The 115,343-nt window shown below is 38.2% G+C and carries 108 protein-coding genes (1 of these 108 cut by a window edge); 46 read left to right on the top strand and 62 right to left on the bottom strand.

Annotated elements, in window-relative coordinates:
* The 3 genes in view from G9H65_RS01920 to uxuA are tightly spaced (at most 13 nt apart) and all read right to left on the bottom strand, a layout consistent with a single transcriptional unit that may run on beyond the window.
* Positions 1-1,148, bottom strand: the 5' portion of a protein-coding gene (locus G9H65_RS01920) for an MFS transporter (protein ID WP_166373660.1). The gene continues 136 nt to the left of window position 1, outside the view; only the first 1,148 of its 1,284 coding nucleotides appear in the window; its start codon is at positions 1,146-1,148; the stop codon falls past the left edge of the window.
* Positions 1,148-1,906 carry an SDR family NAD(P)-dependent oxidoreductase gene (locus G9H65_RS01915; protein ID WP_166373659.1) on the bottom strand — a complete coding sequence of 253 codons (759 nt, stop codon included), beginning with the start codon at positions 1,904-1,906 and terminating at the stop codon, positions 1,148-1,150. Before G9H65_RS01915 ends, G9H65_RS01920 begins: the two co-directional genes overlap by 1 nt.
* Before the next feature lie 13 nt (positions 1,907-1,919).
* Entirely contained in the window at positions 1,920-3,101 is a 1,182-nt protein-coding gene (gene uxuA, locus G9H65_RS01910) for a mannonate dehydratase (protein ID WP_166373658.1), read from the bottom strand.
* 220 nt (positions 3,102-3,321) lie between these two features.
* Between uxuA and G9H65_RS01905 the strand changes: the two genes are divergently transcribed.
* Entirely contained in the window at positions 3,322-4,476 is a 1,155-nt protein-coding gene (locus G9H65_RS01905) for a LacI family DNA-binding transcriptional regulator (protein WP_166373657.1), read from the top strand.
* Here the strand turns inward: G9H65_RS01905 and G9H65_RS01900 are convergent.
* From G9H65_RS01900 to G9H65_RS01885, 4 genes are all read right to left on the bottom strand, one after another.
* A complete protein-coding gene (locus tag G9H65_RS01900; RefSeq protein ID WP_166373656.1) occupies positions 4,473-5,351 on the bottom strand; it encodes an alpha/beta hydrolase in 879 nt (292 codons plus the stop codon). The genes G9H65_RS01905 and G9H65_RS01900 overlap by 4 nt on opposite strands.
* 7 nt (positions 5,352-5,358) lie before the next feature.
* Positions 5,359-6,360 (bottom strand): ThuA domain-containing protein, encoded by a 1,002-nt coding sequence (locus G9H65_RS01895; protein WP_166373655.1) that lies wholly within the window; start codon positions 6,358-6,360, stop codon positions 5,359-5,361.
* 211 nt (positions 6,361-6,571) lie between these two features.
* Positions 6,572-7,024 (bottom strand): nuclear transport factor 2 family protein, encoded by a 453-nt coding sequence (locus G9H65_RS01890; protein ID WP_166373654.1) that lies wholly within the window; start codon positions 7,022-7,024, stop codon positions 6,572-6,574.
* Positions 7,025-7,073: 49 nt separating this feature from the next.
* The gene (locus G9H65_RS01885) at positions 7,074-8,333 is read right to left on the bottom strand and encodes a YeiH family protein (protein ID WP_166373653.1); all 1,260 of its coding nucleotides are present in this window, start codon (positions 8,331-8,333) and stop codon (positions 7,074-7,076) included.
* Between the two features lie 70 nt (positions 8,334-8,403).
* On the opposite strand from G9H65_RS01885, the gene G9H65_RS01880 reads away from it, so the two are divergent.
* Both G9H65_RS01880 and G9H65_RS01875 read left to right on the top strand, forming a co-directional pair.
* Positions 8,404-9,372, top strand: a complete 969-nt coding sequence (locus G9H65_RS01880) for a glycoside hydrolase family 43 protein (RefSeq protein WP_166373652.1) — start codon at positions 8,404-8,406, stop codon at positions 9,370-9,372.
* Positions 9,373-9,382: 10 nt separating this feature from the next.
* The gene (locus G9H65_RS01875) at positions 9,383-9,778 is read left to right on the top strand and encodes a hypothetical protein (RefSeq protein ID WP_166373651.1); all 396 of its coding nucleotides are present in this window, start codon (positions 9,383-9,385) and stop codon (positions 9,776-9,778) included.
* Positions 9,779-9,796: 18 nt separating this feature from the next.
* Here the strand turns inward: G9H65_RS01875 and G9H65_RS01870 are convergent, their stop codons facing one another.
* The 4 genes from G9H65_RS01870 to G9H65_RS01855 form a co-directional block, all read right to left on the bottom strand.
* Positions 9,797-10,033 carry a hypothetical protein gene (locus tag G9H65_RS01870; RefSeq protein WP_166373650.1) on the bottom strand — a complete coding sequence of 79 codons (237 nt, stop codon included), beginning with the start codon at positions 10,031-10,033 and terminating at the stop codon, positions 9,797-9,799.
* Positions 10,034-10,259: 226 nt separating this feature from the next.
* A complete protein-coding gene (locus G9H65_RS01865) occupies positions 10,260-10,460 on the bottom strand; it encodes a hypothetical protein (protein WP_166373649.1) in 201 nt (66 codons plus the stop codon).
* 95 nt (positions 10,461-10,555) lie between these two features.
* Positions 10,556-11,020 (bottom strand): GNAT family N-acetyltransferase, encoded by a 465-nt coding sequence (locus G9H65_RS01860; RefSeq protein WP_166373648.1) that lies wholly within the window; start codon positions 11,018-11,020, stop codon positions 10,556-10,558.
* The gene (locus G9H65_RS01855) at positions 11,020-11,466 is read right to left on the bottom strand and encodes a DinB family protein (protein WP_205753215.1); all 447 of its coding nucleotides are present in this window, start codon (positions 11,464-11,466) and stop codon (positions 11,020-11,022) included. The genes G9H65_RS01860 and G9H65_RS01855 overlap by 1 nt, the downstream gene beginning before the upstream one ends.
* Positions 11,467-11,581: 115 nt before the next feature.
* On the opposite strand from G9H65_RS01855, the gene G9H65_RS01850 reads away from it, so the two are divergent.
* The 5 genes from G9H65_RS01850 (at position 11,582) to G9H65_RS01830 (ending at position 19,084) form a co-directional block, all read left to right on the top strand.
* Positions 11,582-12,646: a DUF3500 domain-containing protein gene (locus G9H65_RS01850; protein ID WP_166373647.1), complete on the top strand. Its 1,065-nt coding sequence runs from the start codon at positions 11,582-11,584 to the stop codon at positions 12,644-12,646.
* 74 nt (positions 12,647-12,720) lie between these two features.
* Positions 12,721-14,211, top strand: coding sequence for a nucleoside hydrolase-like domain-containing protein (locus G9H65_RS01845; RefSeq protein ID WP_166373646.1), 1,491 nt, complete (start codon positions 12,721-12,723; stop codon positions 14,209-14,211).
* A gap of 171 nt (positions 14,212-14,382) precedes the next feature.
* Entirely contained in the window at positions 14,383-15,018 is a 636-nt protein-coding gene (locus G9H65_RS01840; RefSeq protein WP_166373645.1) for a 3-keto-disaccharide hydrolase, read from the top strand.
* Between the two features lie 18 nt (positions 15,019-15,036).
* Positions 15,037-17,895 (top strand): PVC-type heme-binding CxxCH protein, encoded by a 2,859-nt coding sequence (locus G9H65_RS01835; RefSeq protein WP_394367183.1) that lies wholly within the window; start codon positions 15,037-15,039, stop codon positions 17,893-17,895.
* 58 nt (positions 17,896-17,953) lie between these two features.
* The gene (locus G9H65_RS01830) at positions 17,954-19,084 is read left to right on the top strand and encodes an FG-GAP repeat domain-containing protein (RefSeq protein WP_235927454.1); all 1,131 of its coding nucleotides are present in this window, start codon (positions 17,954-17,956) and stop codon (positions 19,082-19,084) included.
* A 13-nt stretch (positions 19,085-19,097) separates the two neighbouring features.
* On the opposite strand, the gene G9H65_RS01825 is transcribed toward G9H65_RS01830, so the two are convergent.
* Both G9H65_RS01825 and G9H65_RS01820 read right to left on the bottom strand, forming a co-directional pair.
* Complete coding sequence (locus G9H65_RS01825) at positions 19,098-19,505, bottom strand: GNAT family N-acetyltransferase (protein ID WP_166373643.1); 408 nt, start codon at positions 19,503-19,505, stop codon at positions 19,098-19,100.
* A gap of 4 nt (positions 19,506-19,509) precedes the next feature.
* Positions 19,510-21,603, bottom strand: a complete 2,094-nt coding sequence (locus tag G9H65_RS01820; RefSeq protein ID WP_166373642.1) for an outer membrane protein assembly factor BamB family protein — start codon at positions 21,601-21,603, stop codon at positions 19,510-19,512.
* 215 nt (positions 21,604-21,818) lie between these two features.
* On the opposite strand from G9H65_RS01820, the gene G9H65_RS01815 reads away from it, so the two are divergent.
* The 4 genes from G9H65_RS01815 (at position 21,819) to G9H65_RS01800 (ending at position 26,764) form a co-directional block, all read left to right on the top strand.
* The gene (locus G9H65_RS01815) at positions 21,819-22,841 is read left to right on the top strand and encodes a tetratricopeptide repeat protein (protein ID WP_166373641.1); all 1,023 of its coding nucleotides are present in this window, start codon (positions 21,819-21,821) and stop codon (positions 22,839-22,841) included.
* 155 nt (positions 22,842-22,996) lie between these two features.
* Positions 22,997-25,108 (top strand): AAA family ATPase, encoded by a 2,112-nt coding sequence (locus G9H65_RS01810; protein WP_166373640.1) that lies wholly within the window; start codon positions 22,997-22,999, stop codon positions 25,106-25,108.
* A gap of 301 nt (positions 25,109-25,409) precedes the next feature.
* Positions 25,410-25,643 carry a helix-turn-helix domain-containing protein gene (locus tag G9H65_RS01805; protein ID WP_166373639.1) on the top strand — a complete coding sequence of 78 codons (234 nt, stop codon included), beginning with the start codon at positions 25,410-25,412 and terminating at the stop codon, positions 25,641-25,643.
* Between the two features lie 2 nt (positions 25,644-25,645).
* Positions 25,646-26,764, top strand: coding sequence for a nuclease (locus tag G9H65_RS01800; RefSeq protein WP_166373638.1), 1,119 nt, complete (start codon positions 25,646-25,648; stop codon positions 26,762-26,764).
* On the opposite strand, the gene G9H65_RS01795 is transcribed toward G9H65_RS01800, so the two are convergent.
* Entirely contained in the window at positions 26,751-28,466 is a 1,716-nt protein-coding gene (locus G9H65_RS01795; RefSeq protein ID WP_166373637.1) for an Eco57I restriction-modification methylase domain-containing protein, read from the bottom strand. The genes G9H65_RS01800 and G9H65_RS01795 overlap by 14 nt on opposite strands.
* A gap of 419 nt (positions 28,467-28,885) precedes the next feature.
* On the opposite strand from G9H65_RS01795, the gene G9H65_RS01790 reads away from it, so the two are divergent.
* Positions 28,886-29,416 carry a DinB family protein gene (locus G9H65_RS01790; RefSeq protein ID WP_166373636.1) on the top strand — a complete coding sequence of 177 codons (531 nt, stop codon included), beginning with the start codon at positions 28,886-28,888 and terminating at the stop codon, positions 29,414-29,416.
* A 52-nt stretch (positions 29,417-29,468) separates the two neighbouring features.
* Here the strand turns inward: G9H65_RS01790 and G9H65_RS01785 are convergent, their stop codons facing one another.
* Together G9H65_RS01785 and G9H65_RS01780 are read right to left on the bottom strand one after the other, a co-directional pair.
* On the bottom strand, positions 29,469-29,921 hold the full coding sequence (locus G9H65_RS01785) for an SRPBCC domain-containing protein (RefSeq protein ID WP_235927439.1): 453 nt from the start codon (positions 29,919-29,921) through the stop codon (positions 29,469-29,471).
* Positions 29,922-30,008: 87 nt separating this feature from the next.
* Entirely contained in the window at positions 30,009-33,626 is a 3,618-nt protein-coding gene (locus G9H65_RS01780) for a family 78 glycoside hydrolase catalytic domain (RefSeq protein WP_166373635.1), read from the bottom strand.
* A 930-nt stretch (positions 33,627-34,556) separates the two neighbouring features.
* On the opposite strand from G9H65_RS01780, the gene yiaK reads away from it, so the two are divergent.
* Positions 34,557-35,585, top strand: coding sequence for a 3-dehydro-L-gulonate 2-dehydrogenase (gene yiaK, locus G9H65_RS01775; RefSeq protein ID WP_205753214.1), 1,029 nt, complete (start codon positions 34,557-34,559; stop codon positions 35,583-35,585).
* Positions 35,586-35,594: 9 nt separating this feature from the next.
* On the opposite strand, the gene G9H65_RS01770 is transcribed toward yiaK, so the two are convergent.
* The 12 genes from G9H65_RS01770 to G9H65_RS01715 form a co-directional block, all read right to left on the bottom strand.
* Entirely contained in the window at positions 35,595-36,710 is a 1,116-nt protein-coding gene (locus G9H65_RS01770; protein WP_166373634.1) for an AEC family transporter, read from the bottom strand.
* 10 nt (positions 36,711-36,720) lie between these two features.
* Positions 36,721-37,908, bottom strand: a complete 1,188-nt coding sequence (locus G9H65_RS01765) for a pyridoxal phosphate-dependent aminotransferase (protein WP_455550278.1) — start codon at positions 37,906-37,908, stop codon at positions 36,721-36,723.
* Positions 37,909-38,550: 642 nt separating this feature from the next.
* Positions 38,551-40,122, bottom strand: coding sequence for a M56 family metallopeptidase (locus tag G9H65_RS01760; protein WP_166373633.1), 1,572 nt, complete (start codon positions 40,120-40,122; stop codon positions 38,551-38,553).
* Positions 40,112-40,483 carry a BlaI/MecI/CopY family transcriptional regulator gene (locus tag G9H65_RS01755; protein WP_166373632.1) on the bottom strand — a complete coding sequence of 124 codons (372 nt, stop codon included), beginning with the start codon at positions 40,481-40,483 and terminating at the stop codon, positions 40,112-40,114. Before G9H65_RS01755 ends, G9H65_RS01760 begins: the two co-directional genes overlap by 11 nt.
* A 173-nt stretch (positions 40,484-40,656) precedes the next feature.
* A complete protein-coding gene (locus tag G9H65_RS01750) occupies positions 40,657-42,033 on the bottom strand; it encodes a Gfo/Idh/MocA family protein (RefSeq protein WP_166373631.1) in 1,377 nt (458 codons plus the stop codon).
* Complete coding sequence (locus tag G9H65_RS01745) at positions 42,033-43,190, bottom strand: Gfo/Idh/MocA family protein (RefSeq protein WP_166373630.1); 1,158 nt, start codon at positions 43,188-43,190, stop codon at positions 42,033-42,035. The genes G9H65_RS01750 and G9H65_RS01745 overlap by 1 nt, the downstream gene beginning before the upstream one ends.
* A 146-nt stretch (positions 43,191-43,336) precedes the next feature.
* Entirely contained in the window at positions 43,337-43,750 is a 414-nt protein-coding gene (locus G9H65_RS01740; RefSeq protein WP_166229201.1) for an OsmC family protein, read from the bottom strand.
* A 138-nt stretch (positions 43,751-43,888) separates the two neighbouring features.
* Positions 43,889-44,197, bottom strand: coding sequence for a rhodanese-like domain-containing protein (locus G9H65_RS01735; RefSeq protein WP_166373629.1), 309 nt, complete (start codon positions 44,195-44,197; stop codon positions 43,889-43,891).
* A 57-nt stretch (positions 44,198-44,254) separates the two neighbouring features.
* Positions 44,255-45,940 (bottom strand): PQQ-dependent sugar dehydrogenase, encoded by a 1,686-nt coding sequence (locus tag G9H65_RS01730; protein ID WP_166373628.1) that lies wholly within the window; start codon positions 45,938-45,940, stop codon positions 44,255-44,257.
* 55 nt (positions 45,941-45,995) lie between these two features.
* Positions 45,996-46,451 carry a hypothetical protein gene (locus G9H65_RS01725; protein WP_166373627.1) on the bottom strand — a complete coding sequence of 152 codons (456 nt, stop codon included), beginning with the start codon at positions 46,449-46,451 and terminating at the stop codon, positions 45,996-45,998.
* Between the two features lie 2 nt (positions 46,452-46,453).
* A complete protein-coding gene (locus tag G9H65_RS01720; RefSeq protein WP_166373626.1) occupies positions 46,454-47,014 on the bottom strand; it encodes a pyridoxamine 5'-phosphate oxidase family protein in 561 nt (186 codons plus the stop codon).
* Between the two features lie 78 nt (positions 47,015-47,092).
* A complete protein-coding gene (locus tag G9H65_RS01715; protein ID WP_166373625.1) occupies positions 47,093-47,812 on the bottom strand; it encodes an NUDIX hydrolase in 720 nt (239 codons plus the stop codon).
* A gap of 194 nt (positions 47,813-48,006) precedes the next feature.
* Here G9H65_RS01715 and G9H65_RS01710 point away from each other — a divergent pair, with 194 nt between their 5' ends.
* Positions 48,007-49,617, top strand: a complete 1,611-nt coding sequence (locus tag G9H65_RS01710) for a carboxylesterase/lipase family protein (protein ID WP_166373624.1) — start codon at positions 48,007-48,009, stop codon at positions 49,615-49,617.
* Positions 49,618-49,740: 123 nt separating this feature from the next.
* Positions 49,741-50,526 (top strand): PhzF family phenazine biosynthesis protein, encoded by a 786-nt coding sequence (locus G9H65_RS01705; RefSeq protein WP_166373623.1) that lies wholly within the window; start codon positions 49,741-49,743, stop codon positions 50,524-50,526.
* Positions 50,527-50,536: 10 nt separating this feature from the next.
* On the opposite strand, the gene G9H65_RS01700 is transcribed toward G9H65_RS01705, so the two are convergent.
* From G9H65_RS01700 to G9H65_RS01680, 5 genes are all read right to left on the bottom strand, one after another.
* Positions 50,537-51,397, bottom strand: coding sequence for a ChaN family lipoprotein (locus tag G9H65_RS01700; RefSeq protein WP_166373622.1), 861 nt, complete (start codon positions 51,395-51,397; stop codon positions 50,537-50,539).
* 116 nt (positions 51,398-51,513) lie between these two features.
* Positions 51,514-52,050, bottom strand: a complete 537-nt coding sequence (locus G9H65_RS01695) for a DUF2911 domain-containing protein (protein ID WP_166373621.1) — start codon at positions 52,048-52,050, stop codon at positions 51,514-51,516.
* Positions 52,051-52,063: 13 nt separating this feature from the next.
* Entirely contained in the window at positions 52,064-52,990 is a 927-nt protein-coding gene (locus G9H65_RS01690; protein ID WP_235927438.1) for an MBL fold metallo-hydrolase, read from the bottom strand.
* Between the two features lie 112 nt (positions 52,991-53,102).
* Positions 53,103-53,687 carry a TMEM175 family protein gene (locus G9H65_RS01685; protein ID WP_166373620.1) on the bottom strand — a complete coding sequence of 195 codons (585 nt, stop codon included), beginning with the start codon at positions 53,685-53,687 and terminating at the stop codon, positions 53,103-53,105.
* A gap of 38 nt (positions 53,688-53,725) precedes the next feature.
* A complete protein-coding gene (locus tag G9H65_RS01680; RefSeq protein ID WP_166373619.1) occupies positions 53,726-54,601 on the bottom strand; it encodes a DMT family transporter in 876 nt (291 codons plus the stop codon).
* 188 nt (positions 54,602-54,789) lie between these two features.
* Between G9H65_RS01680 and G9H65_RS01675 the strand changes: the two genes are divergently transcribed.
* Positions 54,790-56,007, top strand: a complete 1,218-nt coding sequence (locus tag G9H65_RS01675) for a multidrug effflux MFS transporter (RefSeq protein ID WP_166373618.1) — start codon at positions 54,790-54,792, stop codon at positions 56,005-56,007.
* Between the two features lie 10 nt (positions 56,008-56,017).
* Here the strand turns inward: G9H65_RS01675 and G9H65_RS01670 are convergent, their stop codons facing one another.
* A complete protein-coding gene (locus tag G9H65_RS01670; RefSeq protein WP_166373617.1) occupies positions 56,018-56,698 on the bottom strand; it encodes a TetR/AcrR family transcriptional regulator in 681 nt (226 codons plus the stop codon).
* Positions 56,699-56,826: 128 nt separating this feature from the next.
* On the opposite strand from G9H65_RS01670, the gene G9H65_RS01665 reads away from it, so the two are divergent.
* From G9H65_RS01665 to G9H65_RS01655, 3 genes are read left to right on the top strand one after another with little or no spacing between them, the layout of a single operon-like run.
* Complete coding sequence (locus tag G9H65_RS01665) at positions 56,827-58,455, top strand: peptidase domain-containing ABC transporter (RefSeq protein ID WP_235927437.1); 1,629 nt, start codon at positions 56,827-56,829, stop codon at positions 58,453-58,455.
* 1 nt (position 58,456) lies between these two features.
* Positions 58,457-59,770, top strand: a complete 1,314-nt coding sequence (locus G9H65_RS01660) for an HlyD family secretion protein (protein ID WP_166373616.1) — start codon at positions 58,457-58,459, stop codon at positions 59,768-59,770.
* Entirely contained in the window at positions 59,760-61,145 is a 1,386-nt protein-coding gene (locus G9H65_RS01655; RefSeq protein ID WP_166373615.1) for a TolC family protein, read from the top strand. Before G9H65_RS01660 ends, G9H65_RS01655 begins: the two co-directional genes overlap by 11 nt.
* 44 nt (positions 61,146-61,189) lie before the next feature.
* Here the strand turns inward: G9H65_RS01655 and G9H65_RS01650 are convergent, their stop codons facing one another.
* From G9H65_RS01650 to G9H65_RS01620, 7 genes are all read right to left on the bottom strand, one after another.
* Positions 61,190-61,396 (bottom strand): helix-turn-helix domain-containing protein, encoded by a 207-nt coding sequence (locus G9H65_RS01650; protein ID WP_166229175.1) that lies wholly within the window; start codon positions 61,394-61,396, stop codon positions 61,190-61,192.
* 2 nt (positions 61,397-61,398) lie between these two features.
* Entirely contained in the window at positions 61,399-61,911 is a 513-nt protein-coding gene (locus tag G9H65_RS01645; RefSeq protein ID WP_166373614.1) for a DUF2975 domain-containing protein, read from the bottom strand.
* Between the two features lie 104 nt (positions 61,912-62,015).
* Positions 62,016-62,228, bottom strand: a complete 213-nt coding sequence (locus G9H65_RS01640; protein ID WP_166373613.1) for a toxin-antitoxin system YwqK family antitoxin — start codon at positions 62,226-62,228, stop codon at positions 62,016-62,018.
* Between the two features lie 5 nt (positions 62,229-62,233).
* The gene (locus G9H65_RS01635) at positions 62,234-63,364 is read right to left on the bottom strand and encodes a DUF1624 domain-containing protein (RefSeq protein ID WP_166373612.1); all 1,131 of its coding nucleotides are present in this window, start codon (positions 63,362-63,364) and stop codon (positions 62,234-62,236) included.
* Positions 63,361-63,657, bottom strand: a complete 297-nt coding sequence (locus G9H65_RS01630) for an antibiotic biosynthesis monooxygenase family protein (RefSeq protein ID WP_166373611.1) — start codon at positions 63,655-63,657, stop codon at positions 63,361-63,363. Before G9H65_RS01630 ends, G9H65_RS01635 begins: the two co-directional genes overlap by 4 nt.
* Positions 63,658-63,669: 12 nt before the next feature.
* A complete protein-coding gene (locus tag G9H65_RS01625; protein ID WP_166373610.1) occupies positions 63,670-64,260 on the bottom strand; it encodes an O-methyltransferase in 591 nt (196 codons plus the stop codon).
* Positions 64,261-64,283: 23 nt separating this feature from the next.
* The gene (locus tag G9H65_RS01620; protein ID WP_166373609.1) at positions 64,284-64,643 is read right to left on the bottom strand and encodes a nuclear transport factor 2 family protein; all 360 of its coding nucleotides are present in this window, start codon (positions 64,641-64,643) and stop codon (positions 64,284-64,286) included.
* A gap of 121 nt (positions 64,644-64,764) precedes the next feature.
* On the opposite strand from G9H65_RS01620, the gene G9H65_RS01615 reads away from it, so the two are divergent.
* Together G9H65_RS01615 and G9H65_RS01610 are read left to right on the top strand one after the other, a co-directional pair.
* Positions 64,765-65,172, top strand: coding sequence for an RrF2 family transcriptional regulator (locus G9H65_RS01615; protein ID WP_166373608.1), 408 nt, complete (start codon positions 64,765-64,767; stop codon positions 65,170-65,172).
* A 52-nt stretch (positions 65,173-65,224) separates the two neighbouring features.
* Positions 65,225-65,875, top strand: coding sequence for an NAD(P)-dependent oxidoreductase (locus G9H65_RS01610; RefSeq protein WP_166373607.1), 651 nt, complete (start codon positions 65,225-65,227; stop codon positions 65,873-65,875).
* 74 nt (positions 65,876-65,949) lie between these two features.
* On the opposite strand, the gene G9H65_RS01605 is transcribed toward G9H65_RS01610, so the two are convergent.
* The 5 genes from G9H65_RS01605 to G9H65_RS01585 all read right to left on the bottom strand — a co-directional run bounded on the left by G9H65_RS01605 (position 65,950) and on the right by G9H65_RS01585 (position 72,237).
* On the bottom strand, positions 65,950-66,936 hold the full coding sequence (locus G9H65_RS01605; protein ID WP_166373606.1) for an outer membrane beta-barrel protein: 987 nt from the start codon (positions 66,934-66,936) through the stop codon (positions 65,950-65,952).
* Complete coding sequence (locus G9H65_RS01600) at positions 66,936-68,882, bottom strand: KUP/HAK/KT family potassium transporter (protein ID WP_166373605.1); 1,947 nt, start codon at positions 68,880-68,882, stop codon at positions 66,936-66,938. Before G9H65_RS01600 ends, G9H65_RS01605 begins: the two co-directional genes overlap by 1 nt.
* Before the next feature lie 87 nt (positions 68,883-68,969).
* Entirely contained in the window at positions 68,970-69,650 is a 681-nt protein-coding gene (locus G9H65_RS01595) for a response regulator (RefSeq protein WP_166373604.1), read from the bottom strand.
* On the bottom strand, positions 69,643-70,704 hold the full coding sequence (locus tag G9H65_RS01590) for a sensor histidine kinase (RefSeq protein ID WP_166373603.1): 1,062 nt from the start codon (positions 70,702-70,704) through the stop codon (positions 69,643-69,645). Before G9H65_RS01590 ends, G9H65_RS01595 begins: the two co-directional genes overlap by 8 nt.
* Before the next feature lie 108 nt (positions 70,705-70,812).
* A complete protein-coding gene (locus G9H65_RS01585; protein ID WP_166373602.1) occupies positions 70,813-72,237 on the bottom strand; it encodes an amidohydrolase family protein in 1,425 nt (474 codons plus the stop codon).
* A gap of 107 nt (positions 72,238-72,344) precedes the next feature.
* On the opposite strand from G9H65_RS01585, the gene G9H65_RS01580 reads away from it, so the two are divergent.
* Positions 72,345-72,749, top strand: coding sequence for a DUF1801 domain-containing protein (locus G9H65_RS01580; protein WP_166373601.1), 405 nt, complete (start codon positions 72,345-72,347; stop codon positions 72,747-72,749).
* On the opposite strand, the gene G9H65_RS01575 is transcribed toward G9H65_RS01580, so the two are convergent.
* Complete coding sequence (locus G9H65_RS01575) at positions 72,746-73,381, bottom strand: peptidoglycan DD-metalloendopeptidase family protein (RefSeq protein WP_166373600.1); 636 nt, start codon at positions 73,379-73,381, stop codon at positions 72,746-72,748. The two genes, G9H65_RS01580 and G9H65_RS01575, sit on opposite strands and share 4 nt — an antisense overlap.
* A 35-nt stretch (positions 73,382-73,416) precedes the next feature.
* The gene (locus G9H65_RS01570) at positions 73,417-73,704 is read right to left on the bottom strand and encodes a hypothetical protein (protein WP_166373599.1); all 288 of its coding nucleotides are present in this window, start codon (positions 73,702-73,704) and stop codon (positions 73,417-73,419) included.
* Positions 73,705-73,925: 221 nt separating this feature from the next.
* Between G9H65_RS01570 and G9H65_RS01565 the strand changes: the two genes are divergently transcribed.
* Together G9H65_RS01565 and G9H65_RS01560 are read left to right on the top strand one after the other, a co-directional pair.
* A complete protein-coding gene (locus G9H65_RS01565) occupies positions 73,926-75,038 on the top strand; it encodes an MBL fold metallo-hydrolase (RefSeq protein ID WP_235927436.1) in 1,113 nt (370 codons plus the stop codon).
* A 178-nt stretch (positions 75,039-75,216) separates the two neighbouring features.
* A complete protein-coding gene (locus tag G9H65_RS01560; RefSeq protein WP_166373598.1) occupies positions 75,217-76,464 on the top strand; it encodes a DUF4153 domain-containing protein in 1,248 nt (415 codons plus the stop codon).
* Between the two features lie 67 nt (positions 76,465-76,531).
* On the opposite strand, the gene G9H65_RS01555 is transcribed toward G9H65_RS01560, so the two are convergent.
* Both G9H65_RS01555 and G9H65_RS01550 read right to left on the bottom strand, forming a co-directional pair.
* Positions 76,532-77,524 carry an amidohydrolase family protein gene (locus G9H65_RS01555; protein WP_166373597.1) on the bottom strand — a complete coding sequence of 331 codons (993 nt, stop codon included), beginning with the start codon at positions 77,522-77,524 and terminating at the stop codon, positions 76,532-76,534.
* A 4-nt stretch (positions 77,525-77,528) separates the two neighbouring features.
* Positions 77,529-78,677: an esterase gene (locus G9H65_RS01550; protein WP_235927435.1), complete on the bottom strand. Its 1,149-nt coding sequence runs from the start codon at positions 78,675-78,677 to the stop codon at positions 77,529-77,531.
* Positions 78,678-78,872: 195 nt separating this feature from the next.
* On the opposite strand from G9H65_RS01550, the gene G9H65_RS01545 reads away from it, so the two are divergent.
* Entirely contained in the window at positions 78,873-80,903 is a 2,031-nt protein-coding gene (locus G9H65_RS01545) for a glycoside hydrolase family 3 protein (RefSeq protein ID WP_166373596.1), read from the top strand.
* Positions 80,904-80,929: 26 nt separating this feature from the next.
* Here G9H65_RS01545 and G9H65_RS01540 read toward each other — a convergent pair whose 3' ends face one another.
* Positions 80,930-81,295 carry a Dabb family protein gene (locus G9H65_RS01540; RefSeq protein WP_166373595.1) on the bottom strand — a complete coding sequence of 122 codons (366 nt, stop codon included), beginning with the start codon at positions 81,293-81,295 and terminating at the stop codon, positions 80,930-80,932.
* A gap of 144 nt (positions 81,296-81,439) precedes the next feature.
* Between G9H65_RS01540 and G9H65_RS01535 the strand changes: the two genes are divergently transcribed.
* Positions 81,440-82,078: a DUF1801 domain-containing protein gene (locus G9H65_RS01535; protein WP_166373594.1), complete on the top strand. Its 639-nt coding sequence runs from the start codon at positions 81,440-81,442 to the stop codon at positions 82,076-82,078.
* A gap of 3 nt (positions 82,079-82,081) precedes the next feature.
* Here G9H65_RS01535 and G9H65_RS01530 read toward each other — a convergent pair whose 3' ends face one another.
* Positions 82,082-83,008 carry a helix-turn-helix domain-containing protein gene (locus G9H65_RS01530; protein ID WP_166373593.1) on the bottom strand — a complete coding sequence of 309 codons (927 nt, stop codon included), beginning with the start codon at positions 83,006-83,008 and terminating at the stop codon, positions 82,082-82,084.
* Positions 83,009-83,099: 91 nt separating this feature from the next.
* On the opposite strand from G9H65_RS01530, the gene G9H65_RS01525 reads away from it, so the two are divergent.
* Both G9H65_RS01525 and G9H65_RS01520 read left to right on the top strand, forming a co-directional pair.
* Positions 83,100-83,867, top strand: coding sequence for a hypothetical protein (locus tag G9H65_RS01525; RefSeq protein ID WP_166373592.1), 768 nt, complete (start codon positions 83,100-83,102; stop codon positions 83,865-83,867).
* A 53-nt stretch (positions 83,868-83,920) separates the two neighbouring features.
* On the top strand, positions 83,921-84,682 hold the full coding sequence (locus G9H65_RS01520; RefSeq protein WP_166373591.1) for a hypothetical protein: 762 nt from the start codon (positions 83,921-83,923) through the stop codon (positions 84,680-84,682).
* 63 nt (positions 84,683-84,745) lie between these two features.
* On the opposite strand, the gene G9H65_RS01515 is transcribed toward G9H65_RS01520, so the two are convergent.
* From G9H65_RS01515 to G9H65_RS01500, 4 genes are all read right to left on the bottom strand, one after another.
* On the bottom strand, positions 84,746-86,980 hold the full coding sequence (locus G9H65_RS01515; RefSeq protein ID WP_166373590.1) for a xanthine dehydrogenase family protein molybdopterin-binding subunit: 2,235 nt from the start codon (positions 86,978-86,980) through the stop codon (positions 84,746-84,748).
* Position 86,981: 1 nt separating this feature from the next.
* Positions 86,982-87,443 (bottom strand): (2Fe-2S)-binding protein, encoded by a 462-nt coding sequence (locus G9H65_RS01510; RefSeq protein WP_166373589.1) that lies wholly within the window; start codon positions 87,441-87,443, stop codon positions 86,982-86,984.
* A gap of 72 nt (positions 87,444-87,515) precedes the next feature.
* Complete coding sequence (locus G9H65_RS01505; protein WP_166373588.1) at positions 87,516-88,367, bottom strand: aldo/keto reductase; 852 nt, start codon at positions 88,365-88,367, stop codon at positions 87,516-87,518.
* 9 nt (positions 88,368-88,376) lie between these two features.
* The gene (locus G9H65_RS01500) at positions 88,377-89,291 is read right to left on the bottom strand and encodes a helix-turn-helix domain-containing protein (RefSeq protein WP_166373587.1); all 915 of its coding nucleotides are present in this window, start codon (positions 89,289-89,291) and stop codon (positions 88,377-88,379) included.
* A 155-nt stretch (positions 89,292-89,446) separates the two neighbouring features.
* Between G9H65_RS01500 and G9H65_RS01495 the strand changes: the two genes are divergently transcribed.
* The 5 genes from G9H65_RS01495 to G9H65_RS01475 all read left to right on the top strand — a co-directional run bounded on the left by G9H65_RS01495 (position 89,447) and on the right by G9H65_RS01475 (position 94,783).
* Positions 89,447-89,899 (top strand): nuclear transport factor 2 family protein, encoded by a 453-nt coding sequence (locus G9H65_RS01495; RefSeq protein ID WP_166373586.1) that lies wholly within the window; start codon positions 89,447-89,449, stop codon positions 89,897-89,899.
* Between the two features lie 33 nt (positions 89,900-89,932).
* A complete protein-coding gene (locus G9H65_RS01490; protein ID WP_166373585.1) occupies positions 89,933-90,373 on the top strand; it encodes a nuclear transport factor 2 family protein in 441 nt (146 codons plus the stop codon).
* Between the two features lie 137 nt (positions 90,374-90,510).
* Positions 90,511-92,739 carry a xanthine dehydrogenase family protein molybdopterin-binding subunit gene (locus G9H65_RS01485; RefSeq protein WP_166373584.1) on the top strand — a complete coding sequence of 743 codons (2,229 nt, stop codon included), beginning with the start codon at positions 90,511-90,513 and terminating at the stop codon, positions 92,737-92,739.
* Positions 92,740-93,006: 267 nt separating this feature from the next.
* On the top strand, positions 93,007-94,098 hold the full coding sequence (locus G9H65_RS01480; RefSeq protein ID WP_166373583.1) for a right-handed parallel beta-helix repeat-containing protein: 1,092 nt from the start codon (positions 93,007-93,009) through the stop codon (positions 94,096-94,098).
* A 16-nt stretch (positions 94,099-94,114) separates the two neighbouring features.
* The gene (locus G9H65_RS01475; RefSeq protein ID WP_166373582.1) at positions 94,115-94,783 is read left to right on the top strand and encodes a LamG domain-containing protein; all 669 of its coding nucleotides are present in this window, start codon (positions 94,115-94,117) and stop codon (positions 94,781-94,783) included.
* 30 nt (positions 94,784-94,813) lie between these two features.
* Here the strand turns inward: G9H65_RS01475 and G9H65_RS01470 are convergent, their stop codons facing one another.
* The gene (locus G9H65_RS01470; RefSeq protein ID WP_166373581.1) at positions 94,814-95,641 is read right to left on the bottom strand and encodes an alpha/beta fold hydrolase; all 828 of its coding nucleotides are present in this window, start codon (positions 95,639-95,641) and stop codon (positions 94,814-94,816) included.
* A 153-nt stretch (positions 95,642-95,794) separates the two neighbouring features.
* Here G9H65_RS01470 and G9H65_RS01465 point away from each other — a divergent pair, with 153 nt between their 5' ends.
* From G9H65_RS01465 to madM, 4 genes are all read left to right on the top strand, one after another.
* On the top strand, positions 95,795-96,091 hold the full coding sequence (locus G9H65_RS01465; protein ID WP_235927434.1) for a winged helix-turn-helix transcriptional regulator: 297 nt from the start codon (positions 95,795-95,797) through the stop codon (positions 96,089-96,091).
* Positions 96,092-96,112: 21 nt separating this feature from the next.
* The gene (locus G9H65_RS01460) at positions 96,113-97,687 is read left to right on the top strand and encodes a carboxylesterase/lipase family protein (RefSeq protein ID WP_166373579.1); all 1,575 of its coding nucleotides are present in this window, start codon (positions 96,113-96,115) and stop codon (positions 97,685-97,687) included.
* A 99-nt stretch (positions 97,688-97,786) separates the two neighbouring features.
* A complete protein-coding gene (gene madL, locus G9H65_RS01455; RefSeq protein WP_166373578.1) occupies positions 97,787-98,149 on the top strand; it encodes a malonate transporter subunit MadL in 363 nt (120 codons plus the stop codon).
* Entirely contained in the window at positions 98,146-98,901 is a 756-nt protein-coding gene (madM, locus tag G9H65_RS01450) for a malonate transporter subunit MadM (RefSeq protein ID WP_166373577.1), read from the top strand. Before madL ends, madM begins: the two co-directional genes overlap by 4 nt.
* Here the strand turns inward: madM and G9H65_RS01445 are convergent.
* The 3 genes from G9H65_RS01445 to G9H65_RS01435 form a co-directional block, all read right to left on the bottom strand.
* A complete protein-coding gene (locus G9H65_RS01445) occupies positions 98,891-100,369 on the bottom strand; it encodes an acyl-CoA synthetase (protein ID WP_166373576.1) in 1,479 nt (492 codons plus the stop codon). The genes madM and G9H65_RS01445 overlap by 11 nt on opposite strands.
* 126 nt (positions 100,370-100,495) lie before the next feature.
* Positions 100,496-101,263 (bottom strand): DUF3050 domain-containing protein, encoded by a 768-nt coding sequence (locus G9H65_RS01440; protein WP_166373575.1) that lies wholly within the window; start codon positions 101,261-101,263, stop codon positions 100,496-100,498.
* 309 nt (positions 101,264-101,572) lie between these two features.
* Positions 101,573-102,544, bottom strand: coding sequence for a sodium-dependent bicarbonate transport family permease (locus G9H65_RS01435; protein ID WP_205753213.1), 972 nt, complete (start codon positions 102,542-102,544; stop codon positions 101,573-101,575).
* 264 nt (positions 102,545-102,808) lie between these two features.
* Between G9H65_RS01435 and G9H65_RS01430 the strand changes: the two genes are divergently transcribed.
* Complete coding sequence (locus G9H65_RS01430) at positions 102,809-103,720, top strand: LysR family transcriptional regulator (RefSeq protein WP_166373574.1); 912 nt, start codon at positions 102,809-102,811, stop codon at positions 103,718-103,720.
* Between the two features lie 316 nt (positions 103,721-104,036).
* Here the strand turns inward: G9H65_RS01430 and G9H65_RS01425 are convergent, their stop codons facing one another.
* Both G9H65_RS01425 and G9H65_RS01420 read right to left on the bottom strand, forming a co-directional pair.
* Complete coding sequence (locus tag G9H65_RS01425; protein ID WP_166373573.1) at positions 104,037-104,726, bottom strand: CPBP family intramembrane glutamic endopeptidase; 690 nt, start codon at positions 104,724-104,726, stop codon at positions 104,037-104,039.
* Between the two features lie 121 nt (positions 104,727-104,847).
* Positions 104,848-105,141, bottom strand: coding sequence for a hypothetical protein (locus G9H65_RS01420; protein ID WP_166373572.1), 294 nt, complete (start codon positions 105,139-105,141; stop codon positions 104,848-104,850).
* 144 nt (positions 105,142-105,285) lie between these two features.
* Between G9H65_RS01420 and G9H65_RS01415 the strand changes: the two genes are divergently transcribed.
* The 7 genes from G9H65_RS01415 (at position 105,286) to G9H65_RS01385 (ending at position 115,165) form a co-directional block, all read left to right on the top strand.
* Positions 105,286-106,182: a sugar phosphate isomerase/epimerase family protein gene (locus tag G9H65_RS01415; protein ID WP_166373571.1), complete on the top strand. Its 897-nt coding sequence runs from the start codon at positions 105,286-105,288 to the stop codon at positions 106,180-106,182.
* A 2-nt stretch (positions 106,183-106,184) separates the two neighbouring features.
* Entirely contained in the window at positions 106,185-107,882 is a 1,698-nt protein-coding gene (locus tag G9H65_RS01410; protein ID WP_166373570.1) for a GMC oxidoreductase, read from the top strand.
* Between the two features lie 420 nt (positions 107,883-108,302).
* On the top strand, positions 108,303-110,453 hold the full coding sequence (locus G9H65_RS01405) for a TonB-dependent siderophore receptor (protein ID WP_166373569.1): 2,151 nt from the start codon (positions 108,303-108,305) through the stop codon (positions 110,451-110,453).
* A gap of 11 nt (positions 110,454-110,464) precedes the next feature.
* Positions 110,465-111,598: a PepSY-associated TM helix domain-containing protein gene (locus G9H65_RS01400; protein ID WP_166373568.1), complete on the top strand. Its 1,134-nt coding sequence runs from the start codon at positions 110,465-110,467 to the stop codon at positions 111,596-111,598.
* Between the two features lie 194 nt (positions 111,599-111,792).
* Positions 111,793-112,401, top strand: a complete 609-nt coding sequence (locus G9H65_RS01395) for a DUF2306 domain-containing protein (protein WP_166373567.1) — start codon at positions 111,793-111,795, stop codon at positions 112,399-112,401.
* A gap of 421 nt (positions 112,402-112,822) precedes the next feature.
* Positions 112,823-113,980, top strand: coding sequence for an esterase (locus G9H65_RS01390; protein ID WP_166373566.1), 1,158 nt, complete (start codon positions 112,823-112,825; stop codon positions 113,978-113,980).
* 36 nt (positions 113,981-114,016) lie between these two features.
* Positions 114,017-115,165: an esterase gene (locus G9H65_RS01385; RefSeq protein ID WP_166373565.1), complete on the top strand. Its 1,149-nt coding sequence runs from the start codon at positions 114,017-114,019 to the stop codon at positions 115,163-115,165.
* Positions 115,166-115,343 lie beyond the last annotated feature (178 nt).

The following is a 115,343-nucleotide window of genomic DNA, read 5'->3' as shown; positions in this document are numbered from 1 at the left end:
TATGTATCTAAAATAATTCCAATAAAGTAAGGGAAAATAACCCCGCCCAAAGAACCTGCCAATCCCCCAATACCTACCACTGAACTTATCGCATTTTTAGGAAACATATCCGAAACCGAGGTAAATATGTTGGCCGACCAAGCCTGATGTGCCGAAGCAGCAATACTGATTAAAATAACGGCTTGCCAGATATCCGTAGCCCAGCGTGCCGAAATGATCGGTAAAGCCAATAAAGCAAAAAATAACATGGCTGTTTTTCTAGCTTTGTACACAGGCCAACCTTGACGCATCAACCATCCTGGAATATAACCTCCACCAATACTTCCAATCGAAGTACAAGTAAATAAAACCGCTAAATGTATGCTCGGTTTTTTTAAATCTAAAGCGAATGTAGAGGAGAAATAGGATGGCAACCAAAATAGAAAAAACCACCAGATAGGATCCGTGAAAAACTTCCCGACAATGAACACCCAGGTTTGAGGAATGGTAAACAACTTAGACCAAGCAATGGGCGTATTATCTTCATGGTCATCTTCCTGAATATAGTTTAATTCGGCCTGGCTTATACCTATTTTCTTAGTAGGTATTTCATAAAAAATCCACCAAAAAATAAGCCATATAAATCCGATAGCACCCGTAATTAAAAATGCCTCCTGCCAGCCATAAGCTCCCAACAACCAAGGAACCATGATGGGTGCTACCATCGCACCAATATTCGCTCCAGAGTTAAAAATTCCCGTGGCAAAAGCGCGCTCTTTTTTAGGAAACCATTCTGCTACGGATTTGATTGCCGCAGGGAAATTACCCGCTTCCCCCAATCCTAAAACCGCTCTAGCCGCTCCAAAGCCAAAAGAGGTTTTGGCCAAAGCATGAAACATCGCAGCAATCGACCAAATGATGATCGAAATGGTATAGCCTAATTTGGAGCCAATTTGATCAATGATTTTTCCAAAAAATAACAAGCCAATGGCATAAGAGGCCGTAAAACACATCACTATGAAACTGTAATCCGTTTCTGACCAATTTAGCTCCTTTTCTAAGGTTGGCTTTAATAATCCTATTACTTGTCGGTCCAAGTAATTGATGGTCGTTGCAAAAAACAATAAAGCGACCACTACCCAGCGAAAATTTCCTACTTTTTCTTTCATTAGAATCCGATTGAATTACCCCCATCGACGGGAATTGAAACACCTGTAATGTATCCTGCAGCATCTGAGGCTAAAAATACGGCCGTCCAAGCTACGTCTTCTGGTTTACCAAAATAGCCCATGGGCGTTCTATCCATAGCCTTATGCTTACGGTCAGGATCTGAATTCATAGCCGTTTTACTCATAGCCGTTTCAATAAATCCAGGAGCAATGGCATTCACTCGTACACCGTGGGCCGACCACTCGGAAGCCAATACCCGAACCAATCCATACAAGCCTGATTTTGAAGAGGCGTAAGCTGCCACTCGATCTATCCCATAATAGGCCGCCATGGATGAAATCATGATGATGGACCCCGATTTTCTTTCCAACATATGCTTGCCTACTTCTCGACTCAACACAAACACGGCATTTAAATTCACTTGAATAATTTGAGCAAAATCATCGTTTGAAACATCTACCGCTGGTCGTTTCATATTAATCCCAGCATTATTCACCAGGATATCTATTTTTCCATGTGATTGGATGATATCCGCAACCAAACCAGGAGTAGCATTGACATCTGCCATGTCATGCACAAAATAAAAAGCGCCAGCGCCCAAATTATGAACCGCATCTTGTAGGACGTTTTCTCTTCTGCCCGTTATGATGACATTGGCTCCACTGGCCAACATGCATTTTGCCATATCAAATCCGATACCCGTTCCTCCTCCTGTAATTAAAGCCACCTTTCCGGCCAATGAAAATTTGTTCTCCATCTTTATAATTTCATTATATCATTCGAGCAATGGCCAATTCCATGCCGCGTATTTCTGCCAAGCCTCTCAAACGACCAATAGCCGAATAACCAGGATAGGTCTTCTTATGTAAATCATCCAACATTTGATGTCCATGATCTGGACGCATCGGGATTTGTTCGCCTCCTCGTCTAATTTCCTCTTCATGTATGGCCTTAATGACGTCAAACATGGGTACATCTCCCGCCAAATGGGGGGCTTCATGAAAAATCAGAGGTTCCTCTTGTTCTCTTTTGGTCGTTCTTAAATGCACAAAATGAATCCGATCAGCGAATCGGCGAATCATGGAGGGTAAATTATTATCAGACCTAACGCCTAAAGATCCTGTACAAAAGGTAATCCCATTCGCTCGAACGGGTGAAGCCTCCATTAAGGCGGCTAAGTCGCTCTCTGTACTCACCACTCTGGGTAATCCCATTAATGGGAATGGAGGGTCATCGGGATGAATGCATAAGTTAATCCCCAATTCTTGAGCTAGCGGGGCCACTTGTTGTATAAAATAATGCAAGTTTTCTCGTAATGCATCAGGGCCTATTTCCTGATATTGATCTAGTAAACTTTGAAAGTTTTCCAGATGAAACGCCTCCTCAGAGCCTGGCAAACCCAATAAAACGGTATTTTGCAATTCTTCCTTTTCTGCATTCGTCATGCCATCAAATTTCAATTTAGCCGCCTCTTGCACCGCTTTTGAATAATCTTGTTCAGCCTTTGGCCTTTTCAAGATGAATAAATCAAAAATGGCAAAATCTGTCCATACAAAACGAAGTGCCTTAGCCCCATCTGGCATTTCAAAATCGAGCTTTGTTCTGGACCAATCCAATACGGGCATGAAATTATAACAAACTGTTTTTACTCCTTTAGCTGCCAAATTCCTCAAGGATATTCGGTAGTTCTCGATGTATTGCTCTCTTTCAGGTAACGCTTTTTTGATGGCTTCATGGACTGGTAAACTCTCCACTACTGACCAATGAAGCGGAGTATATTGTTGATTCCCTTGCTCAATGATATCCACCCGTTCTTGAATCGCTTCTTTAGACCAAACTTCTCCCACGGCAATTTGATGCAAAGCTGTAACAACACCTGTACAGCCAGCTTGGCGAATATCCATTAAAGAGACTGGGTCATGTGGCCCAAACCAACGCATGGTATGTAACATGATACTTTGAGGTTATTTCTTGTGAAAAGTCAAAAACTGCCATATTATACTGATAGCATATAGATATATTTTTCAAACATAAAATATGCTTTTATCAGGAAAATGTCCTAATTTGAGCTTAATATAGGGTTTTTATTTCCAATTATTGATCGTAAACGCTACCGATAGGTAATGAAATTCTTTGAAATAATAGACCCATCATTAAACCTTAACCCGACCATTGGAAACCTGCCCTAAATGTGCCACACCAACATCCGTCATTCGGGCTGGAATGATTCGAGGGAAAGTTCGTTTTTATTGTAAATCCTGTGATTATCATTTTACCCAGGAACATTCCCTAAAACCGAGTCCTCAAAAACAGGTTCATACCACCATCAAGGACATTGCCCAACTTATGGGTGTTTCCATTGCCACGGTATCTCGTGCTTTAAATAATAAAACGGATATCAGTCCAAACACCCGAGATGCTATACAAAAATTGGCACTGGAACTAGATTATAATCCTAATTTATTTGCCAAAGGTTTTCAACGGGGAGAAACAAAAACGATAGGTGTGGTAATCCCCAATATCAAAAGACCCTTTTTTGCGGGTGTCTTATCGGGAATACAAGAAGTAGCGAACGAACATGGCTATCGTGTCATGATATGTCAATCCAATGAATCCTATGAGACAGAAGTTACCAATATTCAAGGACTTTTAGCGAGCCATGTCGATGGGCTTTTAATTTCTCATTCCAAAGAAACAACCCGTTTCAACCAAATAAAAAATCTCTTTGATAAGGGTTTGCCCATGGTCCATTTTGATCGAATTTGTACCGAAGTGGAAACTCCTAAAATCAGGCAAGAAGATTTTGAAGGGGCATTTCAATTGGTGGAACATTTGATACAACAGGGCTACCAACGCATCGCTATTTTAGCTGGCCCGCCAGAATTATTGATCAGTCAAAAAAGAAAAGAAGGATATATCAGTGCCTTGGAAAAACATGGGTTACCCCTAAAACCTGAGTACATGGTACATGGTGATTTCAGTAAAGAATTTGCTTTGGCGAGTGTGGATGCATGGCAACAATTACCTGAGCCACCAGACGCCATTTTTGCTATCCATTATTTAAATGCCGTAGAAATTATTCAATATTCCAAAGAGCTTGGCATTGAAATACCCAAACAACTAGGTATGGTTGGTTTTGGCGATGAATACTTAGCTGAAATTATAGAACCGGCTTTGACCGTTTTTCACTTATTTCCTCAAAAAGTAGGTGAAGTAGCTGCTTCTTTACTTTTTGATGTTATTTCAAAGAAACATGCGAGTCAACAGGAAGATGTGTTGGTTCAAGGACAACTCATCATTCGCAAATCTTCATTGAAAAAGGCTTAAGGAATATATTGGTGGAAACGTAACCAATGCTCAAAATCTACCGTCCAATAATCAGAAGGTGTATTCATTTTTCGCATACCAAATCCATGTCCACCTTGGGTATACATGTGCAATTCAGCAGGTTGTTTTGCTTTCAACCATTCCAAATACAATTCGACAGAATGCGTAGCTAAACCTAGTTGATCATCACTTGCCGCCGCAATAAATATGGGAGTTCTATGACTGGGAATTTGAGTGCCTAAAACTGCTTTTTTGTATAGATATATTGGGGCAATAAAATTCGGCCGATTGGCATCGTTAGCCGTTTGTAACACCGACATGGATACTGTGCCTCCCGCAGAAAAACCCATGAATCCGATCTTCTGAGGATTCAATCCCCATGCATTGGCGTGCTGGCGCACATATTCCATGGCCTTCAATCCATCTTTGGTGGCTAATTCCACCACAGGCGCATTGATTACATCCAATTTATTAAAATCTTGCATCTTCGCACTCAATTCTTTCACTGGGTCATTCGAAAGAATATGAACAAGTCGGTATTTTAACACAAAAGCCGCAATTCCATGTTGATTCAGCCATTTAGCCACTTCAATGCCTTCGCTGTCGATGGATAATATATGAAAGGCTCCACCCGGTGCTATGATGACCGATGTCCCATTCGCTTTGGATTTCTCGGGGAAATAAGCCGTGATACTTGGTTCCACTACATTATACACCAACCGAGTATTAAAACCATTGGAGCTGCTTTCTGCTTCTTTCCAAGCCCAAGACTCTGAGCCTGGAGCTTTGCCTGAATAGAGAGAAAACCTTTCTTGTGAATAGGCAAACCTGCTATTCAGAGAAATCAAAAAGTAAATGAAAAGAACTCGCTTCATTGAATGCTTATTTCGTGTATTCTCGTTTAGATGAAACATCCGCTTTAGGGAAATCGGCTGGAATAGGAATGTCTACTTTACCTGTAGCAGCCCATTGCGCTCCTCTTAATAAAGTGGTGATAAAACCTACGCAAGAAACCGAATAATCGGCATGACCCATGGGTGTATGAAACACCCTTCCTTTACCAAATTGAGTCACAATCAGCATAGGCTCATGTCGACCCGTTCCTCTATTTTCTTTAGCAGAAAAAGCAGTACCTAAAATTTCCATATTCACTGCTGGTCCACGCAAGCGATCATACATTTCATCTTGGGTGTGCATCCAAGTCAAAGGCATACCCTTGGTGATCGGGTGATTAACGTTACGAATCGTTATTTGATATTCCTTTTGCGGTCCATGCGAACCCGCTCTGCCTGCCTGTGTATCTTTGACCAATTTCCCTTCCAAATCATAATAAACATAAGGTCCATCTTTTTCTGTACGGTCACCCCAACCACCCAAACCAATCATTTCATTGTACGCTGGCCACTGAGGAAAGGAATTGTCCGCAGCATGAATGACCACTAGGCCTCCTCCTTTTTTCATGAATTTCTCAAAATCCACCTGTGTTTCTGCTGGCCAAGGAGCGGCATTCCATCCAAAATTACAGATGACCAAATCGTAGTCGGAGAATTTAGGGTGAAAACTAGAATCTGCCTTCGGTTTAGCCAGTGCCACCGTATTTTCTAGACCAGGCAACATGTATTTGGGAATCAAATCCGCTGCATTCCACGTAAAATGAGATCTTTGAACATCGACTTTAAACTTTCCAGATTGCTCTAAAAAATCCTTCATCATGAAGGTGATTTTCGGCCATTGATCATGGTTATTTTGTCCATCCACTATCAGCGTTCGGATGATTTTGGTTTTGGCAGCAGGTTGAACCAGGGCATAAGTAGACGCTACAATTGAAAATGTTGACAGGAAAAGGACAAAATAAAACAGCGAGTTTGGGGAGATTTTTTTCATTGGTTCCATGGTTGGGAAAAGCTTTCAAAATTGTTTCAAATCATATACCGAGAAATACATAGTTACAAGGAATCTGAGCATTTTCAAAATACGATAAGCTGAGCATCAAGACTAAGCAGGACATGTACCGTTAATTGGGATACCTGAAATTCGAAAAGGACCTAAGCCCATAACATAAAATAGCATGAATCTATGTTGAAATTTATTCACCCTAATGATCATAACTCACAACTCTGGATATTTTCCACTGCCCATGGTCGTTTTTCCAAATCATCAAAAACTTAAATTCGCCCACTTCTAATTTTCCATTTTCCATGTGTGAAAAGGTATGTCGACCAATATGAATAGCCCCATAATCTTTAATTGGATGAACCTCTAAAGTCCCCGGAACTAATTTTCGGGTTAAAACATAATCGCGATTAAATATATTTTGAAAATTAGCGATCACTGTTTCATAATGAAGTAAGCCTCCATTATCTTGAAACCATTCTAAATCGGATGTAAAGAATTGTTTAAAAGTGGGCATATCACGCTGATTATACGCATGAAACATGGCACTATCCAGTCGGGAAATTTGTTGAAATAATTCTGTCGATTTATGGGCTTGTCCAAAAGAAGTCCAACAAATTATTAAAAAAAAGAATCCAATATAAAGAGTTTTCATGTAGTATATTTTCTGGAAAAATCATTTCCCTATGGACAATTCAGCTTATTTAATTAAACAAAAAATAGGCTATTCCCAAGGTTATCATCACATTAAATACTTGTGCAATAAGAAAGGCATACAAAGGTTTTTTCCCTTCGCTACTGAACAAATCTGCGAACTTAGTTTCTAAACCAATGCTGGTAAATGCTAGCGCAAACCACAATCCTTGAAGAGATTTTAAACCACCTTTTACTTCGGATATAACTTCACCAGAAATAACGAATGAAAACAACAAAGATGCCGCCACAAAACCTATCACAAACTTGGGAAATCGCTCCCAAATGATGCCTAAGCTTGGCTTGGATTCTTTGGCTACTTCCGACTGATTATTGGTATAAGTCCAATAAATCGAAATTCCGAATGCCGCTAATCCTAAGAGCACATTCTGTGAAAATTTAACAATGGTACTAATTTTCAAAGCCTCCTCACCGATCAATGAACCTGAGGCAATCACAGCCCCTGTGGTATCGATCGTCCCTCCCAACCATGCACCCGTTACTGCTTCTGATAAACCTAGGGCTTTAGCAATAATAGGCATAAAAATGATCATGGGAATGGCTGTAATTAGAACGATGGAAATAACATAGGAAAGCTTCTTAGAATCTCCTTTGATAGCGCCAGCTGTAGCAATGGCGGCTGAAACGCCACAGATAGAAACAGCACTTGAAATAATAATGGCCATTTCCTCATCAATTCCCAATTTTTTAGATACCCAAAATGCAAAATACCATACAGAAACTACCACCAAAAGAGCTTGGATTAATCCCAATGATCCGGCCTTTAAAATATCTCCAAAAATGATGCTGGTACCTAATAAGACTAATCCAATTTTAACAAATAATTCCGTTGATAGAGACTCTCTTAACCAATCAGGAATGTTTGAAAAATTACTGATCATTAAACCAATGGATAAGCTAAAAATAACCGCTTCTAAATTCCAATTTTTTAGGAATGAATTCCCAGCTAAGATGAGAGCCAAAGTTGTTAAAATAAATACAATAGGAAATCCTTTGGCAGTGGCTATTACATCCTTTCCTAAAGTTTTGGTGGCCAATATAGCGATGGCATAAACCCATAAAAATAATTTACTGATGTTCAATAAATTGCTAGAGTTTACTACTTTTTCGAATAGCTCTGTAGAGTTTTCCCAAGCAAATGTGGGGCTAGGAATTTTTATTCCAAAAAGGGCTAGGGCAATAATTAAGAATCCAAAGACCACGACGGTCCAGTCTTCTGTTAAGCGAAAGATCGACTTACTAGTTGACATAGTTGAATGATAAGTTTAGGTAAATTAAAAGAGTATTTTAACTTTGCCCAGACAAGTTATTAAAAACTCTATGAAACTACTATACTATTCGATATTTTTAATTCTATTTCATACGGTCCAGGCCCAACAAAAAACTTCCGGAAATCCCATCTTCCCTGGCTGGTATGCGGACCCAGAAGCCATCATTTTCAATAAAGAATATTGGATATACCCCACCTATTCTGATGTCTATCAAAAGCAGGTATTCTTGGATGCCTTTTCATCCAAAGACCTCGTTCATTGGAAAAAGCATGCCAAAATCGTGGATACTTCAGCTATCAAATGGGCGAAAAAAGCCATGTGGGCTCCTGCCATCATTCAAAAAGACAAAAAATACTACCTGTTTTTTGGAGCTAACGACATCCAAAGTAATCAGGAAATAGGAGGAATTGGAGTAGCTGTAGCCCATAAGCCCCAAGGACCATTCAAGGATTTAATTGGAAAACCATTAATCTGTCAATTTCATCATGGGGCCCAGCCTATTGATCAATTTGTATTTAAAGATAAGGACGGCCAATACTACATTATTTATGGTGGATGGAAGCATTGCAACATAGCCCGACTGAGTCCCGATTTCAAATCCATCATCCCTTTTGAAGATGGGAAAATGTTTAAAGAAATTACTCCAAGCGGATATGTCGAAGGGCCATTCATGTTTATCAGAAATAATAAGTACTATTTCATGTGGAGTGAAGGTGGCTGGACAGGTCCTAACTATTCGGTTGCCTATGCCGTGGCGGATAGTCCTTTTGGCCCATTTGAAAGAAAAGAGAAAATCTTAAAACAAGACCCACAGGTAGCCACGGGTGCCGGGCATCATTCCGTCATTCAAGTACCTCATACAGATCAGTGGTATATGGTATATCACCGCAGACCCTTGGATGAAACGGATAGAAATCACCGGGTAACTTGCATTGAACCCATGTATTTTGATGACAAAGGGGATATTTTACCTGTAAAACTTAGTTTTGAAGGGGTGAAAGCTCAAAAAATCAAATAAAAATCAATCAATGAAAAAATGGATCTCATTTACGCTTGCTGTACGGGTCTTTTTGGGATTCATTTTTTTGGCTATTCTGTTTCATTTATTGGTCATGGCTGGCGTGGTGCCTCCTGATATCGTATGGGGCGGCCGCTTGCAAAGTCAAGATGAACTAATCAAAATGGAATCCATTTCATTATTCATCTTAGTCTTCATGGCGCTCATTATTGCCATAAAAGCGCGTTGGGTTTTCTTCCAAATTGGGAAAGTCGCAGACTATGTCATTTGGCTCATTCCTCTCCTATTTTTCTTAAACACCTTGGGAAATACGCAGGCATTAAATGCCATGGAAAGATTCATCTTTACGCCCATCACCTTGGTTTTGGCTCTGATTAGTTTACGAATAGCCGTGGAGAAATTTTAATATAAAATGCTACTCGTTCTACGATTTACCAGTAGTTTCTGTTGGCTGTTCGATCTTAATTTTGATCGAATAATTTCCATAAGAAATTATAAAATAGAATGTAACAGTGATTAAGGCGAAAACAAATGAACCAACTACTCCCATTAAAACATTCTTCCAAATAGGGGTAACTAATGGCTTAATAACCTTATGGAGAATATCAACCTGATTATTTACTACTTGTTCTTTATAACTCTCTAATTCCTCATCAAGCATATTTTCAATAAACCCCTGAATTATAAATGTAGCTTTTAGATTGTACCTTTCTATAGAACTTTCAGAAGCCGAGATTTCATTGAAAGGAATTAGCTCAGAATCAGTTGGAGTTTTCCCAAGTGATATTTGTTTTTCGATATATTCAATTTTACTTTTTTTGTATAATGATTAGGCAACGTGTCCAATTAAATCAGAGTCTTTTTCTACCAGTTTTGAGTAAATGAAATTATAGTTCCTCAGTATAATGCCTTAAAGATTTTTCGTAAGCTTCATTGATCATTTCTCTAGATATTTCACGTACTCTTATCATTCCATTTAAATTCGTTTTTACTACGATAATACCCTTGAAATGATGTATTTTATTAAAATCCATACCTTTGCTATTCGCCCTTCTAATTGACTCTGTTGTTACTTTTAAAATGCTCATTTATTTGGATCTAATTAGTTTTTCGAAAATACTATAAATATCCTACCAAAAAATTCATCCTCTTAATTTTAATATCTCAAATTGAAAAACACCAACTAACTTATATCCAACCGCATTTTAATGTCCGCTCTTTGGTAAATTACAGGTCCTAAATCCATTTCTAAAAAACCAAATTTTCGGTACATATCCACTGCCCTTTCCAGTCGTCGATTCGAGTAAATAATAATCTGCTTGATTCCCGCTTTTTTAGCAAAATCCAAACAATTTTCCATCAATAATTTACCAATACCTAAGCCCTGAAATTTTTCCGATACCGCCATTTTGGTTAACTCAAAAATGCTTTCTTCCAACTTCATTAAAGAAACTGTCCCCACAATTTCATCTCCATACCAAGCATAAAAAATTTCTCCGCCAGGTGCTAAAATCACCTCTTCGGGTTTAGATAAAACCTCCCGATCTATCTCTTCCACATGGAAATACTTTTCCAACCATTCCACATTCAATCTCCGAATGGCATCTCGATAGGCTGGCTCAAAATATGTAATACGAATTTGACTCATCATTTATCCAATAAGCGTCGATGATAATTAATTTGTCCCAAATGATAGCCTAAATGAACCGCCAAATGAATAAAATAATACCCTGATTTCATGGAATGATCAAATACGGGCATCGGGTAATCCTCTTCCAATTGTTCCTGACTAATGGTCGGCAAAACCCGCTTTAACATGGCTTCGGTTTCAGCTATCATAAAGAGTAATTGCTCTCTTGGAACAGCCTTATCAGAAAACTCCTTTTCACGATCTCTCACATAGCCCGTATTGCCATACACAGAACCAAAGTAGGTTTGCAAATTCCCAATCAAATGCAAACATAAATTACCTGCGGAATTAGAAACAGCCCCATCTAATTTCCATAAATTGGCCTCATCTTGATACTGAGAAATCTCCGTTTTTAAACGGTTTAAATCTCGAGTAAAAAGCGTCAATACATCTTCTGTTATCATTTTCAATATGCTTAGGTGTTAAAAATCAAATATAGAATAAAATAGCATGCTAAAATGTATAGGAATGCATTAGTATCTTAATTAAAAATGAATACTTTTAATAAAATTCCTTATCATGAAAACAAGATCCACTTACTTATTCATTGCTCTTCTTCTGCCTTTAAGTCTATTTTCACAAAATAGCGACCGCATTCATCAGGCGACCAAGGCCTTTTTAGCCACCCTAAATCAGGATGAACTGAAAAAAGTGAACTATTCTTTTCAAGATAGTTTACGAAAAAAATGGACCAATCTACCCGTAGGTATGGTACCTAGACCGGGGATTCAATATGGTTCGCTTTCCGACAAAAGTAGGCTGGCTTTTCATCGCGTATTAAGCGCCTTATTAAGTTCTCAAGGCTACCTAAAAACAACCAGCATCATGCAGCTGGACGACATTTTAAACACCTTATATCAAGAGGCATACGATAAAGGTGAAATCAAAAAGGAGTTCTTAACCCAAATGCAAAAATTGAATTGGGCGCACGGAAATTACTACATTTCCATTTTTGGCAAACCTGGAGATGCTCCTTGGGGAATGAATTTTGGAGGTCATCACATGGCCCTTAGCCTAACCTCTGATGGTAAAAAAATAAGCATGTCGCCCTATTTCATTGGTACCGATCCATCCGAGGTGAAATCCTCTAAATATGCGGGTTTACGTGTGTTAAGCAAAGAAGAAGATTATGGTTTTATGTTGATCAATATGCTCAGTGATAATCAAAAATCAAAGGCCATCTTACAACAAGCCGTTCCTAAAGACATCATTACTTCCCCTAATAGTCAACAGCGTATCGACTCCTATTATGGGATTGCTGTAAAAGAATTTACCGATGCCCAAAAGGCGATGTTAAAAATTCTGATTCAAGAATACATCCATAATTTTGAACATGAAAAATCACATCAAATGATGGACAAAATTGCAGCCACAGGAATGGACAAAATCTATTTTGCCTGGGTGGGTAGTCTAGAAAATAATAAGTCTCATTATTACATCATCAACGGGCCAGACTTTTTAATTGAATACGACAATGTCGGATTCCAAAACGATGGAAACCACATTCATGCCATTTTACGTGAAAAAGGGAATGATTTTGGTGCAGATTTATTAAAAATGCACTACCTTGATTCTAAACATTGATTAATCGGATTAGACTAATCTTTGCCATTGTAAACAAAACCAAAATACATCCATTTCATAACTCCTTTCATAAAATGAGAAAAATCCTCTATTTTATGCTCTGCATGGGACTATTCACACCCATTTTTGCGAAAGAAAATTTACCTAGAACCATTGTTACCACGGATGGGGAAATCGATGATGTGGATACCTTCATTCGGATGCTATTGTATTCCAATGAATTTCACTTAGAAGGTTTAATTTATTCCAGTTCCATGTGGCACTATCAAGGTGATGGAAAAGGTACTTTGTTTACTTCCGAAATGGAGATGACTAAGAAAATGTATGGAGCCAAAACCGATCTTCGCTGGCCAGGTGTCAACTGGATTCAGGATTTATTGAAAGCTTATGGCGAAGTTTATCCCAAACTAAGTCAGCACTCCAAAAACTATCCCATGCCAGCTTATTTACAAAGTTTAGTGAAAGTCGGGAACATTGACTTTGAAGGAGAAATGGCCCAAATCACCCCAGGGTCCGAATGGATTAAAGAAAAATTATTAGATAATAACCCTGATGCTATTTTTTTGCAAGCGTGGGGAGGAACCAATACCATTGCTCGGGCTTTAAAATCCATTGAAGAAACCTATTCCAAACAAAAAGATTGGCCGAACATTCAAGAAAAAATATCGAAAAAAGCCATCATCTATACGGTCATGGACCAAGATGCCACCTATAAAAAGTATATCGGGCTACATTGGCCAAAAATTCGAGTATTTTACAATGCCCATCAGTTCGGAAGTTTTGCTTATCCTTGGAAAAGAATCATGCCCAAAGCTGCTCAGCCTTATTTTGAAGGACCCTACATGGCTAAGAACATTATACTGAATCACGGTCCCTTATTGAAGATGTATTATGCCTACGGCGATAGTCAAAAACAAGCAGGCGATGATGAGCATATTCATGGAGATCCCAACAAACTGAAGAATGCCCAATGGGGGAGTTTTGTCCCTTATGATTTTATTTCCGAAGGTGATTCCCCTGCATTTTTACATTTAGTGGATGTGGGCCTAAACAATTTAAATAACCCATCTTATGGTGGTTGGGGTGGTCGATTTGCTCAAGCAAAAGATAATCCTTACCGATATGAGGACAATGATGAAGCTGCGGATTTCAATCCCGAATTAGGGAAATTGGATATTAATTACGCTCAAACTCGTTGGCTTATTGCCCTTCAACAAGATTTTGCTGCTCGGGCCGACTGGTGTATTAAGGACTTTAAAGAGGCGAATCATGCTCCTCAAATTACCGTACGACAAGGGATGAAAGTTTATGCCAAAGCAGGCCAAAACATCACCTTAACCCTGTTTGCTCTTGATCCTGATAAAAATGCAGTGGTATTCAGTGCTTGGCCTTATAAAGAAGCAGGAAGTGGAGCTGCAGACATTCAAATTTCTGGAGACAAAGCCCTTGTTAAAATACCTGAAACCGCCAAAGCTGGGGAAACTTACCATGTGATTATTGAAGGAAAAGACAATGGAACGCCATCGCTGACAGGATACCGACGCGTGGTAGTTCACATTCTTTAAGATCCAATGTTGCACGCTTTCAATAAAAAATAGCACATTCTTGAGCTTGTTTAGGTTTAAGCTATGATTTTTTCTCTTATATTGAGATTCGAATTAAGCTAAACCTAAAAAACGAATCTTCGTATCCTAACTCATTATCGAGTTCAAGGATTATACGATTCCTTTCCCTCCATGAAATCATTGATCTGGATAGGATTCCTATCTTTCGTCTGTATTCCACTTTGTTTGGCACAAAGTCCCAAAACCGTCGCCTTATTTGATGGAAAAACATTCCATGGCTGGGAAGGAGATACCCTACATACTTGGCGTATTGAAAATGGCATGCTGGTAGGGGGTTCCCTAGAAACCACCGTTCCTCGCAATAACTTCCTCTGTACCCAAAAAACCTATGCGAATTTTATTCTTAAGCTTAAAATCAAACTGACAGGCGACCAAGGCTTTATTAATTCTGGAATTCAATTTCGTAGTCAGCGTTTAAAAAACCCAGCATACGAGATGATCGGTTATCAAGCGGATTTTGGAAAAGACTATTGGGCTAGCTTATATGATGAATCCAGAAGGAATAAAACCTTGGTAAAACCCAATGATCAAGAGGTGTTGACTTGGATCAAAATCAATGATTGGAATGACTATGAAATAAAAGCGATCAACCATCGAATTCAATTATACATCAACGGTCATTTGAGCGTCGACTATACCGAAGCGGATGCCTCCATTCCTCAATCCGGATTCATTGGAATACAAATCCATGGCGGAGGAAAAGCCCTAGTTGCTGTAAAAGATTTACTGATTCAAGAATTACCTTAAAACAATCTATCTACCTCTATGATGAAGCCTTCTACCTATTTACTCGGTTTAATCCTATGTCTTTTTATAGGTAATCCTGCCATAGCAAGCAGCAAAATGCTCACTCAAACTGATAGTAGTAAAGTCGACTTTGACTATACCTTAGAGGCGACCATGTTAGGTTATTTCTCCAAAGACGGCACTAGAAATCCGACGTTAAAAGCCAATAAAGGCAAAAAAGTAAGAATTACGATTGTCAATGGGGAACAAATGACGCATGATGTTTCCATGGAAAAACTGGGGATCAAGAGCGCTACTATTTTAGATAAAGGTGCTAGCACGAGCATTGTATTTATTGCCCAATCAAACGACACCTATTTCTGCTCCATCCCGGGTCACCGAGCAGCTGGCATGGTGGGAAAATTTGAAGTAGTGGAAGGTGTTATTAGCAATGAATTAGTCAAAGGTATTCGCCCGTCCAAAAACGGAAAAACATTGAACTTGAATTTTGAATCTGGCACCTTAGCCGATTGGAAAGCAGAGGGAGAAGCCTTTACCAATCCTATTTTTGACCAAGATCCTTCACCCGTACATGATAAGACCATGAAGATTGGTCCAGAAGGAAGCCATTTCATCTCGAGTGGAGGAACAAAAAACTATGCCTTTACGGGTACTTTAACCTCTGTCCCCTTTAAAATCACACAGCCATTTGCTAGTTTTTGGGTTTCAGGTGGTGCCTTACAAGACACACGAGTAGAATTGGTACTCGCAAAAACAAAAAAAGTCATTTTCCGCTCCACGGGGCAAGGGCGTGCTACTTTACAACCAGTTGTGGCAAACCTTAAACCCTATTGGCAACAAGAAATCTTCATTCGCATCATCGACAATGAAACGGGTATCACGCCCATTCCTTACGTCGCTCATGATAAATTAGCGCATATCAATTTCGACAATTTTCAATTCCATGCAACACGGCCTAATTACCCGAATGAATTGCATCAAAAGGACATCATTGTGCTACCTCCATTAGATCCTGTTCTAAATGCTGGACTATCAGGTTTAAAGGCGGCCGAGGCCATGACTTTGCCCAAAGGCTTCAACATTAAATTAGCGGCTGCAGAGCCTGACATTGTTCGTCCCATCAGTTTTACGATTGATGCCAAAGGAAGACTATGGGTGGTAGAAGGCCATACCTATCCCGTTCCTGCCCCTGAAGGACAAGGCAAAGACCGCATTTTAATTTTTGAAGATACGGATGGAAATGGAACCTTGGATAAAAGAAAAGTCTTCATGGAAGGCCTAAACTTAGTCAGTGGCATTGAAGTGGGTATGGGAGGAGTTTGGTTAGGAGCGGCTCCTTACCTATTATTCATCCCAACCAATTTCCAAACGGATAAACCCACTGGACCTGTCCAAAAACTATTGGATGGCTGGGGAGTGCATGATACCCATGAAGTACTCAATAGCTTACGATGGGGTCCCGATGGTTGGCTATATGGGAATCATGGGGTATTTACCCATTCCAATGTGGGAAAACCGGGCGCCACCGATCAAGAACGGACCAAAATCAATGCGGGCGTGTGGAGATTCCATCCCATCAGTCATCAGTTTGAGGTATTTGCAGAAGGAACGAGTAATCCCTGGGGGATCGACTTCAACGATTATGGACATCCCTTCATTACGGTTTGTGTGATTCCACACATGTTCCACATCATCCAAGGGGCACGTTATGAACGACAAGCCGGAAAACATTTTAATCCTTACACCTACGAAGACATCAAGACCATTGCTGACCATCGGCATTATGTAGGAAACAGAGGCCCACATGCGGGTAATTTCCGCTCAGCATCCGCTGGAGGTGGTCATGCGCATGCAGGTGCCATGATTTATTTAGGGGGAAATTCTTGGCCTAAAGAATTCCGAAATAACATCTTCATGAACAACATCAATGGCTCTCGATTAAACGTAGATCAACTCAATAGGAAAGGTTCGGGCTACAATGCCTCACATAAAAAGGACTTCATTGTCATGAATGATGCTTGGTCGCAATGGCTCAACTTCAAATATGACCCCAGTGGTTCCGTTTTTGCGATTGATTGGTACGATAAAAACCAATGCCATAGTACCAACCCAGACGTCCATGATAAAACCATGGGAAGGATCTTTAAAATCACGCATGAAAACGATCAATGGGTTCAAGTGGATTTGCATAAAGCCTCCGACATGGATTTAGTGAATTATCAGTTGCATGCCAATGAATGGTATGTCCTACAAGCAAGAACCATTTTACAAGAAAGAGGGCCAAATCCCCAAGTTCACGCAGCTTTGAAAAACATCATCGATAAAAACCCAGATGTGACTAGAAAATTGAGAGCCTTATGGACTTTACATGTGACAAAAGGTTTGACAGAAAAAGAAGTCGCTCAATTATTGACCAATCCCGACGAAAATGTTCGAAGCTGGGCGATACAATTGGTTGCAGAAAAGAAACAAGTTTCCGCTGATATTTTAGGTCAATTTGAGTCCATGGCTCGCACGGATAAGTCGGCCATGGTCCGACTGTATTTAGTATCTGCCTTATTGCGATTGGATCCTGCGCAACGTTGGAATGTGTTGGATGCATTGGTTCAAAAAACAGAAGATCAAGCAGACCATAATTTGCCATTGATGCTTTGGTATGCTGCCGAACCATTGGCTACTTTGGATGTAAAACGAGCAATTCAATTAGGCCAAAAATCAAAAATGCCCAAGTTTTTAACCTACACCATTCAACGCGTAGCTGCTTTGAAATCGGATGAAGCCATGGCTTCTTTGAAGGATTTACAATCCAAATTAGGGCATTCCCATGAAAACCATGAAGTGAGTATGTTATTGGATAAAGTATTGAGTCAAAAATAGCCCAACGATGAAAAAATTTATCCCCATTTTAGGCATTGAATTGCTCCTATTATTTTTCATGCTGGCTTTAAAGTCGCAGCCCCCATCCGACTTTAAGAAAACGAAAATAACGGGTGATTTTATCTCGGAGGGAGTGGCGGCCGGCGACTTAAATAAAGATGGGAAAATAGACATTATTGCGGGATATTACTGGTTTGAAGCTCCAAATTGGGTCAAACATGAAATGGCCCCGTCCAGAACCTTTGATCCAAGAAAAGAGTATTCGGAATCCTTTCTAAACCTTTGTTTGGATGTCAATTTAGACGGCTGGAAGGATGTAGTCATCGTTGATTTCCCTGGGAAAGCGGGTTTTTGGTTCGAGAATCCGAAAAACAAAAGTGAACGTTGGACCAAACACATCATCGCCCAAGGAATGGGTATCAGCAATGAATCTCCTGGCTTTATTGATGTGGATCAAGACGGGCGATTGGATATTTTATGTGGAGACAAAGACAAAAAGCAAATTGTTTGGCTTCAAGCACCCACCCAAAAAGGGGAAACTGAATGGAAAAGACATGCATTAAGTCAAGAAAAAGTACCAGGAACAGAAAGTTTCTCGCATGGAATAGGCATGGGAGATATCAACATGGATGGCTTGGCTGATGTGGTCATTCGTGAAGGTTGGTTTGAGGGTAAAAAAGATGTCAAATCAGGAGACTGGACTTTCCATCCGACGAATCTAGGAGAAGCCTGTTCCCACATGCAAGTGATGGACGTCAATGGGGATGGCAGAAACGATGTCGTCAGCGCATCGGCTCATGCTTTGGGACTTTGGTGGCATGAGCAAATATTGAATCAAGGAAAGATCAGCTTTAAAACTCATTTGATGAGTACGCACACGGCTCAAACCCATGCATCGATCATGGCCGATTTAAACGGAGATGGCAGAAAAGAATACATTACAGGAAAGCGTTTTTTAGCGCATCATGGGCGAGATGCAGGGGATAGCGACCCCGCCTTACTTTTCTATGTAGAGTTTAATCAACAATATAGAGACCCCTTATGGAAAGAGTATTTGATCGATCAAGACTCGGGAGCGGGATTAAATATTACGGTGCTGGATGTCAACAAAGACAAAAAACCAGACATCATTATTTCGAACAAAAACGGGGTATTTTTATTCGAAAATCAAATCAAAAAGAAAAGATAAAATCAGGGAAAATTTAGGAAATTCTTTTCTCCATTTTCACATATTCGATTCCATTTTTCAGGAAAGGTTTCCCTACTTTTTTCATGCCAAATTTTTCATAAAACTGGGCCTTGGGAACGCGCGCATGACACCAAATCTGTTCTATACCCGATTGACCAAATTGTTCAAAAACATGGTTCAATAAAAGAGTCCCATAGCCTTTACCTTGTTCGGATACCAATGTGGCAAATTTCCTGAATTGAATACTTTGATGCTCCTTAAATAGTGAAATAACCGACTTGATTTCCCCTTCCACCAAAACTCCTAAATGTATGGCGGATTCATCGTCTGGGATTTTAACAAAATCCAGGTCTTTATCTGGCCACATGACTTCCTGACGAATCACTAAAACTTGTTCGATGGGGATTTCTTGAATTTGCATGAAACTAATTTAAGGAAAAAGCTAAATAGTGGTCGCCCGATTTTGTTTTCAACTTGCCTCCTCCACAAGCGATGACCACATATTGCTTGCCATCCACCGCATACACGGAAGGCGAAGCATAACCTGCCGCTGGTAATTGATAACGCCATAACTCTTCCCCTGTCGCCCGATCAAAAGCCCTAATATATTCATCTTTGGTAGCGGCAATAAATACCAATCCACCGGCCGTAACGGCTGGACCCCCATAATTATCGGTCCCCGTTCTTGGTATTCCTTTAGCCATTAATTCTGGATATTCTCCCAGAGGCACTTGCCACAATTTTTTTCCCGAATGCATATTGATAGCGGTCAGCGTGCCCCAAGGCGGTCGACTGACCGGATAGCCTTTTGAATCAAACCAACGGTTATAGCCCGTCATCAAATAATCGGAAATGGACAAATTAAGGATGCCTTTTACGGCTATATTTTCTCCTTGAAGAAAAGACCAAATCGCTTCTTTTTGTTCTTGACTGATATGCTGCAAGGAAGGCATTCTTCCGCGCCCTTGATTCAATAATTGCACAAAACTATGGAGCGTATATTTCTTCTTTATTTGTAACAAAGAAGGTATCGACCCGTCTTCATTCCCTTGCTTGTTTTGCCCATGACAGCTCATGCAATGTTGCTCGTAAATAACACTGGCAGTGGTCATTTTTAAACTTTTGGTATTGGGGATCAAAGACGTGTATACCGGGTTTTCTTTGGCAGGTATGTACATCACTTGATGTTCGTCTACTGCTGCCCCACCCCATTGTGCGCCACCATCCGTACCCGGAAAAAAGATGGTTTTCTCCTTACCCACTGGTATATACGCATGACCTGATTTTGACAAAGCCAATTCTTTTTTGATATCCTCATAATTGGAAGCCCAAGGATTGATGTCCTTTTCGAAAAAACTTTGTCGAGTAAATGGCTCTGGCCAAGTGGGAATAGGCTGGGTTTTAGATGCCAATTCACCCGGAACATCAGAAGCAGGAAAAGGAGTTTCTACGATGGGGAAAATGGGCTTACCCGTGACCCGATCAAACACAAACATAAAGCCTTGTTTGCTTAAGACAGAAACAACATCCTTCTTCTCTCCCCGAATGGTCAAGGAAAACAAATTGGGTGGCGCAGGAATATCCCGATCCCAAATGTCGTGGTGTACCGTCTGAAAATGCCAAAGCCTTTTCCCGGTGCTAGCATCCAAAGCCAACAGGCAATTGGCAAAAAGATTGTCGCCCTTTCTATTTCCACCATAAAAATCAAAAGCCGCAGAGCCAGTAGGAGCATAGACAATCCCTCGTTTTTCATCCAAAGCCATCCCCATCCAGCTATTAGCGCCCCCTAGGTTTTTATAATTGTATTTCTCCCAAGTCGCATATCCGAATTGTCCCGGTCTAGGAATGGTTTGAAAAGTCCACAATAATTTCCCAGAAATGGCCTCATAGCCACGGATATCGCCCAACAGAGCCGTGGCAGATTCCGAAACACGAGTACCCACGATCAGGATATTCTTAAAAATGGTCACCGGCGTATTGAGAGACACATATTCATCGGATCCTTCCCGTTGGATGCCTGATAATAAATTGACTTTACCCTCTTGACCAAAGCTAGGAATGACTTTGCCCGTTTTGGCATCTAAAGCAAATAAATAGGCTCCATAGCCAAAAAAGATTCGTGATTTTTTGCCGTTGGACCAATAGCTTAGTCCTCGACTGGTGGTACTATTGGTTTTAATCTTGATGTTAGTCTTCCAAAGTTCCACACCTGATTTAGCATCTATTGCAAAAGCCTGGGTATTGGCAGAAACACCGTATAAAATCCCGTTGATGATGATGGGATTGCATTGTATTTGGGTGCCGTTGGTGAGGGTATCCGCCCCGCCCGCATCGTAATCCCAGGCGAGGGATAATTGACTTACATTGGAAGTATTAATCTGTTTTAAAGGAGAAAAATGATTGCGGTTATTGCCTCCATGATAGGCAGGCCAATCCACACGCATCCGATTTTGCCAAGAGGCAAATCCCAGCAAGATTCCTAGGATGGATATCCCCACCATGAACAGAAGCTTTTTCATCGGATTGGATTTTGTCAAATGTAAGGGTTTCGGGGGGAAAATAGATAAGTTGTGCATTTGATTTGACAAGCCTTATTTGATGATGCAGGAAAATATGAGTAAGATTAGGAGTTTATATATGAAAAGGGATAAATTGGGAACCGCTTATTAGAGTTTGGTTAAACGAAATGAAGTAGGAGTTATAGACAAGGTGGCAGTAATTATAACAGACACATATGAGAAATTTAATACTAATTATGGTATTCAGCCTAATGACAACAAGTTCAATTGCTGACTCTACTTCAATAACCCGTAGATTTGATGATATTGAAAGAACCGTTAAACAAATTGATGCTAATCAGCTAAACTATCGAATAGAAAAAGACTTGCTTAAAGAGACATACTCAAATAATTACGAAAAGATAAGCCTCTTCATAACACTGTTTTTAGGAGTTGTCGGAATTTTTGGATACCTGGGGTTACGTGATATTACAAGCATAAAAAAGGAATATGAGAAAGAATTAAGCAACCTTAGACAAATACAAAGTCAGTTTAATATTAAGTCTCAAGAGTTTGATGTAGAGAAAAAGAAATTTGATGAAGAGCTTAAATCAATCATAAAAGAGAACGAAGAACAAAGTAGAAAAATAAAATTTATCGAACTTAAAGATAAAGTTAGAAGTCTCCTTAATGACAATCAATTAACTCCAGCTTTAGAGTTTGCAAATGCGGCATTACTTATCACTAATAATGACGTGGATTTGTTAAATCAAAAAGGAAGAATATTGTGTAGACTAAATCAAATAAAGGAAGCGGTTAACGCATATCAAATTGCAAGAAAGACTAACCCAACTGACAGTGGGACAATTCTAAATACAGCAGAGTGTTTATATTTTGCAAAAGATACAGAAGGCGCTTCTAAGCTAATAAGCGAACATAAAGGACTATTTGAAAGCACAGACAATGGAATGTTGTTAGAATTGTTCAATATTATCGAACTTTATTTTAAATCGGAAAAAGATCCATTAATACAACTTGCCGAATCTTATGTAACATTTGAAAATTTAAAATTAACAGGAAAAAGGATGAGCGGATGGGATTTGACAGAAGCAATTTACTTTATACATCATCAACCTGACAGTGAGCTCAAAACCATAATTCAAAATATAATTAAGTACTGGAACGGACAAATAACTGGAGAGAACTTGTTAACAGAATTGAAAATAGAATTACCCGAAAATCTTGTTGAAAAAAAATAACTAATTCCAACACGGATTTTGCGTTAGCGGGTGGACATGGGGAATGGCCACATTTAAACAATTAATAAACTTTAGTGCATATAGAAAATTGGTGTTCCATAATCTCCAAAACACAAAGCCCGAAACCTTTAGCCCTCTTTTAAATACAGACAAAAATGTACATAAATAAAATAATAATTAAGAAGTTTCGACACTTAGAAAATGAGGAGCTAGGGCCTTTTCACTTTAATAATAAAAATTCGGACCTTATCGTATTCGCTGGACCAAATGGAAGTGGAAAAAGTTCCGTTTTGGAGTTAATTGGTTATAGTCTTTCCAGTTCATATAGTCTTAGTTGGCAACTTAGTCGGACATTTACTGGTTTTTCATTTGAAATTTCAATAGGGCTTAATCCTGATGAAAAAAACATAATCATTCAATCCTTAAATCAGGAACTCGAAAATGTTGAAAGAGAAATTTTAGAAGCGATTCAAGTAATTGATGCAAATACCCATTCAACACTTGAAACTAAAGAACGTCAGAGATTAGAAATAAAAGAAAGATTAAAACGCCAACACAAACATAAGCATGACATTCTAGAATACTTCATCAAAAACAGCATTTATTTTAGAGCTTTTGAATTTAATGAAGGAGATTATGCTAAAAATCCAACACTTCATAATCAAATACATAATTACGTAACTCGAGAACTTAAAGACATTCTTAAAAGGTCACTAGGCTTTTTCTTAAGAGCTGACCGAAACTATCCTCAAAAGGGATTCAATAGAAATCAAATTTTTGCCTTTGATGAAGTAAACAGAACTGAGCATTTATGGACAATGGCATTCAATACAAGTGAAATTCAATATCAAGACATGTATGAATTTCTTGTACAGCAACGCTATCATTATTTAAGAGAACTTGGGAATTATCACAACCAAAAGAATAAAGGCGCAAATATAGGTACTGAACCCGAAGACCCTATAAAGCCTTATGAACACTTACTAAATACATTATTTCCTGATTATAAATTTGCAGACCAAAACGAATCAATACCTTCAAATTTATTCATCGAATTACCGTCAAAAGAAGTAATCACATTTAATGACCTTTCTTCAGGCGAAAAAGAAGTGTTTTTTATCTTATCTTTTTTTATACGACATAATGTTGAAAATGCGATTATTGTAATTGATGAACCAGAGTTACATCTTCATCCAGAATTATCACGCCTCCTGATTAGAAATATAAAGAGCATAAAGAAAGGGAATCAAATTTGGATGGCTACTCATAATTCTGAAATAATTGATGAAACAGGTAGGGATAAAGTTATTTACGTTACTCGTGACCTTACTTCGAGAAAGGCAAAATTTATTTCGGGAGACAATGAGCAAGATGTAATTTTACAATTGAAAAACCTCTTTGGTTTTTCTGGTTATATAGGTGTTGCAAAAAATCTAGTTTTTCTTGAAGGCGACAACTCTAGTCCTGATAGAAAATTTTACAGCACGTTATTCAGTAATAATTCGAATTTCAAATTGATACCCGCAAACGGAAGTAACAATTTGAACAGGATAAATAATGCTATTCTTTCCATAATGGAATCTAATTTAGCCTGGATAAGTTTCTATTTAATTAGAGATCGAGACTATCTTACGAAAGAAATGGTAACCAAGTACAGAGAACATTCTTCTAGAAAAATATTTGTATTAGAAAAGCATGAATTAGAAAACTATCTTATTGACTTTAGTTCAATAAAAACGGTTCTGTCAGACATTTTTAATATAGAAAAAACAATTGACGAAATCGAATCTATATTTCATAAAACAGCGTTGAATATTTCATCTGCTGTAATTAGAGATATGATTAGCTTTAGATTAAATTTAAAATTAAACCCACAAGATTTTTCTATTGGAAAAGTACTAAATGGGCAGGCCTATTTTGAAGGGACAAAAGCCAACTATACCATAAAAACAAATAAAAATAAATTAATAAAAGAAAAATTCAGTAAAACATCAATAGAAATTCACAAAGCATTAACCGAACAATTAAGTAATGTGGCAATTGAAAAAATAATCACTGATTGTGAAAGTGAGGTAAAAACTGCACTTGAAACAGATGATTGGCTGACTCTTTTCCCAGGGAAAGAACTCCTTGAATTGTCAGCTAAATCTATGGGAATAACCAACACTATTAGTTTTCAAAATTCAATAATAAAAGAATTGGCATCACACAGAGATAAAATTAACACAGAATTAAAAGAGATATTCGAAAAAATAAACGAGGGCTAACACCTCCTAAAAGAAATTGGTGGTTCAGTGTTCAAATGAAACTTTGCGCTTTGTTTAAATTTCATTTTCGGCAGACCGCTTAGTGCTCTGAAACCAACAACTGGGCCAAGCGCCAAAGTACCAACGTTCATGCTAAAATTTAACTCACAAACCAAAGCTTTTAGAGCACATTTAATTTCACCAAACCTCTCCACAAACCCGCCCACCACCTCAAAGTAATTGAGTTTTTCAATAAGATACTTATAGTCCGTAGACTTATTGGCATCTATTCCGCTGTTTTACGCTCTAATTTTTCAATAAAATGGCTGCATCTTATTCAAATGAAGAAAAATCATATTTGCTAAAAATTGGCGACAAAATCCGCCAATTACGAACTGGTATTGGCTTGTCTCAAGAAAAACTATCATTTTCTTGCGACCTTGACAGAACATACATCGGCTCTGTTGAAAGAGGGGAAAGAAATATCTCTGTCATAAATCTGAAAAAAATAGCAAAGGCTTTAAAAACCGACTCATCTGACCTTCTTAAATTCTAGAAATGAACCAAGCATTAAAATTGCCCCCTAAATCTGTTATATTACTTACTAAACCAGAAGAGTTGATACAAAAGTTTTCCGTACTTATCGGAAATGAATTTAAGATTACTGGTAAGACAAGAACAGATGGCTCAAATATTAGAAAATTAATTGCTTCGACACTTGAAAAGTTAATATTACCAGAAGCAGCAGAAAAAGATAGTTTCGAAATTGTTCCTCCCAAGGGAAAAGGAGTTCCCAAAATAACAAGAGAATTTATTGATACCTACATTGTAACTTCGGGAGATTCTTATAATTTGCAAGTTTGGAATAGATTACCAGCAAGTAATACTCTTTTAATAAAATTTGATTCGGGTGAAAGTTTGAAATGTACTGATGTTAGATTTGTTTTTTTGAGAATTGATTTAACAAAAAGTACCATTGCTTCAGTCGTAATTCTTACAACGGAATACATTGAAAAAAACTTTGGCAAGTTTGGAAAACCAACTATAAAACATCAACTACTGATTTCTTCAAAGGCAAGAAAAAGTATTTTTGAAAGCGCCGACAAAGTGCTTTCATATCCAGACAGCAAAAAACTATCTTACAACATAACTCATCACTATACCCCCCCAAAGTTGGGAATGGTTGAAGATCCACATATTAAAGAATTGTATTCAATCGCACTTTTAAAAGAATTGGTTGCAAAAAAATTAATAGGGAGAAAACTTGACGCTGCAGCAACTAAAAACAGAGGACAAGCACTTGAAAGAATGGTGTTGGAATTATTGGGTTACAATATAAAAGAAAACGAATTGCTATATGGTGCTTACCCTGACATAAGAAATCAATTATTAGAGGTTAAAGTGCAAGATTCTCCAACAGTTGATTTAGGTAGATTTTCTCCCGAAAGAGAAGAATTTGTAATAGAAGAAAAGAACTTAACAACTTTTGATGTTAGATATTTAATTGCTCTAACAAATCCTAAGACCGAAATCATTGAAGGAATAATCCTAACACCAGGAGAAAGACTTGGAGATATATTTTCTTTTGTAAGTTCAGAGAGCTATAAATGCCAAAGAAACATTCCAATGAGCTTTTTTGAAAAGCATTATGGCAAAGCGGTCTTTAATCCAGCTTAAAAATTGGCGATACCCCAAAAGCCTCAGCAACCTTAATTTCCAATTGTTCTTCGAGCAAAGTAATTTTTCTTGCATTATTTTCAGTGTTAAGTTTTTTAACGATTTCAATAATTGCCTGGGAAATTGGAGAATTGCAATCAGGTAAAGGATACCTCTCTACATATTGAGTGAAGTATCTTCGTCTACCAGAATAAAGTTTATTATTGAACACAAGGTCGTGATACTTTGTCATTAATTTTGAATTTGAAACACCTTGTATCAATAAAAGTTTCTCGACACTTTCCTTCATCTCAGCTACAATCCAATAGCAATTTCCATTGACAAGTTTTCCTCCTTCATCAAAATAGAATCTTGGCGACAAACTTATATCAGGAAATACCAACTTCGGCAAATTCCAAAAATCAGGATTATGAGGAACCCACAATTCAAACCATTTTCTGCCAGCATCAATCAAATATTTTCTCTCTTTTAATCGTGCTTCAAATTTCTCAAAGTATTTTTTTGCTTTGGGAAACTGCTCAATATCAATAGTAGTTTTGTTTCCGTCTTTATTGTAATGAGGATATAGAATTTGAAGAGTTGCTTTTGCGGTTGTTCCCCATCTGCCAATATTCTCTTGTGAAATTAAATCTTTAAGTAAAGAGACTTCAGGCTTTTCTGTTCCTAACTTATCCCATTCATCATTAATAAAAACTTTATCAGCCGTAGTTTTTATGCCAACCCTAACTTTGAATAAATCACCAACTAAACAAGAAGCATTATTGTCAATTTTATTTACCCAAAGTGATTCGGAATCGGAAAGCAACTCCCACGAATACCCTTTTGTGGTTCGACAAATTAGAACTCCATCTGTCTTTTTAAATCTTTTTCCATTGACATTGAAGTAACCAGAATCAGATGTATCCAAAACTTCATAAATATTAGCGGCAGGTTTAAGATCTCCGTTATAACCATTCAATTCCTCATAAATCTTAATGAATTTGGCTGCATCGGAAATTGTCTTAGCATTTCCTCTTTTTCTACCAATAAAAATTGCGGGAAGAACAGCAGCATCAAAAAGTTTAGTATCGCCCAAATCAACAATTTCAAGTATTTCGAAATTCTCATTTAAGAACTTTCTCACAGATTCACCACTTTTAGTTGACAAATACCTGTTAGATGTGATTACACCTATAATCCCCCCCTTTTTTAGACTTGCTGTCATTGCAATTAAAAAAGGGTAATACAAATCAACACGACCTTTTAAATCGAATTTTTGAGCAAGTAGTTGCGCTTGCTCTGTTCCAAGAATTTGAGTTCTTACATAAGGGGGATTAGCAATTACAATGTCAACGGACTCGTTTATTCCATTTGCTTTTGCTCCAAAAAAATTAAGGGCTAATTGATTATGATTTATGTCAACGACTTCTAAAAAATCTCCATTTACCAATTTGATTTTTAGTTCGCCAAATTGGTATGATCTTTCTTTGGCAATACTCAAATATTCATTATTTAAATCATACCCATTTAATATAAAATCAATATTACGAGCAGCCAAGTGTTCACCCATTGACAATAAGAGTTCGCCATCACCACAAGCAGGATCTAGGACCGATACATCTTCTCTATCTACATAAGACAAGATTCGACTAGTTAAATAGTCTGCCAAGCCCTTTGGAGTAAAAGTAGCACCTGTGCTTTTTATCAATTCTTTCGTTTTCACTCTTTTTGATTCTTGCCTAACAAAGATACTTAAAATCATCAAACTTTCAAGGCAAAATTATGAACATTTTTATAAAACAGCTTTTCGTTTTAGATACCCCATTTTAGAATATAATGCCCATGAATTTGAAGCTACATATTCTTTTTTTGTAATCACTTGAACCAACTCAAAATTATTTTAGAAAAGTTTAAAATATTCAAAAATAGGCCTACTTTTGCCACAACAGTACCCGTTCAGCATACCGTAAGATCTGCTAGCGGGGCATTTTTTTTTAATCTTTGACAAATAAAAGAAAGAGTCTAAAAAAAGCTAGTAAAAAATAACCCTTCTTCTCCCCCACCCACACAATATTCCCCCAATTCCTTTGAAATTTGACTTCTTTATTGGAATATTGACGGTTCAACCAACCTAAAAAAATCATGAAACGTTCTCGTTTATTCTTGTCACTCTTATTTGTATTAGGCCTATGCCAAATGGCTGTGGCTCAATCGTCTGTTGATGCTATGGTCAAAGATTGGGAAAGATCTAAGGCTTATACCAAAGAGTACTTAGACGCTATGCCTGAATCAGGTTATGCCCTAAAACCAACTCCTGAAATGCGTTCTTTCGCCGAACAAATGCTGCACTTAACCGATGCCAATTATAGTTTTGCTTCGGCAGCATCAGGTGAAAAAAGTCCTATTGGCATGGGCGCTTCAGAAAAAGCGACCGATAAATCGAAAGCCAATGTGACTAAATTGGTCATGGATGGTTATGATTTTGTGATCAGTTCCATCAAAAAAATGACGGCGGCTCAACTAGCTGAATCGGTGAAAATGTTCGGTAGATTCGACATGACCAAAGACGCTGCTTTGGCTAAATGCCTAGAGCATCAAGCGCATCACCGTGGTCAAACGACTGTGTATATCCGTTTGGCAGGAGCTAAACCTCCACAAGAGAAATTGTTCTAGTCAAATCGATAGACAAACAGAAAAGGCAACCTCATCGGTTGCCTTTCTTGTTTTATGCTGGTAGCTGCTCCACGTACTTTTTGAAATTATCCAAAATCATTTGCCAACCCATCTGCTGCATCTCTTCGGGATTTTGATCTTCCGGATCAAAAGATTCTTTGACCCAAACGCTCTCGCCCTCTGGAATAAATTGAACGCTTAGTCGGCGCCCATCTCCTAGGGTAATTTCTAGGTTTTTCAAGGGTTCTATTTGGCTAAACGTGCCCCAAAAATCAAAGCTGAATGAACCATCTTTAGCAGCCATTATATAATGAAACTCTTTCCCTATTTCTAAGGTATTGTGCGCCTCTGGACAATGCCAATCATCGCTAGCGAAGTTCCAATGCTTCACATGTTCGGCTTGGGTCCAACAATCCCAAACCTGCTGGATGGAAGCTTGAATGTTAGCGGAAACTTGAATTTGTGTCATATCTTGATGTATATCTGCCGTGAATTTATCACTCATTTTGATTTTATCCTTTCCTCTCATCCTTTTCCACCAAAAAAAGGCGATCCTTACGAATCGCCCTTAGTTGATTAATAGCGGGGTATTCTAGTTAAGCGGACTGACTTTGAACTCATAGGATCCTGAGTTTAATTCCATTTCCAAGAAATTTCCTGCTTGCTTAATACCTGAAATTCCTTTTGATTTTGTTATATCTTGACCACCTTCTGTCACCTTGGCCGAACTAGCCGGAAGTTTCAAATGTGCCGTAGTATTGGCAGGAACTGTAAATTGATAGCTCATTACATTCCCTTCTTTTTTCCATTCACTACTTACTTTGCCATACATGGTTTCTACATAACCTTTGGCAAAATTGATTTTACCCGATACATCCGGTGTCGGTTGCAAGTGGAAGTGCTTAAATCCTGGGGAAGTTACATCGCGTTGAATTCCCAAAGATGTTTGGTACATCCATGCCGCAATGGCCCCAAAAGAATAGTGATTGAAAGAGTTCATGCTATTATTCCCTCCAAAACCATTTTCAATGGTATAAGAGTTTAATCTTTCCCAAATGGTCGTAGCTCCATTAGCTACCGAATACAACCAAGAAGGATAGGTTTTCTGCGTTAATAAAGCATAGGCCACTTCATGCTGCTGGTTATTGGAAAGCGCATCGGCAATGGAGGCCGTTCCAATAAATCCGGTCATTAAAGAATAAGGAGGGCGTGCCACTCCTTCATCGTCTTTGTTGGATCTTTGCACCGTTTCCACCAAATGCTTCAAGACAAAGGGTTTATTGTTATCATCAATCACACCCAATGCCAAAGGAATGGCATAAGATGCCTGCGTATCCATCAATTGTCCCTTGTCGGAAACTGGAGGCGTGGCAGGTGCTGCAGGTGCCGCTCCCGGAGGGCCCATACGCGCTGCTCTTACTCCTGATTTCACGGTTCTGTGTGTATTTGGGTCGATGTAAACACTATTGATTGTTTTCTTCTTGCTTTCGTATTGGGCAAGGTAGGCACTTTCGTCCGACTTATTTCCTAAAATACCTGCCACTTGCGACATGATTTTTAGGTTATATGCCTGGTAAGTCATCCAGAAAAGGGTATTGTCATTTTTGTTATTTTCTGGGCTCAACCAATCCCCCAATGGACCTTCATTGACAATGCCATTGGCTGGATCCACTTTCGTTTCCAAAAATGCCACATAGCGTTTCATGGCATCATAATGCTCTACCAACATATTCTTATCTCCGTATTGTTGATACGTTTCCCAAGGAATGATGATACCCGCACTTCCCCATAAGGTTCCCCCAAATCCTCCCCCCATCGGGGCTACATCAGTAAAACGACCGTCGGCACGTTGCACATCCCGCATCGCCAATAAATGACGGCGCATGAAATTATTCACGGGAGCCATGTACGTTGCCGTCTTAGAGAATACATTGATATCCCCACTCCAGCCCATTCTTTCGTTTCTAGCGGGAGTATCCGTTGGAATGGAAAGGAAGTTTCCTCGCATGGACCACGTGATATTATTCCACAATTTATTCACCAAAGGATCAGAGCTTTCATAGTAGGAACCTATGTCCTGAATGGAGGAAAGCACCAAACCTGCCACTTGACTTAAAGCAGGCGCTTGATCTAATCCCGTAATTTCCAAATAACGGTAGCCATGGAAAGTAAAACGTGGTTGAATGTATTCATCTCCGCCCTTTAAGATATAGACATCTTGCGCCAATGCCGCACGGATGTTTTCCAACATGATCATCCCTTTTTGCGAAGCATATTCTGCTAAATCAGGGTAAAGCACTTCGGCAAAACGTAAGGTAATGGTTTGACCCGCTTTTCCATTGGGAATGAATATTTTAGGAAAGCCTACCATATTTTGTCCCATATCATACACATAAACGCCTTTTCTTGGCTCATGCATGGACTTCGCTTGCATCACTTTTCTCACTTGAACGGCATCATCCAATTGACCAACCAGCTTCATATCTTTATAATTCAAAGCATTGGGCACATCTCCTACATAGGCCGTTCCTTCTAAAGGGATTTTTGAAGCGGGCTTCCAACCTTTCGCTTGGAAAGATGCCGTAGACCAGCCAGATATGGCAGCTTCTTTACGAGCATCATACACTTCCCCTTGGAAGAAACTACCGTAACGGATTGGGCCATCATTGCTATAAGTCCATTTTTCTGGATTCGTGGTAATAATTTGTTCCGTACCATCCGTGTATTGAATCACGAGTTTAGCTAGTAAGGACTGGCGATCACCAAAGAAGTTCCAGCTATCACCACTAAACGTGATATTACCGCTCCACCAACCTTCGCTTAACCAAGCTCCCCAGGCATTTTCGCCTGATTTAATGAGTTTAGTCACATCATAAGTTTGGTACAAATGTGTTTTATTGTATTGCGTCAAACCTGGATTAAAAAAGTCTTTTCCTACTCGCTCACCATTTAAGTATAATTCATAAATACCACGAGCAGTTGAATAAATACGCGCTTGTTTGATGGCTTTATTGGGTACACTGGTAAATTGCGTGCGTAACATAGGAGCGGCAAATCGGCTTGGATTGGCACAAACCAATACATTTTCTGAAGAAGCCGAAATTTGGAATTGCTTACCATCCCACTGAATGCCATTTTGAGTAAATAGGCTAGGATTTTCAGCTGCATCAAATAAGGTATTACTTGGGAATCGGAAGTTTTTAATCAAAACCCCTGAAAATAAGGCTTTTTGATTGGCTGGTACCTGAAATCCAATTTCTGAAAGCATCGGGAAACTGATAAAGTTGTTTCCTCTACCTACTGGATTCAAGTTAAGTCCTGATTGGCCTCCTCTAGGTGCGGCAGCGGCTCCAGCAGGTGCAGCGTTAATTTTGTGAGCTGGGTCAACTTGATCTAGGTAAAAATCAAAAACGCCAAAATTACATTGAGCAAAAATGGTGTGTTTCTGGTATTTGTTTGCTGGAGAAATAAGGGATTTAGCTATTTTAAAACTAGCAAAAACCTTAGTTGGACTATCTTTTTTGTCGTAACCCACGCGATACACGTTTAGTTGGGCCAGTCCCGAATCTGACTCCGCCACTCGGTTAATATCCAATTCCAATTGTATGTAGGAGGCATTGGGGCCATTGGCCACATCCATGATATTCAAGTTTCTGTTTTGCAATCGAGGGTCATTTGCTCCAAAAACAAAGGATGCTTTCGTGGATTTAGAGGCCTCATCCAACTGTATACCAAATTGGATTTTGTACATGGATAAATAATGGGAATAGAGCGGCAAGTCATTTTCGCCTATCCACTCAGCGCCACTCCATGCTTGCACACTAGGATTTAATAATCCTGTTTCAAACCAGGAAGAAGCCGAACTTACTTTATTTTGTTGATCCCAAACCTGAACAGTCCATTGGTATTTTTGAGACGCTTGTAAGGCCGAGCCTTCATAATTGATACCTAAAGACAGGGGAGAGTTTACTTTTTTACTATCCCAGGCCACTTGGTTTTTGGCATCACGAACAACAATGCGATAGGCTTGTTGTTGATTTCCTCTGGATTTAGCTTGGGATTGCATTTGCCAAGAAAATCGGGGATGCTGTTCATCCAATCCGATGGGTTGGGATTGGTATTCCACTTTCAATAGTTGCAAGGAATTTTGAGCCTGCAGATTTACTAAACTTATTAAGCTTAATAATACGTATAATACATGTTTTTTCATCAATTAGGGATATTTTCACTAAATATGATGTCTTTCATTGAGTTGTAAAACTATTTTAGATGAAAGTCTTCTTTTAAGCGATAAAATTATCCTTAGGCATGTAAGGATAGTGTGGCATTAACGGAGGCTTCGAGAACCTTATTATACGGCGGCTTCGAGAGCCTCAGCCACCATCGAGAACCTCAGCCACCACCTTCGGAAACCACAGCTAAATAAATAATAGTGTGTGGCTTCGAGAACCTCAGCCACCTTTTCAATAATATATTCACTCTCCAATTATGCTGGCTTCGAGAGCCTTATTATACGGTGGCTTCGAGAACCTCAGCCACCTTCAGAAATCACAGCTAACTAAATAATAGTGCATGGCTTCGAGAGCCTCAGCCACCTTTTCAATAGTATATTCACTCACCAAATATGTTGGCTTCGTGGGCCTTATTATACGGTGGCTTCGAGAACCTCAGCCACCTAAATAATTGTACGTGGCTTCAAGAGCCAAGGCCAACATTATACTAGTAGATACGAAGTTTTCTTTGATAGAGAATGATGCTCCCGAAGGTGGCTGAGGTTCTCAAGGGTGGCTGAGGCTCTCGAAGCCACCTAATTACTACTATATTCCATTCCAAAACATACTGGCTGAAGATCTATCTCCTCGGTGGCTGAGGCTCTCGAAGCCACCTAATTCATTCTATATTCAATCCCAAATCTTGCTGGCTGAAGATCTATATCCTCGGTGGCTGAGGCCCTAGATGCTAGCTGAGGTTCTCGATGGTGGTTGAGACGCTCTCTCGATGGTGGCTGAGGCTCTCGCTCCTTGGTAGTTGAAGTTCTCTCTCGAAGATGGCTGAGACACTCTCCCCATGCTGGCTGAGGTTCTCGAAGCCACCTTCACTATTAGCACATCTTTCTCTATCTTTAACCTTCAAACTATTTATGATGAAAAGAATTGCCTTCGACGTCATGGTCGAGACCATAAAACAAGCATTTTTATTGGCAGGATTACCGGAAGAAAAAGCCATAATTTGTGCTAAAACACATGCAGAAACTAGTCGGGATGGGGTATATTCCCATGGTTTAAACCGAGTAGAACGATTTTTAGATTTTGTATCCAAAGGCTGGGTGGATGTGCATGCAGAACCTACATTAGATTTGAATCTTGGCTCTATAGAAATATACAATGGAAATATGGGCATAGGCATTACCAACTCCATCTTCGCGATGGATAGGGCGATGGACATCGCTAAGCAATATGGATTGGGCCTTGTAGCTCTAAATAATACCACGCATTGGATGCGAGGAGGCTCTTATGGCTGGCAAGCTGCCGATAAAGGTTTTATGGCCATCTGCTGGACCAATACAGAATCTTGCATGCCCGCCTGGGGTGCCACATCCGGAGGGATCGGGAATAATCCTTTCATTATGGCCATTCCGCGACAGGGCGGTCATGTGGTTTTTGATATGGCCATGTCGCAATATTCCTATGGAAAATTAGAAACGACTCGCTTAAAAAATGAAAAACTCCCATTTCCTGGTGGATTTGATCAAGAAGGAAAACTGACGGATGAGCCTGCTCCGATTGAAGCTACCCGTAGAATTTTACCAACAGGATATTGGAAAGGATCTGGATTGGCCATTATGTTGGATTTATTTTCTGCGATACTTTCCAAAGGTAGAACCACTGCCGATATTGATTTGGTTGGGCAAGGCGCTTGTGGAGGATGCTCTCAAGTATTTATCGCGATTGACCCCTTAAAAATCAATGATCAAGCATTCTTAGATCAAGCTCTAGAACACACCATCACTCAATTAAGAAACTCTACTCCAGTTACAACAGGAGGAGAAGTGAATTATCCTGGAGAAAGATCTCTTAAAACAAGAGCAGAAAATATGCAATGGGGCATCCCAGTGGATGAAGGCGTTTGGAATAAAGTGCTTGGATTTAGTCAAACTAAAATGCCCTAGGCCTTACCTCTAATGAGCTTGTTTCAAATTCCTAAGGGATGATTTAACCTTTTTGAAAACTTTTAAATGTGGTAACATCCCTACTCCTAACAGCGTTATGGAAAGTAGAATTAGGTTGCTCGTTTCTGCAAAAATTTGGCCTGAAGCTAAAACCCCAATCACCAAAATGGTGGATAATGGAAGTGAAATAGCTAAGGTCAATAAGGCTACATTGGCATCAAAAGTTTTCCGATAATCCGGTATTTCTTTTAATTCTTCCTTATGATGAATGACCGAAATGTGAGCAAATGGCCAAAAACTACAAGCACTCAAAGGAACCACCACAGCTAGTAAAACCATGTTAGGGTCATGGATTCCAAATAAAAAGATAATTAATAAGCTAAAAAGAATCGTTATCCCCGCTCGGAAAAATAAGATGGAGAGTATCATTTTAATCTCTTTTCCCTCTTTCAATTCAACAGCCATACCAATATAAATCAATACCAAAGGCCCCATTAAAGTACTGGCTCTAGAAAAAATCTCTTGAATAACCAATGGTAACGTACTCATGTGAAAACCCATGGAAAGAAACACGATGGCCAATAACATGATCACATTGATGGGTTCTTTGATCAGACTCAACAAAAAATCTTTCATGCCTTTTTTATTCCCGATGTTCCCCTCCTGTTGAATGGCCATGTGCATTTTCAAAGAGATGTAGTACAGAAAGTTGAGCGCAAAAAACTTATTGCCTACATCTGCCATAGCTGCCATAGCCAAGGATTCTCCACCCAAAAATTCCGAAATAAAAGGAAAGCTGGATAGTCCAGGTGCCAATGATGGCAATAACATCGTTAAGGTTCGACTTGCCGGAGAATTCTTCTCCAAACCAAAAAAAGGCAAGAAAAAAGGAGCCGTTAAAAAGATAAAAAAGTTAAAACAAACTAAAATGATGGGATAAATCAACAAGCTTAAGCTCATCTTAATCCCCATCAAAGCAATGAACACCGTAGCAGGAAGTGCCACCGAAAGGATGACTTCTTTTAAGCCCTGAATTTCTGATTTGTTTTTAATTTTCTTACGCAAAGCTACGCCTAAACCAATTAGGAGTATAAGCGTCAAGGTCTTTTCAATAGCATCAATCATAACACAAATTTTAAGCTAACTCTTTCAATGATGTTACGAAGTACTCCATCTCGGCCATCGTTCCTATGCTGACGCGACAATACGGTTTATTTAAGATATCAAATGATCGAACCATGACCCCTTTGCTGGCCATTTTACTCAAAAAAGTCTTGCCATCCATTTTAATCGGGAATATCACAAAATTGGTATAGGATGGAATGTAGCTATAACCTAATGCACTAAGCTCTTGATATAAATAGTTTTTACATTGCGTATTGAGGCGCTTCGTCATGGCTTGGAACTCCTTATCTTGTAAACTAGCGATAGCTCCTAAGACAGAGGTATGGCAAATTCCCATACCACCTCGAGTGATTTTTTCTATTTTGCTAAGGAACTCTGGTTGTGCAACGGCATAGCCTACACGCAAGCCTGCCATTCCCATGATTTTGGAAAAGGTTCTGGCTATGATGACATTTTTCTTTTGTGCCAATAAGGAAACCATACTGGCCGTATCGCCCTCCGCAAGTTCTAAGTAAGCTTCATCGATGAAAACAGGAACTTTCGCCGAAACCCTTGAGCAAAAGTCCATCAGTTCGTTCGCCGCCATAATGGAACCCACAGGATTATTGGGATTACAGATGTATACCATTTTAGTATTAGAATCAATGGCGGCTTCCATGGCTTTTAAGTCATGGGTCCAATCCGACTTACAAGGAATGGCTTTCCAGGTAGCACCAACGGCCTCGGCAACTCGGATGAGCGACATGTAGGTAGGATCAGCGGATACAATATTTCCTCCTTTAGCAAATAAAACGATGGCTACTTTTTCCAATAAATCGGAAGAGCCTGGTCCCATCATGATATGTTCTTTCGTTAATCCTTCTTTTTTTGCCAACATATCCACCAAAGTGGCTAATTCTTTCCAAGAATAGCGATTGCCGCCAGAAACCGACTCGGCCACCGCTTTTCGGGCACTTTCTGGGGGACCGTAAGGGTTTTCGTTGGCATTTAAACGAGCTATCATAGCAGGAACATTTGGTCGCTCATCCAACATGTACTCGCGCATTAATGGACTGTAATACAATCGATTTTCCGAGTCTAAAGGAAAAGAGCTATGGGAAAAAGCTCCCAAACTCAAGTGAGGGGCAAGTGCTATTCCGCCCATGGCGGCTAGTCCAGACTTTAAGACATTTCTTCTGCTAAAGGATGTTTTCATCATGATTGATAGGTATATAAATGCGCTGAAATTCTGAAACATTAACTCATTTCTGAGTTTTCATCGTACATACAGGAGTAAACAATCCAAAACCTAAAGCTAAGCTTTTGGCAAATTTGTTTGTCAAATTCTCTCAAGGAGATGACTTTAGGCATCTTCCATGTGAGAATAGATATACGCCCAAGATGATTAGTAATGGGCGTATAAATTGTATTTATTGATGAATTATGTTGAAATGTAGCAGGATTATTGAACTCTTCCTTCGTTTTTGGATTTTTTTTTAAAAAATAGCTCAAAAAACACAAAAATATCCCAATTTTTACATAAAAAGTGTAATAAATAGCCGATTTATAGAAATATTTAAAATATCCGTAATAGAATTACTACGTTTGAAATTAAGATAAAAATGAAATAAAATTGATTTTTGATTACAAACTCGTTTTAAAAATGGGCATTTATTGAATTTAAATTTAGAAAATGCAAAATATAGGTTTCAAATTAATATGATGATTTATGGTATTTTTCCTATGTGATTTTGATTCGCCACATGAAAGTCGAATCAGAAAAATGATGCAAAATTCCCTTAAACGGTAATAGCCTGATGAAAATCACCGGCTATTACGAATGCTGGAAATCAGTTTGCTTTTACTTCCCGATGATAAAAGCAATGGGTTGGACGTATTTAGACGTGATATTGCTATCATGATTCTTGGCTGGAATCCATTTACCTGAAGCTTTGATCAGTCGAAGGGCCTCTTCAGCTAAACCATAGCCAGGAGATCTTAATACACTGATATCTGAAAGCGTTCCATCCGTAGCTACTGTAAATTGAACATAGGCTTTTCCGGAAATATTCGCTTTTTTAGCTTCTTCAGGATAGTTAACATGAGCGGATATAAAGGAAAGAAACGCATTGGGGCCGCCTGGAAATGTGGCAGGCTCCTCCACGATCGTATGGAGATTTTGATTGTTAGAAATATTGGTGTTTGCATTTTTCTTGGTTGAGATTTCCACCACACCATTAATCCCATCTTTTCCATATTTTTCATTGGCCATAGCTCCCTTTAAGACATTGATGGATTGAATATCATTGGGATTCATTTTATTAACGGCCAAGGATCGATCAATCTTTCCATCAACGACATACAATGGATTGACGGGAGGAACGGGTGGCACGCCAGGAGCGGCAGGAGTTGCTCTTATCGACAAGGGTGGCGGTGGAGGAGGGGGCAAATCCTTATTGCTCATTTTTTTCCCTTTCGTCGGTTTGCTAGGAGCATTTTTGTTGAAGCTAATCCCAATTTTACTATTGGTCAATTCTTCTTTTTTCTCCTGAGCCGTCACTTGGATGGAGAAAATAACGATAGCTAATACCGCCAATGGTAGTGCTAATACCTTTCTCAGGTAGGCGTATGGCGTGTTTTTGGATGTTGTTAACATGATAATTCTTCGTTTAATGGATGAATAATAAAAGGAGTGTCCGGGGTTTAAAAAGTGATTTCCATAGTGCGATTGTAATATCATTTGAGCAAAAGCATTCACGTTATTACTTCCAACAGCTTCTTGGTCAGCAATAAATTCATGGATGTTTTGTAATTCCTTATCTATGAGCCAATAAAATGGATTGATCCAACAAATCGATGTGATAATTTGGCAGATAACCCGATCAATGGTATGTTTTTGTTGAATGTGCGTCAATTCATGCTTAAAAATGGCTTGTCCATTGGGTTCAGACATGGAAATGGATTTTTTCCAAAATAGGAATTGAAGAAATGAAAACGGAGCATCGTCTTCTTCGGTCTCAATGAATTGAAATCCATCCATAGCAATGCTTGGATTTCTTCTTTTCATTTGATAAATCTTAACAACTTGATAAAAGAAGTAGCTTAATAAGCCTATCGAAATCAAATAAAAAGTCCAGATTCCATACTCTAGCCAAGGTAAATTCAACCAGGAGAAGCGCTCAGGAGTGGCGCTAGCTGAGGCAGCTATTAAGTAAATGGCCTGTCCTGCTCCGGCAAATTCCTTATCTTCTACGGAAAAAAAAGAAAATTGGAGTGACGGAATGACCAAGCTCATGAACATACTAGCCAATAAATAGAATCGATTGTAGGTATGGAATCGAGTATTCCGAAGTACCAACATATAGTAGCCATAAAATATGCCGGATATTAGGCTACTTTTCAACAGATAGATTAATAGGACATTACTCATCATCGCTTTTAGATTTTAATTGGCTCAGTAATAATTCCAAATCTTCAATAGACATCTGTTTTTTATCGACCAGAAAGGATACCACGTTGGTATAAGATCCTTCGAAAAATGAATCCGCCAAACCTGCCATGCGTTGACCAGAATATTCCTGCTTCGTGACTTTGGCAAAATAGAGGTTGTTACGATTCGGATTGCTAATCCCTACAAATTCCTTTTCGACCAATATTTTTAATAGCGTAGCAATTGTATTGGAATGGGGTTTGGGCTCGGGTAGATTCTCAATAATATCTTTGAGAAATCCTCCCTCAGGTAATGTCCAAATTACTTGCATAATTTGCTCTTCTGCTTGGGTTAATTTTTTCATAGCTGTCCGTTTTGTTGGACCAAATGTATAACTAATTTTTTAGTTACAAAATATTTGTAACTATTTTTTTAGTTAAAAATTCAAAACGCTACGAACATAATTAGGTGAAATAAAAAACGCCCCTAAATTCAGGGGCGTTTTTATTCATTCTAGGGACCTCAAATCCTATTTAACTAAAATTTTATACGGTCAGTACCATAGGGTGCTCGTTGAGTACGACTTAAATAACGATTCGCTTCAGCATCATTGATAAATTGCTCTTTTTTAGCATCCCAATTCAGCTTACGTGGTATTTTCATGGCCACATGTGTAATTAAACAAACCGTACAGGCTCTATGACCAATCTCAATAGGGGAAATAGGCTCTTTTCTGCTTTCTATGCAATCTAGCCAGTTGCCATGTTGTTCGTTTGAATGGTATAAATGAATCTCTTTCTCTCCAATCACCGATTCCAAAATCGCTGGATTAGAGGCATCAATGGCCTTAGCTCTTACTTTAGAAGTAGGATCACTCGGGGTTGCCGAATAGTCTCCTCTGGAAACAAATATCCAACCCTCTGTTCCTTCATATCGAATACCATTCGGGAAGCCTCCGCTGGTATACATGGTTATGCCATTGGCATATTCTGCCTTTGCCATAAAGTCGCCATGAACGTTCCAAACCCCCGATTTAGGGAATTCGGCTACAGCCTCCACTGAAATAGGTCCTGTTAATTCTGTATCCATACCCCAAGCGGCAGAATCATAGTGATGCTGACCCCAACCAGTGATCATGCCCGCGCCAAACTGTTCCATACGTAACCAACCTGGTCTATCGTATCCTACTTGAGGGTGCACGCTTAATTCTGTATAAGGAATGTAGGGAGTTGAACCTAGCCACATATCATAATTGAAGCCTTTAGGTACTGGCATGGCTTGTACCACAGGGCCACCTGGATCTCCTGGAAGTCCCACTTTAACCGTATGTAACTTACCAATCCGACCATTTCTAACTAATTCAGCGGCTCTTCTGAATTGACTACTGGAACGCTGCTGGGTTCCAACTTGTAAAATTCTACCTGTTTTTTTGATCACCTCCGCTAATTGACGCCCTTCTTTGATGGTTAAAGAAGTGGGTTTTTGTAAGTAAATATCCTTCCCAGCTAAGGCTGCTTCCATGGCGGGTTGCGCATGCCAAAAGTCCGGCGTACTGATCATGACCGCATCAATATCCTTATTCAATAACATTTCACGGTAATCATCATACATCTTTACGTCGATGTAATTGCTTTGACCCGTTTTCTTGGTATAATACTCCTCAACAAGTTTTTTTGTGTCTTCGGTACGATTTCTATCCAAATCACAGACGGCCATAATTCGAGCCTTTTCATATCTCCAAGTACTCGGTAAATCATGTGTACGAGCGATGCGTCCGCAACCGATTTGGCCAATGTTAATTTTATTGCTTGGTGCGTCTTTCCCTCCCAAAACATGGGCAGGAACGATGGTAGGAAAGCCTAATGTGCCCACGGCACCCAATGCGATGTTATTGATAAATTTTCTCCTTTTCATTATTTCGCTGAGATTTTAGTAGCTTGTTTTTGAGCGATTAGAGCTAATTCAGTGGCTAAGAAACAATGGTCTTGAGTCATCGCCGTTTCTGTTCGATTTAACACGTCATTCACGAGTAACTCTCCATGTGGAAGCTCCACATTCTTGCAGTCGATGTACAAGGTTTCTTTTTGCGTCACTAAATACAAATGACTACCTGTACCGTGCGGTGAAGCGATATCCGTATTTTTTCGAACTTCCATATACCCCTCAGTTCCTAAAATGGTGAGTCTTCCGTCACCCCAAGTATTTAGTCCATCTGGGGTAAACCAATCCACCCGTATATAACCTGACCCTCCGTTTCCTCGCAACATCAAATCGCCAAAATCTTCAAAATTGGGGTATTGAGGGTATTTGTGATTAGCTACCTGAGAAGCTACCACTTGTCCTTCCGTAGATTTAGTAAAATGCAAAAACTGATCCACTTGATGTGAACCAATGTCTGTGATGATACCACCGTAGTATTTCTTATCAAAAAACCAGGACGGCCTCGAAGGAATACTCATCCTGTGAGGGCCAGTACCCATGGTTTGAACCACCTTACCGATAATTCCAGTTTGAGCTAATTGACTAGCCTTTTCGGTTGCCTTATTTTCAAAGCGCTCCGAATAAGAAATGGAATATATTCTTTTAGTTTCTTTTTGAACCTTACGTACTTCTGCCAATTGGTCTAAGCTAGTTATACCTGGTTTGTCCACCATATAATCCTTACCCGACTTCATCACCCGAATACCTAAAGGTGCTCTTTCTACGGGCGTAATGGAGCTTAGGACCAATTGAATGGAAGGATCTCCTAAAATCTCCGCTTCACTTTTTACCAATTTAGCCGTAGGGTATTTTTTAGCAAAATCCTTAATGAGATCTGGTTCTTTCGCATAATAAGAAACAAATTCTCCTCCACCCCGAATGATGGAATTGGCCATGGTATAAATATGACCATGATTGATTCCGATAACACCAAATTTTAAACGTGGTGCAATAATCTTTTCTTGAACTTTAGGAACAAACAAGGACGTACCATCTTTGATGGGAGAATGGATGGCTGGCATAAAGGCTAGACTAGATAATAGGCTGGCATCTTGTAAAAATTTCCTACGGTTGGAAGCGTTTTCTCTCATGGGATAAATTCCGGTTTTGTGATACTATTTCTAAAAGTAATAATATTTGTTTTCTTACTGATATGATCTCTCTTTTTACTAAGAAGGATATAATAAAAAAAAAGGCTTACCATGGTAAGCCTTTTAATTACCTGAAGTATGTTGGATTAAACTGTCAAAGTTGAGTCCACCACAATCGTTGTTTTTAATAGTCGAGAAATAGGACAATTAGCCTCTGCATCTTTTACTTGTGCTAAAAAAGTATCTTGGTCAATCCCTGGTACGGTAGCCTTTAATATCAATCGAGATTCAATGATCGTCCCCTCTTCCATTTTAATTTCGCCTTGCACATCCAATACTTTAGGAGGAAATCCTGCACCCGTTAGATTAAAACTTAGCTTCATGGCAAAACAGCCCGCATGGGCAGCGGCTACCAATTCTTCGGGATTGGTCCCTATCCCATCTTCAAATCGAGTGTTAAAAGAATATTGGGTATGATTTAATACGCCACTTTGAGTAGTAAGTACACCTTTACCTTCTTTCCCCGTTCCTTGCCAAACGGCATTTGCTTTTCTTATCATGACAATTTTATTTAAGTTTTGAGACAATCAATATTTTCCAATATTAAACTATTTCTCTTAAAATTAGTCCATATAAGAACTGCTTATTTCAGGAAATCTTTGAAAGAAGTTTAGCGTTCAAAAAGAAGATGAATGCATTTATGCCAAAAGGCTTTTTTCAAACCATTCATTTGTTCCTCCTGCTAAAAACGTAGCTTGAAAACCCAAGGAGATTAATTGTTGAGCAGCCTGCTCTGACCTTCCTCCGCCCTTTCCACAGATTGTCACCAAAAGAGCTTGATTGGCATGTAAAGGTAAACCTTGGGGGATTCCTTCTCCAGGTACATGAATGGCATTAGGAATATGCCTTGCTTCAAATTCCTCTTTGCTTCGAATATCCAAGAGCAAGATCGCTTCTTGTTGTTGTAATTTCTCAATCAATTGGTCAATGGAAATCGATGGTGTCATATCCAATTATTTTTTCTCAAAGAAAAGAATTCCTTATTTAAATCTACGTGATGTTGATCACTTGGAAGGGACAATTTGGTATAAATTGCCGTCAGCTTTGGTGATGATATAGATTTCCCCTTGTGCGTCTTGACCAAATCGTAGGTCTACTTTATTTGCCTTGACCAAGTCTTTCAATGTGACGGGCAAACCATCCATTTGTAATTTCAATTCACGAATGCGCGTTTGGGTTCCCTCTTTGATTTCTGAAATAGGAATGTAGAAAACTCGGCCACGAACAATTTCCCCAAATATGTATTTTCCACGTAAACTAGGGATGGCTTTCCCTGTATATTCAAAACCTCCCATAATCGCATTTCCCTCATCGTGGTCGAATTGGGCAATAGGATAAGTATAACCAAATCGAACATCATTTTTAGGAAGTGGAAATACGTTGTTGGTACTTAGGGTAGAATCAATGGCAAATGTTCCTTCTCTCAATGGCCAGCCATAATTTTTCCCTGCCTTCAAGAGGTATAAGGATTCAATGTGTCTTTGACCTATATTCGAAACGATGATTCTCCCATCTTTCAACCAAGATATTCGATTCGGATTGCGGAAGCCTTGTGCAAATACTTCATCCAGTCCTTTCTTTCCCACAAATGGATTGGATACAGGAATGCCGTATTTCCCATTCTGGCTATTTCTACCTAAAGGGTCGATTCGAAGAACTTTCCCCCAAGCATGCTCAGGATTATTGGGAATAAAACCTCTTCTTTGTTCCAAAGCCCCTCCATCGCCCAATCCGATGTATAGTAGACCAAAATCTGGATCTCTTGGTTTGGCATAAGGATTGAAGCTTATTTCTTGCATGCCATGTACTTGATCAATGACATTAACCCGCATGACTTCTCTTGCCCTCCCTTTTAACACCTTAGCAATGGGGTCCTCTAAGGTCCATTCTGTAATTATCCATTGCAATTTTACTCGAAGGCTGTCGCCATAGGTAAAGTCAGATGGGCCTTTGATCTCAGGCTCTGTGTGTGTGGTATAAAAAAGCTTATTTTGAGCAAAAAGAGGATGAAAAGCAAAGCTCCCAAGCCCCGTAGCAAAACCTGGTTTATTCGTGAAATTAGGAAAATGTTGGCTGATGTCTAAAAACTCAGTCAACCGGTCTTTATCATCTAATAAATAAATTTTACCCTGTAAATCGGAAATGATTCGCTCCTTACTCAATGGGTGAAATGTCATTTTATTGATACGGGCATTTATTTGAGGAGTATAAGTAAAGGGGAATTTCAGGATTTTCTTGAGGTAAATGGTTTCCCCTGAATATTGAATTCCAGCTTTAATGGGATTTTCTAACCCTATTTTTTCTTTTTTCCCGTGACTCTTAGGACTAGGTTTCTCTAAAATAAAGGCAATCACATCTTGCAGATCTTTGGGATCCAAGTGACTGAAACTTGGCATGTAGGATTTGTATTTTTTGTACTTGTCTTGCGCTCTGGCCACATTGGCATCAATTAACGCTTTGGGATTATTGATGAAATCCAACAGGTATTGTTTATCCACAATTCCCTTTAGTCCTCCTAATTGCGGACCAATTCCATCATCTTTAAAGTTATGGCAATTCGCACAATGTAGTTCAAAGACTTGGGCTCCCCGATTTACATTTTGGGAATGCCCAGAAAAAGGAATAACGAAAAAGATAAGTAAACTAGCTGCCAAACGAATAGAAGCTAGAGGCACATAAAGAATTTTCATAGGTCAAATTAAGCCCAAGGAGGCTTTTCCATGTAAAGAAAGGAATTTGAAATTATTACTGCATCCTTGCCTTTCCTTCTTTCGACATGATATGCTCGGGATTCCTTTTCAAGCTTTTGATGAAATGTACATTTCTAAAACGCAAGGCACTCCAGTCTTCGTCGATGGCGATTTGGCTTACGGGTTCAAAGCCTATTTCTCCCATGGGTTCCCAGCCTTGATCTCGATTAAAATCACAGGTGTATTTCTTAGAACTTCCTTTGGGATAGCACATCCAAAGAATGGCATCTCCTACTATTTTATCTCGACAAGCTTCCGCAAATTCTTGGATTTGTATTTTTTGAGTAACAAATACCAAAGCATAATTAATTTGATATTCCTGTTCGATGGATGTTACAAGGAGAGTGCCATCAGGTAAATGGCTTATTGTTTCCTGAAAACTAGCTGGTGCATGAAGGATGAGAATTTCCTTTTGCTCTTTCCATGCCAGTTTCTTCCATAGCGGATTCATTATCATGAATTTTTTTGAATACTTAAATCTGTCGGTAAGCCATCCAAACTCGTCATATTTTTCTCCACCATATACTGTTCCAATTTCTCAGAACCCATTTGATTGGCCCAAGTAAAGTGAATATCGCGTTCTCCTTGATATTCGTACATAGGCACACCATACCCACAAGAGGTTTGAACTAAATCTATTTTGCCGACTATAATTTGCCGAGTACTCGGATATATGGTAAAATGTGGAGCATATTCCTCCCAAAGTGGAGAATTGGGCAAAACAACAAAGCCTTTTCCGTATAAACGTAAGATGTTTGGCGTTTTGTCAAAAGAGCAAAACATGAAGGTTATTCTGCCATTTTCTAAGGTATGAGCAGACGTTTCATTTCCTGAACTTATGATATCCATGTAAGCAACAGTATGCTCGTCTATGACCCGAAAAGCTTCTAATCCCTTGGGAGAAACATTCACACGACCGTCCCCTTGAAGCGGCGCTGTTCCCACAAAAAAAAGATGTTGTCTTTCAATGAACTCTCGATGAGCTTCTGAAATGGTGTCATAAAATTTGCCCATGATTTGCTATTTGATTGGAACAAATATAAAATTAAATTTCTTGTTCCAAGGAACCGTTGATCAAAGATACTAGTGGTTTTAAGTCCTTGGTTTTAGTCGATACAAATAAGGCGCTTTGCTTTTAGCTCCCGTGTATTTTTTGTCTAATCGCTCCAATATCTGCAAATCCAGCATTTTCTTTTGGAAATTATTCGCTGGAAAAGGTTTATCGTAAACTGTTTCATATAATTCCTGAACATTTTTCATGGTAAATGTTTCTGGTAAAAGATTATTGAAAAGTAGCTTTTTATCTAAATTTTCTCGGAGTACCTGAAGGCCTTTGTGAACCATTTCTTGATGGTCAAAAATCATGTTGGGAAGCTCTTTGATATCATACCAATCACAACTTTCATCCAAATCAATTTTTTGAGGGATGACTTTTTCAAAGTCAACCAAGGCATAGTATCCTATACTAACAATGCGCATTTTTTGATTGTTCTCATTGATAGGGGGTTCCACGTCGGGATAAAGATCTCCAGCGATGCCTGAGAACAATTGAAAGTCTTCATCGGAGATTCGATTAGCTCGACCGAAAGTTCCAAATTCTTCTAAATACAGATCTTGTATACCTGTCCTTTCAAATAAGATTCTTTTGGCAGCATCTTCGATGTCTTCTTCTTGTAAGATAAAGCCTCCAGGTAAGGCATAAATTTTCTTTGCTAATTTTAATTTGCTTAAAATAAGCTTGAGTTTTTTATGATGAAAGCCAAAAATGACACAATCCAGAGTCAGCTGGGCAATATGTTTGCTAAATTTCAATGAAGGTCGATTTAATAGTACCCTAATTTATAGACAAATTTCTAGAAGAAAGTGTTTTTATTAAAGTCATTTTCTAAAAAATAGAAAATCAAATTATTTTATTACATTTGATTAAATTATCAAAATGATACAAAGGCGTCAACCTTGTAGCATTGGAAAAAAAACGAAATTCTCTATCATTTAAATCTATAAAAATGAAAAAAACTAGTTTAGCATTAGGGCTATTCCTTCTGGGAGGAGTTTCACTACAAGCTCAAGTCACCACTGGGCAGAATGTAGCCGTGGTATCAACAGATGCCGGTAAAGTGCGCGGATATGTACATGGGGGTATCTATACCTACAAAGGTATTCCTTATGCGGAGGCAGGTAGATTTGAGACTGCACACAAGCCCAAGCCATGGAACGGAGTACGTAGTTCTACTAGCTATGGTCCAGTAGCACATTTATTAACTCCAACCACTCAAGTGGCCGACGAATCTGAATTTGTGTACAATCACTCATGGGGTTACCCAAATGAGGACTGCATGCGTGTGAATGTTTGGACGCCTGGGATCAATGATGGGAAGAAAAGACCCGTTTTATTTTGGATTCACGGAGGTGGTTTTACCTCCGGTTCTTCTCAAGAATTGCCTTCATATGATGGCGAGAATTTAGCTAAAAAAGGAGATGTCGTGGTTGTATCCATCAATCACCGATTGAACATATTGGGCTATTTGGATTTGTCGGCCTATGGAGAGAAATACAAAACATCCGCTAATAACTCCATTTTGGATATGAAAGTAGCCCTAGACTGGGTGAAAGCAAATATCAGTCAATTCGGAGGAGATCCAAGTAATGTAACCATTTTTGGTCAATCAGGAGGAGGAGCCAAAGTGAATACCTTGATGGCTATGCCATCAGCCAAAGGATTATTCCACAAGGCGATTAATCAAAGTGGCGCCTTTGCCACGAATATGCCGGATAAATCCGTAACTCAGTCCATTACCAAGGAAGTATTAAATGCCTTGCATTTAGATGAATCTAAGGTCGATAGTTTACAAAAAGTACCTTTCCCTAGCCTAGCAGCTGCTGGTCAAAAAGCATTACAAGTTGTGGCGGCAAAATTAAGAGCCGCAGGAAAACCGGTGGGTGGTTTTGGTTTAAGTTGGGGACCAAGCATTGATGCCAATTTATTGCCATTCCAACCGATGTCGGCGGATGCTATGGAATTATCTAAAAATGTGCCGTTGATGATCGGAACCGTGAAAAACGAATTCATGCCAACACTATTTTCTGGGATAAGTCACGATGCATCCATGGCTGATGTGGAAGCCTATATACAAAAGACTTTTGGGGCTAAGGCCGAGGCTTATAAAGCTGCTGTTAAAAAAGCATATCCTGCGGATACCAAGCCAACGGATTTAATGGATGTAGACACACGATTCAGACCCGGTGCCGTTGACCAAGCGAATATTAAATCTTCGGTTGCAGGTGGTGCTCCTGTGTATATGTATTTATTCACTTGGCAGTCGCCTGTCTTTGACGGAAAATACAAGGCCATTCACTGCGTTGAACTTCCATTCTGTTTCAATAACATTGCTCGCTGTGAAGAAATGACGGGGGGTACTAAAGAGGCTTATGTTTTGGCCGACAAAATGAGTCAGGCTTGGATCAATTTTGCCCGTTTAGGAAATCCAAATCACAAAGGACTACCTACGTGGCCTACCTATAATACATCAAATACCTCAACCATGCACTTCGATAATTCTTGTGTCGTTAAACCACAAATGGATAAGGAATTATTCGACCTAGTTAAAGCGAATTAATTCGTTTATAATCCAACAGGAGAGCCCCGAATATTCGGGGCTTTTTTGTTTCTGTTAAATTGGGATGAATGGGTATTTAAATCCCTCATAGATGTATAATTTTGAGGAATAAATAAAATCTCCATGAAATTGACCTTATTCCAAATAGATGCTTTTACCAATCAATTGTTTTCAGGAAACCCTGCGGCCATCTGTCCCCTAGAAGCATGGTTAGAGGATGATAAAATGCAAAAAATTGCAGCAGAAAATAATTTAGCCGAGACAGCTTTTTTTATAAAAAATGGGGACCAATATGATATTCGGTGGTTCACCCCTACGGTAGAGGTGGATTTATGTGGGCATGCCACTTTAGCTGCAGCATTTGTTTTGTATCATCAATTGGGAGAAGTGGCTCCTGAAATTCTATTTTATTCGCACCGTAGCGGGCATTTGCGGGTGGCTAAAGAAGGCAATATGTTGACTTTAAATTTTCCAGTAGATCAAATTCATGACATTGATTTTGATTGGGGAATGTTCAAAGGCCTATCTATCCCGGCCAAAGAAGTGTTAAAAGGTAAAACTGATTATCTCTTTGTCTATGAAAATGAGCGCCAAGTAGTGGACATGAAACCTGATTTTTTTGAAATTGCCAAACTAAAAGCTAGAGGAATCATCATCACAGCTCCAGGGGACGAGGTTGATTTTGTATCTCGATTTTTTGGTCCTCAATCTGGTATAGATGAAGATCCGGTAACAGGTTCTGCCCATACTACATTGATTCCATATTGGTCAAATAAATTGAATAAAAGCCAATTGACAGCCAAACAACTTTCCGCTCGAGGAGGAAATTTAGCTTGTGAATTATTGGGTGATCGCGTGAATATTAGTGGGGAATGCGTTTTGTATATGGTGGGTGAAATTTACGTGTAAAAGAACTACTTTAATAGGTGGTAGTCATATCTTCTTCCACACAAATGATGTAATCTGCAATCTTCTTGTTTTCTTGTGTCAATAGCTTAATTTCTTTCTGGCTAACTGTGGCTATGGTGGCAATTTTAATAGTGGGTTTAGCCAATTTTAAGTACCAAGAAATCCCCTCATAGTTTTCCGAATGATAGGATCCATTGACATGAATAAATAGCTGATTTTCCACCCAATTTTTCAAGATAAAATGAGCCATCGTGGCATCCTTCAGTGCTTGAGCTTTGGGCATATTAGGTGTAGCATGTCCGGGCATCATCGTGATCATTTTTTGATAGCCGGGCAAATTGGCATCATAGGCAATTGGCAGCGGAGCCATCCAAGATTTTTCTTCCGCTGATAATGGATTCAATGCCTCAAATCCTCCTTTAGAAACCATGCTAGCGTATTTTCTTGGAACATTGGTTGCAATGAATTGCACTTGATTCTCCTTGGCAAAATTCACCAAAGGCGCATAATCCGTTTTATAATTTTTCCAAAGTCGTGCCGAAGAATCTAGTCCTTTAGCTGAAATTTTTTCACTTATAAATGCCGACAAAGCCCCTTGATTATCTTGTTCAAACATCTCGGCGCCCAAAACTAGTTTCCGCTGTGAAAAACACGATTGAATAATCTCTAATTCTAGCCAATGGCTAATGGGATTATTGTGTAATTCTCCAATCAAAACTACATCTTGTTGACATAATTGCTTAATCATTTTTTCGTAGGAAACTTCCTTACCTTTTGCGTTGAATAATCGGTAAGCGGGTTTATCAATGGCCAAAATCTGGGCAGGAATTAATAGAAAAAATAATAAGCAAATGCGAAGTACCTGATTCATGATGTTTGGAGCTGTTGATGTAACACAAATTAGGATAAAATCTCAACTAATTTAGAAATTCAACAAACAAAAAGCGGTCATTGCTGACCGCTTTTACGTAGAACAAGAGTAGTTATTTATTTAATCGGTATTAATAAGCTTACATTTTCCCATCCGAAAGTAATTCCAGTTGGAACAACTTTGTATTCCAAGGCTTCCTTGAAATCAGACTTAGCTGTTTTCACCGTGATGGTAAAAGCATCCTTTTCTGGATTACGGGTTGTTTCTCCACCACGTTTAATGCCCCATTGGCCTACTTCGGTATTGAAAATTACTTGCCAGTCTCCTTCTGATGGTAACATATAGATACTGTATTTCCCTTTAGCCAAGGTGTTTCCAGCAATATTCACATCCGCATCTGTTTCAATGATGGTTGCAGAGTTAGCTCCTGCTCTCCATACTTTTCCATAAGGCACTAATTCTCCCCAAATTTTTCTCCCTTTTACGGATGGGCTACTATAAACTACAGATACATTGGCCTTACCAAATGTACCAGTAACAGTAACTTTGGGGCTTTGTGGAGGACGTGGAGCATCTTGCCCAAATGAGCTGATTGAAACCATTAAAAGCACTAATACTGCCAATATTGGCTTAAAAAATGTGTTGATTTTCATAAAATGAGTTTGTTTATTGTTTAGTATTCTTTTCTGTTAATTCTTCGTAGGTCATTTGAAAATTATTCTTAAGGAAATCACCGTTCATTCCTTGAACTCCATTCACAGCAGTTAGCTTCATTACTTCTTCTTTGCTTTTACCGCTTTTTATTTCAGCCGAAACATGTATGACTAATTTCTCCAAATAGTCTGTCAAGACTAATAAGTCTTCTTTTTTACAGGTAATCTCTGTTGGATTAAAGGCATGTCCATAAGTGAAAATCGTGTCCTTGTCGAACTGCTTTTGAATCTTATCATTCACATGAATCCAATTTGCTACACTTGCTCCCGCACTTCGATCAATGATAGGATAACGCTTATTCCCAAATAAATCCCCCAAATGAACCACATTGGCATTTTCAAAATGAATGGCAACATCTCCATCGGTATGGGCAGGACCAAAATAATGGGCTTTGATTCTTTCTTTTCCAATTTTTGCCGTCCAAGTATCTTTAAACGTTTCTGTTGGATAATATTGCTTTTCCTCTGTTTTTGCTTTGGTAGCAGCAGCTATCTGGTTTTTCAATGAGTTCTCGTGGGCCACCACGCGATTGACTACCCCTTTAAATGCTATATTGCCACTCGTATGATCCCCATGGTGATGCGTATTCATTAAGAGTTGAATTTTCTGATCAGACTGTTTTTTCAATTCATCGATCATATGCTGAGATTGGTCTGGAAACTGTGTATCCACCACCACATAACCATCTTTGGTCTTCAACACAGCTATGGTGCCTCCTCTTTCACTAAACAGTGAAATGCCCCCACGTAATTCTTTCCAAGTAAAGGCTGGTCCTTGATAAAAAGACCCTTGGGCTAATAGCGATTGTTTTGAACCCAATAACATAGAAAACAACAAGGTGCTAGCAGAGCCTTGTACAAACTGTCGACGATTTATCATTTTTAAGAAGTTTAATTTCAAATGTAAAATAGGAAATCAAAAGCATACCTAAATTGAGACCAAGCCCTGAAGTCCTCTTACGAAAACATGAATTTCATATTTTCCTTTCGTTTTAGGGATGTTTTTGATTCAATCTTTTTTCAATTCTCTGGTCAGGCAAAATCCATAATAAGACAATGGAATAAAAGATCAAGAGGCTAATAATGGGATAAAAAAAGGCTAGAATGATTCCTGAAAAATAGCCCGTAGTAGAGATTCGTTCTTTCCACCGATTGGCTAAAGCCTGTCCAATGTTAGACTCCTCTCCTTCGTGTTTAATGGCCGACTTTTCTAAAAACAAAAAGGATAATGCGCACATTAAAAGGACAAAGCCATATAAGGCTACTGTATTTGCGGCAAATTGATTTTCTCCCATCCAGCCCGTAACAAAAGGTAATAGAGATAGCCAAAAAAGTAAACCTAAATTGGCTAATAAAACTTTGCCGTTTACTTTTTCTATAGCTTGAAACAAGTGATGGTGATTATTCCAGTAAATGCCTACATAAATAAAGCTAAATAGATACGATAAAAATTTGGGTAATAATGGCGTTAGGGTCTCAAAATCAGACCCATGCGGCACTTTTAACTCCAAGACCATGATGGTAATGATGATAGCCAACACGCCATCACTAAATGCTTCTAATCGATTGGTAGTCACAGGAATGCTATTTTTTGATAAGGTATAAAAAAATCGAACTAGTTTGATGAAACACGGGGCTGTTTTTTGCCTACATACAATCCGACGATAACAATGAGGGTTCCGATAAGTGTAAAAATGTCAATGGATTCCCCACTAAATAAATAGGCATAAATGTACCCAAAAACAGGACAAAGAAACATCCATAAAGAGGCAGATACAGGATCTTGATCAATTAAATAAAACCATAACCACAATGCTCCCATAGAAACGGGAAAAATTAACCAAGCTACAGAAAAGAAGAAGCGAAGATCAAAACTGGCGATTGAAACATCGGAATAAGAAGCGGTAAATGGTAGCAAGAAAAGCCCCCCTATCAGGACTTGCCAGCCATTAATCACAAATGAATTTAATTGCCATTCTGTCCGAACATAATATACCGTGGCTGCAGAAACCGTAATTATCCCTCCTATTAAAATCAATAAGCCCTTCCACACGTTGGGATCTAACTTAAGCTGCGAATAGGATGCTATAAGTATCCCACTTAAGCCCAGCAATAAACTACCGATTTCATTTCCTTGGGGTTTTCTTTGTAACAAAAGGGCCGATAATAAGGTAATAAATAAGGGATTGGTCGCGGTTGCTAAACTTCCTATACCTGGACTTAGAAACGTAAGGGCTAAAACAAATGAACCTAAATAGATGGTTGAATTTAAAAGCCCAAAAAAGGCTAATTGAGCCAATTCTTTTCTGGTGATTTGAATTCGACGATGGGATTGGAAAATATAGGATATCAGCAAAATGAAAATTCCAGCAAAAATCAAACGCACATTGGCTAAGATCAATGGATGTACCGACAGAATTCCCAATTTGGTGGCTACGGCTGCTGACGACCATAGCATGGCAAATAATAGGCCAAAAGCGATATTTTTCATGAATTCAATTTCTGTTCTATGATGGGGAGGTCTCCCTTTAAAAAATCTGTACTCGTTAAGATAGAAAGTATTCCAAGTTAAGGCGTATTAAGCAAAGGAAATGAATCTTCTTTTAAAATAAACTATTGAAAACCATATTTTGGGATTAATTTTGCAACCCGTTCCTAAAATTGAAATACCTATTCCACATGTCCAAACAATCCAACCGAACTAAAATCATTCTAATTCTCGGAATATTATCAGCGATAGGTCCCTTGTCGATTGATATGTATTTGCCTGCTTTCAAAAACATGGCTGAGGCTTTGCATTGCTCTCAAGAACAAATGGGGTATACCTTGTCAAGTTTCTTCTTTGGTATTTGCTTAGGTCAATTAGTGAATGGCCCATTATTAGATCACTTTGGAAGAAAAAATGTCCTATACGTTGGATTAAGTGTTTATGTGATTAGCTCTTTTGGATCTGCTTTTTCTACCACAGTAGAGCAACTGATTGTTTGGCGTTTCTTTCAGGCCATAGGTGGTAGTATCGGTATGGTAGCACCGAATGCCGTCATACGTGAAACGTTTAAAGAGTCCGAAAGACCTAAAATACTTTCTTTGATGATGCTTATTTTGGGGGTTTCGCCCATTTTAGCTCCATCATTAGGGAGTTTACTCTTAACCATCACCAATTGGAATGTCATTTTCGTACTATTAGGAATCATCACCTTGGTGATTATTTTCTTAATTAGAAGTTGGTTGCCAGAAAAAATCAACAAACACCCGAAGGGTAAGTTTAAAATGGGCAGCATACTTACATCTTATTTGGCCTTAATACCGGAAAAGCAATTTTTGACTTTTGCTATTTCTGGGGCTATCGGGTCGGGATGTATCTTTACGTTTGTTTCTGGGGCTCCACTTACATTTTTGAATTTTTACCATGCCGATGAAAAGCAATTTGGATGGATATTTGCTATGGTAGCTTCAGGAATTATTGGAGCAAGCCAGTTTAATCATTGGGTTTTAAAAAGATTCAGTAGTCAACAAGTTTTATCCTTCGTTTTACCCGTGCAGTTAGTACTAGGAATTGTTTTGGCGCTACTTTCTAAATTTGGATTGATCAATATTCAAATCAATATCCTCTTACTATTTTTAATATTGGCATGTCAAGGATTAGTCTTTCCTAACATCATAAGCTTGGCTTTACAGCCCTTCCATGAAGGGGCAGGTGCCGCTTCTGCTATGATGGGTGCTATGCAAATGGCCTGGGGCTCAATCTGCGCAACCATATTAGGATTGTTATTTGATGGAACTCCCTTTACCATGGCTATTATCATGGTTTTTTGTGCATTGACGGCCAATATTATCCTCTTTGTCGTTGGTAAAAAATACTTTATTTCAGAGGCTAGGATAAATACAGACGTGTAAATTAGCGAAATTAGTGTTTTCCCTTAAGTAAGGTAAAAAGTAGATCTTTAATGTATTTTTCTACAAAAACTTGCTTATTGTCAGGGCCACAATCTGTCAATTTAGGCAAATACATACTGAAAAATAATTGGGAATGAGACGTTTCAATAAGCGTACTACTCAAAGAATGAGGATATAAATACTGCGCATCGTAGGCTTGAATTAATCGAGAAATGCGCTCACACAAATCTTTATAAGGTTTAAAAACTTCATGCTGATTTATTTCTTTTACTTCTTTGACTAAGTAAACTTTACTACTCTCTGCAATAACGATTTGGTGTAAATAGTTCTTATTATAATCTGTCTGCCCAGCACTCTCAGGAAGTTCTCTGGTTAAGAGTTCAACCAATTTTTCTAATTTTGATTTAGGATTTAGCACGGGCTCTAACTGAAATACCACCAGGTATTCCATATAAGACCAATACCAATTTAAAATATACAAAAGAAGTCGGTGTTTGTTCTCAAAATAACGGTAAACCGTGGCCTCGGTCGTATTGATTTCCAATGCAAGTTTTTTAAAGGTAAAGTGCTCAAATCCCAATTGAAAAATTAAATCAATGGAATGTTTCACGATTTGCTTGCCCAACTCAGTACTGTCAGGATCTCGCAAATAGATTTTGTCATTTACCTTGAAACTTAAAGAATAGTCCATAATCCTAGAAATAGAACACAAACATACATGATAGAAAAACTATCTCAAAACAATTTTTCATTTTATTTGTAATAGTATTACTATTATTTAAAAAAGTATTTTTAAATTTGTTGCAGAAATATACAACTATGATAAAAAAGAACCCGATTGATCGAATAAGCAAGTTGGTTGTTGACCACAAAAAAGAGGTTACTTCCATTTATTTATTTTCTATTGTCAGTGGTTTAGTCAACTTGAGCTTGCCGCTCGGCGTCCAATCCATCATTGGTTTAGTGATGGGTGCCACGATGGTCACTTCTATTTACGTTTTGATCTTTTTCATAGTATTAGGTGTGTTATTGGTTGGCCTACTTCAAATCAACCAAATGAAAATTATTGAGGCCATTCAGCAGCGCATATTCACTCAGTATTCTTATGACTTTGCGGATAAGATTCCTAAAATGGATTTAATGAAAAATGACCAATATTTCATTCCTGAAAAAGTATCCCGCTTCTTTGATATTGTCAATATCCAAAAGGGTTTTGCCAAGTTGTTGTTAGATATTCCCATGGCCAGTGTACAGATTCTTTTTGGTACTATTTTATTGTCATTATACCACCCCTTCTTCATTGTATTTAGTCTTGTGCTATTAATTATGCTGGTATTCATTCTGTATGTCACAAGCCAAGTGGGGATTCAAACAAGTATTGAGGAATCCAATCATAAGTATAACGTAGCTAGCTTCTTTAGTGAGATTGGACGAACATTAAAATCGTTTAAATTCAGTCAAGGATTCGCGTTAAACTTCAAAAAAACAGATGCGAACGTGAGCCAATATTTATTAGCCAGAACAAAACACTTCCATGTTTTATTATTTCAATATAGAACATTGGTCACCTTTAAAGTGGTCTTGACCCTCATTACTCTTTCCTTGGGCTCCTATTTGCTGATTAACCAACAATTAAACTTGGGTGAATTCATCGCAGCTGAAATTGTCATATTGATGGTGATTGGTGCAGTAGAAAAACTTATCACTAGTTTAGATAGCGCCTATGACGTCATCACAGGATTAGAGAAAATAGCGAGTGTCACAGAAAGTCCGATGGAATCATCAGGCCAACTAGAACTTACTTCTAAACAAGGATTAGAAATAGAATTAAAACAACTGACTTTCCAATTTGAACCAGGAAAAAATATTTTAGAAAATCTTTCTTTACATATTACACCAGGACAAAAAGTTTCCGTACTAGGTACAGAAGGAGCTGGTAAATCCATGTTGTTACGTCTACTAACTGGCAACTATCAAAGCTTCCAAGGATCTATATTGATTAACCACATTCCAGTCCAAAATTATAGTTTAGCTAGCCTGAGAAAGCATACAGGAATACTGTTGCATGGCCAAGAAATTTTTGGAGGAACCGTTTGGGAAAACATCAGTTTAGGACAAGCAGATATAAGTCCTGAAATTATCATGGAGACTGCCAAAAAATTAGGATTTGAGAATTTCATATCTCATTTTCCTAAGGGTTTTGACCATATCATAGAGCCTATTGGTAAAAAAACACCCCAAACTATTATCAAAAAAATATTATTACTACGTGCCATTAGTGGTGAAAAAAAATTACTGCTTTTGGAAGAGCCATGGAATGGATTAGACCAACCTAGTGCCCAACGCTTGAAATCCTATTTAGTAAACCCAGATAATCAAGCCACTACCATCATTGTTTCGAATGACCCGGAATATGTAAGTGCTTCCAACCAACAAATCAACCTGTAACATGGAGAATTTCAAGTCATTTAAATTAATTTATCAACAAGGGAAAAGTTCACAAATCCGCATTTGGATGATGGGCCTTTTGCTTCTTACCGTGGGTATAATCTTTCTTCCTTGGACTCAGAATATTCAAACCAAAGGAAACATTACCAGTTTATATCAAGAACAAAAACCTCAAAAAATTTATAGCCCCATTGCTGGAAAAATAACCAATTGGTGGGTGAAAGAAGGCGACTTGGTACAACAGGGTGACACCTTGGTAAAAATAAGTGAGATTAAAGAAGATTACTTAGACCCTAACTTAATTGGCCGTACCCAAGATCAATTAAACGCCAAAAAAAATTCACTGGAATATTACACCCAGAAGGTACAAGCTACGGAGGCTCAAATCGCTAATTTAAAACAGTCTAAAAGCCTTAAGAAAAGTCAATTAGCCAACAAATTGATTCAACTCCAACAAAAAATCACGTCGGAGAAAGCCGAATTGGCAGCAAGTACCAACGAGCAAAACTTGGCAAAAGATCAATTGGAAAGATATCAACAGATGTACAAGGAAGGCTTGATTTCACAAACCCAATTTCAACAAAGAAATCAAACAGCTCAGAATGCTGTGGCCAAGAGAATCATGTCTGAAAATAAAGTAAATCAGACCATTCAAGATTTAAATAACACTCAAATCGAATTAAAAAGTGTGGATCAAGAATACGATGAGAAAATCAATAAAGCTGACAGTGAGCGTTTGCAAAGTATGGGGCAAATCGAAGCCAATAAAGGGGAAGTGGCCAAACTCGCCAATCAAGTCACCAACTATTCGATTCGTAATGGCATGTATTATATTTTAGCTCCTCAAAGCGGACAAGTAGTGCAATCGAAAAAAACAGGTATTGGTGAAATCATCAAAGACGGAGAAGAGCTATTGAGCATCGTCCCTCAAAATGAAAATTATGCCGTGGAAGTATTTGTTAGACCTATGGATTTGCCTCTTATCTCGCCTGGTCAATCCATTCGATTCATTTTTGACGGGTTCCCTGCTATCATTTTCTCTGGAGGATGGCCAGAACAAAGTTTTGGAACATTTGCAGGAAAGATACTGGTTGTGGAAAATGCCATCAACGCCAATGGCCTATTTCGGGTTATTGTTCAAGAGGATGCTCGATTTAAGAAATGGCCAAAACAAATCAAAATTGGTGCGGGTGTGAAAGGAATCATCTTACTCAAAGACGTCCCACTTTGGTATGAATTATGGAGAAATATCAACGGATTTCCTCCGGATTTTTACCAAGTTAAAAATGAAAAAAATAAGTCATATGAAAAATAAAATCCTCTGGCTTTTATTACTATCGAATGTGACTTGGGCGCAAAATAAAAGCTTGCATCCCGAGGCATATCTGAAAATTGTGGAAACATTCCATCCTATGGCTCGTCAAGCTCAGATTGGAATTAAAAAATCCGATGCTCAAATCCTGCAAGCAAGAGGAGCATTTGACCCCATTTTACGGCATTATATCACCAGTAAAACCTTAGATGGTACCAACTATTACCAATACAATGCTCCCGAATTAAGCATCCCAACTTGGTATGGAATAGAAGTCAATTCCGGAATTGAAAACTTACAAGGAAACCGACTCGATCCTAGTCAAACGACAGGTCAAACCAGCTATATCGGCATACAAGTTCCTTTGGCTAAAAACTTGTTGATGGACAAACGAAGAGCCGCATTGCAACAAGCCAAATTGATGAATCAAATGGCTTTTGCAGAACAAAGGGTGGTATTAAATCAATTGTTTTTAGATGCTATGGAAGCTTATTGGCATTGGTTAAAATGCTTTCAGGTGCTGAAAATCACGGGGCAAAATTTAGAGGCTGCTAAACGGCGTGTGGATTTTGTAAAAAGAAGTGTTGAGTTAGGTGACAGACCAGCCGTAGATACCTTGGAAGCTAGTACACAATTCATGTACATGGAAAACCAAAATTTGGCAAAAACCTTGGATTATGAAAATGCGACATTGCAATTATCCGCATTTTTGTGGCAAGAAAACAATGTACCGTCCAACCTGCCCAAAGAAGTTATTCCCGCAGAAGTATGGGCCGACTATAGCTTATTTTCCAACTTTGATTTAAGCCTGAATTCGATCCTAGAGAAAGTCGATGCATTCCATCCCGAACTACAAGCTTATCAATTTAAAATTGCTGGACTAACGGTGGAAAAAAAGTTAAAATTTCAAAGCTTACTGCCCAAAATTGATCTTGAATACAATCACTTAATGAAAGAGAAATCTAGTGGCTATTCGGGTGCATTATTGGCCAATAATTATCGCTTTGGGATTAAGTTTGAGTTGCCTTTGCGACTTTCTTCTGGAAGAGGAGAATACCAAAATGCTAAACTTAAAATTGAAGAGGAAACAATCCTTCTTTCTCAGAAAAAACAACAGATTCAAATTAAAATCAATAGCTATTTCAATCAATTTCAGAACCTCAAAAAACAGATTCAAACACAGGAAAAGGCGGTGATCTCTTATGTTTCCTTAACCAAAGCTGAAGAATCTAAGTTTGCTCAAGGTGAATCATCTTTGTTCTTGATCAATAGTCGGGAAATAAAAGCCTTAGAAGCTGCCGAAAAATTGCTGGACTTGAAAGCCTATTTATTCAAAACGGTCTATGCTTTACAAGCCAGTGCAGGTTTATTGATATAAAAAAAGGCAAGGAAATTCCTTGCCTTGACCAGAATCAAATACGACTACGAAGCTTGATATTCTAAAATATCCGCAGGCTGACATTCCAAAGCTTCACATATCGCTTCCAAGGTACTAAAGCGAATGGCTTTTGCCTTTCCGGTTTTTAAAATAGATAAATTGGATAAGGTTAAATCTACTTTCTCCGACAATTCGTTGAGAGACATTTTTCTTTTTGCCATCATGACATCTAGATTTACGACAATAGGCATAGTTATACAGTTAAATCGTTTTCCGCTTGAATTTCCACCCCTTTTTTGAAGATCTGAGCAAATAAGAAGATAAGGCCAGAAAGAAAAAGTGCCTCGCCTCCATTCCAATCCATTTTAGGTAAATCCATGCTCTCTTGGTAAATCGTAGCTCCTAAGGATATTAGCCAAAGATAAACAATCATCAAACTGATTTTTTCCATTAGATTAGCAACTTCCATTTGAAATGGACTTGTAAGGTTAATCTTGGATAAGGTTTTAATAACCAAATGGGCTATGTAGGCCTTTAAGGCTAAAAGACCCGCCGTAATTCCTACAAATAAGGAATAGTGCACAAAACTCTCATTCATCAAATCATACAAGTTTAATCCCTGATACAAATCTTTGGCAACCTGCTGATTATATAAACTTAAGATATAAGTGAAAATGATGGCTCCGCATTTAATCGAAATGCCAATGTAAGCAATCCATGAAAGCACATTCATGATGGCTAAAATACTCGCTGTTTTCGTTTTCATCAATTGTTATATTTAATTGTTATGCAAATTTTAACAATTATTTATTGATAAACAATAAATTTAGAATATTTTTCAATAAATTTTTATTGATGATTGGCGAAGACCTATTTTTTCATTTGGCTAATCTTATACACTTTTCCTGTTTTATCATAGGTAATCCATTCTCCGGATTGCTCCCCTTCTGTAAAATATCCTGAGCGTAATTTCGTGCCATCTTTACGAAACCATTCCCAATACCCTGTGGAAACACCATTGATTTGCTGGCCCTTTGCCCACAAAGAACCATCTCGATGATATAGGCGAAATTCTTCTTCCATTATTTTCAGCTTAATTGATTCATTTTTCTTTTCTGCTGCCATTGATAATAAAATCTACAGAGCGGAAAATAAAGTAAGGCAACAGCAAGCCACAGCATGTAGACTTGGCTAAGGCTCAAACCGATGAATGATTTGGGCCTACTTAATTGAAATCCAAATTCTAAATCATGCCGAGAAAAGCCTTGATTGAAAATGAATACAAACAAAATCAGGTGAAGTACAAACCAATGACTAACAAAGAAGAATAGCGGTACTCGTCCAAAAGTACTGAGTATTTCTATTCCTTTTTTTCCAACAAATTGACTTCCACTCAACAATAAAAACATGATCCCTAAAGTCAACATCGTGAAACTAATACTCGGTGGATATTTAGCCACATTTAAAAACGACATTACTTGTTTTGTCCATTGTCCGTCTATTTGCCAAGGTGAATCACCCCCCAGATTAACAAAACGAACAAGTAAAAAAAGGAGACATAAGCTAAGACCCAATTTAGCAAATTCGGCATGCGTTTTATCCAAAAAATAATGACCCATGGAATACCCAAGTAAACTTATTCCTAGCCAGGAAATAGGAGGATAACCTACTACCAATAAGGTTCCGTTAGGCAAAGGAAAGGCATTGGGACTAATTAAAAATGAAAGCGGTTTTAAAAACGTAGGTTGGGCCACGTACAAGAACTGTTGTATTAAAATGATACTTATAGCCAATATGAAAATTTGCTTTGAAGTATACCGAGAAATAAGTCCGATAATCACCATAGAAAAACCAATAGCGCTTAGCACATCCACCAGCACCAGCCCAAAACGGATATCAAAAAATAGGCCAAAATTTACTACGGTTAGATCTAATAAGATTAACCAAGCTCCTCGACGGATCATGTGCTGACTAAACTGCTTTTTATTTACTGATCTTTGACCTACTAAAAAGGCTGAACTTCCCGCTAGAAAAACGAAAATTGGTGCGCAAAGATGCGTGATGATACGGGTATAAAATATAGAAGGAGTGGTCACGGATAAATCGGTTGGAGATTGATCAATGGAGTGAATATGAAACAAATCCCTCACATGATCCAGCAGCATGAGAATCACGACAATGCCCCTTAAAAAATCGATGCTTTCAATTCTTTTTATCATGTCAAACTTACTTCTTGATAGTGCTCCACTACGGGAAATGGCTCATAATAATGATGCAATAATTCTTTCCAATGTACATATTGAGGAGATTGTCGAAAGCCAATCGTATGATCTTCCAATTTCTCCCAATGCACCCATAATATATATTTATTTTCTTGTTCCATACATTTCAGTAAGGAATGAGCATGGTATCCTGAAATAGAACGAATGTATTGGCTCGCCGTCTTGAAGTCTGATTCAAATAAGGCTTCTTGTCCATTTTTAACCTTTAATACTGCCACTTCTACAATCATCTCAAAATTATATTATTGATTATTTAAACTCTTTACTCCAATAATCAAACCTGTGGACCAAGCAAGTTTGGTCATCGTTAAGTCTTTCCTTGTTTCCAATTCATTGATCAAATTTTCTGCTTTTTCACCGTGACCTTCCGGCCAATTAGGCTGCTCGATCATGTCATCAATAATATATATTCCACCAGGATCCAACATGTTCAACACCTCATTTAACAATAAGTATTTGCCATGCCAAGTATCCGCAAAAATAAAATCATATTCATTGGTTAGATGACTCAGTACCCAATCTGCGCCATCTGAATTAACCAATTCTAATCTTGAGTCAGAACCTAAATATTCTCTAGCAATAGATAAAAAAGCTTCATCATTGTCTATGGAAGTCAAAGTCGATTTCTGATCCATTCCATCCAAAATCCAGGAAGTAGACAAACCTGTTCCTGTTCCCAATTCAAGAAATCTAGATGCTGGTTTAGAAGCAGCCAATGTCCGTAGCAGAGAACCCGTCAATACATCTGATGCCATACTAAAACCCGATAAGTGGGTTTTTTCTTGAATACCTAGATATTTCGGTGGTAAATTAATCTGTTTAGTTTCATCCATAGATTTTAATTGCAGTTTAACATTTATTTACACTCGTTGTCAGCTTGTTGATTCATAAAGGACAACTTGTCCCAATAGCCTCTTTGATAAACGATTTGACCGTTTTCTATCCAAAAAAATCCACAGCCTCGTAAACCTTTAGGATCCTTCCATTCTAAGATGCCTACATTTCCATCTTGAAATATATTCTCTACTAAACAAACCATGTCAAATTGCTCAAATTCCCTCTGAAACATCTCACGAATGGCTTCTCTTCCTTGTACAATTCCATTGGGAGTTTGATGATTGATGCAATCTTCCGAATACAAAGCGGCTAGTTTATCCGCATCGTATTGGTTAAAGAGGTCAACCCACCTTTGGAGAATTTCTGTTGGTTGTGTCATCTTGGAAAGTCAAATTATAGCCCTTTCAAGATTATCAATTTTACCTGAATTAAAAATAAAATGCTTAAAAATTGGTGGGATTAATTAAAATTTCTAATATTGTAACCTTATTTATTACAGTATGATTTCAGGCAAGTTTGCTATTTCGTTGCATATTTTAACGTTGTTGACCAAATTTCCGAACGAATATTTGTCGTCTGATTTTATAGCTGGCAGTTTAAACTTACACCCTGTTCTGGTTAGAAAAGAAATTGTTAATCTGAAAAACAACCAGCTAGTGATTAGTAAAGAAGGGAAAAATGGAGGGACTATGTTAGCAAAATCGGCTTCTCAAATTACCTTAGATCAAGTATTAAAAATTACCTTGGAAAAGGTTTCATTTGGATATTCCAAAAATCACCCTAACCCAAATTGCCCGGTTGGGGAAAAAATGAATAACAAATTAGACATGCTATATACTACCCTAAATAATCAAATTACTGGCCAATTGATGAACATCACTTTGGAGCAGTTCTCTAATGATTTCTAAGTTTTTTTTATTCATTACTGTAACTTTTTTTATTACATTAAATTTTATTATCATGAAAATCGCTCTTATCGGATCAACCGGATTTGTAGGTAAAGCCCTACTACAAGAATTAGTAAATCGACAACACGAAGTGCTTGCCATTGCTAGAAACCCCCAACTCTCCCTGGAGCATCCGCTCATTACTTGGAAACAGGTTGATATTTCGCAAGTAGACGAACTAGCGCAAGCTTTATATGGAGTTGATGCTGTCATTAATAGTTTCAATGCTGGTTGGACGAATCCTAACTTGTATCACGACTTCTTGGAAGGTTCTAAGAAAATTCAAGAAGCGGTGAAAGCATCAGGAGTGAAACGTTTTATCACCATCGGTGGTGCAGGAAGTTTATACATTGCTCCAGGCTTACAATTAGTTGATACGCCTGAATTTCCTCAAGAATATTATGCTGGGGCCACTGCAGCCAGGGATTATTTAACCTATCTAAAAAATGAAAAAGAATTAGATTGGGCCTTTATTAGCCCAGCTATTGAGATGCATCCTGGAATTACATCTGGCAGAACAGGCCAATATCGATTAGGTTTAGAGAATCCAGTATTTGATTCCAATCAACGCAGCATCTTATCAGTAGAAGATTTAGCAGTAGTCATAGTGGATGAAGTGGAACAAGCTAAACACCATCAAGTTAGGTTTACAGCTGCCTATTAAAATAAGTCTTGGATTCAGTAAAGCAATACTTGAATCCAAGATTTAATTACTCAAGTCAAAGCAATTTTTAAATTTTATTTCCCTAAAACCACCCCAAATATATATTCTGGAGAATGTAAGTTGGATACTCCGGTCGACGAATGATATATTTTCCATTCTGACCGAAGTAACATCTTTGGAAATAGTTTATAATCTGCACCCAATGAAGCTGATTGCATATAAGTTCCTTGAGCTGTTGAGATCGCCTTTGGATCTGAAAATTGCTCCCATCGACTTGTCAATTTCCAATGCTCCCCAAGCTGAGCTTGCACCATCAAAGCCTCCCCATGCCAAAATTCATTTTGGTAACCTAGGTCTGAGATGAGCACGGTCTTGATCTTTTCCGACAAAGGAATAACCAGGTAAAAATCGTGAAATAACCGAAGTCCATTCCCCTCATTTCCTATAAATCCACTAGAATTCCAAGTCCAAGATTTGGAAGAAATAAATTGTATTTGTGTACCCAAGGCTGGTCTACATTCTTGAATATGTTGCCAACCTCTTAGTCCAAATAAACCAAACGTCCATGCCGTATTTGGTCTGAAATAAAGACTCAGACCTGATTCATAATAAGGTGAATATTCGGCGACTAAACTACGAGAAAGTGTCCAATTCTGGGAATTTTTAGCCGATTCAAATCCAATATGTGAAGGAAAAACCCCAGCCATGATGGTCCATTCAGGATGAAGCCTATAGGAGACATTTAACTCAAATACATTTTTCCAAAAACTGGGTTCATTCGCTAAATTTCTTCGGGCATAGGTTCCTATCATTCCAGAAATTTGTGCACTTAAAGGCCCCTTTGTCCATGAAAGGCCCAAGATTCCGAGGTTCAAATCCAGCTGATTTGCTCGACCATGATTGTAAAAAAAGGGATCTCTTTCATGAGCTAATTTATCTGCGGGATCGAGCAAATAATATCCCTCTGCATAGGCTGATAATTGAAGGGATTTTTGGCTAAGGCTATCTTCTTGGCCAAAAATCCCGAATGAAATACTAAGAAATAGGACTAGTTTTTTCACTAGATTCGTTTTAATTCCATTTGCTCCATGGATTGATAAACCAAGGGAACATATTCAATTTCAACATCAGATTTATCTAATCCAAATGCCTGTTCGTCTCTTTGTCCCATTCTTTTTAATTTAAAATAAGAATTTAATAATAATCCTTCTTTCAACGTAAATTCGTTTTCCACAGATAAAAATTTCTCGATAATCACAAATTTAAAATCTGGCTCTGCATTGTACTTCGTTGAACCATCTGGACGAATATGTAAATTTAACTCCTTATTTTTTACTAAATCTTGGACAATTTTCTTGAAATAAAATTCAGTTTTGGGTTGAATACGGAAGCCAATGTTCAAATTGATTTTTATTACTTTATCGTCGACTAATTCATGAACAGAATAGGAAAGCGTATAAGGCTCTTCGGTACGGTCAATATGCAAAAACCAATAGACATCTGCCCGCTTAGGTCTTTTTGAAAAGATGGATTTGATAATTTTATCTTCTATATCTTGACGATTATTGGCCTTCGTCATATAAATTAAATGCGTAGAAAATTTTGGAATAAGCTCATCTTCACTTAAATCTTTAATTTGTTGCACGTACTTACCCAAGTCAATGAATTTTGTAAATCGATTGTTTATTTTTCTAGCATAGTACCAAATATACATGGTTAAGAAAATAAATAATTCAAAAAACAAAAACATCCATCGCTCTTTAATTTTAGCCACATTCGCGATAAAAAAGGAAAGTTCAATCATCGTAAATAAGGCCATTATTGCATAGACATAAACCCTTTTCCAATGCAGTTTATACAGTAAAAAATAACTCAACAAATAGGTCGTCATCATCATGGCTACGGTAATAGAAAAGCCATAAGCTGCTTCCATATGACTAGATGATTGAAAATATAATATCATCAAAATACAACCTACCCATAAAATAGAATTGACACTAGGAATAAATATTTGGCCTTTTAATTCCGTAGGTTGGCGAACGGTTACTCTTGGCCAAAAATTTAAATTGACTGCTTCATTAATCATGGTAAAACTCCCACTAATGAGGGCTTGGGAAGCGATGATCGTGGCCATAGTAGCAATGCCTACTCCTACTAATAAAAACCACGAGGGCATCAATTCATAAAATGGATTCCGACCATTCAATACTTGTTGTCCTTGATGCAAAATCCAAGCTGCTTGACCTAAATAGTTGGTGATTAAACACGTCTTGACAAAAGCCCAGGTGATTCGGATATTTTTAACCCCACAATGACCAAGGTCTGAATACAAAGCTTCTGCCCCAGTAGTTGCTAAAAATACAGCCCCCAATAACCAGAAACCTTGAGGATATTGAGTTAATAATTGATACGCATAAAAAGGATTTAGCGCATGTAAAACCGTAGGATGCTGAAGCACTTGACTAATGCCCAGGATAAATAACATACTAAACCAAATAACCATAATGGGTCCAAAAGTTCCACCCACTTTCTGCGTGCCGAATCGTTGAACAAAGAACAAAACAGATAGGATAACGATGACAATAGGCACGGTAGGAATCGATTCAAATCCTGGTACCATGACCAGCCCTTCTACTGCAGATGCTACTGAAATGGGTGGTGTAATAATACCATCCGCCAACAAAGTTGTTGCCCCTAAAATGGTAGGAATAACTAAGTTTTTGCCATGTTGTCTAACTAAGGCATACAAAGAAAAAATCCCTCCTTCTCCTTGATTATCTGCTTGCAAAGTCAGCCAAATATATTTGACACTCGTTTGAAAAACGAGCGTCCAAAAAACACAGGATATTCCACCATATACCAAGGTTTCCTCGATAGGCCTCTCTCCAATGATGGCTTTAAAAACATATAAGGGACTGGTTCCAATATCCCCATAAATAATGCCCAGCGCCACCAATAAGGAGGTAGCAGTCACTTTCTTTGATACTAAATGATAGTTCTTTTCCATGTCTAATTTTTATCTGGCGCAAAGGTTGCAATTGCCTCATCAAGCCAGCATAAAAATCACATGCGTTTGTATAAAGAAAATATAAAATTAAGCTTGGAAACGATATCCAATTCCATTTTCAGTCACAATATGAATGGGGCGGTTGGGATTATCTTCAATTTTCTTTCTTAAAGCCCCCACATAAACCCGTAAATATTGAGTCTCCAATTGAGCGCCTACACCCCAGATTTCCTTTAGAATTTGTTGGTGCGTTAAAACTCTCCCTTCATTTTTTGCGAAGAAAACGAATAAATTAAACTCCGTTTGGGTTAGCTTGACAATTTGGTCTTTTTTCAAAAGCACACGCGCATTTAAATCCAATTGCAAGTCTTGAAATGTCCAATTTGTTTTCAAAATATCCGTGGTATTTCTACGAATGGCTGATCGAATTCTAGCTAATAATTCTCCCGTTCGAAATGGTTTAGATAAATAATCCATTGCCCCTGCATCCAAGGCTTTCACGATATCCAATTCCGAATTTTGAACCGATAACATAATAATGGATTTCGTATACCAATCCTTCAGTTGAACCAACACTTCTTGGCCATGCATGTCAGGTAAACCCAAATCCAATACAATCACATCGGGTAAATAACTAGCTGCCAAGGCCAGGCCCTCTTTTCCAGAAAATGCTTGAATAACTTGATAATCATGGCTTTCCAGTACGATTTTAAGAAGCTTTTGAATAGCCATTTCATCATCAATTAATAACACAACATGCTTATTCATTTTTCAAATAATTTACATAAGAGGTCTTAGCTGGAATTCGAATGATAAATTCACATCCAGGATCTAAATTTCTTAACTTGATTGTTCCTCCACTGGCCTCAACATAGCCTTTCACAATGGATAAGCCTAGACCTGTCCCACCCGGAATAGTATGTGGGAGCCGATAAAATTTATCAAATACCAAGGGAATTAAGTCTTTAGGAAATCCTGGTCCCTCATCTGAAATTTTAATTTCAAGCTGCTCATTCTCCAAGCCTATTCGTAGAAAAATTGGCACAGGATTCGCCGTATACTGTAAGGCATTTCTCAACAAATTTCCTGCGATTTGATCCATAATCCCTACATCCAAAAGAAAAAGAGGCAAGTCGTTTACCACTTCTAATGCTATTTTTCTATGTTGGGCATCTAAAGAAAACTTATTGATTAATTGATGACCCCATTCTGTCATATCTACCCAATCCAAGGATAGTTTTAAATTCCCAGATTCAAGGCGACTCATATTTAATAAGTTTTCTACCTGTTGGTTTAACCGTAGACTAGCTGTTTCAATGCCATGAAATAACTCCGCCTTTTGCTCTAAGGAAAGTATTTTATCTTCGTCTTTTAAGGTATCCACCGTTCCCAATATTGTAGCGATGGGTGTTCTTAATTCATGAGAAAGCGAATTCAATAATGTATTATATAATCCTATTGTTAATTCCTTTTCCTCCTTATCGCGCGCTTTTGCTTCAGCTTGACGGATTTTAACGGTTAATAATCCATTGACCAAAGCGATAAAAAAATACAGTAAAAACAACAATAGGTCTTCTGAGTACGTAATATGAAAAGTAAAGCGAGGGGGAATAAACCAAAAATTCCAAATTAATGCACTTAAAGTAGCTGCCACTAATACAGGAACTACATCAAAAAACATGGCAATTAATGAGGTGACCATCAATAGCACTAAGGCTATTGCTCGATAACCCATGAAATGGGTTGAAAAAAAACACAAAATCGCCGTAAAAAAAACCACTCCTACGGCAATAAAAATCTGGTTGCTATGGCTAAACTTCATAGCAACAAAGCTAGATATTTACACATAAAGATGATATAAAAATTTACGCACCAAATAGCTCAAAAATGCCCTTCATTGAGTTCAAATATTGTCCAAATTTTAATAAAACTACCGAGGAATTTTTTCTTCAAATTGCTTAAATCTTTTCTTGATATCTTGTCGCAATTTCTGTTTGAGTAAAGGCTCTTTGATAAAGCTATAATCGATACTATTCAATACCATTTGCTTGATATCGGAATAACTGAAAAATGGATAGGACTTTGCCAACAAGACATATTGCTCGGTTAAACAACTCCGCAAAACGCCCGCATCATCGGTACTTAATAACAGTGGAACTTGAAAATCCCGATAGAGCTTGATAGGATGTTTATCTTCTTTTATTTTTAATATGAAGCGATTGGAAACCAGATTTATTTCTACCGGAATTTTTTGGTGGCTCATATAGCGTAATAGTTCATAGCTATTCTTCTCATAAGGCATATCCACACCATGTCCTATCCGATGCGCTTTAGCCGTATAAACAGCATCACCTATATGCCAAGTTAAATTTTCTGGAACGACTTGCCCCAAAGCCAATTCTCCTGCATGCAAAGAATACTTCACCTTAGGGAATTTCTGATGGCAAAACTGAAACATCAACATGTGCAATCGGTAATCTTTCATGGACGTTTCTCCATGTTCTGGTGCCACCATATTTACTCCAACGATTAAGTTATTGGTATTAGCGGACATAAAGCTGATGACAATGTCCTTAAATAAATCTACTGGATTCTTAAATCTCAACACATATTTTTGATACCGCATGGTAAAACGTTCATCGTCTATTTTTAGACTATCATGCAAATGCTGGATGAAACTATTATTCCAAATAACTGCTTCGTTCATTGCCTCTTTTTGCATCAATTTTGCATATAATTTCTCTAAGGAATTCATTACAGCCTCCTGGTTTGACTGATTGACTAAACTGCGTAAATCGGAATCAAAAGAAGATAAATCCTGAATAGAAACATGTGAATAAACAGGAGAAAACATGGTTTCAATGTAGCTGACATTTTCAGCTAATGCGCGGTTTTTAAGCTCCAACATACCAGGAGCATACTCCTCATTAAGAACGGGCAAATATTTATCAAAAGACTCAAAAAACAATTGATCGGATGGATAAAATGCAGGATCATAATCCTTCACTGACCATCGACGAATTATATCATTTTTCATTCCATCCAAACGGCCCTCAGAGGCTAAGCTCGACAAGCGTTTCCAAATCCCTTTGTTTGTTGGATTTTTGGCCATGGCCATCGTTTCCATGTTCAAATAATAATCCAATTGTATCGCTTTTTCTATTAAATGTTCCGCATAAATGGAGCCACTAAAATGATGATGCAAATCGCCCCCCTTTGGCATTTGAGCCATAAAAGCCGTCAGTTCTGCTTCATTATTTCTAATTTTTTGAAAATAGTGAGCCGCCTTTTCCTCTTGTGACCAGAGTCCCCATGGTAACAAATTAAAAAAAGCTAGAGCTAGGATATATTTCATGATTTTTTGTTGATTCTTGATAGGTATTTAAAATTACAGGTAATTGAATACATTTGAACTAGAAATGAATTGAAAAAATGATCTTCATTGTTTAAAAATTACCCGACATGAACCCAGCTATTCAAGCATATAATCAGAACCTTCCTTTACAAGAGTCCGAAATAGGTGATTTCTTAGCGCAATATATTTCAGAACATCTTCCAGAAGCAACCTGTAAAATTTGGCATGCTATTCCAGTCTGGTTTATCCATGATAACCCCATTGTAGGCTATAGTTCCCTAAAAAGGGGAATTCAACTATTATTTTGGAGTGGCTTATCTTTTGAGGAAAATCAATTGGAAGTAGTGGGTAAGTTTAAAGCGGCTGGTATCTATTTCAACAACGTTCAAGATATCCCCATACAAGACCTCAATCGTTGGCTTCAAAAATCAAAAACGATACAGTGGGACTATAAAAATATCGTCAAACGAAAAGGGAAATTAGAAAAGCTAGAAATCAATCCTGCCTCCTAACAAAAAACAAATTTTGCTGGGTCTGGACAATTTTGAGCATAAAAAGCTAGGTCTCTTTGTGAGCAAACGCCTGGGTAATCTCCCACAAAACCTTGTAAATCACGAATTAATTGAAAATGCAGATGAGGGGGCCAACCGCCATTTTCAAAAGAATTACCGAAATGAGCCATTAATTGACCTTGGCGCATTTCCAGTCCAGGAGATAACCCCATCAAATCTTGACTAGAAAGGTGTCCGTATAAACTATAAATCCTTTCCCCTCGGATTTCATGAGCTAATATGATCGTAGGGCCATAGTTTCCCGACCCTTCATTTACCTGAAAACTATGGATGATGCCATCCATCGGAACAAACACTTCCGTGCCAGCCTCCGCCCAAATATCTATTCCTAAATGAATATTTCGATAATCTTGTTGGCCCGTAGCAAAATTCTCATGCGTTTCATACATCTTCCGATGCTCTAAATAACCCCCAATACCATACCTTTTCGAGCCCATCGAATCCTGAATGAACCGACTAAATTTGGCTATATCTTGATAAATTTCTGACTTAAAATTTGGGTTTTGGACACTTAAATCTAAGTTCTGAGTGGTAGAATCAGAAAGTGGGGGAATAAATAAATCTTGAATCATGTAATTGATTTTAACTGAGATAAGAGATAAATCATTTAGATAGATTGCAAGAGCTGTTCCATTTTAGACATCAGCTCACCTACTCCTAAACTCGCCCATAAAATAAACAAGCCCAATAGGGTTTTTATCAAATTATTGATACCAAAACCAGTCAGGCGATGAATGAATGCCTGAATTGGTGGATAGTATACCAAAGAAAGTAGAATAATAAAACCTCCAAATACGGGGTCATTTCCTGAAAAAACATTGACTAAACCTATGAGCGTAAATACTATGCCAATGACCCAATGGACAGTTGTTCCGAATTTCGATGAATTTTTCATGTATTTCTATTTAAACAAAATGAAAGCTAATAACCTTGGCCATTTTCCCTAAAATAAGCGCTTAATTTCCTATTGCCAAAATTGTTCGATGATTCGTATCTCCCTTATATCTTGGATTTATAAACTCACTACATCGTGCGTATAAAAGGACTCATAAAATTTTGATTCTAACAGGGTTATATACAAAGATGACTCAAAAACGGTAAATTGCTTTTCATATTATGAAAAGAAGACGTATGCTAGGCTTTCTAGGAATATTAACAAGCATCTCAGTAGGTTCTTGGATTGCTTTCAATAAATCGGTATTAGGTTCTAATCCTAAAGGGAAAAGGCTGCAACGCATAAAAAAATCTCCAAATTATAAAGACGGCGAATTTCAAAATTTATCCTATACGCCCACATTTGCCGAAGAAAATAATAAAATAGGTTCTATGTTTCGGGTAATGACGAGTAAAAACATCCGAACAAAACCAAGTGTTGCTCTGCCAACCGTAAAAACTGATTTGAAACAAATTAGTCCAAATACCGACTATATGATTTGGTTCGGACACTCCTCCTATTTACTCCAAATAGAAGGAAAAACCATCTTAATCGATCCCGTTTTAAGCGGTTATGCGGCCCCTTTTTCATGGTTAAATGCATCATTTAAAGGAACCGATCCTTATACGGCCGAAAGCTTACCCGATATCGATTATTTATTCATCAGCCATGATCATTATGACCATTTGGACTATGAAACAATTAAAAAAATCCAAAGTAAAGTCAAGCAAGTCGTTTGTGGACTAGGTGTTGGAGAGCATTTGGAATATTGGGGCTTTTCACCTGACATCATTCACGAATTAGATTGGAATGAATCCATTGAATTGGAAAATGATTGGAAATTAACAGCTACTACGGCTCGTCATTTTTCAGGTAGAGGTATACAGAGAAATAAAACCCTCTGGGTCTCTTTTGTTTTAAAAACAAGCCAACATAATCTTTTTCTCGGCGGAGATAGTGGCTATGACAGCCATTTTAAGGCCATTGGAGATCAGCATGGTCCATTTGATTTGGCCCTCTTAGAACAAGGTCAATATAATACAGCATGGAAATACATACACCTGATGCCTGAGGAAATATTTACTGTTGCCCAAGAATTACAGGCTAAAAGAATCTTTGCTGGGCACAACTCCAAATTTAAATTAAGTATTCATCCTTGGGACGAACCTTTACAATTACTCTGGGAAAATAGTAAAAAGCAGAATATCCCCGTAATTACTCCCAAAATTGGCGAGCTGGTAGATTTGAAAGAAGAAAATCCCACTTTCTCTGCTTGGTGGGAAGGAATTGTATAAAGTCATATTACCGTTTAATTGAATAAATCGGCCATTGAGCAAAAAATAGTATGACTAGTTAGGCGTAACGTAGTTATTGCCCTGCGAAGCATAAGCAACAAAACCCCAGGGCCTTGAGCCCATTTGGAAGCTATCATCTTGAACATTTCCTTTCAGAACCCCATTTACCTCTGTTACCATGAAAAGCGAGATCCTACAAAACTTGAACAATCCAGAACAACTGGAAAAATTATACCGATCCAATTCCGCCTTATTTAAAAATGAATTCAATGCCTTGTGGCCGGAATACCCTGAAGAGACGAGTTTACAATGTTGGAATCAGCGCTTAAATTATGCGGCAGAACCTCTCACGCTAGGCACCAAAAACGAATTAGTATTGATCGCTCTGTTAGGTATTTGCGCCGCTCTAATTTCTCAGATTCCTAATTTATTCGGAGTAGATCAAGATACTTTTTTCCAAAGAAATATATCCTTTGTGGTTTTCCCTTTTTTGAGCGCCTATTTCATTTGGAAACAACAAGTCCCCATTTTTAAAATCATGCTCCCCCTAGGTATTTGCCTCTTTTCTGTGGTTTATATCAACCTCCTTCCCCGAACATCTCCATCTGATTCCATCTTATTAGCATGTATTCATGTCCCGCTGGTTTTGTGGTCCATTTGGGCTTATACGTATGTGGGAGAAGGGCTTATTTCCAACACACAAAAAAGAATTGAATTTTTGAGATTACATGGTGATTTATTAGTGATGTGTGCCATCATTTTGCTTTCAGGAGGATTATTCACAGCCATTTCCTTGGGGCTATTTGAAATAATTGGTTTGGATATCAAAGAGTTTTATGGAAAATATGTCATCGTCAGTGGTCTTTCTGCCACTCCCATTTTGGGCAATTATTTGATCCAAAAAAACCCAGCTTTAGTCAAAAATGTTTCTCCGATTATCGCCAAAATCTTTACCCCAGTGGTATTTGTGTTCTTGCTGATATATTTAATTGCCATGGTGTATACAGGAAAGAACCCCTATACGAATCGTGAATTTTTATTCATCTTCAATGGTCTTCTGTTGGGTGTGATGGCACTCATTTTATTTTCTGTAGCAGAGACTGAAAAAAATGAAAATCCCCGCTACCAAAATGGGCTATTATTAGGTTTATCTGCCTTAACCATCGTGGTCAATGGCATTGCGCTTTCCGCCATTAGTTTCCGCATCATCGAATGGGGAATTACACCGAATAGAATTGCGGTTTTAGGTAGTAATTTGTTAATTTTTATTCACTTGCTGCTCGTAGCAAACTCTTTACGGAAAACAAGTCAAGGAAAATCTGATTTCACTCTAGTGACTAAAAGTATTGCCCAATATCTCCCCATTTACTCCATTTGGGCAGCCATTGTTTGTTTTATTTTCCCACTTATTTTTCAGTTTAAATAAGTAAGGATTCATAAAAAAGGGCGTCTGTTAAGATGCCCTTTTTTGTTTCTCTATAAATACTTTTTGTTTATTGGTACTTAGCAGGATCTAAGCGGAAAAAACGAACTGCATTATTGAAAAATATATCTCTTTTCTGTTCAAAAGAAAGGTAATTGGCATTTTCAATGACTCCCAAGGATGTCTCCAACAATTTTGGCCAAACCATTAAATCTGTACCATACATGATTCGTTTCCCAAAACCGGCTTGTACCAATCTTCTTAAATAAAGATGTATTTCTTCCAAAGGATAGCTCCAAATCATACCGGCTAAATCCACATATACATGGGAATTGGCGCCCATCAAGGCAATCATTTCATCAATCATCGGATAGCCTGCATGCATCACCCAAACTTTCAGTTTAGGATGTCTGGCGAGTAAATCTTCCAACAATAAGGGATTCCCCATGGATGCTCGGTATTTGGGAGAAGTCAAATTAGCCATCCCATTTCCTCCTGTTCCCATGTGAATGGCAACGGGAACATTCAATCGCTCAGCCACCTCAAAATACTTATCCACCGATGGGTCGCTAGGCGATAATCCTTGGTATTGTAAACCCACTTCCCCAACCACTTTATAAAAACCCGTTTTCAAGGAATCTTCAAAAGCTTGTACACTTATACCGCTTGCTGAATTAAAACCGATAGAAGGAATAACCCGATCAGGAGCTGCTGCTTTTTTCCAATTACGAATTACTTGAGGATCTCCCGAAGCCACTATGGTCATGTTCAGGCGCTTCATCGTTTGCATTAACTCATCTTGAAATTCTTGATCAGATTTGGCAGCCTTCAACATGATGGCTCCATCCGCACTTAAAAATTTAGGCGTCGGTTCATTCGGATCTGTTCCCGGCATGTTGCTTAAAAACCAAGGCGACATATCTGAGGCAAAATTGGCATTGACTTTCATGGCATGCACGTGCACATCGATGATGGGTAAATGCTTGGCAGAAGCTGTTTGTGCTTGGCTATTTTGAGCCATTAATACAACACAAACTAGCGTAAATAATACAGTTTTTTTCATGTGTTTAATTTTTAAAAAGTAATGGAGCAAATTCAACTAAATTATGACGCCAAGTGATAAAGGTATGACCCGCGTCGTAGGTATTTGTTTGGTATTTGATGCCATATTTATCAAACACGGCATTCACGCCCAAACCGTTTTTGTAGGCAATATCCCTTTCGCCTCCCATGGCAATCCAAAATAGTTTTAAGCGATTAATTTCTGGGTTTTTCAATTGTTGAACGTATTTCTCTTCCAACATTTTCAGTTGAGCTGGGAAATATCCTGTACTTAAAGGCAATACATAACCAAATTTCTCAGGAGCAAAAAGCGCCATATTTAGCGCTTGCAATCCACCCATGGAAAGACCCGCATAAGCTGTATGATTTCGGTCAGTCAGAACAGTATATTTTTCATTCACCAAAGGCATGATTTCCTCAAACATTTGTTTGTAATAAGGATCTTCCTCAATCCCTGGATTCATATAAAAACCTGAACTGGGATGTCCCATGGGCATGACCACCACCATGGCTTGGCATTTACCTGCAGCCAGCAGGTTATCCATAATAAAATTTGCCCGACCAGCCGTTGACCAAGATGCATCATTATCGCCTCCTCCATGCTGTAAATACAAAACAGGTAGTTTTGCTTTCATCTTCTCATAACCTGGCGGAGTATAGACATGGAAACGTGTAGGCTTACCCGTTACCTTAGACTGAAACCAGACTTTCTCTAGCTTCCCATGTGGTACCGCTTGAATAGCAGCATAAGCCGATTCCTTGCCTTTGATTTCCATCATATTGGAATAGCCATTTTCTCCTTCTTTCAAAAAAGTATTCTTAGGATCCAACGTTTTCACTCCATCTACCGTAAAATCGTAGGTATAAAAATCAGGCGAAATGGCTTCCGATGTAGTGTAAGACCAAACACCTAGCTCATTTTTACTCAAATTTTTAGGTCCAAACTCTTTCGAAAAATCACCTGAAACAATCACTTGACTTGCCTTAGGTGCATAAATCCTAAAAATAACTTGTCCAGAGGCTAAAGCTTCTACCGACTTAAGCGTGTCATTGGGCGTTGGCGCTGGCCTCGAAGGTTGAGCCAAAATAGGTAGGCCGCATATGAGCAAACCTAAACTTAGTATCCATTTCTTCATGGTAACATGATGTTTCATTTGGTATTTTTCCGATATTTTTCTTTACAATAATCTTATATTGTATCTATTTGCTACAATATAAGAATCCTCATGGAATTATTTCTCCCGACTTATCTTAATTTGATGAATGGCGAAACGATTATCTAAAGAATTTACAAAATAACTCATTAGAAACCAGTTAATTCATGCTTTTAGACCATATAGCCCATTCATATGTCAAACAAATTCCCCAAAAAACAAGTAATAGCAAGTCTATTAACTGTTTTGTCTTTTACCAATATCCTTGCTCAGCAGAAAACAGCTCAACCTAATTTAGGTAGCCGAAACGTAGAAATCCTACGCATTCAAAATCTGTCTTTCAAAGACCTGAATAAAAACAAAAAGCTAGATGTCTACGAGGATTGGCGATTACCTATTTCGGAGAGAATAAAGGATTTAGTTTCGCAAATGACCTTAGAAGAAAAGGTGGGTTTTATGTTGATTAGCACCACACGTATGGGTGGCGACAATGTCTTTGGAGGAGCACCAGCCGCAGGACCAGCTACACCCATCAACGATGGTTTCAATGAAGAAGATCTGATTCAAAATACCAATATGTTTACCCGAAAGCCCCTAAGTGCGCCAAATATGGCAGCGGCTGGAACCACCAAAGGGGTACGTCAACTTCACTTGCGGCACTTTATTTTAAGAGCTAATGCCGCGCCTGAAATCATGGCAAAATGGGCCAACAATCTCCAAGCCTTGTGTGAGGATACACGACTAGGAATACCAGCCATTGTGGCTTCTAATCCAAGAAATCATGTAACCACCGATGCATCTGTAGGTTTAAGTGTAGGAGTAACCGCATTTTCAAAATGGCCTGGGGAATTAGGTTTGGCTGCCATGAGAGACTTTACCTTGACGCGTCAATTTGCAGAGATTGCTTCCAAAGAATGGCGAGCTGTAGGTCTGAGAAAAGGCTATATGTACATGGCCGACTTAGCCACGGAACCACGCTGGCAGCGTGTAGAAGGCACCTTTGGTGAGGATGCTGATTTAACCTCGCGCATGATTCAAGAAATCATTGTAGGTTTTCAAGGTAAAAAATTAGGGGCTCAATCCGTGGCCATGACCACCAAACACTTCCCTGGAGGCGGCCCTCAAGTAGATGGACAAGATTCTCATTTTGATTGGGGAAAATTTGCCCATTATCCTGGAGGCATGTTTGATTACCATGTAAAGCCATTTAAAGCGGCCATTGCAGCAGGTACTTCAGCGATCATGCCCTACTATTCTGCCCCTAAAGGTAAAGAGTTTGAGGAAGTAGGTTTCTCATTTAATAAAGCGATGATCAACGATTTACTTCAAGAGAAATTGGGCTTTCATGGCATCATCAATTCGGATACTGGGCCTATTGAAATGATGCCTTGGGGAGTAGAAAATTTGAGTATAACAGAACGCTACCAAAAAGCTTTAAATGCCGGCGTGGATGTATTTTCAGGAGCAGCGAATCCCAGCACTTTACTAGAAACAGTAAAGAAAGGGATGGTATCTGAAGAAAGAATCAATCAGTCGGTAACCAAATTATTGAAAGAAAAATTTGAACTCGGTTTATTTGAAAACCCATATGTAGATGTAGAAGAAGCCAAACAAATTATTGGAAATAAAGCCTCCACTGATTTGGCCAATATAGCCTTGCGTAAATCCATTGTTTTACTTCGAAATGAGGAACAAATTTTACCCATTAAAAAGAAGACCAAGGTATACTTTGAAACCTATTTCAATACAGGAAGAAATGCTGATATCATCAAAGTGGCTAAACCACAATATCCCGATGTGGAATTTGTATCCAATAAGGACGAAGCCGATGTTATTTTAGTTTGGTTAATACCCAATGGTGGAGGATTATTCAGTTCTCAAGGCACCAAAATCGATTTGAGATTATCGGCTAATCGAATCGATGTAAATCATGTTAATGAATTAATCAACAGCAAGCCGACCATTGTGGCAATCAATTATACGAATCCCTGGGTCATCGAAGAAATTGACAAAGGGAAAACAAAATCCATTCTGGCTACTTTTGGTACTACGCAAGAAGCCTTATTGGACATTGTGACAGGCAAATACAATCCTACTGGAAAAATGCCATTTACTACTCCGATCAACATGAAAGCGGTAGAGGAAAATAAATCGGATGTTCCTGGCTACATGGAAGGACCCAATTACGGATTATTCCCATTTGGGCATGGATTATCGTATAAATAAAATAGAGAAGGGCTCAATGGCCCTTTTTACTTTTCTTCAAAATAATCAACAGCGCTTACTCCTGCTGTAATATCAGCACCTACTTGGATATGAGCTTGGTGTTCTTTTGATTTGGCATAGGTGTCCATGTCCTCCAAACTATTGAATGTAAAGACATAAACATGCTGTTTTATGGATTGGTCTTTTTGATTAACAGCCACTCCCCATTCATAGGCCTGAACTACTTTCAATTTTTTCAATGACATAAAAGAACGGTCTACTTCTTGAATTTGAGCCTCTGTGGCATTGGAACTAAATGTAATTGTAACCACATGTTTCAAGGGTTTTTGTTTAATCTGTGCAAAAGCGGAAACACAACTAATTATAAAAAAAAAGGTGTAAATAGATCTCATATATAAGGGTTTAATGCACGAAAATAATGTTAGGTGTTGGAATAGAGTATCTTACTCGACCTATTCTTGAATTTTATCGACCAGAACATAATCTACTTAGAGTAATAAAAAAATATTTTACATTTATCAAAAAATAACCGAGCTATGAGCCCCAAAGTAGATGCATTTCTGGTAAAACTAGACAAATGGCAAGCGGAATTGAGCTTATTAAGAAGTTTGCTATTGGAGATGGGCTTAGAAGAAGATTTGAAATGGAGCTCTCCCTGCTATTCACATGAAAAATCGAATTTAGTTATACTACAAGGTTTCAAAGAATACTTTGCTATCATGTTTTTTAAGGGTGTTCTCCTAACAGATACTGGCAAAATATTTAGTAAACCTGGTGAAAATACGCAGTCGAGCCGACAAATTCGATTCACCCATTTGGATGATATCCTTTCTAAAGAAACCTTGATAAAAGCTTATATTCAAGAAGCGATTGAAGTAGAAAAATCAGGGGCTAAAGTGCCCTTAAAAAAAATTGAGGAATATGCGGTTCCGGAGGAGTTTCAACGAGCCTTGGAAGAGGATGAAGCTCTAAAAACAGCATTTGCAAGATTAACTCCAGGTAGACAAAGAATGTATTTGACGCATTTTGCCGAAGCAAAACAAGAGGCTACTCGAATAGCACGAATAGAAAAAAACAAAAATCGCATCCTGATGGGCAAAGGACTAGGTGATTGCATTTGTGGACTTTCCCAAAAAATGCCTACTTGTGATGGTTCGCATAAACATGCGAGGTAAAATTCATCGAATCAAATTCCGCCGATATTCTTTAGGACTAACTCCCATTTTATTCTTAAAAAATCGGGTAAAATGTGGCGCATAAGTAAAGCCTAATTGATCAGAAATTTCACTAATATTTTTCTCAAAATCATGCAATAATTCTTTCGCCTGATTGATCATCATTTGATGCATAATTTCAATTGGCGTTTGTTGTGTTTCTTTCTTAATAATATCTCCTAAATAATTAGCCGATAAATGCAATTTATCCGCAAAATAATTGACCGTTGGTAATCCATAATCAGCTGATTTACTGGATATTAAAAATTCACGCACCAAATTTGAAAATTTATCAGAAATGAGTTGATGCAGGGGCTGTCTACTGGTGAATTGCCTTTGATAATATCGACTACAATAATCTAATAATAACTCGATATTGGTTACAATTAATTTCTTATTTAAATGGTCTAATTCAGGATTAATTTCTCGATTAATTTTAGCCAAAATTTCCACTACATTTTTCCTTTCTTCTTCGTCTACATGTAAGGCTTCATTATGTTCATAAGAAAAAAAGGAATATGCATGAATTTGCTTCTGTAACGAAGTTCCTCGAATTAATTCTTCATCAAATACCAGACATAAACCTTGGGGTACAGTCATGCTTCCTACTTTGTCTACTTTATAAATCTGATTGGGAGCAAAAAACAAGAGCGTGCCTGCATCGTAGTCATATTGGCTAATGCCGTATTTCAAATCACCACAATGTATATCTTTCAACATGATGCAATAAAATCCCATGCGCATCCATTCGCGGCATTTTGGACTAGATTTCGAAAAATCGATGATGCTTATCCATGGATTTATGGTAGAATGCTCATTGTACTTATTAAATGAATCCACCGAGTCCAAATTCCTGATGGCAATTTCTGTATCCTTGATCTTTTCTTCCATAAGGTTAAAATGGTAAGCATTTCCGTAAAATGTATAATCCTCTACCTAAGAAAATGGGCTAATTTTACAATTTAAAGCAAATTTAATAGAAATGAAAAAAGCAGGTATATATCTGATCTGTTTATTCTTGACACCATCCCTACATACTTTTTCTCAAGAGTTACAACATCAAAAAACTACCCAAATTAATGGTTCCGTTGGGATCACGAACAATGGTATTTCAATTGTCCCTTCCTTTTCTTTGGAAAGGCCTGCTACAGTATTTAATATGTCTATTTCCAAAGGAAGGTTCAGTTTTGATCCAGAAATGGCTTTTTCATTGGATGCTAAACCCTGGTATTCCCTATTTTGGTTTCGATATAAGCTAAGCCCTAATCAATCAAAATTCAATATGAACGTGGGAACACATTTGGGTCTCAATTATGTAAGTATGCCCATTCCTAGCACGAAAGATTCTCTACAAATTCAAAAAACAGATCGATATTTTGTGTTAGAATTATTTCCTCGTTACCAAGTATCTAAGCATCTAAACATGGGTATCTACTTTCTAAGGTCAAATGGTATCAATGCTGGCACATTACATACCCTTCACTTTGTCACCTTATTTACCGACATATCCCAAATTAAACTGAGTAAAAAAGCAACCTTGGGCATTACTCCGCAATTGTACTACCTCAATATCGACGGTCATGATGGCTATTATTTAACCACGGAAATAAGTCTCGCTTGGCAAAATTTTCCCATCATTTTTAAATCTACCATGAACAAAACCTTTGAATCCCAAGTAGAAGGATCCAAGCCCTTTTTATGGAACATCAAACTAGTATATCCGTTAAAAGGGGGTAAAATAAGCCCCTAATTTCATTTTAGTAAAAAAATATAGACCTTTGTATTTCTCTTTAATTCATCCCCATGAAATTTAAAACCACGCTCTTGCTAGTGTTCCTAGTAGGTGTTAACCATTTATTCGCTCAAACGGATACGACCAAAGTACCTTCTTTTTTTTCTGGTCAAATTACCGCCACCAATAATGGCGTGTCTTTAATACCCTCTTTTTCTTTAGGTAAACCAGCTGTATTATTTGATTTATCCATTGGTAAAGGTCGCTTGAGCTTTGATCCGATGTTCCGCTTTGGAATGGATGGAAAACCCTGGGCATTTATATTTTGGTGGCGCTATAAAGCTATCCAACAAAAAAACTTTAAAATGAGCGTAGGCGCTCATCCAGCCTTTGTTTTTCGTTCAGAAGAAGCGAATATTAATGGTGTTAATACCAGCTATTTAAAAGCACAACGATTCTTTGCTTGGGAAGCAACTCCAACCCTATCCGTTCACAAAAATATAGCTTTTGGAATTAGTTATTTAGGTTCCACTGGCCTAACAAAAGATGTGACTCAAAGCACGACTTTTGTAGCATTTAAAACTGTTTTCTCCAATCTTTCTTTGCATAAAAACTGGCAAGCAACTATTATTCCTCAGTTTTTCTACCTTAAAATGGATGATTTGGATGGCACTTACATGAGTGGTTCATTGGTCCTTTCTAAGAAAAAAAGTCCTTTTACTTTAACGACTATTTTTAGCAAAAAACTTCGTTCTGCTTTAGCGGGTGATGACTTGCTTTGGAGCGTCGGATTAAACTATAATTTTAATCACCAGTTTAGACGAATTAACTAAGCATAATCATAAAAAAATCAGCACAACTAAGGATGTGCTGATTGAAATTTTCTGATTCTTTACTTACGATAACTGATCCCCAAAAGGCTGCTTGTACAATCGCTTACCTGTTGCCTTGTAAATTGCATTTGCCATGGCTCCAAAAATAGGTGGGAAAGGCGGCTCTCCTAGGCCTGTTGGATCCGTTTCGCTGGCCACAAAATGCACATCGATTTTCTTTGGTGCCTCATTGTGACGAATCATGCGATACGTATCAAAATTCTTTTGATCTGTCCGGCCATCAGTTAAACTTAAGTTGCCAAACAAGGCATTTCCAATACCATCAATAGCCGCACCTTCAGCCATATTTTTGGCTCCTTCTGGGTTCACCACTACTCCACAATCTACGGCAGAAGTTACTTGGTCTACAATGACTTGCCCATCTTTCACTCGAAGGTCAATCACCTGAGCTGCATAGGAATTGTGGCAGAAATAAGCCGACACTCCACGCTTTTTATTAGCATTCTCTGGCTTTCCCCATCCTGATTTATCGCGTACTAACTCCAACACACCCATGTAGCGAGCCGCATCATAATCATTGTTTTTCCCTACAGGATTGTCTTTGGCTCTTTGCAATAATTCCAAACGGAATGCGATTGGATCCTTGCCCATATACTCGGAAACCTCATCTAAAAACGACTGCTCAGCCGCTGCATTGAAGTTCGAGCGAGGTGCACGAAATGCACCAATGGTAATGTTGGAAGGAATCGACCAGCTTTCAGCCATATAATTATCTAATGCCCCCGCCGGAAAACGATTCGCGTGTAAAGGCGATTCAGGAATACCTCCACCCTTAATGTGCATCGCTGTTAAACGCTTATTTTCATCAAAGGCCGCGCGATAGGTCAATTGGTACGTAGGGCGATAAATACCTCCGCTCACATCGTCTTCTCGACTGTAAACCAATTTAATTGGAGCATTGGCTTGTTTGGAAATCAAAGCAGCCTCTACCATGTAATGTCCATATGCCCTACGACCAAATCCTCCACCCATTCGAGCCAACTGTATCTCCACGTTTTCTTTAGGTATCCCCAAACGCGTTGCAATGGTATTGGCAATAAAATCTGGCCCCTGGATTGGTGCCACAAACCTCACTTTATTTCCTTGAAAATGTGCAAAAGTGTTCGTCGGCTCCATGATATTATGAGCCAAAAAAGGTGCAGTATAGGTACGTTCAATCACATGCTTTGCTACCTCAAAAGCCTTCTCTGGTTCACCATCCTTGCGCTCCACGCGGCCTGGTTTTTTGTCCATGGCCAACATATCTGCATAGTGTTTAGACGTACTTTCCAAGCCTCCAGGAACAACAGTCTCTCGGTTATTTATAATCTCCTTGGTATCTGGTGCATTTTCCCAAACCACATTCAGCTTTTTGCGGGCATTCATCACATCCCAAGTGGTTTTACCCACCACCGCTATGACCTCATTGAAGGAACGTGTATCAAACATGGCCAATTTTTGAGTGGGCTCATAAACCTGAATGGTAAATACATCCACAATACCTGGCATTTTTTTGGCTGCTGTAGCATCAAAGGATTTCAAACGCATACCAAAAGCAGGTGGACGTTCAGTCATGGCGATGAGCATTCCCGCCTCTTTATAATCCATACCAAACAAAGGTTGTCCATGAACAATTTTAGGTCCTTCCACATTTTTCTGTGGAGTACCCAAAAGTCTAAATCCTTTATTCGCTTTTAAAACGATGTCCTTAGGTACCGGTAATTTGGATGCCGCAGTAGCGAAAGATCCATAAGTTCCTGATTTACCACTTGCCGCATGTTTTACTTGGCCTTTGGATGTTGTCAATTCAGAAACAGGCACATTCCAAGCTTGACTAGCTGCCGTCAAAATCATTTGTCGGGCCGATGCCCCTGCCGTACGTAAAAGCTTCCAAGCCGAGCGGATCGACTGACTACCTCCCGTAAATTGACGGTTGAAAAGTGCCGGATTATAACTGGCTTGTTCTACGACAATGCTTTTAAAATCAACATCCAATTCCTCCGCAATCAACATGGGCATGGAAGTCATTACATTTTGTCCAAACTCTGGGTTAGGTGAAAAAATCTTAATCACATTTTCTGGAGTGATTTTAATATAACTAGTCAACTCTTGCCAAATGGGTTCAACATTCAATGCTGCCAAATTTTCTTCTGGTTTTGCACTAGCCAACCAAGAGATTCCTAACATAAATCCACCACCCGAAAGCGAAGAAACTTTCAAGAACGAGCGTCTGCTATATGTGTTATCTGTCTTTTTCATATTATTTCTTGGCTGCTGCTTGTTGAATGGCTTTTTTAATACGCGTATAAGTTCCACAGCGGCAAATATTCCCTGACATAAAATTGTCGATATCTTCCTCGCTAGGATTAGGATTGCTTTTTAATAAAGCAGCCGCACTCATGATTTGACCAGATTGGCAATAACCACACTGCACTACGTCAACATCCAACCATGCCTTTTGAACTGGATGATCTCCCTTTTCAGCAAGTCCTTCAATGGTCGTGATATTCTGATTGGCCAATGCTGAAATAGGCAATTGACATGAACGTACTGCGATACCATTTAAATGTACCGTACACGCTCCACAGGAACCTACCCCACATCCATACTTGGTTCCCTTTAAGTCTAATACATCTCGAAGTACCCACAATAGCGGCATGTTTTCATCTGCCTCTACCGTGTGGGATTTCTTGTTAATCCGTAAGGTGAATTTCTTTATCATGGTTTGATATTTATAAAAAGGTGTACAAATGTATTCAATTAGGCGGTGTAAAAAATACACCACTGAAACAATTTAATGTTCTATATTCCTTGTTCCCAACCACTTAACCATGGCTGGGTCTCGGTGATCAAAAAAGCAGCTCGTTTTGGTATCCAATGTCTGAATCATTTCCATTTCTCCTTCTGTCAAACTGAAATCAAAAATTTGAAAATTCTCTTCCATGCGATTTCGATTAACGGTTTTTGGAATAACGACTATTCCCCGTTGAATCAGCCAACGCAAAATAATCTGGGCGATGGATTTCCCATGAGCTTGAGCCATGGCCGCTAGTAGCGGATTTTCAAACATCCCATTTTTTCCTTCGGCAAATGGTCCCCAAGATTGCATTTGAATTTGATGCTCTTGCAGAAATTGTTGATTCGCAATTTGCTGCTGAAATGGATGCGTTTCAACTTGATTGATAGCCGGAACAACCGCCGTATGATTCAGTAAATCTGCAATCCGATCGGGCTGAAAATTACTGACTCCAATCGCACGGATTCGCCCCTCATGGTACAACTTTTCCATGGCACGCCATTCTCCAAATACATCGCCATAAGGCTGATGAATTAAGTATAAATCGAGGTAATCAAGCTGCAGTTTTTGCATGGATTTTTCAAAGGCTGCTAAAGTACCTTCATATCCATTTCCTTGAATCCAAAGTTTGGTGGTGATAAAAAGGTCTTGTCGGGCTACACCAGAAGATTTAATGGCCAAACCCACCGCTGCTTCGTTTCCATAAGATGCGGCAGTATCAATGGAACGATAACCCAAATCCAAGGCTTCGCTGACACATTTTTCACAAGCGAATGCATCGGCGATTTGGAATACTCCAAAACCCAAGATGGGCATTTTCACTCCATTATTTAATTCAACATACTCCATATAAAATACTTAGTTCAGATGGCGGTATTGCAAAGGGGTGTTTCCTACATGTTGCTTAAATACCCGAGTAAAATGTTGAGGATATTTGAACCCTAAATCATGGGCTATTTCATTAATGGATTTTTCGCCATCAAAAATACGCTCTTTGGCGATATCAATGAGCTTGTTTTGAATCAAATCCTTAACTGATTTTCCTGTTTCTTTTTTAATTAAATCCCCAAAATAGTTTGGAGAAAGGTGTAATTCATCCGCAAAATATGCCACAGAAGGTAAACCCAAATTTTGAGGCTTTTCCGACAAGAAATACGTATTTAACAACTCTTCAAACTTGGCTAAAACACCTAGATTGACATGTTCTCTGGAAATAAATTGGCGGTCATAAAAGCGCTCGCAATAATTCAAAAACAATTCAATATTGGCAGTAATCAATTTTTTGCTATGCTTATCTATGGTTTGATTTAATTCAAATTCAATCTTGGACAGACAATCCAATACAACTTGTCTTTCCGCATCCGAAATGTGCAATGCTTCGTTGGATTGATAACTAAAAAAATGATACATCGGTAATGCTTTGGCAAGAGCCGTTCCATGAATTAAATCAGGGTGAAAAACCAGTCCATAACCTTTAGGCTGGTAAGGTTCTGAGGGGGGCTCAAATTCAGAAACTTGACCTGGAGCAAAAAAAACTAAGGTTCCGGCTTGGTAATCATAGGTATGTCGACCGTACACAATATCACCACATTTGACATCTTTCAAATAAATACAATATAAACCGTATTGAAATTTGACACGATTTACGGATTGGCCCCAATCGCGTACACTTGCCTTAGAAAAATCAATAACACTCACTAAAGGGTGGAGTGTGGTATGATTATTCGCTGCATTGTACTCACTAATTTGATTAAGGGCTACTACTTTTTCCATGAGTTTCAAATTTTGTTCCAAATGTAATTATTTCACTTGTAGCTGATTCCACAAATTAGTAGAATGAGTAAAAATGGTAGAAAATAGAGTAGTTTATCTACCTAGGTAAAAAATATTAATTAGACATTTGTTTAAAATCGTAGCTCCTAAATCACATGAAATCGACTATCCTAACTTTCGTTTTTGCCTTATTTTTCATTCAGATGGGTGTGGCGCAACAAAGTAGTGAAGAGCAAACTCTAATTAAACTTTCCCATGATAAATGGCAATGGATGTCTGACAAAGATGTCACTAAATTAGACGCCTTATTTGATGCTAAATCCAAATTTGTTCACATGAGTGGTACCTGGAAAAAAGAGGAAGAACTTGATATCATCAAAACAGGTAGAATTTGGTATAAAAAAGCTACTGTTAAAGAAACAGCCGTTGAACTTTTTGGTAATACTGCCATTGTATGGAATCGGATAACTTTAGATGCGGTAGTGAGAGAGCAAGTTGCCGTAACTGAATTTACAGTAACAGAAGTTTATCAAAAAAATGGTCAAGGTTGGAAACTGCTAGCATTGACATTTAGTAGTGTTCGGGAAACGCATCAAATCAAACAATAAGTTCATTTACCCCTTAATTTTAAATCAAATATCATGAAAAACACCCTGTTTTCTTTACTATTAATCCTAACCGCTAGTATAGGAATGTTGGCTCAAAATTCTGCTGCCAAACAAGAGATTATCCAACTATCCAAAGACAAATGGCAATGGATGGCGGATAAAGATGCCAATAAATTGAGTCAACTTTTCCATGAAAAATCTGTTTTTGTTCACATGGGTGGAAGCTGGGGAAAAGATAGAGAGGTGAACATCATTAAAGACGGGATGATACATTATAAAAAAGCTGATATACATTCTGTGTCGGTAAATATCATTGATTCCACTGCCATTTTATTGAACCGAATAACTTTACTAGCTGCAGTTGGAGGAAATGAAGTGACCAATCCTTTTGAAGTAACAGAAGTATATGTGAAACAAAACGGTGCTTGGAAATTAGGGTCTCTTTCCTTCACTAAGCTGAATACCACGAATTAAACTTTCACTATTCTGATTTGAACAATCTAGAAATAGCCGAGCTGTTACATGCATTTCTTAAAAATAAAGGTTTGAATTAAGCGTTACTCACCAGATTACATTACCTTGGATTCTTAAGAATTCACCCAATTTTTATCATGAAAAAACTAAACCGTAGATCCTTTATACAATCTGCCGCTTTAAGTGGTGGTGGGTTCATGTTAAGTTTTAGCTATTTTTCCAGTTTTGCCTCTTCCGGAAATACCTCGAAAGCTGGTTCAGGAACGCTACATGAAATAAACGGTTTTGTAAAAATCACCTCAGACAATATCATCCAAATCATGTCACCCAATCCAGAAGGTGGTCAAGGGGTAAAAACCTCCATGCCCATGATTGTAGCGGAAGAGTTGGATGTAGATTGGAAACAGGTGCAAGTGATTCAAGCGGATTTAGATACCAAACATTTTACAAGACAATACATCGGAGGTAGTCAAGCTATTCATCAAGGATGGATGCCTCTCCGACAAGCGGGTGCTACGGCCCGTAGGATGCTAATGGAAGCCGCAGCCAAACAATGGCAAATACCCGTAGAAGAAATAAGTACTTCTCTTGGTATTTTACATCATAAAAAAAGTGGTAAATCTGCCAAATATGGAGATTTCGCTGGTCTTGCTGCCCAAATCAATATTCCTCAAAATACACCCTTAAAATCGGTCAAAGATTTTTCCATCATAGGGAAATCCAAACCAAATGTAGACTTACAAAAGATTGTCACTGGTCAGCCTGTATTTGGTATTGATACCCAAGTAAAAGGCATGCTCTATGCCATGATTGTTCATCCTCCTGCCTTCGGTTTGGAATTAAAATCGATCATCAATGACTCCTCTGTACGAAAAATGAGAGGCATCAAGGATATTTTCCCCATCCAGGTTTTTAAAGATGGCTATGAAAAGTCCTTTTTTGATACCCTTAGTTTTAACCAAGTTGTGGCCATTGTAGGGAATTCTACTTGGGAAGTTATGCAAGCCAAAAAAGCCTTGCAAGTGGAATGGCAGGAAACTAAAGGCTATACTCAAAACAGAAATATGCTAGGCCGCAAAACGGTCGAAAATATTCCGGCTGGACTAGAAAATACGAGCCAACATATCGCACAAATGGCGGCTAAAAAAGAACAAATTGCCACGGTCAGACGAAAAGATGGAGATGTAGAGGCGGCCTTTAAACAGGCAACAAAAATCATAGAAAAAACCTATTATGGGCCTTATTTAGCCCATAATTGCATGGAGCCCATGAACTTTTTTGCGGATGTCAAAGCTGATTCTGCGAATTTATCTGGGCCACTTCAAAAACCTGAATTAACCGAACAATCTTTATCTGCTCGAATAGGTTTACCTCTGGATAAAATCAATGTCAAAATGACTCGTTTAGGCGGGGGATTTGGCAAACGCTCTTATGCGCATTGGATGATAGAAGCTGCGCTCATTTCTCAAAAAGTGCAAGCCCCCGTTAAATTACAATATACCCGAGAAGACGATATGACTTCTGGAGTATATCGTTCTACCTATTCCGCTACTTACAAGGCTGGATTAGATGCACAAAATAACCTGATTGCTTTCCATGTAAAAGCAGGAGGAATTCCCGAATCGCCACTATATCCTAACCGCTTTCCAGCGGGTGCCGTAGATCATTATTTAGCCGAAGAATGGACGATAGATTCCAATATTACCGTAGGTTCTTTCCGAGCACCACGCTCCAATTTTATGGCGGCAGCCGAACAATCCTTTTTGGATGAAGTAGCCGAGCTAGCAGGAAAAGATCCCATCGATTTTCGTTTGGAATTACTCCAGCGAGCAGCCGAAAAACCGGTTGGCAAAAACAATGAATACGAGCCTGAAAGATATGCAGGAGTATTGAAATTAGTCCAAGAAAAATCAGATTGGAAAAACATTAAATCCACCAAGAAAGTAGGCGTTTCTGCCTATTTCTGCCATGATTCCTATGCTGCCAATGTCATAGAATTGGAAATGAAAGATGGAATGCCTGTCATTCAGAAAGTTCATTCTGCCATCGATTGTGGGATTGTTATAAATCCAACTGGGGCCAGGAATATGGTGGAAGGAGGCGTAGTGGATGGAATTGGTACAGCTCTATTTGGAAAAATGATAATAGAACAAGGTGTACCACAACATAAAAACTTGGATACCTACCGCATGATACGCATGAATGAGGCTCCCAAAGCCATGAATATCCATTTTGTGAACAATGAAATAGATCCTAGCGGTATGGGAGAACCAGCTTATCCACCTGTCTTTGCTGCATTAGCCAATGCCTTGTATAAGGCCACCGGAAAACGTCATTATACCCAACCCTTTATTGACAATTTATAGGTCTTTAAATATCGTATTTAATTAGAGTTAATAACTGTTTTGGATATATTCCATTAATTTACGAACGAAATTTAATAGAATAATTTCAAATCGTTTCGATAATAGAAAATATCCATTTTCTATTCCCAATCAACCCAAATTTTGACATTTTGAATATGTAAAGGTTTCTTCAATTGGCGAAAATACAAGTTACTTGAAGGTTACTACTAATTCAATTTTGGTTACAAATGCATACCATGATTATGTAGTTTTGGGGAAAAAATTAACATGAAAAAAATATTGATTTTTGGGCTATGCTATTTAATGGCCTCTTATAATGCCCTTGCACAGAGCAAGGAAATAATCTATGTGAATGCAAACTTAGGAAAAGATGACGCTGCAGGATCTAGAATGGCTCCTTTAAAATCTTTGACAGAGGCTGCAAGACGTGTTAATAAATTAATGGGTAAAGGAAGCATACAAGTACTATTATCAGAAGGAACCTATGGACTTGAAGAAACCGCAGCATTTAATCCAGTACAGTGGGAGTTTTCAAAACAAGATCGTTTAGAAATTCGTGCGGAGATCTTACCTGATAGTTCAGCTTGGGAACCCAATAAAATGCCCATAATAGTCTCAACAATGACATTTAAACTAGAACGTGATGAGAAGAAAGTAATTACTGGCGGTTCAAACTATGGTATTTTAATCGAAAGCAGTCATGCTACAATTCAAGGACTTCGTATTTTAGGTGAACCTGTTCATGAGAAACCTAGAACAGGTGTACTTGTTAGAAATTATCCAATCGTTTGGGAAGGTAAAAACTTGAGTGATTTGCGAGTTACGCAATGCCTATTTCTAGGTAATCAATTCGCATTACCTAACCACCTAGGTATATTAGCAAATGGAAAACAATTAGAAGTTGACCATTGTGTCTTTTATGGTGTGAAGGATGCGGTGGTCATGTGGAATTCACCAGCTGAACAATCAAGTATGCATCATAATTTGATTTTGAATAGCTATGGTGCAGCCGTTTGGACATGGTCTACAACACCAGACTTCAAATTTTACAACAATGTCATGAGTGGAATCAATGTCTTGTGGGTGTTAGAGAAAGAAGCAAAAAATGCCTACAAAATTCAGAATTCCATGGTCATTGGCTATAATCAATTAGTGAATCAAGGTGGAGGCCCACAAGATTTTGGTACACCAGCAGATCCAAAGAAATTGATGTATAGTTCTGATTTTGTCCTTCAAAAAACAGGCGGTTTATCTATCGAGGAAGACCAAACAAGTCGTTATTATTTACAATTAAAACCTGGAACTTTAGGTACTTCTTATGGCGCAGGGTTATTTTATAAATCATCAAATGAGAAATAGGGGTTTTATTGCCGTAATGATATTATTAGCCTCACCTGTATATGGTCAGCAATTCACTTGGGAAATGCAAGAGTTTGCCGCCATTAATTCAATTGCTAAAGTAGTTGAATTAGACGGAGCAAAAGTTTTAGAAGTTACTAGAGACTTAGTCAAATCTCCCTTTGATATCAATAATATTGAGAACTCTGTGGATGGACCGACCTTTGTTAAGTTGGCAAATACTGACATCGAAAATGGTATCATCGAAGTGAAGATGTTAAGTAAAATTCAAGTGGATTCACCGTTCCCACAAGCACGAGGATTCATCGGTTTGGCCTATCGCATCGATGAGGGGAATTCCATGTTTGAGAATATTTATTTGCGCCCAAGTAATGGTCGAGCTGATGACCAACTGCGCAGAAACCATACAGTTCAATATTTTGCCTATCCTGGTTATACTTTCAGCCGCTTGCGAAAAGAGGCAAATGGCTTATATGAAACCTATGCGGATATAGGATTAAACGAATGGATTGATGTCCGTTTAGAATATCAGGGAGAGAAGGTCACTTTGTTTATAAACAACCAAAAGTCACCTAATTTCATTGTCAACAAAATGTTAGGCAAATCAACGAGAGGAAGCATTGGTTTGTGGGTGGAAGTGGGGACAATTGGTTACTTCAAAGATTTTAAAGTGACGAATAATTAAATAAAAGGGCTAAATAATTAGCCCCTTTATTTATTTACTTGAAAAATAATTCAACACGATTTCGTTGAACTCCTTCGGATTAGTTGCGTAATATCCATGACCCGCATTCGGGATCACTTTTAATTCGGATTTGCGGATCGTCTTCAAGAAATAATCAAAAAGGTGTTGATTATTAAACGTCCCATTTTCAGCTATTAATGCTAAGGTTGGCACTTGAATCGTAGGCAAAATATCCCGCCAATCATTTCCTAAATGTTCCGTTAACAACTTACCCATCATTAGCTCACGTGTGTTTTTGGGAGGCTGTTGTTGGCTTTTTGGCATGCGCCATGCGGTCCACAAATCCTTGTCCGTCGCGCTGCCCGTATACATCTCTTTTTCTTGGCTCGTCCAAGATGGATCTGTAACTAAACAAGGAGCTTCGTCGCCTAATATGTATTTGATGACTTGCTTTTGGCCAAATAAACCAAAATAGCTCCATGCTACCGTATTGCCCATAGAGTGCGCTAAAAGATAAAAGGAGCCAATTTTTGCGTCAGCAATCATCTCATTTGCATCTTTTGCAAAGCGTTCAATGTGTACGCCGTAGTTTGGATCTTCTGAAAGTCCATGCCAACGATAGTCCAAGCAGTACACTTGAAATCGCATGCCAATTACCTCCAAATTAGGTTCGAAATTAGTAGAGCTTTGCGTGTAGCCTGGGAAAATGACCAAGGGTTTCCCTTGTCCTGTAACTGTGTAATGTAATTTAACGCCGTCTGAAGTAGTGAAATAACGATCGGATTTTTGTGCTAGGACCGAGGATGCAAACAAACAAAATATTAAATGGTAGATTTTCGTTTTAGACAATTTTTTCATGTTGAATATTGCTATTGGATAAATATTTCCACAAATTTACAGCCATTGGTGTACTTTAGTAACTGAAAAAGTGAATAGTAGTAACCTGAAAGTAACTAGAAATTTTCTATGCGTTTTATCGATAATCCTCTTCAGTGCCCCGTCACCCGAACCATGTCCATCATAGGCGGAAAATGGAAACCCATCATCATCAATTGCCTAGGCGATAAGTCGCTCCGTTTTGGTAAACTCAATCAACTCATGCCGGCAATTTCCAATAAGGTTTTATCCAATGAACTAAAAGAATTAGAAGCTTTGACTTTGATTGAACGAAGGGAATTTCAAGAACTCCCTCCTCGCGTGGAATATAAATTAACCGCGGCAGGACAAAGCCTTTTACCAATCATGCATGAAGTCGCTAAATGGGGAAATTCCCATTTAGCTAAACAACTAGAAACTCAATTACAATAAGCCACAAAACTGCCCATTCAAATGAAAAAACCTGTACTACTTTCCTTCGTTTTCCTACTTTCTTATTTCTTTGGAATACAATCTACATTAGCCAATGAACCTGTCAGTATCAACGTAAAAATAGCCTCAGGTATCATCCAAGGGAAATCCGAAAAAAGTGGAATTAAATCTTTTAAAGGAATTCCTTTTGCTGCACCGCCTATTGGCAACTTACGCTGGAAAGCCCCAGCTCCTGTAAAGGCATGGGAAGGTGTAAAATCATGTCTTACTTTTGGCCCCAGTGCCATACAAGCTCCACCTGCTCCATTTTATATGTGGTCAGAAGAGTTTTTAATTCCTAAAGAGCCCATCAGTGAAGATTGTTTATACCTCAATGTTTGGACAGCTGCCCAAAAAACGAGTGATAAAAAACCGGTGATGGTTTGGATACATGGTGGTGGCTTTTCTTCAGGTGGGGCGTCTGTTCCTATCTACGATGGTGAAAAATTAGCCGCCCAAGGGGTTGTATATGTAAGTATCAATTATCGAGTGGGAATTTTTGGCTTTTTTGCTCATTCAGATTTAAGTAAAGAATCTCCCAAGCATGCTTCTGGGAATTATGGACTTTTGGATCAAATAGCAGCCTTGCAATGGGTAAAAAACAATATTGCTCAATTTGGCGGGGATCCCAATAATGTGACCATTGCAGGTCAATCGGCAGGCTCGATGGCTGTAGTTAGTTTGGTGGCTTCTCCATTAGCGAAAGGGCTCTTTCATAAAGCCATTGCTGAAAGTGGCGCTGGCTTATTACCCAGAAATCCTTTGGTATCCAAACAAGCTCTGATAGGGCTTAATGAAGCGGAAGAACAAGGTAAAAAAGCCCTAGAAAACATAGGTTTGCAAAACTTAGAACAGATGAGAGCTATGCCGGCTGAAGAACTACGCAAAAAAGTTCCCAGTAGAAGTGGCATCATTGTGGATGGCTATTTTCTTCCAGAAAGCATAGAACGGATTTTCAACCATAAAAAACAGAATAAAGTCCATTTACTTACGGGATGGAATGAAGATGAAGGACTATTGATGGGCCCTCCCAAAAAGGCAGATGCTTTTAAAGCCGATATTGAAAAACAATACGGCAATTATGCCTCAGATTTGTTAAGTCATTATCCTGCCAGCAACGACTCAGTAGCCTTGCTTTCACAGAACAGATTGGCTAGAGATTTGATATTTGGGGCTCCCAACTATATCTTGGCAAATTTGCACAGCAACCATGGAAATCCTGTCTATGTGTATCGATTTACCCGCGTTGTCCCTGCTTATGGAGAATATAAAAAGTTCAAAGCTTTTCATACGGGTGAAGTGCCCTATGCTTTGAATACGCTTCATTTAGTCAATCGACCTTGGGAAAAAGAAGATTTAGCATTAGCGAATACGATGTCTTCCTATTGGGTCAACTTTGCTAAATCTGGAAACCCTAATGCCAAAGGATTACCTATATGGCCAGCTTTTAATGCTACTTCTCTGGAGATTATTAAATTAGATAAGCAGGTAGAAAAAATGAAAATTCCAGACCATGCCAGCTTAAACTTCTTTTATCAACGTATCTATTTAAACTAAAACGCTACATATCGGAATGTCGTCATTAAAATAAGCTCAAACATTTAGTATACGGTCAACAAGGAATTTCTTATATTCGTTTTTTTAGCGCGCAAATTTATGCTCATTTATGGATTAGGTTTACTTGCCTTTAGTTATTTAGCAGGTCAATTATTTGGAGATTTTTTAGGTGAAGTGATTGGTGTTCAAGCCAATGTGGGCGGTGTGGGATTTGCCATGTTGCTACTAGTTCTTTTACATAACTATTTTCAAAAAAAGCATTGGGTCAAATCCAATTTTGATGAAGGAATTGGATTTTGGAGCAATATGTACATCCCTGTTATCGTAGCTATGTCGGCCAGTCAAAATGCCCTACTCGCATTTAATCACGGCATACTCCCAATTATAGCAGGAACCCTTATTGTCATCATTGGCTTTGCCTTAGTTCCTCTTATTTCGAGCATAAAAACTACACATTCATGAATATCATTTCCTTTTTTGAGAAAAATGGTATGATTACTAGTTTTCTCTTCATCGCTATCATTATGTTGATCGCTGATCAAATTTCTACCAGGCTTTTGCGTAAAAAAATACCCGGTTCTGCCATTGCCATTTTATTGGGTTTACTGTTGGCCTATTATGGAGGGATGATAACAGGTGGAGAAAAAGGAATTGCCGATTTCCCTCTTTTCAGTGGTTTTAAATTAGTAGGAGGTTCTATGTTCCGAGATTTCTGCATCGTATCCACAGCTTTAGGCGTAAGCTTTCCTGTCATGATACAAGCTGGGAAAGCTGGTATCATTTCCTTGGCATTGGGTTTGGTTGTTTCGTTTGTTGTAGGAATTTGTGTAGGATTGGCCTTTGGATATCAGGATGCTGAAAGTCTTGCCACGATTGGGGCTGGAACATTAACGTTCATTGTAGGTCCTGTAACAGGTTCTGCTTTGGGAGCCAGTTCAGATGTAATCGCATTAAGTGTGGCTACAGGAGTAGTCAAAGCCATTGTAGTAACCGTGTTTACCCCCTTGGTCGCGACTAAAATTAAACTAGACAATCCACATGCAGCCATGGTATTTGGAGGATTGATTGGAACTACGAGTGGTGTGGCCGCAGGTTTAGCAGCCACCGACCAAAAGCTCGTACCTTACGGAGCATTAACCGCTACTTTTTATACGGGTTTAGGATGTCTACTTTGTCCAAGCGTCTTTTATTTAGCTTTAAAAGCTATGATATAAACAATACTTTCAAGTCGTTTTTAGTCACCTTACCCATCGCATTTCTTGGTAATTCAGAAAGGAATACATACTTTCTAGGAACGCGATAGGCTGGCATTTTACTTCGCATAAAAGTATTCAATTCATCTGTACTACTATGGGATTTCAAAACCACGGCTGCTGCAACAATTTCTCCCCATTCTTCATCTGGCAAACCGACTACTGAACAATCTTCTACACTGTGATGAGTTCTTAATACTTCTTCAATTTCCAAAGCGGATAATTTATATCCTCCCGATTTAATGATATCGGTGGAATTTCTTCCCAAAATTCGATAATAACCATCCGCTAATTCGGCCACATCCCCGGTTTTAAACCAGCCATCTTCCGTAAATGCTTCTTGGCTCGCTTTTTCTTTTCCCCAATATTCCTTGAAGACCGTTGGCCCTTTAATTTGGATTTCGCCAGGCTGACCTTCCACGACTCCATTTTCTTCATCCACCAACCGAACTTGCACATTGGGCAATGGCATACCTACATGCCCAGCCCGTCGCTCTCCTAGATAAGGATTACTAATAGCCATGCCTATTTCTGTCATTCCGTACCTTTCCAATAAGCGCTGTCCACTTAAAACTTCCCACTTTTCCATCACAGAAACAGGCAAAGCTGCTGAACCCGATATCATGAGACGAAAAGCTTGCATGCACGTTTTTAGTTCATTTCGTTCACGGTCGCTCAATGATTCCAAATAAGCAATAAGCTTAAAATAGATGGTAGGTACCGCCATGAATACATTCAATGCCCCTTGCTTAAATCGAGTAAAGATTTCTTCAGGCGAGAATTGTGGCAAAAACTCTACTTTCCCTCCTACGTACAAGGTGGCAGATATCACATTAATAATCCCATGAATATGGTGCAAAGGCAAGACACAAAGCGTGTGATCATTGGCCGTGTAATTCCATGCTTCTACCAAGGATTTAACTTGACTTTCTATTCCATGATGTGTACTTAACACGCCCTTAGGAAGACTGGTGGTACCACTCGTATACAATATCATAGCTCCCCGATCCACATGTACTTCAGGTAATGGGGTTTGATCTGATTGCGGCATTTCTTCCCAAATAAGCAATCGAACACCCGCCTCTTGGCAATAGTCCGAGAGCAATGGTGTAAAACTGGCTGAACAGATGAAGGTCTTAGCTCCTGTGTCTTGAAGAATGTATTTGATGGAATCCAAAGGATGGGCTAATGCTACGGGAACTGCAATTCCTCCTGCTAACCAAATCCCCCACTGAGAAGATACATAGGCAAATCCTGGCTCCACCATATAGGCCACAGGGGATTCATCTAAGTCCGATTGATCCAGCAATAGTCCACCAGCAATTTGTTCTGATCGATCAATCAGCTTGGAATACGTGTAGGTGGAATTGCCAGATAAAAGAGCGACTGAATCTCCAAATGTTCGAGCATTCTGTTGAAAATATAACATAGTTTATACGGGATAAATCATACATAAGATATTGAATCAAAAAGATTCAATAGGCTTAAAATTAGGACAAATTATCCAATAAATCTCGCACGCTCATCAAGTGAAAGGTAAAATAATGATCTAATATTAGTGATTCAAATAGAAGTATGCGTCCCACAATAAATTACGCATTTCTAAGGCCTTTTTAGAAGCCTGTAAAACTTCCTCCCATTTATTTTCATCTTTCCCACACAATTGATTGACCATATCCTTGGCCAAATGGCTATGATGATCGCCATCTACTTCAATATGTCTCTCGATGTAATATCGAAAGGTAGATACCTGCTCTGGAACTTCGGTGTATAAGCGCTCCAACAATTGATGAAACATCGATGGAATTAAATCTTCTCGTCCAAAGGTAAAAACCCCTGCCTTCACATGAATGGGAGCATGCAAAGCTATATCAAACGTATATTCCAAAAATGATTGTATATAGGGATTTAAGCCTATTTCTCGAATCGCATCTTGGATATTTATCCCCTCACGTACTTTTTTAATGAGTAGATCAATCGCCTCAGTTGATGCGCCCATTTGAATCATGGCTTTCTGATAGAGTTCAAAATGACTAATCCTGTTTCCTTGTTCATCAACATCCGACTCCTCTCCCAAAACTATTTCATTGATTAAGTATCGAGTATCGGCCGAACCCACAGGAATCCAAGGAAGCTGTACTGAAGTTAAACCGATTTGCAGTGATTTCAACAAACTCATAAAATCCCAAACGGCAAATACATGTATTTGGGTAAATTTTTGTAATCCCGCTAAGTCGTTAATTTTAGCATAAATCGGGTGGGATAAAAGTTTATTCCTTTCTCCTTCAAGTTCACTTGTTAGGCGTAATAATTGATTTTCCATATGGAAGAAAACGCCTTTCTTGTCAAAATTGTTTGAACAAATAAGTCCTGATTTTTAAGGAATACCGTTATTTCAAATAGAGGACCTTCCCATTTATATAGATAAGGGATAGGTTTTTAATTCCTTAAAAAATATTTTTGACATCGATCATTGAAATGCCGAGAATTGCTCTACACGAACAAATTGCATTGACATTGTCCATGGATTTAATAAGTGATTATTTTTATCTCTTCAGAAAATTGCCAATTTCATTTGATGCTTGGTTGCATTCAAATAAAGCTTAATCTTCACTAGTCTATTGAAAATACATCAATGTATCAATTGGAAAAATATGGGCATTCCAATCGTAATATTAAAGGGAAAAGTCACCCCCAAAGCCATGGGAATATATATTCCTGGGTCGGCTTTCGGTGCTACCATCCTCATGGCTGCAGGAACAGCTATATAGGATGCACTAGCGGCTAAAATCGCAAAAATCAATCGATTCCCTTGATTATCCGTGACGAATTGACTGATATAAGCTACCATGGAGCCATTAAACAAGGGAAGAAGTATAGCAAAGAATAAAACAAAATAACCCTGCTGTCTAAATGCTGCAATCCGACTAGCCGCAACCATCCCCATATCCAACAAAAAGATGGCTAAAAATCCCTTAAAAATATCGGAAGTGAAGTGTTTAATACCAGCTGTTTGATTGGAATCTGAAACAAAGCCAATCAATAAACTGCCTAAAATCATCAATACACTTCCATTCGTTAAAGAATGATGTATGGTTTTCTTCCATTGAAATTTCTCCCTTTGTTCTAGCTGTGATTCAGAAGGAAATAAACTCATCAATAGCAAACCCATAATTATCGCTGGAAATTCCATGGATGCCATTATGGCTACCATTTCTCCTCCAAACTTCATCTGATTCATTTCCAGAAAAGCCACAGCACTCACAAATGTCACGGCACTAACAGAACCATACGAGGCGGCTATCGCTCCAGCATTATACGAGTTCAGTTTTGTTCTTAGTATAAAAAATGCATACACCGGAATTATGCTGGCCAAACATAAACCGAAGACAAGGCTTTTGACTATTTCTCCTGTGATCCCAGTAGCCGCTAATTCCGTTCCACCATTAAAACCGATGGAAAACAACAGGTAAAGTGCTATAAAACTTTTGGATGCCGCAGGTACTTCCAAATCACTTTTTAGAAATTTGGCAAGCATCCCTAAAATAAAAAAGAGTAAGGTGGGGTTAGTTAGATTAAATACAAGTAGTTCAAAATTGATCATCAAAAGGTGGTTTAAGTTTGTTCTTGTAAAATTCTAAGTAAATTCAATTCCATGAGAATCGCAGTGCTTATGCCTACTTTGTCCCATAAAGGATCTGAACCAGATTTGATAAGATAAAGTAGAACGGCAATGGAAATTAAATGAATAAAAATGGCTGAAGATTTTTTGATATTCATAAGCGATATTTTAATCTGGGCGCAAAGTAAATACCAAAAAATCATTACTATTTATTTAAATTTATAATGAATAACATAAAATAAATTTATGAACTACACCTTAAATCAATTGCAAATTTTTGTCAAAGTAGCTCAAACGAAAAGTATCACTAAGGCATCAGAAGAACTGAATCTCACTCAACCAGCGGTTTCAATTCAGATAAAAAATTTCCAATCTCAATTTGAATTACCCCTGATTGAAATCGTAGGAAAGAAAGTTTATTTGACTGATTTTGGCAAAGAAATAGCCTTATCTGCAGAGGAAATTATTGAACAAGTATATGCTATCAATAATAAGATGAAGGCATTTAAAGGCCAACTTTTCGGTCGCTTAAAAATCTCCGTCGTCTCCACAGGTAAGTATGTAATTCCCTATTTTTTAACGGATTTTTTGAAAGAAAACCAAGGGGTTGAACTCTCCATGGAGGTGAGCAATAAGGAGAAAGTATTTGAAAACCTAAAAAAAAATGAAGTGGACTTTAGTCTAGTTTCTCTTCCCATAGAGGGCCATAATTACGAATATCTTGAATTACTAAGTAATGAACTCTACTTGGTGGGAAAACCTGAAATTCTTGACCAAAATCCCAAAAAAAACGCCAAATTATTGGCTTCCAATCTACCCATGATTTACAGAGAACTTGGATCAGGAACCCGAAAAATCATGGAATCGTATTTACAACATCAAGAAATTCATGTAGAAAAAAAGATTGAATTAATGTCCAATGAAGCGGTAAAACAAGCGGTCTTGGCAGGCCTTGGATATTCCATCATGCCGATTATTGGAATTAAAAATGAATTACAAAATGGTTCATTAGTCATTATTCCTCAAATGGGCTTACCAATTACCACTCAATGGACATTAGTATGGAATCATGGTAAAAAACATTCTGCCGTGGCTAAAGCCTATTTGCAATTTGTCTTAGAAAATAAGAATCAGATCATTAAAAAGTACTTTACATAAAGAAAGCCAAACATAGTATGCTTGGCTTTACTGAATTATTTTTTCATTAAATATACTAATACATCAAATCTTTATCGTCTTTTGATCGAGATTTGACCCACAAAGTAGGCTAGTACATCGAAACAAAAAAATTAAACTATTTTATGTATATCATTAAAAAAATTTATACATTTTCTTGAAATTGTACTTTTCAAATGATCGGCATTGAATGAACACATAGTCATCTACGTAGCAGAATACTTGATTTGAAAGAATCTATACTGACAGAATGAAATAAAAATTGGACTGTAAATCAGCTCATTTAATTAGTCTTTCTTCAATCATCATGCCTCTTTTTTATACTTTGCTTTAAATAATAAAAAACAGGAATAGGTAAAATAGCAATTTGGTATAAAAAATATACCCATGACCACATATTTCCTATTTTTTGTCCCCCGCGGATAATCAACAATTGATCTTCTGATTGTCCCTGAGAAAACACGATATTAGAGACAACATTCCATCCTAGATGTAGTCCAATAGCCAACCACATGGATCTTGAATAAGCAAAAGAAAAAGCAAATATGGCTCCTGCAAATCCTGTCAAAATAAACACATAAGCCATTTGAAGAATATTTCCCCAAGCCCCAAATGTAAACCAATGATAGATTCCAAAGGCAACAGAAGATATTAAACAGGCTTTATAAATCCCCAACTTGCTAATTGCGATATACAACAACGCTCCTCTAAAAATCAGCTCTTCATAGACCACCGAATTAAACATCCATAAGAGTCGATCAAAAAAATGGCTAGAAGTAAAATTAGGGTTAATACCCATGCTGGATTTTGATATATAAACCACCATATACAAACCAAAACCTGCTACCAGGAAAGAGCAAATGAGTCCAAAGATTAGATCAAAGAATCGCTGTGAAGATGGTAATATTCCTAAGGCATTAAGATGGCTTTTGTCAAAGAACCAAAGCAATATCCAAGAAAGAAGCAACTCAACAAATAAGCCAGCCATAGTCTCTTTTTTTATCAATTGTAAATTTACCCTCCCAAAAAAAGCTACCAAATCACGTATACAAATAGCGAATTATCTTGCTTAGAAAGTAGAAAACTGCATTCTTTCTAATTTTAATGACTCATATAGTTAAAAAATGCTCCAACAGCTTCTTCCACTCTTCTTCTAAAGTCCCATTCGGTCGATTTTTCTTAGCCCTTCCATACCAATAATCAGCATTCCAAATATCCCCTTCTTTGCGATGTAAATAAGCATGCACCCAGGCAGAATCACGGTCATTTAATTGATCTACTTGCGCATGCGCACTGTCCCAATCCCCTTTGGCATCATACCAAAGACTCTTCAAGATAGGACCAAGATTAGAAGGAGGAGATGAAAGCTTTAACGTTTCTTCAAATGATGTAATGTCATTCATAACATATATTCCGTTTACAAATTCAATTTAAAACAAAAATTTGATCAAATCTGATTCGCATGCTTCGTTCTGACACATGATGTCATTACATGGCAGGGAATAACAATAATTTTATTACTTTCAATGTCATATCAAGGGAAACAAATGAATAACCGGCGTGAATTTTTAAAACAAAGCTCGGGGCTTTTTGGCCTATCCGCTTTACAATTTATTAAGCCTAACAAAGCTCTTTTGTCCTTTTCAACATTAGGCTGTCCCACTTGGAATTTTTCGCAGGTGATTCAACACGCTACAGAAAATCAATATTCAGGAATTGAAATTAGAGGTATTAAAGGAGATTTAGATCTTCCGGCTAATCCCCTATTTTCCCCTTCAACTATTTCTTCCACTCGGAGGCAAGTAAGAGATGCTGGTTTGAAAATTATTAATTTAGGTTCATCTGCCAATATGCATTTTTTAGACCCTATAAAAAGGCAAAGCAATATGGATGAGGCAAAAAAATACATTGATCTTGCAAGTCATTTATCCTGCCCATTTATTCGGGTTTTCCCCAATGACCTCCCTAAAGATCAATCAGAAAAAGAAACCGTGAATGCCATCATTCAATCATTGATTGACTTAGGGGATTTTGCTAAATCATCTGGGGTAAAAGTGCTTTTGGAGTCTCATGGAAAGGTTATAAAAAGTGACTTGCTCCTACATATCATGCAAGAAACAAACCATGCTCATGTAGGACTAGTTTGGGACTTCTTTAATATGTGGTCAATTACGAAAGAGCCCCCAGCTCAGGTTTATGCCCAATTGAAAAAGTATATTTTACACACACACATAAAAGACGCAATTGTATCCGATAGAGGCGAAAAATACACGCTCATAGGAGAAGGAAACGCACCCCTTGGTGAAGCCCTTCATGCGCTAAAAGCAGGAGGATATCCTGGCTATTATAGCTTTGAATGGGAAAAACTTTGGCATCCTGAGATACAGGATCCAGAAATTGCCATTCCACATTTTTCTAAAAACTTTTCAACATATTGGCAATAAAAATGAGTTTGAAGGATAAAAATACGTTTGATGCTATCGTCATTGGTTCTGGCATAAGTGGAGGGTGGTCAGCCAAAGAACTCACGGAAAAAGGCCTGAAAACACTTCTGCTGGATCGAGGTAGAGACGTAAAACATGTGAGCGATTACCCGACTGCCATGCACAATCCATGGAATTTTCCACATGGTGGTCAAGTTCCATTAGAGGTTAAAAATGAATACAAAATTGCTAGTAAAAATTTTATTTTCACCGAAGCCACTTCTCATTTTTTAACGAAAGACGAAGAACAGGCTTACATTCAAGAAAAGCCCTATGATTGGATTCGGGCTTATCATGTGGGCGGCAGATCGCTGTTATGGGGCCGACATACCCAGCGTTGGAGTGATTTTGATTTTACCGGTCCAGCTCGAGATGGATTTGCGGTCGACTGGCCTATTCGTTATCAAGATATCGCTCCGTGGTACAGTTATGTGGAAAAATTTGTGGGGATATCTGGCAACAAAGACGGTTTGGAAACCTTACCAGATGGTGATTTTATAAAGCCTTATGACCTTTCCTGTGTTGAAAAACATTTTGGGCAAGTAGTGAAAAATAAGTATCCTGATCGGCATGTCATTATTGCACGCACAGCCAATTTAAGTCAGGCTGACAAAATCCACCAATCAGTTGGTAGAAGCCAATGCCAAAACCGAACACTTTGTGAACGAGGATGCCCTTATGGGGGATATTTTAGTAGTAATTCTGCCACATTACCTGCGGCATATAAGACAGGAAATTTAACCCTAAAAACACATGCTATTGCTCATTCCATCATTTTTGATGAGCATAAAAACAAAGCCATCGGCGTTCGAGTGGTCAATGCATTAACTCATGAAATGGAAGAATATTTTGCCTCTGTTATTTTTGTAAATGCTTCTCCTTTGGCCACTAATTTAATCTTATTGAATTCCATTTCTTCTCGTTTTCCCAACGGACTTGGTAATGATTCTGGAATATTGGGTACACACATGGCTTTTCATAGTTATCGAGGTAGAATTACGGCAGAATATGATGGGGATTTGGATTATAAAACAGCGGGTAAAAGACCCACTTCTGGGTATATCCCACGATTTAGAAATGTGTATAAACAAGAAACAGATTTCTTGAGAGGTTATGCCAGTAACCTATCGGCCAGCAGAATTGTGGAAAACACCCATGACCTTGTTGGAGAATCGTTAAAACAATCTTTATTAACTCAAAAACTTGGAAATTGGCATATCAACGTGGGAATGATGGGGGAAACTATTCCCAAGGCACATTCTACTGTTCGTCTAGATAAACAATTTAAAGATAAATATGGGATACCCCAACTAAGAGTATCGGTGGCATATGACGATAATGATGAGAAGATGCTAAAGGATTTTCATGAGCAATTTACTGACATGTATGAAGCTGCAGGATTCAAAAATATACAGCCCATCGACACGAAACGCGTACCTGGAAATGAAAACCATGAAATGGGAGGAGTGCGCATGGGAAAAGATCCCAAGACCTCTATGTTAAATGCTTTTAACCAAATGCATCATTGTAAAAATGTATTTGTCACCGATGGATCTTGTATGACATCAACCTCCACTCAAAACCCATCCCTCACCTACATGGCACTTACTGCTAGGGCCGTCGATTATGCAATTCGTGAAAAAAAGAGGCAGAATTTATAAACATATTCCCTTACCAAAACCTTGTATCCTCTAATTTTTACTCAAGAAAATTTCGCTTTGGGAGATTAGGTCCGAAGCTCGGACTAATTTTCTGTTTCTAGCATATTACGTATTAATATTCATCCCTATTTCATTTTGATTGGAGAAACCTCTCCCTTCATATTTCCCTTCCCTTTAGACTCAAAAACTATATTTTGACTAGTTGGCAAAATTTAAATCCTTTCAAATAGGGGTTTTTTTAGCTGAAATATAGGCTCAATTACCTTCTGGAATATCAATTTTTTTAAGATTAAAATCTATCAGCGATTTCCATTTCAAGGACTAAGACGCCTCTTATTTAAAATAATTCTAAATAAGGCATTGCTTTAGAGGTTTCGCTCCCTATATTTGTCCTTATTTATAATTAGTCTAAATAAAAACATGAAAAAGTATACCCTATTTCCATTGATGCTAATGAGCATCACAACATTTGCTCAGAGAATTCAAAGTGATACCACTTTTGTCAAAGAATTATCGGAGGTTACAGTAACTGCATACCGAAATGATTATAAGATTGATACCAGTATTTCCATATCTAAAATGCCCATGAAGGACATGAAAAATCCTCAAGTCTATAATACCATTTCAAAAAATATATTGAAAGACCAACTCGTCACCAATCTACATGATGCATTAAAAAATGCAACAGGTATTACTCGATTATGGGAAAGCACAGGAAGAGGTGGAGATGGTGCTGAGTTTTATAGCATGAGGGGCTTTGCCCTACAACCTACTATGATGAATGGTATGCCCAATATTTCAAACGGAACAGTTGATCCCGCAAATATTGAAAGTATTGAAGTGATTAAAGGGCCATCGGGCACTTTGTATGGTGGTAGCCTGATTGCTTATGGAGGATTGATCAATATTGTATCCAAGAAACCATATGAAAGATTTGGGGGAGAAATAGGATATATATCTGGAAGTTACGGACTGAACCGCTTCACGGCCGACATCAATATCCCACTTGGTGATAAAATTTTCGCTCGTTTAAATGTGGCTAATCAATACGTAAAAAGCTTCCAAGATGCCGGCTTCAATAAAGTATTTTACTTGGCCCCAAGTATAAAAATAAACGCCAGCAAAAAATTGACTTTCCTTTTCAATACTGAATTTAAAAATGCCGAGGCAGCCAATGCCCCCATGATTTTCCTGAGCAGATACGCGGCATTATCATTCAAGACCATGGATCTATTTGAAAAAAATTACGAGAAATCATATACGTCAAATAGCCTAAGCATGAAAAACCCAAGTTTCAGCATTCAGTCGCAGGCTTTATATAAACTTTCCAATAACTGGACCTCACAAACGATTCTATCAAGAAGTCATACCAAAACCAACGGCTATTACCAGTACCTATGGGATTCTTCGAATGGAAATGAATTTACCCGTTTTATTTCAAAACGCGATGGTGAAACCAATACGGTAGATATACAACAAAATTTTGTTGGCCATTTCAACCTGGGTACTTTCAAAAACAATGTATTGCTAGGAATCGATTACCTAAACAGCCAAGTTGAAAATTACAGCACTGGCTGGGTGGCCAATGGTGTCGTATCCTTAGTTAACCAAAGCGATAACGGCAAATTAACAACGCAAGGAACGGATCAACTACTGATTAATTCAGCAGAAGGGAATTCCATCGCTGAAACTAAAATCGTGAGTGCTTATGTATCTGATGTAATCCATTTCTCTCCGAAATTTTCGGCAATGTTAAGCTTACGTCTAGACAATTTCCAAGGAAATCCATCCATTTGGAGTTCAGATCAATTAACATCTCAAACCACTTTCTCTCCAAAATTTGGGATTGTTTACCAGCCAATACTAAATAAGGTTTCCTTTTTTGGTAATTACATGAATGGTTTTAAAAATCTGAGTCCGGTAGAAGTCGCTGATGTAAATGGCAATAATCCCACCCTTAAAATTCTTACTCCTGAACATGCCAATCAATGGGAGATAGGAGTCAAAACGAATTTGTACAAAGACAAAATTGCGCTAACTGCTAGTTATTACAATATCCTGGTTTCCAATAAATCCATGTCTGACCCCAATAATATCAACAACACCATTCAAGGAGGTGAGGTTGAGAGCAAAGGTTTTGAACTGAGTATGGTTACAAGCCCGATTGAAGGCCTAAGTATCATTACAGGCTATAGTCACAATGAAAATGAAGTGAAAAAAGATACGCCAAACGGTGGGTATTTAGGCTTGAGAACAGAAGAAGCCGGACCTGCCAATCTATTTAACTTTTGGGCTATTTATCGTGTTCAAAATTCAACATTAAAAGGAATAAGCTTAGGCTTAGGTGCTAATTATGCCAGTGAATTCAACACTTTGAACCGTGCAAATATTGGTAGTTTTACCTTACCTAGCTATACCATTTTCAATGCCTCATTAGCTTATACAATCAACCAGTATAGTATCAATTTGAAAGTAGATAACCTGGCCAATACGAAGTATTATGCCGGATGGAGCACGGTTACTCCTCAGCGATTGAGATCTGTTTCTCTTGGATTCAATTATAAATTCTAATCCATTTAGAGGTGATCAAAAAATATTTCCGCAAACTCCACCTTTGGCTCGGTTTAATAACCGGGCTATTGGTATTTATCATATCCATAACGGGTTGCTTGTATGCATTTCAAAAAGAAATTCAGGATTTTACTGACGAATATCGATTGGTATTAAAAGAAAACAAAAGGATTCTACTACCAAGTGAAATTCAACAAATTGCTCATAAAAAACTGCCTGGTAAAAATGTCCATTCAATTAAATATTACCAAGACAATCATTCGATAGAGGTAACATTCTACCATCGAGATCCTTTCTACTATTACATCATGTACATCAATCCCTACTCTGGAAAGGTGCTGCATACACAAAATATGGAAGCGGGTTTTTTCCCCTTCATACTAAAAGGTCATATGTATTTATGGCTTCCTCAAGAGGTGGGGCGGGTAGTCGTGCTACTAGTTACTCTACTATTTTCCATCATCGTTTTAAGTGGCTTTATATTATGGCTTCCTAAAAACTGGCACATTCTCAAAAAGCGGATTTGGTTCAAATGGAAAGAAAATACCAAATGGAAAAGAAAAAATTGGGATATACATGGTATCATAGGCTTTTACTCCCTCTCCTTTTCTATTATTTTTATCATAACGGGATTAGTATGGGTCATGCCAAATTTTGCCATGTGGTATCATAAAGCTATTGGAGGTGAAAAAAGCCTCATCTATGTAGAGCCTGTTTCTCGATATATAAAACCTATATCAAAAGAACCATTAGACGCTATTTATCAACAATATGATTCTTCTCGAATAAATTTTGCGCAAATAGAATTACATCCTCCAGAATCAGATAGTTCAAGTATCTCGGTCGTCATAAATCCAAGTTATGACACTTACTGGAAGGCAGATTATGTCTATTATAATCAGTTTTCACTGAAAGAGATCCGAGTAAATCACATTTGGGGGCACTACCGAGATGTGCATGCTGCTGACAAACTATTGCGCTTAAATTATGATATACATGTAGGTTCGGCATTGGGTATAACAGGAAAAATCCTTGCCTGTATCATGAGTTTACTGATTGCGTCCTTACCTATTTCAGGTAGCTTAATTTGGTATGGCAAATGGCGAAAAAAATCTCGTGTTGTGTCATATCCTCACATTATTTAATCATAAAATTAGTTTCATTTGATGGATGAATAGGATGTAATTCCGTATATTTTCGGGATTAAATTAGTTCTCGGCGCATGTGTTGAGCTATGCTTATTTAGTATTACATAAATCCATACTCGATCTAAAAAGAGCTAGAGCTCATAAAGTCGTTGATTCAAAAAATTGTTAAAGAGTTTCTATGTCAAGACCTCATGAATAAAGTAGTTAAATCTCTCATCTATATTTCTTCTGCATTAATTGGGATATATGCTTTTTTCGCATACGCTTTTCTTGAACTAGGAAACGCAGTTCACCCATCCATGAAAGTCAATTTCAATGCGCATGCACTAGGGATTTATGCTCATATATTTCCGTCCATTGTCGCATTAATTTTAGGCCCATTTCAATTCAATGAAAAATTTCGATTGAATCATATTCAGGTACATCGAAAATTAGGTAAAGTCTATTTACTCTGTGTCTTCCTTGGTGGTTTTTCTGGATTATATATGGCACAATTTTCCTTTGGGGGAATGGTTTCTCATCTAGGGTTTTTCCTATTGGCCATATTATGGATTACTTCTGGATTTTATGCCTATTCTTCCATTGTTCGTAAAAAGATTCAAGCACATAAAAATTGGATGGTCGTCAACTTCTCTCTTACTTTTGCTGCCGTCACATTACGAATTGGACTTGGAATTGGCTTTGCCATAGGTTTGCCTTTTGAATTATTCTATCCCTATTTAGCTTGGCTTTGTTGGGTTCCAAACCTGCTTATTGCATTGTTAATTATAAAAAAAGACACCTCACTCCAAATCATTTAATTATAATAAGAGGAAGCCCTCAATAATGAGAGCTTCCTCATTAATTTTCCTATCAAATCTTCCTTCATTTCGTAAGAAAGGCCCTATTAACATCTGTCCATAAATTAATTTCCTTCATCCATAGATTCAATCCCAATTTCTCTGTGGTTTGCAAGAGTGAAGTCCATCATGGAGTCGCTATTTTTTCTTCCGATTTCAGGAAATCTCTATAAGTGCATTTTTTTTAATTCGCGCTTACTTTTAAACCTATAAGAACGAATTTTTGACTATGCTAAACGCATTTTTAAAAAGAACTACCCTGCTGATTTCATGAAAGAATTCCCACTAAATACATGAATGGAAACCCATACTCCAAAATAATTCGTAAATTAAAAATTATATTTTCTCTATTAATAGTCATAAATCAAAATAACCATACATCATGAAAACAAAAGTCCGATTTATTACCATGTATTCCATTGCCTTACTTACTTGCTTGTCTATCACTGTTTTTACCTCACAGGCACAAGAAATGGCAAATGTCAGAAGAGCGGTCATCGTCTCTCCAGAAATTGGAGAAAAAACGGTCACATTTCGTATTTCTGCTCCCAAAGCAAAATTGGTCAGGCTTTATGGCTCATGGATGAAAAGCTTTGATTCTTCAACGAACATGCTGAAAGACTCGGTGGGAACTTGGACCGTGAAAATTCCAACTCCTTCTCCCGAGTTATATACCTATCATTTCATAGTAGATGGCATGACAGTCAATGATGTAAATAATATCTTTTTACAGCGTGATGGCGTTCGCTATTTAAGTGTTTTATTGGTTCCTGGAAAAACTACAAGTAATTATTTTGAGGCAAATCAACGAGGTAATTTGAAGAAAGTCTGGTATGATTCTCCTACTATTGGTAGCAACAGACACATGTATGTATATACTCCCTATGGTTATGAAACATCCAATCAAAACTACCCTGTCCTCTATTTACTACATGGTGGCGGCGGAGATGAAGATGCATGGAGCACGATGGGAAGGGCTGTTCAAATACTAGATAATTTAATTGAAAAGAAATTAGCCGTTCCTATGATTTGTGTTATGCCAAATGGGAATCCTGGCCAGAAGGCCGCCAAAACGTTGTTATTGGATGAAAAATTATATGATCGCAATGATCCCGCTTTTCAAAATTTATACATTACTAGTATAGTAAAAGACATCATTCCTTATGTAGAAAAGAATTACAAAGCTATTTCTAACGCCGATTCAAGGGCAGTAGCTGGACTCTCCATGGGTGGAGCTCATACCATCAGTGTTAGCAATGAATTCCCAGGAACTTTCAATTACATCTGTCCACTTAGTATTGGGGTTCGAACTATTACACCAGAATTTGAATCTAAACTTCAAGGAGTAAAAAAAGCAGGTTATAAATTGTATTGGTTTGCTTGTGGAAATGAAGATTTCCTTTGGGAAATAGCGAAAACAACCGAGGCCTCTCTAAGCAAAAATGGCATAGAGCATACCTTTTTTGTTTCCCCTGGTGGGCATACCTGGGCTAATTGGAGAATCTATTTAAATACATTTGGTCAATTACTTTTCAAATAAATTGAATCCAACTGGACACATTTAAACATTGATAACATGAACAAGAAATACATACTTTCATTCCTATTACTATTCCTCGTTATAGCTTCTTATGCACAAGAGCTAGCCAATTTTGCTGGACAAAAACCCATCATTTCCCCAGAAATAAAAGAGAAAGAGGTGATTTTTAGGATATCAAATCCATATGCCGATACGGTTAAATTATATGGCTCTTGGATGGAAAAACCTTCCCAATCAATTTTAATGAAAAAAGATAAGTTGGGCCTTTGGTCTGTCAGTATTCCCAAACCAAAATCAGAATTATATACCTACCATTTTATCGTCGATGGCCTAGCGGTAACAGATGCCACCAACATACTCATGCAACGTGATGGTACTCGGTATTTAAGTGTATTGCTCATTCCTGGGGATTTAGCAGCTAATTATTTTGAAGCAAATCAACGAGGTAATTTGTCGCAAGTTTGGTATGATTCTCCTACTATAGGGGTTAACCGAAGAATGTTTGTGTATACTCCTTTCGGATATGAATCAAGCAAAGAGAAATATCCCGTACTTTACCTATTGCATGGAGCAGGAGGAGATGAAGATGCTTGGAGCACCATGGGTCGCACCCGTCAAATTATGGACAATTTAATTGAGAAAGGTTTAGCTAAACCGATGTTGGTTGTCATGCCTAATGGAAACCCTGGCCAACAAGCCGCCAAAACTTCCATGTTACCCGAAAAAGCCTTTGATCGTAATGATCCAAAATTTGCGGACTTGTATGTGAATAGTATAGTAAAAGACATCGTTCCCTACATCGAAACGAATTATAAAGTCATCGCCAACCCAAAATCCAGAGCCATAGCAGGACTTTCTATGGGTGCTGGCCATACGATCCGAGTTAGCAATTTGAATCCTGGTTTTTTTAGTTACATCTGTCCATTAAGTAATGGAATTAGAATCGCAGATGAGAAAGCAAAGGCTGACTACAACCTTCAATTTCAAAATTTGAAAAAAGCGGGTTACAAACTGTACTTCTTGGCCTGTGGCGACAGCGACTTCTTAATTGAGCCCGCTAGATTATTAGATAAAACCTTAACAGAAAATGGACTTAAACATACCTTTTTTGTGAATTCTGGAGGACATACCTGGTCTAATTGGAGAATCTATCTTAATACATTTGCTCCTCAGCTATTCAAATAAATACACACACCTAATCTACACACACATGTGGATTAGGTGTTTAAATCGTATTTGGTCAAACTTTTAAAATCATTTTGAATACGTTCTCCTCAAATAGTCCTATATGAATAGGGAGGTTTCATTATTATTCAGCATATGAAGAAACTTTATCATCGATACAAATAGGACGAGCCATAAA

It is taken from the genome of Aquirufa ecclesiirivi (genome assembly GCF_011250515.1).
Taxonomy (GTDB): Bacteria; Bacteroidota; Bacteroidia; order Cytophagales; family Spirosomataceae; genus Aquirufa; species Aquirufa ecclesiirivi.
Note: the sequence above shows the minus strand (reverse complement) of the source record. Positions and strands in the feature narration are given on the sequence as shown.

Bases quoted from the DNA above. Each gene is read 5' to 3' on its own strand.
- G9H65_RS01885 (WP_166373653.1), bottom strand. From the start codon at position 8,333: ATGTCAACTAGTAAGTCGATCTTTCGCTTAACAGAAGACTGGACCGTC.
- G9H65_RS01495 (WP_166373586.1), top strand. From the start codon at position 89,447: ATGAAATCGACTATCCTAACTTTCGTTTTTGCCTTATTTTTCATTCAG.
- G9H65_RS01595 (WP_166373604.1), bottom strand. From the start codon at position 69,650: ATGAATAAGCATGTTGTGTTATTAATTGATGATGAAATGGCTATTCAA.
- G9H65_RS01575 (WP_166373600.1), bottom strand. From the start codon at position 73,381: ATGATTCAAGATTTATTTATTCCCCCACTTTCTGATTCTACCACTCAG.
- G9H65_RS01870 (WP_166373650.1), bottom strand. From the start codon at position 10,033: ATGCTTGATGAGGAATTAGAGAGTTATAAAGAACAAGTAGTAAATAAT.
- G9H65_RS01845 (WP_166373646.1), top strand. From the start codon at position 12,721: ATGAGAAAAATCCTCTATTTTATGCTCTGCATGGGACTATTCACACCC.
- G9H65_RS01655 (WP_166373615.1), top strand. From the start codon at position 59,760: ATGAAAAATAAAATCCTCTGGCTTTTATTACTATCGAATGTGACTTGG.
- G9H65_RS01425 (WP_166373573.1), bottom strand. From the start codon at position 104,726: ATGGCTGGCTTATTTGTTGAGTTGCTTCTTTCTTGGATATTGCTTTGG.
- G9H65_RS01390 (WP_166373566.1), top strand. From the start codon at position 112,823: ATGAAAACAAAAGTCCGATTTATTACCATGTATTCCATTGCCTTACTT.
- G9H65_RS01640 (WP_166373613.1), bottom strand. From the start codon at position 62,228: ATGGAAGAAGAATTTCGCCTATATCATCGAGATGGTTCTTTGTGGGCA.
- G9H65_RS01860 (WP_166373648.1), bottom strand. From the start codon at position 11,020: ATGAGTCAAATTCGTATTACATATTTTGAGCCAGCCTATCGAGATGCC.
- G9H65_RS01790 (WP_166373636.1), top strand. From the start codon at position 28,886: ATGAAACGTTCTCGTTTATTCTTGTCACTCTTATTTGTATTAGGCCTA.
- G9H65_RS01725 (WP_166373627.1), bottom strand. From the start codon at position 46,451: ATGAATCCGCTATGGAAGAAACTGGCATGGAAAGAGCAAAAGGAAATT.
- G9H65_RS01785 (WP_235927439.1), bottom strand. From the start codon at position 29,921: ATGAGTGATAAATTCACGGCAGATATACATCAAGATATGACACAAATT.
- G9H65_RS01825 (WP_166373643.1), bottom strand. From the start codon at position 19,505: ATGCAAATTCAAGAAATCCCCATCGAACAAGTTTTAGTGATTCGTCAG.
- G9H65_RS01620 (WP_166373609.1), bottom strand. From the start codon at position 64,643: ATGACACAACCAACAGAAATTCTCCAAAGGTGGGTTGACCTCTTTAAC.
- G9H65_RS01415 (WP_166373571.1), top strand. From the start codon at position 105,286: ATGAATAACCGGCGTGAATTTTTAAAACAAAGCTCGGGGCTTTTTGGC.
- G9H65_RS01430 (WP_166373574.1), top strand. From the start codon at position 102,809: ATGAACTACACCTTAAATCAATTGCAAATTTTTGTCAAAGTAGCTCAA.
- G9H65_RS01735 (WP_166373629.1), bottom strand. From the start codon at position 44,197: ATGACACCATCGATTTCCATTGACCAATTGATTGAGAAATTACAACAA.
- madL (WP_166373578.1), top strand. From the start codon at position 97,787: ATGCTCATTTATGGATTAGGTTTACTTGCCTTTAGTTATTTAGCAGGT.
- G9H65_RS01550 (WP_235927435.1), bottom strand. From the start codon at position 78,677: ATGAAACATCATGTTACCATGAAGAAATGGATACTAAGTTTAGGTTTG.
- G9H65_RS01900 (WP_166373656.1), bottom strand. From the start codon at position 5,351: ATGAAGCGAGTTCTTTTCATTTACTTTTTGATTTCTCTGAATAGCAGG.
- G9H65_RS01560 (WP_166373598.1), top strand. From the start codon at position 75,217: ATGAAAAGCGAGATCCTACAAAACTTGAACAATCCAGAACAACTGGAA.
- madM (WP_166373577.1), top strand. From the start codon at position 98,146: ATGAATATCATTTCCTTTTTTGAGAAAAATGGTATGATTACTAGTTTT.
- G9H65_RS01700 (WP_166373622.1), bottom strand. From the start codon at position 51,397: ATGAATCAGGTACTTCGCATTTGCTTATTATTTTTTCTATTAATTCCT.
- G9H65_RS01600 (WP_166373605.1), bottom strand. From the start codon at position 68,882: ATGGAAAAGAACTATCATTTAGTATCAAAGAAAGTGACTGCTACCTCC.
- G9H65_RS01880 (WP_166373652.1), top strand. From the start codon at position 8,404: ATGAAACTACTATACTATTCGATATTTTTAATTCTATTTCATACGGTC.
- G9H65_RS01670 (WP_166373617.1), bottom strand. From the start codon at position 56,698: ATGGACTATTCTTTAAGTTTCAAGGTAAATGACAAAATCTATTTGCGA.
- G9H65_RS01710 (WP_166373624.1), top strand. From the start codon at position 48,007: ATGAAAAAAACTAGTTTAGCATTAGGGCTATTCCTTCTGGGAGGAGTT.
- G9H65_RS01395 (WP_166373567.1), top strand. From the start codon at position 111,793: ATGAATAAAGTAGTTAAATCTCTCATCTATATTTCTTCTGCATTAATT.
- G9H65_RS01625 (WP_166373610.1), bottom strand. From the start codon at position 64,260: ATGGATGAAACTAAACAGATTAATTTACCACCGAAATATCTAGGTATT.
- G9H65_RS01760 (WP_166373633.1), bottom strand. From the start codon at position 40,122: ATGATGAGTAATGTCCTATTAATCTATCTGTTGAAAAGTAGCCTAATA.
- G9H65_RS01890 (WP_166373654.1), bottom strand. From the start codon at position 7,024: ATGAAAACTCTTTATATTGGATTCTTTTTTTTAATAATTTGTTGGACT.
- G9H65_RS01630 (WP_166373611.1), bottom strand. From the start codon at position 63,657: ATGATTGTAGAAGTGGCAGTATTAAAGGTTAAAAATGGACAAGAAGCC.
- G9H65_RS01385 (WP_166373565.1), top strand. From the start codon at position 114,017: ATGAACAAGAAATACATACTTTCATTCCTATTACTATTCCTCGTTATA.
- G9H65_RS01505 (WP_166373588.1), bottom strand. From the start codon at position 88,367: ATGGAGTATGTTGAATTAAATAATGGAGTGAAAATGCCCATCTTGGGT.
- G9H65_RS01660 (WP_166373616.1), top strand. From the start codon at position 58,457: ATGGAGAATTTCAAGTCATTTAAATTAATTTATCAACAAGGGAAAAGT.
- G9H65_RS01740 (WP_166229201.1), bottom strand. From the start codon at position 43,750: ATGATAAGAAAAGCAAATGCCGTTTGGCAAGGAACGGGGAAAGAAGGT.
- G9H65_RS01850 (WP_166373647.1), top strand. From the start codon at position 11,582: ATGAAAACAAGATCCACTTACTTATTCATTGCTCTTCTTCTGCCTTTA.
- G9H65_RS01480 (WP_166373583.1), top strand. From the start codon at position 93,007: ATGAAAAAAATATTGATTTTTGGGCTATGCTATTTAATGGCCTCTTAT.
- G9H65_RS01515 (WP_166373590.1), bottom strand. From the start codon at position 86,980: ATGAAAAAGACAGATAACACATATAGCAGACGCTCGTTCTTGAAAGTT.
- G9H65_RS01875 (WP_166373651.1), top strand. From the start codon at position 9,383: ATGAAAAAATGGATCTCATTTACGCTTGCTGTACGGGTCTTTTTGGGA.
- G9H65_RS01830 (WP_235927454.1), top strand. From the start codon at position 17,954: ATGCTGGCTTTAAAGTCGCAGCCCCCATCCGACTTTAAGAAAACGAAA.
- G9H65_RS01915 (WP_166373659.1), bottom strand. From the start codon at position 1,906: ATGGAGAACAAATTTTCATTGGCCGGAAAGGTGGCTTTAATTACAGGA.
- G9H65_RS01840 (WP_166373645.1), top strand. From the start codon at position 14,383: ATGAAATCATTGATCTGGATAGGATTCCTATCTTTCGTCTGTATTCCA.
- G9H65_RS01770 (WP_166373634.1), bottom strand. From the start codon at position 36,710: ATGATTGATGCTATTGAAAAGACCTTGACGCTTATACTCCTAATTGGT.
- G9H65_RS01780 (WP_166373635.1), bottom strand. From the start codon at position 33,626: ATGAAAAAACATGTATTATACGTATTATTAAGCTTAATAAGTTTAGTA.
- G9H65_RS01485 (WP_166373584.1), top strand. From the start codon at position 90,511: ATGAAAAAACTAAACCGTAGATCCTTTATACAATCTGCCGCTTTAAGT.
- G9H65_RS01805 (WP_166373639.1), top strand. From the start codon at position 25,410: ATGGCTGCATCTTATTCAAATGAAGAAAAATCATATTTGCTAAAAATT.
- G9H65_RS01895 (WP_166373655.1), bottom strand. From the start codon at position 6,360: ATGAAAAAAATCTCCCCAAACTCGCTGTTTTATTTTGTCCTTTTCCTG.
- G9H65_RS01565 (WP_235927436.1), top strand. From the start codon at position 73,926: ATGAAAAGAAGACGTATGCTAGGCTTTCTAGGAATATTAACAAGCATC.
- G9H65_RS01690 (WP_235927438.1), bottom strand. From the start codon at position 52,990: ATGATAAATCGTCGACAGTTTGTACAAGGCTCTGCTAGCACCTTGTTG.
- G9H65_RS01815 (WP_166373641.1), top strand. From the start codon at position 21,819: ATGAGAAATTTAATACTAATTATGGTATTCAGCCTAATGACAACAAGT.
- G9H65_RS01435 (WP_205753213.1), bottom strand. From the start codon at position 102,544: ATGATCAATTTTGAACTACTTGTATTTAATCTAACTAACCCCACCTTA.
- G9H65_RS01720 (WP_166373626.1), bottom strand. From the start codon at position 47,014: ATGGGCAAATTTTATGACACCATTTCAGAAGCTCATCGAGAGTTCATT.
- G9H65_RS01465 (WP_235927434.1), top strand. From the start codon at position 95,795: ATGTCCATCATAGGCGGAAAATGGAAACCCATCATCATCAATTGCCTA.
- G9H65_RS01680 (WP_166373619.1), bottom strand. From the start codon at position 54,601: ATGAAAAATATCGCTTTTGGCCTATTATTTGCCATGCTATGGTCGTCA.
- G9H65_RS01705 (WP_166373623.1), top strand. From the start codon at position 49,741: ATGAAATTGACCTTATTCCAAATAGATGCTTTTACCAATCAATTGTTT.
- G9H65_RS01800 (WP_166373638.1), top strand. From the start codon at position 25,646: ATGAACCAAGCATTAAAATTGCCCCCTAAATCTGTTATATTACTTACT.
- G9H65_RS01610 (WP_166373607.1), top strand. From the start codon at position 65,225: ATGAAAATCGCTCTTATCGGATCAACCGGATTTGTAGGTAAAGCCCTA.
- G9H65_RS01745 (WP_166373630.1), bottom strand. From the start codon at position 43,190: ATGAGAGAAAACGCTTCCAACCGTAGGAAATTTTTACAAGATGCCAGC.
- G9H65_RS01580 (WP_166373601.1), top strand. From the start codon at position 72,345: ATGAACCCAGCTATTCAAGCATATAATCAGAACCTTCCTTTACAAGAG.
- G9H65_RS01765 (WP_455550278.1), bottom strand. From the start codon at position 37,908: ATGATGAAAACATCCTTTAGCAGAAGAAATGTCTTAAAGTCTGGACTA.
- G9H65_RS01645 (WP_166373614.1), bottom strand. From the start codon at position 61,911: ATGAAAACGAAAACAGCGAGTATTTTAGCCATCATGAATGTGCTTTCA.
- G9H65_RS01615 (WP_166373608.1), top strand. From the start codon at position 64,765: ATGATTTCAGGCAAGTTTGCTATTTCGTTGCATATTTTAACGTTGTTG.
- G9H65_RS01750 (WP_166373631.1), bottom strand. From the start codon at position 42,033: ATGAAAAGGAGAAAATTTATCAATAACATCGCATTGGGTGCCGTGGGC.
- G9H65_RS01555 (WP_166373597.1), bottom strand. From the start codon at position 77,524: ATGAAAAAAACTGTATTATTTACGCTAGTTTGTGTTGTATTAATGGCT.
- G9H65_RS01545 (WP_166373596.1), top strand. From the start codon at position 78,873: ATGTCAAACAAATTCCCCAAAAAACAAGTAATAGCAAGTCTATTAACT.
- G9H65_RS01525 (WP_166373592.1), top strand. From the start codon at position 83,100: ATGAAAAAAGCAGGTATATATCTGATCTGTTTATTCTTGACACCATCC.
- G9H65_RS01635 (WP_166373612.1), bottom strand. From the start codon at position 63,364: ATGATAAAAAGAATTGAAAGCATCGATTTTTTAAGGGGCATTGTCGTG.
- G9H65_RS01520 (WP_166373591.1), top strand. From the start codon at position 83,921: ATGAAATTTAAAACCACGCTCTTGCTAGTGTTCCTAGTAGGTGTTAAC.
- G9H65_RS01445 (WP_166373576.1), bottom strand. From the start codon at position 100,369: ATGTTATATTTTCAACAGAATGCTCGAACATTTGGAGATTCAGTCGCT.
- G9H65_RS01500 (WP_166373587.1), bottom strand. From the start codon at position 89,291: ATGGAAAAAGTAGTAGCCCTTAATCAAATTAGTGAGTACAATGCAGCG.
- G9H65_RS01460 (WP_166373579.1), top strand. From the start codon at position 96,113: ATGAAAAAACCTGTACTACTTTCCTTCGTTTTCCTACTTTCTTATTTC.
- G9H65_RS01810 (WP_166373640.1), top strand. From the start codon at position 22,997: ATGTACATAAATAAAATAATAATTAAGAAGTTTCGACACTTAGAAAAT.
- G9H65_RS01675 (WP_166373618.1), top strand. From the start codon at position 54,790: ATGTCCAAACAATCCAACCGAACTAAAATCATTCTAATTCTCGGAATA.
- G9H65_RS01695 (WP_166373621.1), bottom strand. From the start codon at position 52,050: ATGAAAATCAACACATTTTTTAAGCCAATATTGGCAGTATTAGTGCTT.
- G9H65_RS01510 (WP_166373589.1), bottom strand. From the start codon at position 87,443: ATGATAAAGAAATTCACCTTACGGATTAACAAGAAATCCCACACGGTA.
- G9H65_RS01530 (WP_166373593.1), bottom strand. From the start codon at position 83,008: ATGGAAGAAAAGATCAAGGATACAGAAATTGCCATCAGGAATTTGGAC.
- uxuA (WP_166373658.1), bottom strand. From the start codon at position 3,101: ATGTTACATACCATGCGTTGGTTTGGGCCACATGACCCAGTCTCTTTA.
- G9H65_RS01865 (WP_166373649.1), bottom strand. From the start codon at position 10,460: ATGAGCATTTTAAAAGTAACAACAGAGTCAATTAGAAGGGCGAATAGC.
- G9H65_RS01490 (WP_166373585.1), top strand. From the start codon at position 89,933: ATGAAAAACACCCTGTTTTCTTTACTATTAATCCTAACCGCTAGTATA.
- G9H65_RS01650 (WP_166229175.1), bottom strand. From the start codon at position 61,396: ATGCCTATTGTCGTAAATCTAGATGTCATGATGGCAAAAAGAAAAATG.
- G9H65_RS01440 (WP_166373575.1), bottom strand. From the start codon at position 101,263: ATGGAAAATCAATTATTACGCCTAACAAGTGAACTTGAAGGAGAAAGG.
- G9H65_RS01420 (WP_166373572.1), bottom strand. From the start codon at position 105,141: ATGAATGACATTACATCATTTGAAGAAACGTTAAAGCTTTCATCTCCT.
- G9H65_RS01470 (WP_166373581.1), bottom strand. From the start codon at position 95,641: ATGAAAAAATTGTCTAAAACGAAAATCTACCATTTAATATTTTGTTTG.
- G9H65_RS01405 (WP_166373569.1), top strand. From the start codon at position 108,303: ATGAAAAAGTATACCCTATTTCCATTGATGCTAATGAGCATCACAACA.
- G9H65_RS01755 (WP_166373632.1), bottom strand. From the start codon at position 40,483: ATGAAAAAATTAACCCAAGCAGAAGAGCAAATTATGCAAGTAATTTGG.
- G9H65_RS01475 (WP_166373582.1), top strand. From the start codon at position 94,115: ATGATATTATTAGCCTCACCTGTATATGGTCAGCAATTCACTTGGGAA.
- G9H65_RS01820 (WP_166373642.1), bottom strand. From the start codon at position 21,603: ATGAAAAAGCTTCTGTTCATGGTGGGGATATCCATCCTAGGAATCTTG.
- G9H65_RS01540 (WP_166373595.1), bottom strand. From the start codon at position 81,295: ATGAGATCTATTTACACCTTTTTTTTTATAATTAGTTGTGTTTCCGCT.
- G9H65_RS01585 (WP_166373602.1), bottom strand. From the start codon at position 72,237: ATGAAATATATCCTAGCTCTAGCTTTTTTTAATTTGTTACCATGGGGA.
- G9H65_RS01535 (WP_166373594.1), top strand. From the start codon at position 81,440: ATGAGCCCCAAAGTAGATGCATTTCTGGTAAAACTAGACAAATGGCAA.
- G9H65_RS01730 (WP_166373628.1), bottom strand. From the start codon at position 45,940: ATGAAAATTCTTTATGTGCCTCTAGCTTCTATTCGTTTGGCAGCTAGT.
- G9H65_RS01835 (WP_394367183.1), top strand. From the start codon at position 15,037: ATGATGAAGCCTTCTACCTATTTACTCGGTTTAATCCTATGTCTTTTT.
- G9H65_RS01855 (WP_205753215.1), bottom strand. From the start codon at position 11,466: ATGATAACAGAAGATGTATTGACGCTTTTTACTCGAGATTTAAACCGT.
- G9H65_RS01665 (WP_235927437.1), top strand. From the start codon at position 56,827: ATGATAAAAAAGAACCCGATTGATCGAATAAGCAAGTTGGTTGTTGAC.
- G9H65_RS01570 (WP_166373599.1), bottom strand. From the start codon at position 73,704: ATGAAAAATTCATCGAAATTCGGAACAACTGTCCATTGGGTCATTGGC.
- yiaK (WP_205753214.1), top strand. From the start codon at position 34,557: ATGATGAAAAGAATTGCCTTCGACGTCATGGTCGAGACCATAAAACAA.
- G9H65_RS01590 (WP_166373603.1), bottom strand. From the start codon at position 70,704: ATGAAGTTTAGCCATAGCAACCAGATTTTTATTGCCGTAGGAGTGGTT.
- G9H65_RS01410 (WP_166373570.1), top strand. From the start codon at position 106,185: ATGAGTTTGAAGGATAAAAATACGTTTGATGCTATCGTCATTGGTTCT.